Consider the following 113,012-nt stretch of genomic DNA (forward strand, 5'->3'; position numbering starts at 1 on the left):
CGTAGTCGTCGTGCACGACCCAGTAGAACGGCCGGCGCTCGAGCAGGATGTCGCGCAGCGTGCCGCCGCCGAACGCGGTGGCGAGCGCGACGACGAACGTGCCGACCGAGTCGAGACGATTCTTGCGCGCCTCGATGAAACCCGAAATCGCGAAGGCCAGCGTCGCGATCGCCTCCAGTACCGCGATCGCGAGCGTCAGCCTAGGATGCGGCACGCGGCCCCCGATCGGCGGGCGCCGGCAGCGGCTGCAGCAGCACCAGCACCGCGCCCGCGCCGCCGTCGTGGCTGCGCGCCTCGCAGAATGCGATCACTTCTTCCTTCTGCACGAGCCACGCGCGCACCTTGCCCTTCAGCACGGGTTCCTTGCCGATCGAGCCGAGCCCCTTGCCGTGGATCACGCGCAGGCAGCGCAGCCCTTTCTTGCCGGCTTCGCGGATGAATTCGGCAAGCGCGTCGCGCGCTTCGTCGCGGCGCATCCCGTGCAGGTCGAGCTGCGCCTGCACGATCCACGCGCCGCTCCTCAGCTTGCGCACGACGTCGCGGCTGATGCCGGGACGGTGGTAGTACAGCGATTCGTCGCTGTCGAGCAGCGTCTCGGGATCGAATTCGTCGGACAGCGTCGCGTTCAGCACGTCTTCCTCGTCGCGCTGCGTCTGCTTCGGCACCGGATCGGGCGGCGTGCGGCCGGGTTTCGCGCGCGGCGGCGCATTCAGCGGCTGGATCGCGCCGATTTCGTTGCGGAACAGGTTCGCGTCGGCTTCCGCCTTGCGCTCGGCCTTTGCGGTTTCGACGCGGGTGCGCTCGCGGCGGTCGGCTTCGCCTTGCAGCGACTTGCGCAAGGCGCCGAGGCCGGCCAGGCCCTGGCCGCGCAACGCGGCGGCGTCGGGGGCGGGCGGCGGCGCCGCGGGCGCCGGGTTCGCGGGACGGGCGGCGATCTGCCGCTTTGCGGGATCGCTCGGATGAGGCTGGTTCTTCGCCATGATTCGGTTACCGGGCAGGCGCGTTCGGACGCGCGGGCACAAAAAAGCCGCTGCGCGGCGGCAGCGGCTTTCCGGTCAAGCCCGCTTCGCGGCAGCGGACGCCATTGTAGCGCCCGCCGCGCGAAGGCTTGGCGCTTACTTCTTGTCGTGCAGGCTTTCGAGGTAGCGCTGCGCGTCGAGCGCGGCCATGCAGCCCGTGCCGGCGCTCGTGATCGCCTGGCGGTACACGTTGTCCTGCACGTCGCCGGCGGCGAACACGCCCGGCACGCTGGTCGACGTCGCGTTGCCATGCAGGCCGCTCTGCGTCAGGATGTAGCCGTCCTTCATCTCGAGCTGGCCCTGGAACAGATCGGTGTTCGGCTTGTGGCCGATCGCAACGAACACGCCCTGCACGGTGAGGTCCTGCTTCTCGCCGGTCTTCACGTTCTTGATGCGCAGGCCCGTGACGCCCGAATCCTCGCCCGTCACTTCGTCGAGCACGTGATCCCACTTGATGTCGACGACGCCTTCCTTTTCCTTCTCCAGCAGGCGGTCGATCAGGATCGGCTCGGCGCGGAACTTGTCGCGGCGATGGATCACCGTGACCTTCTTCGCGATGCCCGTCAGGTAGAGCGCTTCCTCGACGGCCGTGTTGCCGCCGCCGATCACCGCGACTTCCTGGTTGCGATAGAAGAAGCCGTCGCAGGTCGCGCAGGCCGACACGCCCTTGCCCATGAACGCTTCCTCGGAAGCCAGGCCGAGATACTGCGCGGACGCGCCGGTCGCGATGATCAGCGAGTCGCACGTGTATTCACCCGAATCGCCGATCAGCCGGATCGGCTTTTCGTGCAGTTTCGCGGTGTGGATGTGGTCGAATACGATTTCGGTGTTGAAACGCTCGGCGTGCTCGAGGAAGCGCGCCATCAGTTCCGGGCCTTGCACGCCCTGTGCGTCCGCCGGCCAGTTTTCGACGTCGGTCGTGGTCATCAGCTGGCCGCCCTGCGCGATACCGGTGATCAGCACCGGGGACAGGTTGGCGCGTGCCGCGTAGACGGCAGCCGTGTAGCCGGCGGGGCCGGAACCGAGAATCAGGACTTTGGCGTGTTTGGGCGTGGACATGTGCGAATCCGTAAAAGGCGGCCGCGGCGGGCGGGGTAAGGCTCGCCGGACGGTCTGGGTTGACCGGGATGCCGTCATAGATGGGTATCAGACGCGCATTATAAAGGCCCCGTTGCTGCGCTGCCGAACGAGAGTTTCAATCGTCGCGATAGCGTTGCCCGGCGGCCGGCTCGCAGCGGCGGGGCGGGCAGGGCAGGTAGGGCAGGTAGGGCAGGTAGGGCGGGCGGGGCGCGGCCGCCCGTGGCGGCGGATTGCCGCTGGCGGGCGCCAGGGGGCCGCCCGGCGGTACGAATCACGTGCGCGGCGCCCGCTTCAGGCACCCCGGCCCTGTTATGTAACCGTCATTTACACTTGACGCCCCGGTGCAGCGTTTACAATAAGCGGGATCGAACGACAGGCGGGCGCGCGGCCCGTCCTCTTTATACGGATTCATGGCAAAAGCTCCTTATTCCGCCCAGGCACAGGCGTTGCCGCACCGGATGTCGAAGCTCCTCACGGAGATCCGCTGGATTCTCCAGGTCGCGCTCTGCGCTTTTCTGGTGATGGCCCTGTTGAGCTACAGCCGGCGCGATCCGAGCTGGACGCACGCCGCGCAGGTGGACCACATCTCGAACTGGGCCGGCCGCGTCGGCGCGTGGACGGCCGACATCATCCTGCTGCTGTTCGGCCTGTCGGCCTACTGGCTGATCGTGCCGCTCGGGCGGCGCATCGCGGTCAACTACCGGCGCATCACGCGTCACGAGGCGGTCGCGGACGAACCCGAGCGGCCGATCGGCTGGCTCACCGAGATCTTCGCGTTCGTGCTCGTCGTGCTCGCGTGCGACGGCATCGAGGCGCTGCGGATGTGGTCGCTGAAGGTGCAGCTGCCGCGCGCGCCGGGCGGCGTGATCGGCGAGGCCGTGGCGGGCGCGATGTCGCACGCGTTCGGCTTCACCGGCGGCACGCTGCTGCTCCTGATCGCGCTCGCGATCGGCCTGTCGCTGTATTTCCGCTTCTCATGGCTGTCGGTCGCCGAACGCGTCGGCGGCGCGATCCTGTCCGCCGTCAACGTCGCGAAGCTGCGCCGCGAGGCCGAGCGCGACCGCAAGCTCGGCGAGGCCGCGGCCGTGCGCCGTGAAGGCAAGGTCGAAGAGGAGCGCGTGCGCATCGAGGATCACGAGCCCGTGACGATCGTGCCGCCGGTCGTCACGCCGGCGAAGTCCGAGCGCGTCGAGCGCGAGCGCCAGGTGCCGTTGTTCACCGACCTGCCGGGCGATTCGACGCTGCCGCCGGTGTCGCTGCTCGATCCCGCGCCGAAGACGCAGGAAGCGATTTCCGCCGATACGCTCGAATTCACGTCGCGCCTGATCGAGAAGAAATTGAAGGACTTCGGCGTCGAGGCGAGCGTCGTCGCCGCGTATCCGGGCCCGGTCGTCACGCGCTACGAGATCGAGCCGGCCACCGGCGTGAAGGGCAGCCAGATCGTCAACCTCGCGAAGGATCTCGCGCGATCGCTGTCGCTCGTGTCGATCCGCGTGGTCGAGACGATCCCCGGCAAGAACTACATGGCGCTCGAGCTGCCGAACCAGCGCCGCCAGACGGTCCACCTGTCCGAGATCATCGGCTCGGAAGTCTATGCGGCCGCGTCGTCGGCGCTGACCTTGAGCCTCGGCAAGGACATCGGCGGCAAGCCGGTGTGCGCGGATCTCGCGAAGATGCCGCACCTGCTGGTCGCCGGCACGACCGGTTCCGGCAAGTCGGTCGGGATCAATGCAATGATCCTGTCGCTGCTGTACAAGGCCACCGCCGAGCAGGTGCGCCTGATCCTGATCGATCCGAAGATGCTCGAAATGAGCGTCTACGAAGGCATTCCGCACCTGCTGTGCCCGGTCGTCACCGACATGCGCCAGGCCGGCCATGCGCTGAACTGGACGGTCGCGGAGATGGAGCGCCGCTACAAGCTGATGAGCAAGCTCGGCGTGCGCAACCTGGCCGGCTACAACAACAAGATCGACGACGCGGCGAAGCGCGAGGAAAAGATCCCGAATCCGTTCAGCCTGACGCCGGACGATCCTGAACCGCTCGGCCGCCTGCCGAACATCGTCGTCGTGATCGACGAGCTGGCCGACCTGATGATGGTCGTCGGCAAGAAGGTCGAGGAACTGATCGCGCGGATCGCGCAGAAGGCGCGCGCGGCCGGCATCCACCTGATCCTCGCGACGCAGCGTCCGTCGGTCGACGTGATTACCGGCCTGATCAAGGCGAACGTGCCGACGCGGATCGCGTTCCAGGTGTCGTCGAAGATCGACTCGCGCACGATTCTCGACCAGATGGGTGCCGAATCGCTGCTCGGGATGGGCGACATGCTGTACCTGCCGCCGGGCAGCGGGCTGCCGGTGCGCGTGCACGGCGCGTTCGTCGCCGACGACGAAGTGCATCGCGTCGTCGAGAAGCTCAAGGAGCACGGCGAGCCGAACTACGTCGAAGGGCTGCTCGAGGGCGGCACCGCCGACGGCGACGAGGGTTCGGCCGGCGCGGGAACCGGCGAAGGCGGCGGCGAGTCTGATCCGCTGTACGACCAGGCGGTCGAGATCGTCATCAAGAACCGCCGCGCGTCGATTTCGCTCGTGCAGCGTCATCTGCGGATCGGCTATAACCGCGCGGCGCGGCTGCTCGAACAGATGGAACAGTCGGGGCTCGTGTCGGCGATGTCGTCGAGCGGCAACCGCGAAATTCTTGTGCCGGCGCGCGACGCGGAATGAGTCCGCGGCGCCCGCGGCGCCGGCCACCCAGGGAGAAAACCGCATCATGCAGCAACTTTCGTTCGTCCCTTCCCTTCGTTCGACGCGGCGCTGGCTCGGCGCGGCGTTCGCCGGCGCATCGCTGATGCTCGCGGCGACGCACGCGTTCGCGGGCGGCACCGAACAGCTGAAGGCCTTCGTGTCGCAGGTGCGTTCGGCGAAAGGCGATTTCACGCAGCAGATCGTCAAGGCGCCGGCCAAGGGCGCGAGCGCCGTGCAGGCTGCGCCGAAGCCGAACGACAATTCGAGCGGCACGTTCGTGTTCTCGCGTCCGGGCAAGTTCATCTGGACGTACCAGAAGCCGTACCAGCAGGTGCTGCAGGCCGACGGCGACAAGCTCTACGTGTACGACCGCGACCTGAACCAGGTCACCGAGCGCAAGCTGAACGGCGCGCTGGGTGCGAGCCCGGCCGCGATCCTGTTCGGCAGCAACGATCTCGACAAGAACTACACGCTGCGCGATGCCGGCGAGAAGGGCGGCATCGAGTGGCTCGAGATGCTGCCGAAGGCGCAGGACACGCAGTTCCAGCGGATCGGCATCGGCTTCCGCAACGGCACGCTCGCCGCGATGGAACTGCACGACGTGTTCGGCAACGTCACGCTGCTCACCTTCACGAACATCCAGACGAACCCGCCGCTGAAGAGCGATACGTTCAAGTTCGTCGTGCCGAAGGGCGCGGACGTGATCACCGGCTGACCGGCGCCGCGCCGTTTTCCCGCACGGGCCTGCCGGTAACGGCAGGCCCGTGTTGTTTCCGGGCGCGGGCACCGGGCGCGGGCACCGGGCGCGGCGGCGCAGTCGTGCGGCTGTCATAATGTCGGGTCCGGCGGCCGGTTCGGCCGCCATCGTTTGATCTGGAGCGAGGGTTCATGTCCGACCTGTTTCAAGTCGAGCCGCGCCGGCCGCTCGCCGAGGCGCTGCGGCCGAAGACGCTCGCCGAGGTGATCGGCCAGACGCATCTGCTGGGCGAAGGCAAGCCGCTGCGGCTCGCGTTCGAATCCGGCAAGCCGCATTCGATGATCCTTTGGGGGCCGCCCGGTGTCGGCAAGACGACGCTCGCGCGCCTCACCGCGCTCGCGTTCGACTGCGAGTTCATCGCGCTGTCCGCGGTGCTCGGTGGCGTGAAGGACATCCGCGAGTCGATGGAGCAGGCGAAGGACACGCTGAACCGCACCGGCCGCCACACGATCCTGTTCGTCGACGAAATCCACCGCTTCAACAAGGGGCAGCAGGATGCGTTGCTGCCGTTCGTCGAGTCGGGGCTCGTGACCTTCATCGGCGCGACGACCGAGAACCCGAGCTTCGAAGTCAACTCGGCGCTGTTGTCGCGGGCGCAGGTGTACGTGCTGCAGTCGCTGAACGACGACGAGATGCGTCTGCTGCTCAAGCGCGCGCAGGAAATCGCGCTAGACGGCCTCGCGTTCGACGACAAGGCGATCGATACGCTCATCGGTTACGCCGACGGCGACGCGCGGCGCTTCCTGAACCTGCTCGAGCAGGCGCAGACGGCCGCGGCGTCCGCCAGGGTCACGACCATCGATGCCGATTTCGTCAGCAGCGCGATGACGCTGAACGCGCGGCGCTTCGACAAGGGCGGCGACAATTTCTACGACCAGATCTCGGCGCTGCACAAGTCGGTGCGCGGTTCGAGCCCGGACGGTGCGCTGTACTGGTTCTGCCGGATGATCGACGGCGGCGCGGATCCGAAATATCTCGCGCGGCGGATCGTGCGGATGGCGTGGGAAGACATCGGCCTCGCCGATCCGCGTGCGTTGCAGGTAGCGAACGACGCGGCCGAGACCTACGAGCGGCTCGGCTCGCCGGAGGGCGAGCTGGCGCTCGGGCAGGCGGTGATCTATCTCGCGTGCGCGGCGAAGAGCAACGCGGGCTACAACGCGTTCAACCAGGCGATGGCGTTCGTGAAGCAGGACAAGTCGCGCGAGGTGCCCGTGCATCTGCGCAATGCGCCGACCAAGCTGATGAAGGAACTCGGCTACGGCCACGCGTATCGCTACGCGCACGACGAGCCGAACGCCTATGCGGCCGGCGAGACGTACCTGCCGGAAGGGATGCGCGAGCCGCGCTGGTACAAGCCGGTGCCGCGCGGGCTCGAAGCGAAAATCGCCGACAAGCTCGCGTGGCTGCGCGAGCTCGACCGCGAGGCCGGCAAGAAGGACTGACCGGCCGCGCGCGGCCAGGCGGGCGGTGCTGCCTGGGGCGCGTCAGCGCTTGCGGCCCGGCTGCTTCTTCCAGTACTCGAACGGCTCCTCGTGGCATTCGATGTCGAGCTCGGCGACCCGTGCGTGCAGGCGCGCCTGCGCATCCGCGATCGCGAGGTTGTAGATCGCCGGCGCGATTTCCTCGACGAAGAAGTGCAGCAGCGCACCGGCCTGGATGTTGCCGATCGGCTCGTCCATGTTTTCCGTGAAATAGCGTTGCAGCGACGCGATCGCGCGGTCGCGGACATCCTTGTCCAGTTCGATGGCCATCGGGGGCCCTCGGGTGATGGTGATGCGAAGGCGGGTGCGTTGCCCGCCGCGTTGCGCCCGGCCGGAGCGGCTGTCGCGCGGTTCGCAGCGCCGTGGCGCAATGCGCTTCGCGGGCTGCCGGCGCGCCGGCCGGCAATGCGATACTGCCACGCCCGTCGTGCGTTTGCGGCATTGTCCATCCGGCCAGTGCCGTGGCGGCCCCGCGGTGCGTTAGAATTCCCGTCTTACACAACGATTTTCCAAGTCCTCCCATGCTCGACATCCAGTTGCTGCGCAAAGACCTCGACGGCGTCGCGAAGCGCCTCGCCGATCGCGGCTACACCCTCGACGTCGCCGCGTTCTCCGCCCTCGAAGCGGAACGCCGTGCGATCCAGACCCGTACCGAAGAGCTCCAGGCGCGCCGCAACAGCCTGTCGAAGCAGATCGGCGCGATGAAGGGGAAGGGCGAGGACACGTCCGCCGTGATGGCGGAAGTCGGCGGGATCGGCGACGAGATGAAGGCGTCGGAGGCCAAGCTCGGCGAGATCCAGGCGCGCCTGTCCGACCTGATGCTGGGGATGCCGAACATCGCGCACGAAAGCGTGCCGGTCGGCAACGACGAGGCCGGCAACGTCGAAGTGCGCCGCTGGGGCACGCCGCGCCAGTTCGACTTCGAAGTGAAGGATCACGTCGACGTCGGCACGCCGCTCGGCCTCGATTTTGAAACCGGCGCGAAGCTCGCCGGCGCGCGCTTCACGATGCTGCGCGGCTCGATCGCACGCCTGCACCGCGCACTCGCGCAGTTCATGATCGACACGCACACGCTGCAGCACGGCTACAGCGAGACGTACACGCCGTACATCGTGAACCCCGAGATCCTGTACGGCACGGGCCAGTTGCCGAAGTTCGCGGACGACATGTTCCGCGTCGAGAAGGGCGGCGCCGAAAACACGATCACGCAGTACCTGATCTCGACATCCGAGATTTCGCTGACGAACACCGTGCGCGAATCGATCGTCGAAGGCTCCGCGCTGCCGATCAAGCTGACCGCGCATTCGCCGTGCTTCCGCTCGGAAGCCGGCTCGTACGGCCGCGACACGCGCGGGATGATCCGCCAGCACCAGTTCGACAAGGTCGAGATGGTGCAGGTCGTCGCGCCGGACGCATCGTACGCGGCACTCGACGAGATGGTCGGCCACGCGGAAGCGATCCTGCAGAAGCTCGGCCTGCCGTACCGCGTGATCACGCTGTGCACGGGCGACATGGGCTTCTCGGCCGCGAAGACGTTCGACCTCGAAGTGTGGCTGCCCGCGCAGAACACCTATCGCGAGATCTCGAGCTGCTCGAACACCGAGGCGTTCCAGGCGCGCCGGATGCAGGCACGCTTCCGCAACGCACAGGGCAAGCCGGAACTCGTGCATACGCTGAACGGCTCCGGCCTCGCGGTCGGCCGCACGCTCGTCGCGGTGCTGGAGAACTATCAGAATGCCGACGGTTCGGTCACGGTGCCCGAGGCACTGCGTCCGTACATGGGCGGCATGGAGCGAATCGACGCGCCTGCACAGGCGTCGTGAGATCGCTTCGCGATCGATCGTCGAAGGCCTCGCAAAAAATTTGCAAAAAGGGCTTGTGAGTTTCGAAGAGATCGTTCTATAATCTTTTCTTTCCCGGACACGACCAACCGGGAAATGAAGCAGCAAGGAAGGAGAGGTGGCAGAGTGGTCGAATGTACCTGACTCGAAATCAGGCGTACGGTTTCCCCGTACCGTGGGTTCGAATCCCACCCTCTCCGCCAAAATACGAAGCCCCGTGATCCGGAAGGATCACGGGGTTTTTCGTTTGTGTCGCGCGATGGTGAATGTCGCGGCGGTCGATGCCGGTGTGTGATCCGCGCGCATGCGGATCGGTTCGTGAACCCCGACAACGTCGGTCGCGTTCGTGCGGCGCGCCAGATTCGGATTCGGGGCCGCCGCAGTCGGGCGCCTTGCTCGATGAACGGTGACGACGCTCAGAAAGCATATGGCGGATCAGCAGGGCACGCGCGGCCGGCATCGTGCGGACGGGATGCAATCGGGCAGTCGGAATCGGGAATTGGATCATAAGGTGAGATAATCGAACCCGGAGTGTCACATCGGGGCAGGCGAGTGAATTCGGTTCGATATCGCGTTGATCGGAAAATCCAGGCACGAGCACCGGCCCCGGAAGGTGTGAAATGAGCGTCTCTCTGCGTCATCTGCGCGCGTTCGTCGCCGTGGCCAGGGAGGGCAGTTTCACGGCAGCGGCCGATTCGCTTTGCCTGACCCAATCGACGCTGACCAAGACCATCCGTGAGTTCGAATCTGCGCTCGGCGCCCCGATGTTCGAGCGGAGCACCCGCCGGATCGCGCTGACCGCGTACGGCGCGGCATTCCTGGTCGATGCGGTGCGCATCCTGAACGACCTCGATCTCGCCTTGAACGGCATCAACGAACAGATCCGCGGATGCAGCGGCACGGTCCGGATCGCCAGCGGTCTCGCATTTGCATCGACGGTCATGCCCCGCGTGATACGCGCGTTGAACGCCAGGGAGCCGGGGATCCAGGTGAGCCTGATCGACGACACGAGCGGAGGCGTGATCCGGCGCATCGAAACCGGCGAGGTCGACTTGGGCATCGGCTCATACGTCGGCGTGGCCGCCGAAATCCTGAACGTGCGCCACATCATGAGCGCCCGGCTGGGCATTCTGTTCCCGAGCGGCTATCCGAACATTCCATTGCGGCCATCGCTGAACGACCTGTTCGAAGTGCCGATCCTGCGCGACGCGGACGATTCGAGCATCTCCGCCGCAATCAGGCAGCACGCACCGTTCGTGTGGGAGAGCATGAGCAGGAGAGTCGCGGTCACGAATCTCGACCTGCAGATTGCGCTCGTCCGGGAGGGCGTCGGCGCCTGCGTCATCTCCGCGCTGGCTGCATCGCACCCGTCTGCGCGCGGCATGCCGTTCCGGTTTCTGAACGAACCTGAACTCAAGCGCGACCTGTACGTGTTCACGCGTCGTGATGTGTCGTTGATGCCTGCCGCGGCCAGGGTGCTGGACATCCTGCTCGACGTGCTGCCGTCGATCGATTTCGCCGAGGGCGTCGAGTTGATTCGGAGTGCGTGATAAAGTCGATTGACATCGTGCTGCGATCATGACGAAAATGAATCTCGCCGGCCCCGGACGGGAATTGAAATTCGTGACAATCGTGACAAATGTTTAATTCAGACGATGCCGTCGTGAGATATCTTCTGATTCATTGGAATTCGTAAATCTCAATTCGGAAATTTTTTCCTGATGATTGGGTTTTCTGGTTGCGATGGACCAGAAATACGTATTTTCAAGAATTTTTTACCGGGCGATCCTCGGTATTCAAAGAAGCAGGAGCACTTCGCCCACTATCTGGATCAATCGGGCGACTCGGCCGGGCACTTGGGATCTGCTGCATGCCCGGCGTTTCGTTGTGCGACGGAGTGATGGCGCAGGAGGCCTGCTCGATGCGCAGGCCGTGCGCATCGCATGAGCAGTCCACCCGGCTTTCTGCACCGGGCGGTGCCGCGACGAGCGGCATGGCGACGTGACGTCTGAACCAGGCGCGATCGAAATCAAGGGCCCCATGCACGACAGATCGGGGCGATGACCTCCGCGGAACCGTGCCGTCACCGATCCCGGATTCATGGAAGAAGCGAATCAATCGATTCGGATATCTCAATTTACACGAGGTGACCAGTACCGGAAAATGATTGGCGCGTCGGGTAAGGGCCGCTGTCGGACGTATTTTTTATTCGACGATCAGAAAGGCGATTCAGCGTATTGTCCGGGAATTAAAATATTATAAAAATTCCGGGCGAAGAGAGTGCGCAATATCCAGAGGATGGCTTTGCCGATGATCGTGCATTAGATCAGGTGTTGAATTGTGAATAATGCATCGAAAGTCATGTTGGTCGAGGACGACGAGGAGCAGGCGAGGCTCGTGAGCCTCTTCCTGATGCGCGCGAACTATCAGGTGGAGCATTGCCGGAACGGCGCCCAGGCCATGCGGAGCATGATGCGGACGCTCCCCGATATCGTCATCCTCGACCTGAAATTGCCGGATGTCAGCGGGCTCGAAGTGCTGAAGTGGATGAGAAAGAACTTCGCGAACGTCCCGGCGATCGTGCTCAGCAATGCGTCGCTCGAGCGCGACGCCGTCTCGGCGTTTGCGGCCGGAGCCGACGATTTCGTTCTCAAGCCGGCGCGCGAAAACGAGTTCCTCGCGCGCATGGCCGTGATGCTGCGACGGAAGCTGGATCGGGCCGACGATGTGATCGAGATCGGACCGATTTCGGTCGATACTCGCCTGAAGACGGTCTTTATCGACAGTGATGCCGTGAAGCTCACGCCGATCGAATACGAGATCTTCGAATTGCTGGCACGGAGCGTCGGCAAGGTCGTGCAGCGCGAACTGATCGTCAACCGCATCTGGGGGCGAGCAATGGACGAAGCGGTGTCGCGGTCGCTCGATACGCATGTGTATCGCCTTCGCCAGAAGCTGAATTTGCGTTGTGCGTCGGGCGTGTCGTTGCGATCGGTGTACACGCTGGGGTATCGGCTGAAGTTTCCTGCCGATACGGCCGGCGCCGCCGGGTGCGACGGGCGGATGCCGTCGGACGCCGAGAACGAAGACGATTCGGGGTGGTTCGCCGCTGCGCAGGCTGGCTGGTGAACGGCGAAGATCGGCATTGATGCCGTGCGTCCAGCGTTGCGCACGCACCGACACTTATCGGCCGGTGGTGCCGCTGTTGCCTTTTCACCCAACGACGTGTTCGAGTATTCCTGTATCGCCCGCAGGTCGTACGTCCATGCGGGTGTTCATGTGCGGGCGGCATCGAGCGACAGGGGTTCGCCTGCGCGTCCGTCATGTCGTCACGCGTTATTGAGAATTGTTGATAAAGCAGGGTAGTTCGGTATCCAAAAATGTGCACGTGGTAGCGGTTAGGATGTCTTAAAAGGTGTGCACATGAATTACAAGAGCTTTCCCGCCGGGGTGATAGCGGGATGCGTGATATCGACGACCGCGTTGGCGCAAGGCATTCCGCAGGTGCCCAACGCCGGGGCGATCATGCGCGACACGGAGCGGCCCGAATTGCCGCCGAAGGCCGCGCCGGGCGAAGTCAGGACGCCGGCGCCGGCGATGCCGGAAGGCGCGGCACCAGGCGGTGCGAAAATCGAGGTCCGGTCGTTCAGCATCACGGGAAATACCAGCATCACGGGCGACGAGCTGATGCAGAAGGTGCCCGAGTTGCGCGGTGCGATCGGCCGGCAACTGGACCTTGCCGGGCTCGAGGCCGTTGCCGATGCGGTGACCCGGTACTACCGAAGCCGCGGATTCCCGGTCGCGATCACGTACGTCGAGCCGCAAGCCGTGGCCAATGGCACCGTGACGTTGAGCGTGCTCGAAGGACAGGTCAGCAAGGTCGTGGTGGCGCCCGTTTCCGGCTACAGCGAGGCGCGGCTCGCGCGTTTTGCCAACATGGCGAATTGTCTCGGCACGGCGCGCGATTGCGGAACGCCGCCGGTCGAGCGCCGGCGCGTGGAGCGCGCCGCGGGCATACTCGGCGACCTGCCCGGGATCGCGAACGTCACGGGCACGCTTTCGCCGGGCGACGAACCCGGCAGCAGCACCCTCACGCTCAATCCCGAGCCGGGCCCGCGCGTGCAGGGCTATGTCGGCGCGGACGATTACGGCAACCGTTACACCGGCAAGGCACGCGGGCTCGCCCGCGTGCAGGCGAACAACCTTGCGGGCATCGGCGATGTGCTCGGCGTTGACGTGGCGACAAGCGGCCGGAACATGATCACCGGCGGCATCGACTACAGCTTGCCGATCGGCTATGGCGGCTGGCGCCTGGGGTTCCGCTACAACCGGCTCGACTACGTGCTGCGCGCACCGTTCGACCAGCTCGACGCACGGGGCACGGCCGACGTCCTCGGTGCCTACCTGTCGTATCCGGTGTTGCGCAGCGTCGACCGCAATCTCGACCTTCGTATCGGCGTCGACAGCAAGTGGCTCGACGACAGGACGCTCGGCGAGCGCGCAACGCGTCGACTGACGGTCGGCAGCCTGGGCATCAGCGGCAACGCGATCGACGGGCTGTTCCGTGGCGGCTATACGGGGTACGGCGCAACGGTGAGCGCCGGCGACAATCGGCCCGGCGGCCTGGCCGATGTGCCGGACGGGCCCGATCGAGGCTTCACGAAATTCAATTACTACCTGCTGCGCGACCAGACGGTCGCATACCTCGGTAACAACGTGCGACTGAGCCTGTACGGCTCGTTCCGCGGGCAATACAGCGGCGAGTATCTGTCGAGTGTCGAGACGTTCGCGCTCGGCGGCCCGGACGGCGTGCGCGCCTACCCCACGGGTGAGGCGCCGGGCGACAAGGGCTGGCTCGGCACCGCGGAACTGCGCGCGTCGACCCACGTGCCGTTGATCGGCAGCGACGTCACGTTCGCGGTGTTCCGCGACATGGGGCGCAGCACGACGCAGCCGCCGGGGACTCCGGCCACCTCCCGATTCCTGGCGGGCAACGGCCTGTCGGTCTCGTTCAATCGTCGGGATACCTACATTTTCAAGCTCGCGTGGGCGATGCGTGACAAGAGCGGTTCGCCAGCTCAGTCGGACAGCGACAGCCGCAGTCGGATCTGGGCGCAGTTCACCTACATGTTCCCCTGAGTATTCGATGCCGAACCGGCAACGTGCCGGATCGGAAGCGGTACCGGCCGTCCGGAAACCGAGTGAGATATGAACAAGAATTTGCACAAGCTGATCTTCAGCGAACAGGCCGGGACCTTGATCGCGGTCGCCGAGAGCGCCGTGGCGCGCGGCAAGGGCGGCCGGATCGGTGGCGGCATGGGCATGGCGCGGCGACTGTTCGCGCTGCGCCGGACGACGGTCGCGGTTGCGCTCGCGCTGGGCGGCGGCACCGCATTCGGCGTGACGTTGCCGACCGGCGGGCAGGTGTCCGCCGGCAACGGCCAGATCGGCGTGAACGGCAACGTGATGACCGTGCAGCAGGGCTCGGACAAGCTCGCGATCAACTGGCAGACCTACAACATCGGCGCGGGCGACCGTGTCGTCTACCAGCAGCCGAACGCGAACAGCATCGCGCTGAACCGTGTGCTCGGCGGATCGCGCTCGGAGATCTACGGCGCGATCGACGCGAACGGCAAGGTGTTCCTGCTCAACCCGTCGGGCGTGCTGTTCGGCAAGACCGCGCAGGTCAGCGTGGGCGGCCTGCTGGCGACCACCAAGAATTTGGGCGACTCGGACTTCATGGCGGGCAACTACCGCTTAACCGGCAACGGCACGCAGGGCGAGATCGTCAACCAGGGCAACCTGAGGGCGGTGGGCGGCTCGATCGTGCTGGTGGCCGACCAGGTGCGCAACCAGGGGACGATCTCGACGCCGGGTGGTAGCGCGACGCTGGCGGCCGGCGACCAGGTGACGCTGACGCTGGACGCCGGCGGCAAGATGAAGGTCGACGTCGATACGGCCACGATGAACGCGCTGGTCGAGAACCAGGGGCTGATCGCCGCGGACGGCGGCGCGGTGTACCTGACGGCGCGCGGGCGCGACATGCTGCAGGCGAACGTGATGAACCTGTCCGGCGTGATCCGCGCGCGCAGCATCGGCAGCCAGGACGGTCAGGTGGTCATCAGCGGCGGCACGGATGCGGACGGCGGCAACGTGGTGTTGAACCACGCCACGGTGGACGTAGCGGGCCTGAATGCCGGCGGGCACGGCGGCACGGTGAGCATCACGGGCCGCAACGTCGGGTTGTTCGGCAGCTCGGTGGACGCGCGCGGCGACGCGGGCGGCGGCACCGTGCTGATCGGCGGCGAGCGGCAGGGCAAGGGCACGCTCGCGCATGCGAACGTGACCTTCATGGATGGCGGATCGAGCATCGACGCATCGGCGACCGGGCACGGCACGGGCGGGACGGTCGTGCTGTGGTCGGATGCGTACACGCAGATGAACGGGCGGATCGACGCGCGGGGCGGGCAGCTTGGCGGCGACGGCGGCTTCGTCGAGACCTCGAGCCACGGCAGGCTGGGTGTGCTGGGGCAGGTCAGTGCGCTGGCGCCGAATGGCAAGGCCGGTAGCTGGCTGCTGGATCCGACGGATATCACAGTATCGAATGCGGCGGACAGCAACTACACCACGTGGTTCAATCCGGGCAGCAACGCGGCCGTCAACGTCAACAACGGTTCGCTCGGCGCGGCGTTGCAGGGCGGTACCAACGTTACGCTGGATGCGTCGCAAGGTACCGGCACCGGCAGTGGCTGGATCAAGGTGCTCAACGACATCGGTTCGACCGGCAATGGCAGCCTGAGCCTGCTGGCGGCGAACGGTCAGGACGTGACGATCGGCGCGAATATCACGCTGGGCACCGGCAGTTTGACGGCGCACGGCGGGAATGCCACGGCAGCGGGTGCGGCTGGCGGAGCCGTAGTTCTCGCCGCGGGCAATAACGTTACCGCGGCGAATGTGACGTTGACGGGCGGCAATGGCGCCAACGGAGGCGCTCAGCGTGCGGGTGGCGCGGGCGGGCAAGTGACAATCGCGAGCAATGCCGCCATTCACGCGGATTCGATCAGCCTCACGGGTGGTCGGGGTGGCAATGGAGGGGCAGGGACGAACGGTGCTGCCGGTGCCGGCGGTGGTTCGAGCAGTGGAGGGGGCAATACCAGTCCTGGCGGGCCCGGCGCAGCGGGCGCGAATGGCGGCACCGGGGCGGCGGGTGGAGCCGGTGGTGCGGTCAACGAGCAGGGGCGGCTCGATGCGACGGGAAATATCGCACTCGCCGGCGGTCAGGGCGGAACCGGGGGGCAGGGCGGGGTGGGTGGTCAGGGCGGCGCCGGTGGCGCTGTGGGGCGATCGGCGGTCGGGGCGACTCCGAACGGTGGTGCCGGCGGCGCCGGCGGTCAGGGTGGCGCTGGCGGCAATGGCGGCGCGGGCGGGCAGGTTGTACTGGGTTCGTCGGCGTCTGTCGTGACGCAAGGAACGCTGAACATCGATGGTGGTCAGGGCGGAGGTGCAGGCGCGGGCGGCAATGGTGGCAGCGGCGGTGCCGGTGGTCAGGGCGGCTACTCCTGGTTCGGATGGTACGGCGGCAACGGTGGCGCCGGCGGAAATGGCGGCAACGGTGGTGGACTCGGAGCAGCAGGGGCAGGTGGCGATGTGCAACTGGCCGGCACGGCCAATGCAACGGGTGGATTGAATTTGTCAGGTGGCGCTGGCGGGTCGGGAGCAGCCAATGCGGGCACTGGAGGCAATGGAGGCAATGGCGGCGCACCGGGCTATGGGAGCGCTTCCGGCTATGCAAATTACGGTACAGGGGGCACGGGTGGCTCCAGCGGCAATACTGCGGGGACCGGGCCAGGCCCGGATAGTACTGGCTGGACAGCCAATAACCGCAATAAGGCGATCGGCGGCGCTGGCGCCAATGCCACGCCCATCACGGTAGCCAATGGCACACAAGGCGCGATCTTTTCGACCAACGCGTCGCTGAACGCGCTGGGTACCGGAATCGTCGCGTCGGGCTCGCGCTACGTGCTCAACGGCCAGAACAACTGGAGCGGTAGCAACCTGACCTTCGGCAACCTCCGGGATATCGAGGATCAGAGTGGCGAGTGGCGTTTGAACATCACGCAGAATGTGGCTGTCGCCAACAACATTACCGGCGCGGGCGCGGTCGCACAGGATTCTGCCGGCACGCAGCTGACGCTGTCCGGCGCCAACAACTTCACCGGTCCCGCCAACATTCTGGCCGGCACGCTCGACATCAGCGGCAGCTGGAACGTGGGTAGCGGCACGGCCGCGGTCAACATGTCCAACGGCACGACGTTCCTTGCGAACAACATCACGTCGGCCGACACCAATATCACCGGCGTGGATCCGAACGGCACGATCACGCTGGGGGCGATCAACACGGGCGGTAACCTCGCGGCCGCGAGCAAGGGCGACCTGATGCTGGCGGGCAACCTGTCGACGACCAACGGCAACGTGACGCTGACCGCGGGCTCGGACAAGGGCGTGTCGCCGTATTCGGTGGCCAACGGCAACGTGACCGGTGGCGACGTGAAGCTTGCCGGGATTCAGCACATCGCCGCCGGCGGCAACGGTAAGACCGTGACCATCTACTCGGGCAACGCGAACTCGTCGCAGTACTTTCCGCTCGTCACCAATGCGAGCCAGGCCAACGTCAACAAGCACTATGCGACCGCGCCGGGCAACGGTACGGTGAACACGAGCGTGCCGCTCAACCTGTTCTATCGCGTGACGCCGGCTATCCAGGTGCGCTCGAATCAGAACAAGGTCTACGGCAGCAACGACCCGAACCTCAATGCCAACTGGACGGAGTTGAGCGGTGCGATCGACGGCGACGATCCCGCGACGATTCTCGCGGGCCTCACCGGCAAGTTCGGTCGCGACGATGGCGGTACGCGTGCGGGAGAAAACACGGGAAATCACACGCTCGTGCCGGTGAACTTCACGGCGGGCCCCGCCGCCCGGAACCTCGGGTATGCGGTCGATGCGGGCGGCAACCTGAACATTACGCCCGCGAACCTCGCGATCGCGGCGAACAACCAGAACAAGGTGTACGGCACGGACGACCCGAACTTCACGTACAACCCGACCGGCCTGGTGAACCGTACCGTGCAGAGCTACGATTCGAACGGTAATCCGGTCAGCGTCACGATCAACGACACGCCCTCGAATGCGTTGACCGGCAACCTGGGACGGCAGGGCGGAGAAAACGTCGGTGCGTACAACATTACCCGGGGCAGCCTCGACGCGGTCGGCGGCAATTATGTGATCAACAATTTCACGCCGGGCGTGCTGAACATCACCCAGGCGCAGTTGACGATCGCGGCGAACGATCAGATGAAGGCTTACGGGACCGACGACCCGAACCTCACGTACAACACGAGCGGCCTGATCAATCATGCGGTGCGAAGCCGTGACGAGAACGGCAACCTGGTCAACGTGACGATCGACGACAGCAATGCGCTGACCGGGCATCTCGGGCGGCAGTCGGGCGAGAACGTCGGCAATTACACGGTCCTGCAGGGGAGCCTGGGAGCGACGCCGAACTACAACGTGACGTACGATCCGGGCAACCTGAGGATCGTTCCGCGCGGCACACAGGGTACGGGTACCGATGGGTTGAATGTCACGGCCGACAACGTGCGCAAGGTCTATGGCAGCGACGATCCGAACCTGACCTATCAGGTCGACGGGTTGGTCAACGGCACGGTCCACAGCTACGATTCGAATGGCAACCTGGTGAACGTGTCGCTCAACGACGCGGCACCAACGGCGCTGACGGGCAATCTGGGCCGTCAGTCCGGCGAGCATGTCGGCAATTACAACATCACGCAGGGCAGCCTGGCGTCACGGAACTACATCCTGACCTACAGTCCGGCGGAGCTGAACATCACGCCGGCGAACCTGGTGGTCGCGGCCGACAATCAGAACAAGGTGTACGGCACGGACGATCCGGACCTGACCTACAACCCGAGCGGGTTGGTGAATCGCACGGTTCGAAGCTACGACACGAATGGCAACCTGGTCGACGTGTCGGTGAACGATACGGACGCATTGACGGGACATCTGGGCCGCCAGTCCGGCGAGAACGTCGGCAATTACAACATCACGCAGGGCAACCTGGCGGCCACGTCGAACTACAACCTTGAGTTTCAGAAAGGAAGCCTGAACATCACGCCGGCGACCCTGGTAGTGACGCCCGACAACCAGAACAAGGTGTACGGCACGGACGATCCGAACCTGACATACAACACGAGCGGGTTGGTGAATCGCACGGTACGCGGCTACGACCCGAACGGCAATCTGGTCAGCAACACGCTCAACGACGCGCCGTCGGTGCTGTCCGGCAATCTTGGGCGGCAGCCGGGCGAGCATGTCGGAGCGTACGGCATCACGCAGGGCAGCCTGAACGCGGCCAACTATCGCATTGCGTTCAACCCGGCCACGCTGGCGATCCAGCGAGCGACGCTCGCCGTGATCGCGGACGATCAGCAAAAGACAGTCGGCACCGATGATCCGTTGCTGACCTATCGGACGAACGGCCTGGTGCAGCGAACCGTGTGGACCTATGACGCGAACGGCAATCGGGTCGCCGTCGTGCTCGACGATACACCGGCGATGTTGAGCGGCCGCCTTGGGCGAGCGGCAGGCGGGACAGTACGCGATCCTCCAGGGCAGTCTTGCCGCGTCCGATTACGCAATCGACTTTACGCCGGGCATGCTGGCCGTGCTCGCTGCGGCAGGCGGTAGGGTGCCGGGTGGCATGGTCTGGCAATACACGCCGGACGGCCGGTACGTTTCGGTGATGCTGCCGTCTCCGATACCGGACGATTCATGGACACGCTCTATCCAGCAAACGGGGGGGCAGGCCAGCGACGGTTCGGTGAGCGGCGATGCCGGCGCGACCCGGAACGCCAAGCAAACCGAAGGCGGCGATCCGAGCCGAATCACGGTCCGGGAAACGGAGCCGTCGGCGCCTTTGCGCGACGCCAGCCAGCGTGGTGGTAGCGGCATCTCTCCGGTCAGCTGTATCGGCGGCGGCATTGCCTTGCCGAACGATGTGCAGGCACGCATCAATGCGCTGTCGTGCGTCGGCCGAATCGACCGGGCCATCTGATCGCCGGAATCCTGAAACAGGACGACTGGAGATGCACACCCAAACGCCCGATGCGTTGCATCGGGCGTTTGGCATTTGCAGGGCGCGTGCAGTCGTTTGCAACTGCGCAAGCAGCGCGCGGACAGCTCGGATACCGTATCGCCGCGACCTCGTCATCGCGATTGCCGGATTCAATACCGGATTCCTGAAGATTTCGTTATTTTAGTCAATATCGATTCAAATCATTTTCGTCGGAGCGTAAAGGAGTTTTTGGGGCATGGTGCGGCATATCTTGTCATATAAGGCCGCATCATCGTCATTTTCAGAAAAGTTGTGAAATCACCGCACCTAAATTGTCAAAAATTACATATGGATATTCGAATGAGATATTCATTCAAAAAATATGCATCAATTGTAGAGACAGGGTAGCGGGACTTCGCACGCTGCGCGCCTGCTGCGCTGTCGAACGTCTGCCGAGTCGCGAAGCGAGAGTGAAATGGGGGCGTGCCCTTGTCCGGCAATTTCGATCAAAGGTGAGGCCTCAAGTGATTGTGTATCTGATCGAGAACGACGAGACCCAGGCGCGGAGCTACCGGGACCTGATGGAGCGGGCCGACTGGCGCGTGAGCGTCATGTCGAGCGGAGAGCGTGCGCTTCGTGAAATCCAGCGTGCGGCGCCGGATGTCGTCGTGCTCGATCGTCACTTGCCCGACATCGACGGTCTAGAGGTGGTGGCGTGGATCCGCAAGCGCTATCCGGTCATGCCGATTCTCGTGCTGACCATTGCGTTGACGGAGACGGCGATCGTGGAGGTTCTCGAGGCAGGCGCCGACGACTACATCCCGAAGCCACCGAGGGAGCGTGAGCTGATCGCGCGGATCCGGGCCAAGTTCCGGAGGCGGCACGACGGCGAACTGCGCGAGTCGGCGATCAACATCGGGCGCTATCACATCGACATCGTGGCACGCACGGTCTACCTCGATAACGAAAGGATCGTGCTGTCGCCGAAGGAGTACGACATCGTCGAATTGCTCGCCCGCAATGTCGGGCAGCTCGTCTCGCGTCATACCGTCATCGGCCGTGTCTGGGGGCAGGTCCCGGAGCCATCGAGTTTTCGTTCGCTCGACACGCACATCTATCGCATCAGGCAGAAGCTCAACCTGTCGCGCGCCAACGGGATGATGCTGCGCGTGATCTATACGCATGGGTATCGGCTCGACGACCTGGGACGGAATTACTGAACCTTCGCGTCCGGCCCTCTCGACAATCACCAGGAAACGAACCATGAATGCGTATCAGCAGGCACGTGTCCGGGCGCTTCAGCAAGCGCTGGACGACGAGGTGCACGGGCTGTGGATCAGCGATGAAATGGCCAGGAATGTCCTCGCGCGCGTTGACGCGGTTTCGGTTGTCGCGTCGGATGCCGACGCGGACGGCGATGCTCGGGACTAGGTCGGTGTGAGTGTTGCCGGTGCGTCGCCACGCACCGGGCTTTCTGTCCCGCGATCAGGAAACCGGCAACGGCGCGTCGGGGTATTCGGCAAGGAGCGCTTCGAGCGCTTCGCCAAACCGCTCCGGCGTACCTTCGAACAGCACCTTGCTGCCGCCGCGCTCGATCAGTCGCCGGCGCAACGACAACCGCAACTTCGTGTCGGTGATGAGCCGGACGGCCGCCGCGACGTACTCGTCGACTGTGTTCGCGATCAGCCATTGCGGCAAGTCGAGTCGCTTGAAGAGCGCGCCGTCGATGTGCTCGAGCACCTCCGGTCCGGTCTTGCATACGCCGACCAGGCCGACAGAAGTGACGTCGACGATACCGTTCGTGTTGCCGAACGGGAACGGGTTCAGGTAGAGGTCACACGTGTTCAGGCGCGTCATGTACGCGTCGTAGGGCAGATGGGCATGGATGACGGCATCGGGCAGGTAGGCGCGCAGGAATTGCTGCACTTCCAGGTAGACCATGCCTTGTGCCAGCCCCATGAAGAAATGGAACTGCACGGGCCGGGTTGTCCCGCGGCGAATGCGCGTGAGCGCATCGAGAAACCGGGGGTTGAGCTTCATCGGCGTGGCCGCGATGGCGATCCGGACGATGTCCGGTGCTGCGTCGAGCGTCGGCTCGATCGGCCGGGCCCGCGACGAGGGTACGAACGGCATGGCCTGTTCGGGCATCGGCAGCAACCTTTCGCTGAAGCAGGCGGGGTCGCCGATCCAGTCCTCGGGAAGCACGAAGCAGTCGATGTGGGGCGACATCGACGTGGCAGGGTGTCCATACGACACGATCTGCAATGGCGCGAGGCGCAGGTTCGTCAGGTAGATGCTGTGAGGGAACATGCCGAACGCGGGGTAGTAAAGAATATCCGGCCGAATCCGGTTCGCTTGTTCGCGCACGAAGTCGACGGTGTCGCCCGCGATCTCGAGATGCTCGTCGAACACGGACCGGCCGCTTTCGTCGACGAGTCCGGCCTGACCGATCCCGACCACGCGAAAGCGCTCGCGCGCGGCGCGAAGCGACGCCGAATGCGTGCGAAAGATCGAATGGGCGTCGTTAAACCACTCGAGCACGACCATCATCACCGGTTTCTCCTGCCCGTCAGGCCGCCGCGGCTGATGAATCAGGTCGGTGATCCCTTGCTTCAGCAATTTCTTCCGCACCAGTCGATTGATCGACGCCTTGATCGCATGCCTTCTCGGGGTGTCCGCGTAGCTGCAGTGCATGTAGACGTCGTGCAACACCGCCAGCGGCAGCACATCGATGTCGTCGAGCTGGTCGAGCTTCTCCGGGAGCCATTCCAGCAATGCCTCGCGTTTGCGGTGAGCCGATTCCGTCCCGAGGAAGCGGGGCGACAGCAGTGCACATGCGAATGCCGACGCGAGATTCCGGTCGAATGCGAACAGCGCATCCAGATCGATCGGAATCTCGGAGTTGGGCGTATAGAGCAGACAGAACTTGACGAGATGCTGCCGATCGATTTCCACCGCGGCGGCTTCGGGGCCGTTGATATTGAGCGCGCGCAGGATGTGGTCGGCGTTGCGAAATGAACTGGCCGAAAACAACGTCGCGATCCAGCGATGCAGAAAGATGAGCTGACGAAAGCCGTCGATCGAGATATGGAACCCCGGGTCGCTGAACAGCGACGAAAGCGCCGAACAGATGCGGTTGATGATGTGCGGATCCTGGTCCATGCCGGCGAGGTTGGCCGTCGGCATGGCGACGAAACCGTGATCGAACGCACCGTAGTTGCGATCCAGCATCGCAAGCAGTTCGAGAAACTCGCGCGCGGCTGCTTCGTGCTGGTGCGAGTAGCACAATGATTCGAAGCGTCCCAGCGAAAAGGCGAGCTGGCGATGGTGTGACTGGATGGTCATGACGACAGTCTCCCCGATCGTGCGATCCGGCAACACAGGTTGTATGGGAAGGCATGGCCGTGCGATTGCGGCGATACCTGTTCGAGTACAGCTGGGCCTGTCGGGCCCGCGGTGCACGGAGCGTTTTGGTGTGGTGTCCTGCGCGATATCCGGATCCGCGCGAGCGCGATTCGATTCGACGCTCGCTGTATGCCGAAGCCTGAGCCGATGGTGCGCGCTCGTGCACGGAGAATTTGTCAACGTTTCACAACGAACGCTGCACGGCCAACGACATATTTGATTTGGATTCCGGTTCGTGCACATGTCGATGCGCATCGTGACAATCGTTCAGCCGTCCGGTCGCCGGTTTCCGATAACGTTGAAACCGGTTGGCGCATTCTCGGCGCGAACCATGGTCGCGCATCCATATCCCCCGTCTGGATGCGTTCACGCCGAACCGATCCGGTTCGGCGTTTTTTTGCGGCGTTGCGCGACGAGATGCGTGGTGGATCGAGTATCCGATCGGCCGGTGCCGTCGATAGATGCTCGATCCGCCGGTCCTGGATGTCACGTGCGGTGGCCGGGCCAGCCCTCGAAGAGTTGCTTGCACGCCGTCTCGGGCGTTCGCGTCGGGTCGCGTTGTGATTCGGCAGAAAGGTTCAGATATCGTGGCGAGAGATTGGCGAGAATGCGACAGGGGCAACATCCCCCGGTTCGATGCATTGTTTCGGTGGTGCGCCGTAACGGGCTCACCCATCCCGCAGGGCCGGGCGCGCATCGCGACGTCGCTCACACAGGCGCGATGTGATTTGATCGAGCCCTCATGCAACCCGTCGGCAGAATGCGCGTCTCGACAATTCACGGCGCACGACGTCGTGAATCGGCGAAGACATCAACCAGACTGGAGACCATTCGATGGGGGCTCGATATCGTTCCGCGGCGTCAGACCTGCATGCGGTTCCGGCAAGCGAAAGATCCATGTCGTCGGGCAACTGGCCGCATGGAAGAGACGACGGTCGGGCATTTGCCGGGGCACATTCGGAGGCGAGGACCGTGTCGACGAAAAGAATGGAAGAACTGCTGGCCGAGCGCGATCGGATCGACAAGGAAATCGAGGCAGCTCAGGCCGTCGAGCGGCAGGCCGCGTTGCGGCAGATGCGCTACTGGATGACGCTGTACCAGATCACTGTCGAGGAACTGACGGAGCGAGTGATGGCGGGGAAGCGGCCGCGGGCCAGGGCTGCCCCGAAGTACTGGAATCCGCAGACAGGCCAGACGTGGAGCGGGCGAGGGCGCACACCGCTGTGGCTCGTCGGCCAGGACAAGGCTGCATTCCGGCTGGATCCGTTGCAGTACGGCGGAAGCGACGACTGGGTCGACCCCGCAGACGCGACTGTCGAGCGATCTTCGCGCGAAGATTGACAGCGGGTTCGGACCAGCGAGCCGCAACGCGGTCGAGCCGGAGTGCGGCGCGTCGGCGATTGCACATCGTCGATAGCGAAAGTACGCGAAATCGATCGATGCGTCATCCGTGCCGACAACGATCACCCATGTCCAGGCGCCATTGCGCGCAGCATACGACTCCATCGCCGCGGCTCAGGGGGCGACCGGCATTCGGCTCGACGGGCACGCGAAACGAGCCAGGGATTCGATCGATGAGGCAGGCGCGGAGTTGAGGGGCGGAGTGGCGGTTCCCAATGCGCAGGGCATTCACGGCAATTGATATCCGCGTGGATGCGGGCCGTCCGATGTCGTGGCAAGCGACGTGCCGACGGTACATGGGATACGCGACCCGCGCCGACGATCACGGGCGTTGCCAACGGCAGCCTTGAAGTTCATGTTGCTGCCGGTGCCAGCATTGCTGTCGGTCGTGCGATGACCCCGGCCTTCTGCAGATGGCGAGATGACGATCTGGAATGATTTGCAATGCGAATGGTTTGACGGATCGCGATCAGTGGGCGAAATCGTTATCGGCTCGACTGCAGAGCGGCACGCGTGAAGCAGGAAAGAATGCCGAAATCGATAGAAATACAAGAACATCTACTGCTCGGTAGCCGATAGCATGGCGTAAGCAATGACCGGCCCCGGCGGGGTCGGTCATTCCTTCGCCAATCGATTGTGTGTGGCGGAATCATCGATGCGAGCGACCTTCACGGTACGCGCGAATCGCTGTTGCAGCAGCACGAACGGAATGCGCCGAACGACGTCATCGAGTTTGGATATCGATGCAATTACGTTATCCGAATCGATCAAGACGATCTGTCGAGATAGAGAAAAGTCCGGCAACCTGATCGGACCGGCAGCCCGTTTGCGCATGTCCTGCAGTCGATATCAAAACACTTCCCGCTATCAGGAGACACATGCATGAATGATGCCACTCGCCCCGGTTTGCATCGGGGGCTCGGTCAACGGCAGATGCGATTGCTCGCGCTTGGCGCGGCGATCGGCGTGGGCTTGTTTCTCGGTTCGGCGAATGCGATCAGGATGGCCGGTCCGGGCATTCTCGTCGCGTACGTGATTGGCGGCGCCATGATCTTCATCATCATGCGCGCGCTGGGTGAGCTGGCGGTTCACGAGCCGGTCGCGGGTTCGTTCAGCCGCTACGCGCACAACTATCTCGGGCCGCTTGCGGGTTATCTGACCGGCTGGAACTACTGGTTCCTGTGGATCGTCACCTGCATCGCCGAAATCACGGCGGTCGGCATCTACATGGGCATCTGGTTTCCGGATGTGCCGCGCTGGATCTGGGCGCTGTCCGCGCTGGGCGCGATGGGAGCGGTGAACCTGCTCGCGGTCAAGGCGTATGGCGAATTCGAGTTCTGGTTCGCGTTGATCAAGGTCGTGACGATCGTCGTGATGATCGTATCCGGTATCGCGATTATCGTGTTCGGCATTGGCAACCATGGGGTGCCGGTCGGCATCACGAATCTGTGGGCACATGGCGGCTTTTTCCCGAACGGTGTGCAAGGCGTGCTGATGTCGATGCAGATGGTGATGTTCGCGTATCTCGGCGTCGAGATGATCGGGCTGACGGCCGGCGAGGCGCAGAATCCGCAAAAGACGATTCCGGGTGCGATCAACTCGGTGTTCTGGCGCATCCTGCTGTTCTACGGTGGCGCGCTGTTCGTGATTCTGTCGATCTATCCGTGGAACGAGATCGGGACCCAGGGTAGCCCGTTCGTGATGACGTTCGAGCGGCTCGGTATCAAGACCGCCGCCGGCATCATCAACTTTGTCGTGCTGACTGCGGCGCTCTCGTCGTGCAATGGCGGCATCTTCAGTACCGGCCGGATGCTCTACAACCTCGCACAACAAGGGCATGCACCTCGCATATTTGGCCGGTCGACGACAAACGGCGTGCCGGTTTACGCAATTGTTGTGTCGATGGCCGTGCTGCTCGTCGGCGTGTTGCTCAACTATCTGGTGCCCGAGAAGGTATTTGTGTGGGTGACGTCGATTTCGACCTTCGGCGCGATCTGGACGTGGGCCGTCATCCTCGTTACACAGATGAAGTTTCGAGCCGGCCTGAGTCCGGCCGAGCGCCGCGCACTGCGATTCCGGATGCCGTTCTGGCCATACGGCTCGTGGGTGGCGCTCGCCTTCCTCGTGTTCGTGACGGCACTGATGGCCGTGTTCCCCGATACGCGAATCGCGCTGTACGTCGGTCCTGCATGGCTGGTGCTGCTGGCCCTGCTGTTCTACGCGTTCAAGCTCGGGCCCGACGCCGGGGCGGCGTCGCAGGGCACCGGCAAGTCGGCGAAGTACATGAACTAGCCGGCTCGGGGCGGGGCCGCGAATCGAAAGGTATGCAGGCGCGTGCCGACTGTAGGATTGCCGGCACCTACCGCGTCGGAACGATGTGCGCCATGCGCGCGAGGGATGCATGGTTCCGGCGCGGACCGCGGTTGACAGGGATTCGTCGGTTTTAAGCCGGCCGTCGACGTGCCGTTAACAGGATTCGGCGGACGGCATCCGCTCCGATGATGCCGCCGCTCCCCGTCGACTCAAGGTCCCATGAAGCTGAGCTACAAGATCCCCCTCGCATTCGCCGTTGCGCTGTTGCTGATGTTCTGCGGCGCGCTGTACGGCATCCGCATCCTCAATCACTCGATCGATACGTTCGCGAACGACGTGCAGACCCATGTCGCCGACGAGCGGCTCGTGTCGGCGACGCTCGTGCAGTTCAAGCTGCAGGTCCAGGAATGGAAGGACACGCTGCTGCGCGGCAAGCAGCCCGACAAGCTGGACAAGTACTGGCAGGCATTCCAGACGCGCGAGCGCACGGTCGATACGCTCGCCGCGCAGCTGGTCACCCAGTTGCCGCCCGGCGAGAGCCGTACGCTCGTCGAGCAGTTCATGCACGCGCATGCGGCGATGGGCGACGGTTACCGGCGCGGATTCGACGCATTCAAGGCCGCGGGCTTCGAGCCGACGGCCGGGGATGCGGCCGTGGCGGGCGTCGACCGGGCGCCCGCCGCGCTGCTCGAGCGCGCGGCGAAGTCGATCGCCGACGAGAGCGCCGCCGTGTCGGCGCAAGCGAGCCGCGAGGCGAGCCACGCCACGGCGGCGAGCGTCGTGCTGATGCTGATCGTGCTCGGCATCGCGATGATCGGTGCGTCCCTGTTCAGCCGCGCGATCCTGCGGCCGCTCGATCGCGCCGTGGCCTGTGCACAGGCGGTGGCCGGCGGCGACCTGACGCGCGACGTCGACGCAGCCGGCCGCGACGAGATCGCCGATCTGCTGCGCGCGTTGCAGACGATGCAGGCGAGCCTGTCGGGCGTCGTGCTCGAGGTGCGCACGCATGCCGAAGCCGTCGCGACCGCGAGTGCGCAGATCGCAGCGGGCAATCACGACCTGTCGTCGCGCACCGAGGCGCAGGCTGCGTCGCTCGAAGAGACCGCGGCCAGCATGACCGAACTGACGGGCATCGTGCGCCAGTCGGCCGAGCACGCGCAGCACGCGGCGCAACTGGCGCGGGACGCGTCGGACATCGCGTCCGCGGGCGGCGGCGTGATGACGGACGCCGTCGACACGATGAGCGGGATTGCCGCCAGCGCGGCGAAGGTCGGCGAGATCATCGCGGTCATCGACGGCATCGCATTCCAGACCAACATCCTCGCGCTGAACGCGGCCGTCGAGGCGGCACGAGCGGGCGAGCAGGGACGCGGCTTCGCGGTCGTCGCGTCGGAGGTGCGCACGCTCGCGCAGCGCAGCGCGGCCGCCGCGAAGGAGATCAAGGCGCTGATCGAGCAGTCGACCCGGCGGGTCGACGAGGGGGCCGTGCTGATCGGCCGCGCGGGCGAATCGATCCACGAGATCGTCGGCGCGGTGCAGCGGGTCACGTCGATCGTCGGCGAGATCTCGTCCGCGTCGCAGGAGCAGAGCGGCGGCATCCAGCAGGTGAACGTCGCGGTCACGCAGATGGATGAGGCGACCCAGCGCAACGCGGCGCTGGTCGAACAGGCGTCGGCCGCGACGCAGGCGCTGGCCGAGCAGGCGAGCGCGCTGCGGCACGCGGTCGCCGTGTTCAGGCTGCCGCAGGCCGCGTGACGATATTGCCGACCGCGACCGCGACCGCGACCGCGACCGCGACCGCGTCGTCCTGCCTTACGCCGCGGCCGAATACTGCGCGAGCACGCGAGCGCGGATCGACGGCTTGATGTTCGATTGCGCCATGTTGCCGCCGTAGTGCGCGACCACACGCGGATTCATCACGCGATACCAGAGCGGCGGCACATAGGCGAACAGGATCATCGTCGCGTAGCCGGCCGGCAGTTGCGGCGCGTTGTCGAAGTGGCGCAGCGCCTGGTACGAGCGCGTCGGGTTCGCGTGATGATCGGCGTGCCGCTGCAACTGGTACAGGAACAGGTTGGTGACGACGTGATTGCTGTTCCACGAATGCTGCGGCGTGCAGCGTTCGTAGCGGCCGCTCGGCAGCTTGCGGCGGCCGAGCCCGTAGTGCTCGACGTAGTTGACGACTTCGAGCAGCGACGCGCCGTACACGGCCTGGATCACGAGGAACGGAATCACGACCTTGCCGGCCATCGCGATCGCGATGCCCCACACGACGACGGTCATCGCCCACGCGTGCAGCACCTCGTTGCGCCAGGTCCATGGCGAATGCCCGAGCCGCTCGAGACGTGCCTGCTCGAGCCGCCATGCCGAGCGGATGCTGCCCGTCACCGTGCGCGGCAGGAAGGCCCAGAACGATTCGCCGTAGCGCGCGCTCGCCGGATCCTCGGCCGTCGCGACGCGCACGTGATGGCCGCGGTTGTGCTCGACGAAGAAGTGCCCGTACGCGACCGGCGCGAGCGTGACCTTCGCGAGCCAGCGCTCGAAGCGGTTGGTCTTGTGCCCGAGTTCGTGCGCGGTGTTGATCGAGATGCCCGTCGCGGCGCCGAGCGACAGCGCGAAGCCGACGTAGTCGTACCACGCGAGCGCATGCGTGCCGACGATCCACACGCACGTGAAGAACGCGACGTATTCGACCAGCGTCGCGAGATAGACGATGTAGCGGTAGTAGCGCTTGCGTTCGAGGTGCGGGACGACGGCTTCGGGCGGATTGTCGCGATCGTCGCCGATCAGCGTGTCGAGGACCGGGATCACGCCGAACGCGAACAGCGGGCCGAACCACCAGAACACGTGAAGGCCCGTCGCCAGCGCGAGCTGGGCCGACAGGATCGGCAGCGTGATCGTCACCGCGCCGAGCAGCCATAGATAACGTTTGCCATCCGACCAGCCCGAGGCCGATGCGTCGGTCATTGCCATTGTCTCCCTCCTTTCTGGGGCCGGCGCCCGCGTCGGCGGGCGCGGCGGCCGAGTGACGCGTTTTCGTCGTTCGAATCGTCGTGAGTCCGCGGCACGGCGCGCGGGCCGGATCGGTGGTCCGGTTGTGCCAGTTATACGACCGTCGCGCGCGCTTTCCAAATCCCGGCGCTAGGCGTGCCACTCCAAACGGCGGGCCGTGCATGACGCGGGTCGGGAAGGGCCGGCGCCGGGGTGATTGAAACAGGCCGGCATGGGCCCGATCCGCTCGTGCGACCGGTGTTCTCGTCAGACGAATGCGTGAGGCAACGCGCGTGAGTATCCGACGGCGAAGTCCGCAACGAATGTTGCGATGCAATAAACGCGACGCGACGCCGCGTGGCGGCGCGGCGCTTTGGGATACATATATTACGGATCATTACGTCCGTGGCGGCGCAACGCCGGACCTTCACCGCATGAATGCCGTGCATGACAAGGCGAGCGGGGCGACGCGTCCGACCTCGCAACTCGGATTGCCATGCGTCGCCGCGCATCGACACACCGATGCTGCACCTGCACACCCGGGCATGCGCGACACCTGCTGCCTTTCGATCCGCGCTGTCGTTTGAAAATAACGATTTGACTCATGCCCCGCTTTCGGTTGAAGCTAGTAACTTGCTGTCCGAAGGGGGCTGTGCCTGCATGAGTTCGACCTTGACCGTTCGTCGTATCGCTGCCAACCAGGGCGGCGTGTATCGCGAACTCCGCGCCGCATCGCTGCGTGAGCCCTACGCGCCCGGCGAAGCGCCGGAGGCCGAATTGCTGAACGTCGATTCCGACGCGGCGGCGGCCATCGCCGCGCTGCGCGCCGCGTCCGACGAATCGACGACTTTCCTGCTGTATACCGAAGGCCATCCGGCCGGCATGATCGGTGCGTATTTCGACAATACGCCCGAGCGGCGCGCGTTCGTCAGCGAGCTGTGGGTCGCGCACGCGGTCCGCCACCTGCGCGGCGGCGTGCTGCTGCTCGAAACGGCCACCGCGTGGCTGACCGAGCGCGGGGCGCGGGACGTCTACGCATGGATCGCCGATGCGAACCGCAACGCGATCCGTTTCTACGAACGCGCGGGTTTCGGCAACACCGGCGAGCATGCGCCGATCGCGCGGATGCCCGGCGCGATGAAGTCGTTGTTCGTGTCGCACTTCAACACGCCCTGACGCATGAATGCGCGGGCCGCACGGCGCGACGAAGGCCCGGCCGCCCGTCCGACTGCCCGCCTGCCGGTTGCGCGTTCGCCGCGACCGTCGCCGCCCGGTTCCCCAAAAATAATGGCCGCCCGCGTGGACGCCTGTAAAATACGCAAAAATTTTTTGCAGAGTGTCCATGTCGCTTAAAAAATCGCCATTCTTCGAGCTGCGCAGCGGATCGGTCGATACGTTGCTGTTCACCGTGAAGACGACCGATCTCGATGCGTTGCGTACCGAACTGGTCAAGCGCTTCGAAGCGACTCCCGAGTTTTTTGCCGATGATGTCGTCGCGATCGACGTCCGCCGCCTCGCGGAAGGCGAACGCGTCGCGCTCGCCGACATCCGCCAGATGCTGAACGACGTGCGGATGCGCCCGGTGGGCGTCGTCGCGCTGGCCACGCAGGGCTGGGCGGGGGAAGCCGGCCTGCCGTTGCTCGAGGCGCGCGACCGCCGCGTGTCGGCCGCGAAGTCGGCCGAGGAAGCGGAGCCGGCGCCTGTCGTCGCCACGGCCGCTGCCGCGGCAGCCGAACCGGCGCCGGAACCTGCGCCGACGCCGATTCAGGCGGGCGGGCAGACGCTGGTGATCGATCGGCCGCTGCGTTCGGGGCAGCAGATTTACGCGAAAGGAGACCTCGTGGTGCTGGCGCCGGTCAGTCACGGCGCCGAGATCATCGCGGAAGGCAACATCCACATCTACGCGCCGTTGCGCGGCCGCGCACTCGCGGGTGTGCACGGCAATCACGACGCGCGCATTTTCTGCACGTGTCTCGAGCCGGAACTGATTTCGATCGCGGGTATCTATCGAACGACCGAGAACCCGTTGCCCGCCGACATACTGGGCAAATCGGTGCAGATCCGGCTCGAAGAGGAAAAACTGATGATCGAATCGCTGCGCCTGACGTGATTCACGCGGCACGCTCCGGATCGATCGGCTCTCATTGACGAACACAGGGTATTGGGTAAATGGCAAAAATCATCGTGGTGACTTCGGGCAAGGGCGGCGTGGGCAAGACGACGACCAGCGCGAGCTTCGCGTCCGGCCTCGCGCTGCGCGGCCACAAGACGGCCGTGATCGACTTCGACGTCGGCCTGCGCAACCTCGATCTCATCATGGGCTGCGAGCGTCGCGTGGTGTATGACCTCGTCAACGTGATCCAGGGCGAAGCGAACCTGAACCAGGCGCTGATCAAGGACAAGAAGTGCGAGAACCTGTTCATCCTGCCGGCGTCGCAGACGCGCGACAAGGATGCGCTCACGCGTGACGGCGTCGAGAAGGTGCTGAACGACCTGGTCACGATGGACTTCGAATACATCGTCTGCGACTCGCCGGCCGGTATCGAGGCGGGCGCGCTGCACGCGATGTACTTCGCGGACGAAGCGCTGATCGTCACGAACCCGGAAGTGTCGTCGGTGCGCGACTCGGACCGCATCCTCGGCATCCTGTCGTCGAAGACGAAGCGCGCGACCGAAGGCAAGGATCCGATCAAGGAACACCTGCTGATCACGCGCTACAGCCCGAAGCGCGTGAGCGAAGGCGAAATGCTGTCGCTCGAGGACATCAGCGAAATCCTGCGCATCAAGCTGATCGGCGTGGTGCCGGAATCGGAAGCCGTGCTGCACGCCTCGAACCAGGGTCTGCCGGCCGTGCATATCGACGGCACCGACGTTGCGGAAGCGTACAAGGACGTCGTCTCTCGTTTCCTCGGCGAGGACAAGCCGCTGCGCTTCACCGATTATCAGAAGCCGGGCCTGCTGCAGCGCCTCTTCGGCAGCAAGTAACGGAGGTCGCCCATGTCCATCCTTTCGTTTCTCCTCGGCGAGAAGAAGAAGTCCGCATCGGTCGCGAAGGAGCGCCTGCAGCTCATCATCGCGCACGAGCGCGTCGGCGGCCGGCCGCCGGCCGATTACCTGCCGGCGCTGCAGAAGGAGCTGGTCGCGGTCATCTCGAAGTACGTCCATATTTCGAACGATGACATCCGCGTGAGCCTCGAGCGCCAGGACGATCTCGAAGTCCTCGAAGTGAAGATCGAGATCCCGCAAGCCTGACCCTTGCGTGTCCCTCCGCACGGCGGTGCCTGCCGCCGTGCGCGTCTTACGCCCTGTTGCACTTTCGGGCTCGCCGTAACACGGTGTCTGTCGGCCGTTGGTCGACCTCCCGCATTGAACGAATACGCTCGCGTCATTTGTTAATCAGGAGGTTGTGATGGCTGTCTCTACTGTTCAACGTCGTATCGTTTCGCTCGCGCTGTTCGCCGCGGGCCTGTCAGCCATCGCCGCGCCGCTCGCCGCACGCGCGGACGAAATCCTCGTCGGCGCGCCGGTGATGGTGCAGTCGGGCCGGATGGTCGTCGCCGAACCGGTGGCCGCGCCCGTCGAGGAAATCGTCGTCGTCGCGCCGAACGCGCCGCCGCCCGTGCGCTACGAGGTCGTGCCGGACGCACGCGTCGGCTATGTGTGGGAGCGCGGTCACTGGCACTGGGATCATGGCCGCTACGTCTGGATCGGCGGCCGCTGGGAAACCGAGCGTATCGGCATGCACTGGGTGCCGGGCCACTGGGATCAGCGCGGCCCGAACTGGTTCTGGACGCGCGGCCACTGGGCCTGACGGAGGCGTGCGATGAAACGAACCGCTCTTGCCATCGCGCTCGTCGCGATCACGCTCGCCGGCTGTATCGTCGTGCCGGCCCGTCCCGTCTACTATCGGCCCGCGCCGGTGGTGATCTACTGAGGGTCACGCGGGCCCGCCTGCGCCGGGCCGCTCGCGCCGGGGGCGGACGGTTCGCCGGCGAGCGACAGCGCCGGCGTCCGCGTGGCGCCGTCGTCGGACGTCGGGGCTGCCGGGGCCTCCGGCTCGCCACCGTCCTGTTCGCGCAGCGTGTCGAGCGGATCGGCGGGCGCGGCCGCCGCGTCCTGCGGCTCGATCACACCGGCCGCGGCCGCCGGTGCCGCCGCGGGTTCGGCGGCGGCCGCGGGCGGCGCGAGATAGCGTTGCGCGAGTGTTTCGTAGAGCGGCGGCGCGAAGAAGCGCGCCATGCGGCTCGACACCAGCGCGGTCGCCATCAGCGAAATCACGAGCGCGTGGCCGTTGATCATCTCCATCACGATCACGAACGACGTGATCGGCGACTGCGTGACCGCCGCGAGGTAGCCGACCATCGCGAGCGCGATCAGCATCGGCAGGCTCATGTCGCCGAACACGATGTGCAGCAGGTTGCCGAACCCGGCGCCGATCGACAGGGACGGTGCGAAGATCCCGCCCGGGATGCCCGGCAGGTACGACGCGACCATCGACACCATCTTCAGGAACGGATAGAACACCGACAGCTGTTCATGGCCGTCGAGCAGGCCGCGCGCCTCGGCATAGCCGCTGCCGAACGTCGTCCCGCCCGACACCAGGCCGACGACGGCGATCACGAAGCCGCACAGCGCCGCGAACGCGATCGGGCGCTCGCGATACAGGCCGAGCAGGCGCGCGGGCAGCCAGCGGCCGGTATTGAGGAGCAGCCAGCTGAAGAGGCCGCCCGCGATGCCTGTCACGATCGCGGTGACGAGCACGGCGACGGCCAGCACCTTCGGAAAATGCTGGCCGGCGTCGATCGTACCGAAGTACGTGTAATTGCCGTTCAGGCCCAATGCGACGACACCGGCGAGGATGATCGCGGTGATCAGCACGCCGCTTGCGCGGGCAGAGAAGCTGCGGGTCAGTTCCTCGATCGCGAACACGATCCCGGCGAGCGGCGTGTTGAACGCGGCCGACAGGCCGGCCGCCGCGCCGGCGAGCACGAGCTGCCGTTCGATCTGCGCGTTCGAGCGCGGGTAGAAGCGCCGCAGGTTGAACATCAGCGCCGCGCCAACCTGCACGGTCGGGCCTTCGCGGCCGATCGTGAAGCCGCCGAGGATCCCCATGAACGAGATCAGGACCTTGCCGAACAGGATGCGCAGCGTCAGCAGCCGCGCGCCGAATGCGCCCGGGCTCGCATGCAGCGTCGCAATGACCTGCGGGATCCCGCTGCCCTCGGCGCCGCGGAAGAAGCGGCGCGTGAGCCACGCCGACGCCGCGGCGATCGACGGCGTCAACAGCAACGGCAGCCACGCGGCATGGTCGCGCATCGTGCGGAAGGTGTCGTAGCCCCAGTCGATCAGCCGCGCGTACAGCACGGCCGCGAGGCCTACGGCGATCGCGCCGAGCCAGAACACGCCGTACTGGCGCCAGATCCGCACCGAGCGGCGGGTGAGGGCGGGAAACAATCCGGAAAGCAGGGTGGGGCGGGCAGGGCGTTGCATCGGCGGCGGGCCGGGAGGGCAAAAAACGCATTATAAAAAGAACCGGAAGCGGCCGGGGCTCGATAAACTCTCGCAGACGCGTCGCACTTTGTTGCAAATGTAATGCCGGCGTAATGTTTGTGCACCCCAAGCGTCGTTAGCATCACAAAATGGCCGGTCATTCTCCACAAGAAACGTGAAACGCATCCTCATCGTGAAAGTGACGTCGCTCGGCGACGTCGTCCAGACACTGCCTGTCGTCGCGGACCTCCATCGTGCCTTTCCGGGCGTGACGGTGGATTGGGCCGTGGACGAATCGTGCGCGGAGGTCGTACGCTGGCACCCGGGCGTGAGCAAGGTGCTCTGCGCGCCGCTTCGGCGGTTCAAGAAGCTCCGGAACGGCGGCGACCTGAAGGCGATCTCCGCATCGATCGGCGCGCTGCGCGCGCACCGCTACGACGCGGTCATCGACCTGCACGGCGTCTACAAGAGCGCGATCATCTCGGCAATCGCGCGCGCCGCGCGCCGTGTCGGCTACCAGACGCAGGATCTCGGCGAGACGGGTGCCCGGTTCGCGTACTCGCATCGCTTCGGCCCGCGGCCGGACTGCGACGCGTGGCACGGAATGCGCGTGAGCGCCGGCGAGGCGCTGGGCTATGTCCCCGAAGGCATCGCCGCGTACGGGATCGTCCCACCGCAGGATGCGAGCCTGCCGGCCGCCGTGACCGACGGCGCGCCGTTCATGCTGCTGTTCCATGCGACCTCCAATCCGGACAAGCAATGGCCCGCCGACCACTGGGCCGCGCTGGCGACGCGGATGATGGCGCGCGGCGTGCGCGTGCTGGTGCCGTGGGGATCGGCAGCCGAACACGACGACGCGCAGGACATTGCCGCGCGTGCGCCGGGCGCGCTCGTGCTGCCCGCGATGTCGGTGCGCGAACTGGGCGCGGCCATCGGCCGGGCCGCGCTCGTGGTGGGGGTCGATACCGGATTCGTGCACATGGCGCACGCGCTGCAGCGGCCGACCGTGATGATTTTCGTCGCGACGTCGCGCCACCATTGCGGCATCGGCGGCGCCCCGAATGCGTTGTCGATCGGCGAACCGGGCGCACCGCCGTCGGTTGAGCAGGCACTCGATGCGATCGATGCGGTCGGGCCGACCTACGGCGCGCTGCGCGATCGGCTGACGGCCTAGGGCCGGCGATCGGCGTGAACCGGCCCCCGGGAAACGGGGCCGGGTTCAGGCGAGCAGCGCTTCGACCGTGAGCACCGCGGCGATGGCGGCCAGGTTGGCGAGTAGCGCCTCGAACAGGAGGCCGCGCCAGGTTGTCGGCCGGAAACGCGCCGCGAGCAGCAGGGCGCCACCCAGCGCGAGCGCCAGGATCAGGACGAGGTCGGCGTTGCCCAGGTGGATGTTCATCGCGGCGGCTCCTTCAGGGAGGGATCCCGGGAGCGCGTGATGGCGCCCCCGGGATCGAGTATAGGCAGCGCTGCCTGCCGCACAACCCGGTGCGCGCCGGACGCTCAGACGAGCGATGCGTCGCGGGTTTCGCGCATCAGCAGCACGCCGATCAGGCTGATCGCCGCCGCGATCGACACGTAGCCGCCGACCCACGACAGGCCGCCGCGCGCGGCGAGCAGCTGCGCGATGTACGGTGCGATCGACGCGCCGAGGATCCCGCCGAGGTTGTACGCGACGCCCGCGCCCGTATAGCGGACGTTGGTCGGGAACAACTCGGGCAGCAGCGCGCCCATCGGCGCGAACGTCACGCCCATCAGGAACAGTTCGAGCGTCAGGAACAGCGCGACGAGCGGCATCGAGCCGCTGCCGAGCAGCGGTTCCATCGCGAAGCCGGACAGCAGCGCGGCGATCGCGCCGACGGCCAGCACCGGCTTGCGGCCGAAGCGATCCGACGCCCACGCCGACAGCGGCGTCGCGAGCCCCATGAAGACGACCGCGAAGCACAGCAGGCCGAGGAAGCTCTGGCGCGGAATATGCAGCGTCGACACGCCGTACGACAGCGAGAACACCGTCGAGATATAGAACAGCGTGTAGCAGACCACCATCGCGAGCGCGCCGAGCAGCGTCGGCTGCCAGTGCTGCGAGACGAGCGTCGCGACCGGCACGCGCACGCGCTCGTTGCGGTCGAGCGCGGCCTGGAACGCCGGCGTCTCGGTGATCTTCAGCCGCACATACAGGCCGAGCGCGACGAGCACCGCGCTGACGAGGAACGGGATGCGCCAGCCCCAGCTGCGGAATTGTTCGTCGGACAGCGACAGCGCGAGCGCGAAGAACAGCCCGTTCGACATCAGGAAGCCCACCGACGGGCCCAGTTGCGGGAACATCCCGAACCAGCCGCGCTTGCCTTGCGGCGCATGCTCGGTCGCGAGCAGCGCCGCACCGCCCCATTCGCCGCCGAGGCCGATCCCCTGGCCGAAGCGCAGCACGCACAGCAGCACCGGCGCGAGTGTGCCGATCGTGTCGTAGCCGGGCACGAAGCCGATCGCGGTGGTGGACACGCCCATGACGAGCAGCGACGCGACGAGCGTCGATTTGCGGCCGATGCGGTCGCCGAAGTGGCCGAACAGGAACGAGCCGATCGGCCGCGCGATGAACGCGATGCCGAACGTCACGAATGCGGACAGCGCCTGGGCGGTCGCGGAGCCGTGCGGGAAGAACACGGGGCCGATGACGAGTGCCGCGGCGGTCGCGTACACGTAGAAGTCGTAGAACTCGATCGCGGTGCCGATGAAGCTCGCGAACACGATGCGCCGGTGGCTGACGGCGCCGGCCGAACCGGTTGCGTGTGCAACGGCCGGGGGAGATGCGGACATGGATGTCTCCGTTTTGTCGTTGGGGCAGCCGGCTGCGCGTGCGCTCGGGCAGGCGAGCGCCTGCCGGCAGCGCGGCCGAGCGGATGATGCGGTAGCGGTGTGGACGCGCGCCGTGGCGCGGGACGTCACCCGCCGGTCGACGATGGAGACGGATAGGTCGCCGCCGCCCGGTGCCGGCGTGGTCGGCTCGCATGCCGGGTGCGGCGCGCGAACGCGCGCGCGGGAGGATGGCCGCGCGATTGCGGAAAATTATAGCCAGCGCGGCGACATAGCGGCAATCGCGGGCGGGCGCGGACTCAGTCCAGCGATTGCGACTGCGCGGATGCGGTACTTTGCAACTGGAAGCGGCCGTCGTCGTTGAACAGCCAGCCTTCCATCATCTCGAGCCGGCCATCGCCGTCCAGCAGCTTCGACGGCGGTGGCGGCAGCGGCGCCGAGCGGCGCAGCGACGCGAGCGCGAGCGCTTCCGCTTCGCTGTCGCCGTTGCTGCGATAGACCGACGCGTTGACGAGGCGGCCGCTGCGATCGACGGTGAACGCGACGACGACGAGCGAGCGCAGCATCGCCTGCGGCGTCCCGCGCAATACGCCGGACGGATTGTGCTCGGCGACGCAGTGCGCGACTTCCACGCGGTACTGGTCGAGATTCGCGCTGCGGATGACCGACGGAATCGTCAGGACCGAGCGCAGCGACGGGGGCGGTGTGATCGTGCAGGCGGCAAGCAGGGCGGCGGCGACCAGCGCGGCAACGCGCAGCGGGACGACGCCCGGGCGAGGAAGAGAGGGCATGAGGGAGCGCCGGAGGGTGACGATAAAAAAATGATAGGCGCCCGGGCGCGACGCGTTATCGGGAGAAACGCATAACGCGCGAAGCGCGACCTCGCGATTCGCAGATGATGGCGATGGGCGGCCCGCCCGGCCCGCTCAGTAGCCGTGCGTCACGAGCGACAGAACGGACAGGTCCGGATGCGTGCCGTCGATGATGCTCTTGCCGATGTGCACGGCTTCCCGAACTGCTTCGTCGACACTCGCGAAGCTTTCCTCGCCGTCCGCGTGGAAGGGCACCGCATGATCGGGCAGCGCGGGATTCACGCCCGGATGGCAGACATAGCCGGTGTAGGTGTAACGCGTGTCGCTGCCGGGGGCGAGGCCCGGCACCACATGGATCTCGAAGCCTTCGTAATCGACGTGATCCGTCGCTGTCGAGCGTTCGGTCATGGCGGTCTCCGTGTGCCGCACGCACGGATGGCGCGGGCGGTATCGAGTCGCGGCGGCGGTCGTGTCGCCGTGCTGATCGAATTCTAGGCGATGGCGGCCGGGCCCGTGAGGCCGGTACGCATCGCTGGCGGCAACGTCGAGCGAGCCGTGTCGCGCGTTACCGCGTACAGCGCGCGTCCTTGCGCTGCACGACGAGGATCACGGGATACTTCTGGCCGTGTTCGAGTTCCACCGGCGCGACGACCGTCAGCGTCGCCGGGTCGGAATCGTCGTATACGCTGACCTGCTCGTTGCGGATATAGGTCACGCCGGTGCAGTTCGAGGCGCGCCCGTCATCCGACACCTTGCACTGGATCTCGTTGTCCTTCAGGTAGTTGTACGGCGTCGGACTCGCGAGATATTCGCGCAGGCTGCGCGGCGAGCCGCCGACACCCTTCACGTACGCGATCGCGCACGACGGCGTTTGCGCGTCGGTGCCGGAGGCGGAATCGGCGGCCGCTGCGTGCGTGCTGACGGCGGCCAGCAGGGCGACGAGCGTCGAGGCGATGGAGGGCTTCATGACGTGGGTTTCCCGTTTCGCGAATCGGAGCGCCGGATTGTAACGGCATCCGGCGCGACGTGTCGGCACGCGGGGCGGGCGCCGTGCGCGCGGCGCGGCGGACAAACAAAAACCCCGTCATTCGATGAATCGACGGGGTTTGGCGAACTTCCTGGCGGAAGCGGTGAGATTCGAACTCACGGACAGTTTCCCGTCGCCGGTTTTCAAGACCGGTGCCTTAAACCGCTCGGCCACGCTTCCACACGAGGCGGCATTGTAACCGAAATGCCGCCTCGTTCCGCCTCAATCGTCACGCAGGAACAATTCCTGCAGGTCGTTGAGGAAACGTTGACCCAGCGGCGTCGGCGCGATCTGCGCGAAATCGCGCGTGATCAGCCCGCGCCGCTCCGCTTCCTTGAGTGCCGGCTCGATCGTGCCGATCGGCAAACCCGTGCGTTCGACGAAGCTGTGCACCGGGAAGCCCTCGACGAGCCGCAGCGTGTTCAGCATGAACTCGAACGGCAGGTCGCGCGCACCGACTTCACGCTCTTCCTGCACCGGCGTGCCGGCCATCGCCTGTTCGATGAAGGTGGCCGGATGCTTGTAGCGTGCCTGGCGCAGGATCCGGTTCGGGAACGACAGCTTCGTGTGCGCGCCCGCGCCGATCCCGAGATAGTCGCCGAAGCGCCAGTAGTTCAGGTTGTGCTTGCACTGATGATTCGGCTTCGCGTACGCGGATACTTCGTAGCGGTCGTAGCCGGCCTCGGCCGTGCGCGCGTGAATCCATTCCTGCATGTCGGCCGATGCGTCGTCGTCGGGCACCGCGGGCGGAAACTTCGCGAACAGCGTGTTCGGCTCGAGCGTCAGGTGATACAGCGACAGATGCGGCGGCGCGAACGACAGCGCGGTCTCGATGTCGGTCCGGCATTCGTCGAGCGTCTGGTTCGGCAACGCGAACATCAGGTCGAGGTTGAAGTTGTCGAATGTCTTCGCCGCGATCTCGACGGCCGCGCGCGCCTGCGCGGTGTCGTGAATGCGGCCGAGCGCTTTCAGATGGCCTTCGTTGAAGCTCTGGATGCCGACCGACAGACGGTTGACGCCGCTTGCGCGGAACTGCGCGAACTTCGCGGCCTCGAACGTGCCCGGGTTCGCCTCGAGCGTGATCTCGGCGTCGGCATCGAGCGGCAGCAGTGCGCGCACGTCGGACAGCAGCCGGTCGAGGCCGGCCGCGGACAGCAGGCTCGGCGTGCCGCCGCCGATGAACACCGTATGCACCTGCCGGCCCCAGACGAGCGGCAGCGCCTGTTCGAGATCGGCACGCAGCGCATCGAGGTACTCGGTTTCCGGAAACCGCTCGCCTTTCCACTCGTGCGAGTTGAAATCGCAGTACGGGCACTTGCGCACGCACCACGGAAAATGCACGTACAGCGCGAGCGGCGGCAGCGACGTGAGCCGCACCTGCCCGGGCGACGTGAAGGTCGCGACGACGCGCGCGCCGGTTTCCGCCGCCTGGCTCATGCGGCCTCCGGCTGCGAATGCGTGACGAAGACGATCATGCTGGTTCCTCTGCGAGCCGCGCGAGCAGTGCCTTCAGCGCGAGCGCGCGATGGCTGTGCGTGTTCTTCACGGCCGGCTCGAGTTCGGCTGCCGTCGCGCCGAGCGACGGCAGGTGAAAATACGGGTCGTAGCCGAATCCGTGCTCGCCGCGCGGCGTGTCGACGATCTCGCCCTCCCAGCGACCTTCGGCGAACAGCGGCTCGGGATCGTCCGCGTGGCGCACCAGCGCGAGCACGCAGCAATAGTATGCGCGCCGGTCGTCGACGCCGCGCAGCTGCTCGACGAGGTACGCATTGTTCGCCGCATCGCCCTTGTCGCCGCCCGCGCGTTGCGCGTAGCGCGCCGAATAGACGCCCGGTGCGCCGCGCAGCGCGCGCACGCACAGGCCCGAATCGTCGGCGATCGCCGGCAGGCCGGTGAGGCGCGACGCGTGTCGCGCTTTCGTCAGCGCATTCTCGATGAACGTGCCGAACGGTTCTTCCGCCTCGGGCACCGCCAGGTCGCCCTGCGGCACGATCTCGATGCCGACCGTCGAGAACAGCGCGGTGAATTCGCGCAGCTTGCCGGCGTTGTTCGACGCGAGCACGATGCGCGACAGCGGCGCGAGGGTGCGATCGTCAGACATGAGCGGCGCCCAGCACGTCCTTCTGCAGCTGCACGAGCTGGCCGATCCCGCTTTGCGCGAGGTCGAGCAGCGCGTTCATCTCGGCGCGCGAGAACGGCACGCCTTCGGCGGTGCCCTGGACTTCGACGAAGCCGCCGGCGCCCGTCATCACGACGTTCATGTCGGTGTCGCACTGGGAATCTTCGGCGTAGTCGAGATCGAGCACGGGCGCGCCTTTGTAAACGCCGACCGAGATCGCGGCGACGTGGTCGGTGATCGGCGAGCGTGCGAGCTTGCCGGCCGCGATCAGCTTCGACACGGCGTCGTGCGCGGCGACGAAGGCGCCGGTGATGCTGGCCGTGCGTGTGCCGCCGTCGGCCTGGATCACGTCGCAGTCGAGGTGGATCGTGCGCGGGCCGAGCGCTTCGAGATCGAACACCGCGCGCAACGCGCGGCCGATCAGGCGCTGAATTTCCTGCGTACGGCCCGTCTGCTTGCCGCGCGCGGCTTCACGGTCGCTGCGCGTGTTGGTCGCGCGCGGCAGCATCCCGTATTCGGCCGTCAGCCAGCCCTGGCCGCGATCGCGCAGGAATTCGGGGACGCGTTCGGCGACGCTCGCGGTGCAGATCACCTTGGTATCGCCGAATTCGACGAGTACCGAGCCTTCGGCGTGTTTCGTGTAGTGGCGCGTGAGGGCGACCTTGCGCAGTTCGTCGGCGCGGCGGCCGCTCGGGCGGGACAGGGAAGACGTCATGGGGGGAATCGTGGACGGAAGAGGAAACCCCGATTTTAGCGCCGAACGGCAGGCGTGCCCGGCGGGGTGGGGCGCAAAAATGGGATAATGCGCGCTTCCCGCCCCGCGCCTTGCAATGCGCCGGGCGCCTCGACATATTCCCGCCCGAGAAGGGCACCCAGACGGCGAGACGAACCATGATCTACAGCATGACGGGCTATGCGAGCGCGACGCGCGAACTCGCGACGGCCACCGGCAACGGCGGCACCAGCGTGTCGGTCGAACTGCGCACCGTGAACTCGCGCTTCCTCGATCTGAATTTCCGCATGCCGGACGACGTGCGCGCGTGCGAACCCGCGCTGCGCGAAATGCTGATGAACAAGCTGTCGCGCGGCAAGGTCGACGTGCGCATCAACCTGCAGCGCGGCGAGCAGAGCATCGGCGCGGGCGCGCTGAACCAGTCGGCCCTCGGCCAGCTGGCCGAACTCGAGCGCTCGGTGCTCGATTCGTTCCCGGGTGTCGGCCGCCTGCGCGCGGGCGAGATCCTGCGCTGGCCGGGCGTGCTCGCCGAGAGCGGCGTGTCGGCGGACGCGATCCGCGACGCGGTGCTCGCGTGCGGCAAGGAAGCGATCGGCGAGCTCGTCGTCGTGCGTTCGCGCGAAGGCGCGCAGCTGGCGACGATGCTGCTGTCGAACGTCACCGAAATGGAAGCGATCGTCGCGCGCATCACGCCGCTCGTGCCGGAGCTGATCGCGAAGCATCAGCAGAAGATCGTCGAGCGGCTGCAGGAAGCGCTCGGCCTCGCGGCGCCCGAAGGCAGCGCGCCGATCGTCACGCGCGAGGAGGCCGCGGAACGCATTCGTCAGGAAGTGACGATGTACGGCATCCGGATCGATATCGCGGAAGAACTGTCGCGACTCACCGCGCACCTGAACGAAACGCGTCACGTGATCGAGAAGGGCGGCCGCGTCGGCAAGCGTCTCGACTTCATGATGCAGGAACTGAATCGAGAAGCAAACACGCTCGGCTCGAAGGCGGCGGCGAAGGAGCTGGCCGACGCATCGATGGCGCTCAAGCTGTTGATCGAGCAGATGCGTGAGCAAGTGCAAAACCTGGAGTAAAGCAACATGACCGAATCCCACCGCGACGGCCACGCGTCGCATGCGCTGCACGGCGGCGTCTATCCCGGCAACCTGTTCATGGTCATCGCGCCGTCGGGCGCCGGCAAGTCGACGCTCGTGAACGCGCTGCTGTCGAAGGACAGCGACATCTGCCTGTCGATTTCGTATACGACGCGCAAGCCGCGCCCGGGCGAGCAGGACGGCCAGCACTATCACTTCACGACCGTCGAGGATTTCCGCACGCGCCACGCCGCGCATGAATTCCTCGAAAGCGCGGAAGTGCACGGCAACTACTACGGCACGTCGCGCGTCTGGATCGAAGAGCAGATGATGAACGGTCACGACGTGCTGCTCGAGATCGACTGGCAGGGCGCGCAGCAGGTGAAGAAGCAGTTCCGCAATGCGGTCGGCATCTTCATCCTGCCGCCGTCGCTCGACGCGCTCGAGGAACGTCTGAAGAAGCGCGGCCAGGACGAGCCGAACGTGATCACGCGACGCCTGCTCGCCGCGGGCAGCGAGATGGCGCACGCGTCCGAAGCGGAATACGTCGTGATCAACGAGAATTTCGATCGTGCGCTGGCCGAGCTCGAATGCATCGTCGCGGCGACACGCCTGCGCTTTGCTTCGCAGTACGCGCGACACGCCGAGCTGTTCATCGAACTCGGCATCCATTTGCCCCACGCGGAATGACGCGGGGGTAGAGGGACATAAGGTAGAATAGGGACTATATTCAGAAGGAATTACCAACATGGCTCGCATTACCGTCGAAGACTGCCTGAAGCAAATCCCCAACCGCTTCGAACTGGCGCTCGCCGCCACTTACCGCGCGCGGCAGCTCGCGCAAGGCCATACGCCGAAGATCGAGAGCCGCGACAAGCCGACCGTCGTCGCGCTGCGCGAGATCGCTGCCGGCCAGGTCGGTGTCGAGATGCTGAAGAAGGTGCCGGTGTAACGCGCATCCGGCCCGTTCCAGCCATGTAATCCACGCGCGCAACGACTCGACCTGGAGGCGAATATGAGCACCACCCCATCGTCCGCCTCCGCGGATTCGACCACCGAAGCCACGGCCCAGTCGCCTGCGCGCCAGTACATCGACGCGGTCCTCGAACAGTCCTTCCGGCATCTGTTCGGGCCGACCGCCACACCGGAGCAGCCGCGCAAGCACGGCGTCGTTTCGATCGCGAAACTGACGGCCGCGCTGGCCGAGTATCTCGCGCCGGAGGAAATCAAAGAGGTCAAGGCGGCGTTCCACTTCAGCGACGAAGCCCACCTCGGTCAATATCGCCAGAGCGGCGAACCCTACATCACCCATCCCGTCGCCGTCGCGGAAATCTGCGCCGGCTGGAAGCTCGACGCGCAAGCCGTGATGGCCGCGCTGCTGCACGACGTGATGGAAGACCAGGGCGTGACCAAGAGCGAGCTGGCCGAACGGTTCGGCCCGAAGGTCGCCGAACTGGTCGACGGCCTGTCGAAGCTCGACAAGATGGAGTTCCGCAGCCGCGAGGAAGCGCAGGCGGAAAACTTCCGCAAGATGCTGCTCGCGATGGCGCGCGACGTGCGGGTCATCCTCGTCAAGCTCGCCGACCGTCTGCACAACATGCGCACGCTCGGCGCGGTGCCGATGGAAAAGCGCCGCCGCGTCGCCCGCGAGACGCTCGACATCTATGCGCCGATCGCGCACCGCCTCGGGTTGAACAACACGTATCGCGAGCTGCAGGACATGAGCTTCGCGAACTTCAACCCGCATCGCTACGCGACGCTCGAGAAGGCCGTGAAGGCCGCGCGCGGCAACCGCCGCGAAGTGATCAGCAAGATCCTCGAGGCCGCTCAGCGCGCGATGGGCGACGCGAAGCTCGACGCCGAGATCACCGGCCGCGAAAAGACGATCTACAGCATCTATCGCAAGATGCGCGACAAGCAGCTGTCGTTCTCGCAGGTGCTCGACGTGTACGGCTTTCGCGTCGTCGTCGAGAGCCCGCTCGACTGCTACACGTGCATCGGCGCGCTGCACGCGCTGTACAAGCCCGTGCCCGGCAAGTTCAAGGACTACATCGCGATCCCGAAGATCAACGGCTATCAGTCGCTGCACACGACGCTCGTCGGCCCGTTCGGCGCGCCGATCGAGTTCCAGGTGCGCACGCGCAAGATGCACGAGATCGCCGAGGCCGGCGTGGCTGCGCACTGGCTGTACAAGAACGGCGGCGCGGATCTGAACGACGTGCAGAAGCGCGCGCACCAGTGGCTGAAGTCGCTGCTCGACATCCAGAGCGAAGCCGGCGATTCGAGCGAGTTCCTCGAGCACGTGAAGATCGACCTGTTCCCGGATGCGGTCTACGTGTTCACACCGAAGTCGAAGATCATGGCGCTGCCGCGCGGCGCGACGGCGCTCGATTTCGCGTATTCGATCCACAGCGATCTCGGCAACCAGTGCGTGGCCGTGAAGATCAACAACGAGTTGCTGCCGCTGCGTACCGAGCTGAAGAGCGGCGACATCGTCGAGGTGATCACCGCGCCGTATTCGAAGCCGAACCCCGCGTGGCTCGGTTTCGTCCGCACCGGCAAGGCGCGTTCGGCGATTCGTCACTACCTGAAGACGATGCGCCTGAACGAGTCGGTGCAGCTCGGCGAGCGGCTCGTCGACCAGAGCCTGAAGGGTTACGGGCTCGCGCTCGCCGATGTCGGGCCGGAGGTGTGGGAGAAGCTCGTCCAGTGGACGGGCAACAAGAGCCGCCAGGAAATCTTCGCGGACATCGGCCTCGGCCGCCGCGTCGCCGCGGTGATGGCCAAGCGCATCGAGGTGCTGATGAGCGGCCGCGATGCGGACGACGATCTGCCGAGGTCCGAACGGCATCCCGCACACAATGCGCCGCCGGTCGTCATTACCGGCACCGAAGGGATGTCCGTGCAGCTGTCGGCATGCTGCCGGCCGATTCCGGGCGACGCGATCATGGGCTATATCGGCATCGGCCTCGGGATGGCGATTCATACGACCGATTGCCGGGTCGCGCAGCGCATCCATCGCCGCGATCCGGGCCGCTGGATCGACGTCGAATGGGCGCCGCAGCCGGGTCGTCTGTTCGACGTCGCGGTGAAGGCGCTCGTGAAGAACACGAAGGGCATCTTCGCGCGCGTCGCGGCGGACATCACGTCGGCCGACGCGAACATCGTTCACATCGCGATGGACGAGGATCTGACGCACGAATCGACGGTGCTGCGCTTCGTGATCCAGGTCAGCGATCGCGTGCACCTCGCGAACGTGATGCGGCGCGTGCGGACCAATCCGGACGTGATGCGGATCATGCGCGAGCGCTCGACCGACGACAGCGTACATGCACGTCACGACGGCGGCATGCGTATCGAGCGCGAGCGGCAGGATTACTGACGCCGCGCGCGGGTTTGCGGCGGCGAGTTTGCGGCGTGATACGACGGCGGCCATGGGCCGCCGTTTTCGTTTGTGCAGGGTCGTCAGGTGGTGTCGTGCGGTGGCAACCCGGCTCGCGTCGAGCGGGGTGCAGGCCAAAGAGAAATGGGGAGCGGAAAAGAAAAAGGGCCTTCCCGGAGGAAGGCCCTTCTGAGGTGGCGCGGCTGGCAGGATTCGAACCCACGACCCCTTGGTTCGTAGCCAAGTACTCTATCCAACTGAGCTACAGCCGCACGCAAAAACAAAACGCTACTACATCGAACTGAAAGGGCCTTCGGTTGGGAAGGCCCTCGGAAAAGGTGGCGCGGCTGGCAGGATTCGAACCCACGACCCCTTGGTTCGTAGCCAAGTACTCTATCCAACTGAGCTACAGCCGCACGCAAAAACAAAACGCTACTACATCGAACTGAAAGGGCCTTCGGTTGGGAAGGCCCTCGGAAAAGGTGGCGCGGCTGGCAGGATTCGAACCCACGACCCCTTGGTTCGTAGCCAAGTACTCTATCCAACTGAGCTACAGCCGCACGCAGAAGCGGAAGTATAGCAGGGTTGCATAAAAAGGGAAGCCTTATTCGCAAAAAATGTCGCACGATCTTGCGCGGCCACCTTCGTGTACCCTTGAAACATCAGTCATCCCTGTGTTGAATCCGCATCATGAACAAGGCGTTTGTCAAAGAGTCGGACGGCGACGACGACGATCTCGACCCGAGTCAACCCGCGATTCCTGCGGGCACGAAGAACTACATCACCCCGGCCGGTCACAAGCGGCTCAGGGACGAGTTGCTGAACCTGATCGACGTCGAGCGTCCCGAGGTCGTGCGGCTGGTGTCATGGGCCGCGTCGAACGGCGACCGGTCGGAGAACGGCGACTACATCTACGGCAAGCGGCGGTTGCGCGAGATCGACCGCCGGATCCGCTTCCTGACGAAGCGGCTCGATCTTGCCGAAGTCGTCGACGCGAGCCGGCAGGAGAACGTCGACCAGGTGTTCTTCGGTGCGACGGTCGATTACGCGACGCAGGACGGCGAGGATCACACCGTCACGATCGTCGGGATCGACGAGGTCGATCTCGATCGTGGTTGCGTCAGCTGGATTTCGCCGGTCGCGCGCGCGCTCATCAAGGCGAAGATCGGCGATACCGTCACGCTGATGACGCCGGCCGGGCCCCAGCCGATCGACGTGCTCGACGTTCGCTATCCGGCATCGGGCAACGCGTGAGCCTCGAGCGGCGCGTTCACGCGACGCGGCGCCGCAACGTACGAGCGCCCCGGGCGGGGCGCTTCGTCATGACGGTCCTGGCCGAGCGGCCGGGGCCGATCGCATCGCTCAGAAACGGTGACGCATGCCGGCCGTGACGGCGATCTGCTTGTTCGTCGACGACGCGGTGCCGAGCCCGTTGATGTTCGCGCCGATCGCCAGGCCGTCCGCATTGACCCGCTGGTATTCGCCTTGCAGGTACAGGTCGGTGCGCTTCGACAGCGCATAGTCGGCCTGCAGGTTGAACTGGTGCCAGCTCGGCGTCTGGCCGTCGAGACGGCCGTCGGTGTAGGTGTACGAGCCGGCGAGCGAGAACGCCGGCGTCAGTGCGTAGCGGCCGTTCACTTCGTAATTGTTGAAGCGTGTGCCGCCGGTGAGCGGGATGCCGCCCGACACGCCGGACTGCCCGGCGCTGATCCTGGCCGAATCGGTCAGGCGCGTCTGCGTGAACACGAAGCCGGCCGTCGCGGGGCCGAACGCGTAGTTGAGGCCCGCGCCCCAGGTGCGTTGACGGCTGGCCGCGAACGTCCAGTCGCCGGCCACCGCGCCGGGGTCGCTGGCCGCGAGCGCCAGCGCGTTGATGTTGTTGTTCAGCTGCATGTACGCGGCCGCGACGTTGAAGCCCATGTAGCTGTACGACGCGCCCACGCTGTACGCGCGGTTGTTCGAGAAATCGCTGGAATTCGAGAAGCCGTACAGCGCGCCGAACTTCAGGCCGCCGTAGTTCACGCTCTGGTACTTGACCGAGTTGTTGATCCGGAACGCGTTGTTCAGGTTGTCGTTGTCGAACGGGTGCGCGAACTGCGTGCCGCCATACTGGGTGCCGGTCAGCGACAACGGGCCGAGGAAATCGACGACGCTGTCGTACTGGCGGCCGAGCGTGAGCGAGCCGAAGTTGTCGTGCGCGAGCCCGACGAACGCCTGGCGGCCGAACTCGCGGCCGTTCTGCTTGAGGGTGCCGTTGTTGATGCCGAAGCCGTTTTCCAGCGTGAAGATCGCTTTCAGTCCGCCGCCGAGGTCCTCGGTGCCGCGCAGGCCCCAGCGGCTGCCGTTGATCGAGCCGCTCGTCTCCTGCCACGCGCTGTGACCACCCTGGTTGTTCGTGTAGGTGATGCCGGCATCGATCAGGCCGTACAGCGTGACGCTGCTTTGCGCATGGGCGCCGGTGGCATACACGCCCGCCAATGCGGCGACGATCAGGGTCTTTTTCATGATCTGTCTCCAAACAGGATGATGTTGATCGAACCTGCTGCGGGCATCGGCGGCGTCGCAGGTCGGCGACGCCGTGCGCATGGGGCGCGGCACCCTCGTCGGACATCCATTTGCAGTGTACGGATCGGTCCGGGCGCAGAAGAAAACTGCTTCCGGCAATACTGTATTTTGAATCGCGCAAGAATGCGCGTATGCGCCGAGAGCCCCGGCCATCAAGACTTCGCGGCAGCGCAGCAGGCCGGAAAGGTAATCAGGATTGCATAATGGGCGTTGCGCGATCGCGACAGGCGATCAGTGGCGGGCGAGGGTGCCCCTAGCGCGATTATTGACACATCGGCAATAGAGGTTTGTGTGGAGCATGGATAATGAAAGGATGTTATCTCGCTATACTGCGATCTCTGCTTTCCGAAGCAGACTTTTTCGTTGACGGAAAAGATCTCCAAACCTTTGTCGGCGCGACTTCCCAGTCGCGCTTTTTTTTGCCCCGCCGTCTCGACTCCCGTCCGATTTCTATTGCGAGTACGAGCGCCGCTTGCGCTTGCCTGTCGGCCGGGTGTCGTCGGTTTCGGCTGGCGGCGGCGTATACGTCCAGTCTTCCATCACGTAGTGACGGGCGTCCAGCGGTGATGCCAGCAGGTTCTGCCAGTGATCGCCGTGCCAGGTCGGATCGAACTCGGTATCGCACGGCGCCTCACGGGACTCGGCCAGCGCGCGGGACTTGCGGCGTACGCGTGCGAGCCGGCCCGCGAAGCGCTTGATTCCGTCCAGCCACATGGCTTTCTCCTTCCAGTGCGTCGTTCCAGCATCGCAACGTCTCGCGTTTTTCGCAACCCAGAAAAACCCCGAGGATTTTACCGACGCGATTCGTCCCCGGTATGTTTTTCACGGTGCCGATTATTTATGATCCGATCCCGGTAATATTGACAGGTTTTTGATGCGAATCAATTAATAAAAGACGATGGTGTACCGATTCCACGGGTATTGACGTTTTTTTTGATAAAGAAGGCGCTAAAAATTCCCTTGACGCACCCGGATTGTCCCATTTATAAAGTCAGCACTCCGTCCCCGGGCGGAGCGCTGGGGGTGAGTGTCGGCGCGCCGTTGCGGGATTTCGGGAAGCGGCTATAAACAGTAGCTCTTTTGATCTAAACGAGTGGGGAACGAAGGTATGGATACCGGTATCGTAAAATGGTTTAACGATGCTAAAGGTTTCGGTTTTATTACGTCCGACAATGGCGGCGAAGATTTGTTTGCGCACTTTTCCGAAATCCGGATGGACGGCTTCAAAACGCTGAAGGAAAACCAGCGCGTTTCCTTCGACGTGAAAGTCGGGCCGAAAGGCAAGCAGGCAGCGAATATCCAGGCGGTCTGACGCGCCACGCATTGCCGATCACGTCCGGCCCCCGCATCGCGGGGGCTTTTTGCTTTCTGGGGCACGAAAACCCGCGGCCGGCGGATCGATTCCGGTTCGGGCTGGTCGCGAGCACGCCTGCCGGTGCATACTCACGGAAGCATCGTTTCCCCTGTCTTTTCATGTCCGATTCCCGTCCGTCCGATTCCGCCTCCGAACAGCCGCTTGTCTTCGTCGACCTCGAAACCACGGGTGGCTCGTCCACCGAGCACCGCATCACTGAAATCGGCGTGGTCGAAATCGGTCCGCTCGGCGTATCGACATGGACGACGCTGGTCAATCCGGGACAGTCGATTCCGCCGTTCATCCAGCAACTGACGGGCATTTCGGACGAGATGGTGCGCGACGCGCCGTCGTTCGCGTCGCTCGCGCCCGCGCTGTTCGAGCGGCTCGACGGCAAGCTGTTCGTCGCGCACAACGCGAGCTTCGACCGCGGCTTCCTGCGTGCCGAATTCGAGCGCGCCGGCATCGCGTTCAATCCGGACGTGCTGTGCACGGTGCGGCTGTCGCGTGCGCTGTTTCCGCGCGAGACGCGGCACGGACTCGATGCGCTGATCGAGCGGCATGGCCTCGTTCCCGCTGCCCGCCACCGGGCACTCGCGGATGCCGATCTCATCTGGCAGTTCTGGCGGCAATTGCACGACATCGTGCCGCTCGAGCGTCTGCGCGACCAGATAGCGCGCACGACGCGCCACTTCCGTCTCGCGGGCGGCATGACCGAAGCGTGGCTCGATACCGCGCCGGCCGGATGCGGCGCGTACGCGTTGTTCGGGGAGGGCGACGAAGCGCTGTACGTCGGGCGCAGCGTGCGCGTGCGGCAGCGCTTGCGCGCGCTGCTGACCGGTGAGCGGCGCTCGTCGAAGGAAATGCGGATAGCGCAGCAGGTACGGCGGGTCGAATGGCGGGAGACCGGCAACGAGCTGGGGGCGATGCTCGCCGAAGCACAGTGGATCGCCCGCCTGCGTCCGGCGTACAACCGGCGTCCCGCGGCCGATCACGCCCGCGCGGGCAATGCGCCCTGGCCGTTCGACGGCGCGGTTGCGTTCGAGGCGAGCGGCGAGCGCCGCCTGTTTCACGTGATCGATGGCTGGCGCTACCTCGGTGCGGCCGAATCGCTCGACGCGGCGGTGCGGCTCGTGGCCGACGGCGCGGACGGCGCGTTCGAACCCCATACCCATCGTCTGCTGCAGACGCATCTCGCGCGCGGCCTGCAACTCATTCCGCTGGCGGCACTCACGCCCGCCGACTGAGCACCGTGGGCTGCCGTGCGCAACGGCCGCGAGCTGTCAGCCGTTAGCCGATCGCGCTGGCACCGCCGGCGGAGCAGACGTGCGACAGCGCCGTGCCGAGCGCCTGCGTCTGGGTGGAGTCGTAGCGGGTGAGCGTCTTCCAGTTCGCGATACTGCGTGCGAGCCGCGCCTGGCAGTCGGGTGCGTCGCGCAGCGGTGCGACTTGCGCGAGGCCCGTCAGCATCTTTTGCGTGAGCTGGTCGAGCGCCGGCCGCGTGCTGGTCGCGAGGTCGGGCGGCGTGCCTTCCGGCGGCTGCGTTGCGCGCCACTTTGCAAAGAGCGCGTTCTGCACGTCCTTGCTCGCGGCGATCTGATCTTCGAAGAACGTGCGCGCGAACGCCGGATCCACGCCGGACTGTGCGGCGCGCTGCTCCACCGATGCGAGCAATGCCGCTTCGCGCGGTCGATCCTCGATTGCCTGGTGGTTCGCCCATTTCCATCGTGCGACGGGTTCGGCCAGCGCGAGCCGCTGCGACGCGAGCGCGACGAGATTGGTGAGCGCGGTGTCGTCGCCGTCCGCGCGTGCGACGTGCGGTGACGAAAAAACGGCGACGCCGAGCGCGGCGACAGCGATGCTGGCACGAAGGGCTTGTTTCATCGGAACGATCGGGAGAGGGGAGAGCCGGGCGGGCCGGAGGTGGAAAACCAGAAGGATAGACGAAGACAGTCGCGCGGCGGAACGACGCGACAGAAGAATCAGCGGACGCGCTGATCCGGCACCTTCAGGCCGTTGCAGCCCGGGTGCGAAGCGATCTGCGCCGAAAACGCAGCGATGAACCGCACGATATCGATCGACACGTGGCGGTTACAGAACGGAACGTAGGTTCACTTCGGCGAGTACAGCTTGTGCTGCTCGTCGAAGAATGCCCGGACATGCTCGGGCAATTCGGCGAGGAATTCCACGCCGACGGGTTCCGGATCCGGGCTCATCACTTGCTCGGGCGGGGGCATGCGGGTTGGTCTTTCGTCCATGGTCATTTCTCCAGCAGGTTCAATAATTATCAACCTCGCGCTTGGATTTATGCCAGTGGCGAATCGTTAGATTTTGTCTCTGTTGTATTAACGGCACATGCGCTGCTGCGCGCCCTGCGATGCCGACTATTGCCCCCCGCTTAATCGCAACAATCGGGCCGCTTGGTATACTTGCGCGCACTTTTTTCTGGACCGCGATGAAACGAACGACGCGATGGATCGGCCTCGTATGGCTGGCGCTGGTACTGAACGTACTGTCGCCCGTCGTCGGCTACGCGCGTCTCGCGTCGAGCGGTTCCGGCGGGCTCACGCTCGAGTTGTGCAGTGCGGCAGGCGCCCGCCAGGTCGTCCTCGCGCAGTCGGGCGACGACCGCGGCACGTCGTCGATCGACCATGCCGGCGTGCCGCACTGCGTGTACTGTCCCGGCTTCACGGCGAACGTCGCACTCGGCACGAGCCTGCCCGTGTTGCCGGGCTTCGTGCGCGCGTTCGCGTACCGGGCGGCCGCCCCGGCCGTTCCCGTTTTTCCCCGCAAGGGCATCCGTCTCGCGCAGCCGCGCGGTCCGCCTGAAAACGTCCTGGTCTGATTGATATCGTCCGCGCGCCCCGGTGGCGTGCGTGCCGCACGCGGCCCGGTCCGCGCGCCGTGCCGTTTGCGCGCGGCGCGTCGGCTCGCGTCCGGCGGCGTCCGGTCACGTTTTCAGGAATTCATCCATGTCGTTCACCTTCGCCGCGCGGCCGTCGCGCGGCCGGCTCGCGCTCGCCTGCGCGGCCGCCTTTGTCTGGCCGACCGCGCAGGCGGCCCCGATCGATGGCGCTTCCGCCGAACCGGTGCCCGGTGGCTCGGGCAACCCGGCCGGTCGTACCGCACCGGTTGCCGCGGTCGCGCCCGCGCAGACGGGCGACACGCTGACCGCCGTCAGCGTGACCGCCCAGCGGCAACCCGTCGATCCGGACACGCCGGCCGTCGTCGAGTCGATCACGCGCGAGCAGATCGACGCGCACACCAACGTCACCACCGAGGACGCGCTGAAGTACGCGCCCAACCTGATGGTACGCAGGCGCTACATCGGCGACCGCAACAGCGTGTTCGCCGGGCGCGACTTCAACGAACTGCAGAGCGCACGCGGGCTCGTGTACGCCGACGGCCTGCTGCTGTCGAACCTGCTCGGCTCGAGCTATGCGTACCCGCCGCGCTGGTCGCTGATCGCGCCGGACGATATCGCGCGCGTCGACGTGCTGTATGGCCCCTTTTCCGCGCTGTATCCCGGCAACGCGATCGGCTCGACCGTGCTGCTGACGACGCGGCGGCCCGACAAGCTGGAGGCGTCGCTGTCGACGCAGTTCTTCACGCAGCGCTATCACGACGGCTACGGGTTCGCGGACAGTTTCGGCGGCAATCACCAGACCGCGCGGATCGCGAACCGCGTCGGCAGGTTCTGGTTCTCGCTGTCCCTCGACCGGCTGGAGAACGACGGTCAGCCGATGCAGTATGCGAGCCCCGGTTCCGCCTACAACCCGAAGCTCGGCACCGCGGTGCCCGTGACCGGCGCGGCCGCCGACATCGGCCCCAACGGCAAGCCGCGCACGATCGTCGGCGCGCAGAACATCGAACGGACCGAGCAGCTCAACGAGACGGTCCGGATGGGCTATGCGTTCACGGATCACGTCGACGCGACGCTGACGCTCGGGCACTGGGAGAACCATTACCGGCAGCACGGCGAAACCTTCCTGCGCGACGCGGCAGGCAATCCCGTCTACGGCGGCAACGTGTCGATCGGCGGCCAGAACATGACCGTCGCGCCGAGCGCGTTCGCACCGCAGCGCGGCGACCAGGAGAACTGGCTGTACGCGCTCGGGCTGAACGGCCGGCTCGACTCGGGCTGGCGGCTGTCGGGCGTGGTGTCCGCGTACGACGTGTCGCGCGACGTGCTGCGTGCGGCATCGACCGCGCAGGGCGGGGCGGGCACGCTGTTCCAGGGCGACGGCACGGGCTGGCGCACGCTCGACCTGAAGGCCGAGGCGCCGGCAGTGAAGGGGCACACGCTCACGTTCGGCTATCACTACGACAACTATTTCCTGCGCAACGTCACGTACAACACGGCCGACTGGCTGGCCGGGCCGACCACGTCGCTCGCGAGCGTCTACCGGGGCGACACGCGCACGCAGGCGCTGTTCGCGCAGGACGCGTGGCGTTTCGCGCCCGGCTGGCTCGCGACCCTCGGCCTGCGCTACGAGCGCTGGGATGCGTACGGCGGCGCGCTCGGCAATGCCAACGGCACGCTCGGCTACGCGGACCGCGGCGCGAATGCGCTGTCGCCGAAAGTCGCGCTGCAGTGGGACGCGACGGAGGTCTGGCGCTTCCGGCTGTCGTTCGCGACCGGCACGCGCTTCCCGACGGTCGGCGAGCTGTTCCAGGGCACGATCTCGAACAACGCGATCGTCAACAACAACCCGAACCTGCGGCCGGAAAAGGCGATCGACTGGGACTTCACGGCCGAGCGCGACGTGGGTGTCGGCGTCGTGCGCGCGAGCGTGTTCCAGAGCGACCTGCGCGATTCGATCTACAGCCAGACGACGGTTTCCGGCGCGTCGACGGTCACCAACATCTCGAACGTCGATCGTGTGCGCGTGCGCGGCGTCGAGCTCGCCTTCAGCGGCCAGAACGTCGGGCTGCGCGGGCTCGACATTGACGCGAACGTGTCGGCGAGCAATGCGCAGATCCTGGCCGACGCCGCGAACCCCGCGTATGTCGGCTCGCGCTTTCCGCGCATCCCGCGCATGCGCGCGAACCTGCTCGCGTCGTACCGCTTCGACGAACACTGGCTCGCGAGCGTCGGCGTCCGCTACTCGGGCCGCCAGTTCAACACGCTCGACAACAGCGACGTGAATCCGGACGTGTACGGCGGCACGAGCATCTTCACGGTCGTCGACCTGAAGGCGCGCTACCGGTTCGACCGTCACTGGACCGCGTCGGTCGGCATCGACAACCTGACGGACCGCCGCTACTACGTGTTCCACCCGTATCCGGGCCGCACCTTCTTTGGAGAGCTGAAATGGTCGCTGTGAAATCGTTCGCGGCAGGCTGCGCGCTGTGGCTCGCGACGCTGTCGCCGGCCGGTGCGCACGACGCACCCAAGGCCGCCGATCCGCATGCGGCGCACATGAGCATGCAGGCCGCACCGGCGCAACAGAAGCAGCCGCTCGCGACCGGCGCCGCATTCGACGCGCGGCACCGGCTGTGGGTCGCATGGGTCGAAGGCGCGCACGTCGTCGTCGCGCACTCGGACGACGCGGGCCGCACGCTGTCCGCGCCCGTGACCGTCAACGCGATGCCCGAGCCGATCTACACCAGCGCGGAGAATCGCCCGAAGATCGCGACGAGCCCGGACGGTCGCGCGGTGTACGTGTCGTGGTCGATGCCGCTCGATGCGCCGTACACGGGCATGGTGCGCTTCTCGCGTTCGCTCGACGGCGGCGCGACCTGGAGCGTGCCGGTCACCGTGCATCGCGACCGGCAGGCGATCACGCACCGCTTCGACATGATGGCCGTCGATCCGGCCGGCAATATCGCGATCGCGTGGATCGACAAGCGCGATCTCGTCGCGGCGAAGGCGGCGGGGCAGGCGTACGAAGGGGCGGCCGTCTACTACGCGATGTCGCGCGATGGCGGCGCGTCGTTCGAGCCCGAGCGCAAGGTGACGGACCACACCTGCGAATGCTGCCGCATCGCGATGGCGATCGATCCGGCCGGACACATCGAAGCCGTGTGGCGCAACGTGTTCCCGGGGCAGATCCGCGACCATGCGCTCGCGGTGTTGCCCGTGTCGGCGTCGGAGCCCGTCGTGCCGGTGCGTGCGACGTTCTCGAACTGGCATGTCGAAGCCTGCCCCGAGCACGGGCCGGCGCTCGCGATCACGCCGGACGGCACGCGCCATCTCGCTTGGTTCGGCGTCGTCGACGGCCGCGCCGACGTGTTCTACTCGCGCATCGGCGCCGACGGCCGGCCGCGCGGCACGCCCTGGGCGTTCGGCGAAAATCCGGCGGTGCCGGCCGAGCAGGCATCGCATGCGGCGCTCGTCGCGCGCGGCGACGTCGTCTGGCTCGCTTGGAAGGCGTTCGACGGCGACACGATGCAGGTCAAGCTGCGCCGCTCCGACGATCGCGGCGAGCACTGGTCGGCACCGCGCGCGATCGCGTCGACGTCGGGCGCGAGCGACAACCCGCAACTGCTCGACGATGCAGGACGCATCTATCTGTCGTGGCGTACGCGTAACGACGGCTACCGGCTGATTGCCGTGGAGGGCGCGCAATGACACGGCTGATGGTATTGATCGGGGCCGTGCTTGCGAGCTTGCCCGCGTGGGCCGGCGGACTGCAGCCGTTGCGTGCGGACGAGGTCGCGAAGGTGTACGCGACGGCGCATGAACGGCCGCTCGCGGTCGAGATCTGGTCGCTCGATTGCGGCTACTGCCGCGAGAACGCCGCGCATCTGGTCGCGTGGCAGCGCCGGCATCCGGACGTGCAACTCGCGATGATCTCGATGGACGCGTACGACGACAATGGTGCGGCCATTGCACAGGCACTCGCGCAAATGAACCTGCCGCCGCAGGTCGCGCAGTATGCGAACGCGGAGCCGATGCCCGAGCGTCTGCGGGCGGCGCTCGATGCGGGATGGCGGGGAGAAATGCCGCGTACCGTGTGGATCGGACGCGATGGCGCACGCGACGCGCGCAGCGGATTGCTGACGACCGACGTGCTCGACGGCTGGTTGCAGCGCGGCAAGCGCCGCTGAAACGGGGGGCGGCGCGCGGGGGATGCCGCGCGCCGCTTCGGTGCAAGAACGCAAGCGCGCCCGAAGGCGCGCGAGAAGATCGTCAGGCTGCGCGCCGGAACAGCCGGATCACGAACAGCAGGATCACGGCGCCGATGACCGCGACGATCACCGAGCCGATGAAGCCGCTGCCGAGGCTGATGCCGAGCAGCCCGGCCAGCCAGCCGCCGATCACCGCGCCGACGATACCGACGATGATGTCGACGATCAGGCCGAAGCCGCCGCCCTTGACGAGCAGGCCCGCCAGCCAGCCGGCGACCGCGCCGATGATGAGCCACATAATCAAGCCATGAGTCATGGTGATCCTCTCCTTGTGTTGAGTCGAAATGACCGGACGTCGGCTGTTTCGCCGCAAGCTGCATGAAGGCGGCATGCGACCCGCCGCGCCGCCCACGCAATGTAACGCGATAGACGGGTCGGAATCGTTAAGTAATGTTATGCACCCTTAACGGGTTTTTCCAGGTGATTCGTCTGTCGATGAAACGAATCTGTAAGGAATGGGCCGCACGGTGGTGTCGCGTGCGTCATGTGTCATCGTCCGTGCGCCGGCGCCGGTGCGCCCGTGTCGGGCAGGCCGTCGCCGGCGTCGGCAATCAGGCGGGCGACGGTCGCTGCCTCGCCGATCGCCTCGATCGCCAGCAGCGCGAAGCGGGCGAGAAAGAGCGACGCATCGGTTTCGCCGATGCGGGTCATCGTGCGGCACAGGTCGGTGTAGAGGATGTCGCGTTCGGTGTCGGTCATCATGCGTTCTCCTGAAGATCGGCTGACGTGCGCGGGTGGAGCGCGCGTTCGAGTGCGGCGGTCAGGTCGGCGGTGCGAGCATCGTGCCAGCGGCCGAGCACGTGTCCGTCCGGACGCACGAGATAGACGGTGCCGTCGCGCGCACCGTACAGGTCGAACAGCCGGCCGTCGGCATCGTAGCCGCCGCATCCCGGCTGTTGCGGTGCCGCGTGCCGTGCGAGCGTGACCAGCGCGAACGGTAGGCCGGCGTCGTGCAGGTGTCGCTCGAGATCGGCGAACGACGGCTTGGGCGTGCCGTCGCGCGTGAAGCGGAACGCGGTGAAACACGGACCGACGAGATCGGTCAGGTGGCCGCGGCGCGCGCCCTTGGCGGTGCCGATGTCGCCCGCCGCCTGCAGCATCAACGGACATTCCGCCAGTACCGAACCGGGCGCCGGCCCGGCTGAAAATGCATCGCGCTCGTCCGCATTGAGCGGCGACGCCGTGTAGGCGATGGCCGACGTCTGGCGCGGATTGATCAGCGAACGCAACGCCGGATGCCGGACCGCGAGCGTCAGCACGGCCTTGCGCATCAGGTCGAACGCGAACGACGGCGGCGCCATGAACTCGGTGCTCTTGGTGCCGTAGCGCAGGTTCTCGTGCGTCGCGAACACACGCTCGTCCGAATAGCTGTCGAGCAGCGCGTCCGACGCGAGGCCGCGCATCACGTACGCCAGTTTCCACGCGACGTTGTCGGCGTCGTCGATGCCGGAATTCGCGCCGCGCACGCCGAAGATCGGCACGAGGTGCGCGGCGTCGCCGCAGAACAGCACGCGGCCGTGCCGGTAGCGTTCGAGCGTCAGCGCGTTCGCCTTGTAGATCGTGATCCAGATCGGCGACCAGTCGCCGCGCTCGCCCATCATGTCGAGCAGGTTCTGTACGCGCGGGATCACGTTCTCGGGCTTCACGGCCGCTTCGGGATCCTCGTCGTCGCGCAACTGGTAGTCGATCCGCCATACGTTGTCGGGCTGCTTGTGGACGAGCACCGTCGAGCCGGGGTTCGACGCCGGGTCGAAGTAGGCGAGCCGCTCGGTCGGCCGGTTGCTGTCGAGCGCGATGTCGACGATCACGTAGCGGCCTTCATAGCTTGTGCCCTGGAGCGACAGGCCGAGCGCATCGCGTATCGTGCTGCGCCCGCCGTCGCTCGCGACGACCCAGTCGGCATCGAGTGCGTAGCGGCCGAGCGGCGTATCGACGTCGAGGCGCACGCCGTCCGGGTGTCGCGTGACACCCGCGACCTTCGTTTGCCAGCGGATCTCGATGAGCTCGGGGCGGCGCAGCGCGGCATCGAGCAGGAACTGCTCGATGTGATACTGCGCGAGGTTCACCATCGGCGGCAGCTTCTGGTTCTCGTCCTGCGGCATCGTGAAATGCAGCACCTCGTCGCGACGATGGAAGCTGCGTCCGCCGCTCCACGGCAGTCCGATGCGCAGAAAGTCGTCGAGTGCGCCGAGCCGCTCGATGATCTCGAGGCTGCGTCGAGAGATGCAGATCGCGCGGCTGCCGTGACAGACCGAATCGTCGGCTTCAAGGAGCACGCTGCGGATGCCGTGATTGGCGAGGCCGAGTGCGACGGCGAGACCCACGGGCCCGCCGCCGACGATCGCGACGCGGTGCCGCTGCGTCTCGACACCGTCGCTGCAGGTTGGCCGGTGCGCGGGATGACGCACGGCGACGAACGGATATGGCTTGAATTCGATGCCCATCGTTGGCTTCCAGGTTGCGGTAGTCGGACGCGCACGCACGATGACGCGATGCGTGCGGCAGGTCGGATGCAGTATGGAAGCCGTGCCGAACATCGCTGTCCCCATTCCGGGTACAGCGAACGGCCGGCGGCGTGCCGGGATTTACCCCGACGCGTTCAGGATCGGCGCGCGGTTCAGGGTTGCAGGCACAGCGCAAACAGCTGGCGCTGGCTCGAGATGCCGAGGCGCCGGTACGCGCGCTTCTGGTAGGTGACGACGCTCGATGCCTTCACGCCGATCGTCTCGCCGATCTCCTGCGCGGTCTGGCCTTCGAGCACGCCGCGCAGCACGTCGAGTTCGCGCTTGGACAGTGTCGGGCATGCGCCGCGCAGCCGCGCGAGCATCAGTTGCGGGATGCCGATCTGCGTCGAGCCCGTGAGCGCGTAATGATGCTGAGCGGCCTGCGCGATCAGCGGCGCGAGCGTTTCGATGGCCGCGATCTCGCGCGGCTGGAACGCGCCGCTGCGATGCGCGCGATACAGGTTGATCGATAGCCAGGTCGAGTCGTTCGGCTGCATCAGCAACGCGAGGCGATCGGATACGTCCGGGCCGCGGTAGCAGGCCGCGCGATAGGCGTCGTGGCCGATCTCGTCGCCGGCCTGCTGATGCAGCAGCACGTCGCGGCGCTGCGTGCCGCGAGCGGCGGCCGAGACGATCTTCTGGTTGCCGTCGAGCGCATAGAAATGTCGCGCATAGGTGTCGGCGACGTCGCGCAGGTAGCGGCCGCCGCGATGATCGGCGACCGACACGGTGCGTGGCCGGTTGCCGAACTCGTACGCGAAGATCGTGCACTGCGTGACCGACAGCGCGTCGTCGAACAGCTTCAGGATTTCCGCGGCGAACGCGTTCGGCTCGTTGCCGCCGATCGCGGCGACGAGGCTGGTCGCGCGCGACACGTCCAGTTGTCCGCTGAGGTTCGGTCGCTCGAGACGCCAGGTGCGCATGATGCTTGGGGGAGGGCCGGGTGGTCCGGCGATTGTAATCGGCGGCGCGCGGCGCGGGAGTCGGGGGATGCCCGCAAGCGGCAATGACGGGGAGGGCGGGCGCACGATTTCGTGTATCGGAAAAACGTGGCCGGAAAAGAGAAAAGGCCTGATAAGCGATGCTTATCAGGCCTTTATATCTTGGTGCCGGAGATAGGAGTCGAACCTACGACCTTCGCATTACGAATGCGCTGCTCTACCAACTGAGCTACACCGGCAGCAGAGAAATGAAATTATATGGTGAAATCCGAGATCTTGGCAATAGGTTTTGCGAATTTTTTTTCAGCTTGCTGCTGCTGTTTCGCGTACCCATCGATCCGGCGGACTTCCCGCTTTCACTTCACTGCGACGCAGCCCGTCAGGGCCACATCGCGAAGGCGCGATTGTACTGACGTCTCGCACCTCCGTCCAGTGCTGCAGTGCAAATTTATTTGCCTTCGTTGTGATAGCCGGTCACACGCTCGACTTCGTTCTTCGAACCGAGGAACACCGGCACGCGCTGGTGCAGGCCGGTCGGCTGCACTTCCATGATGCGCTGCGTGCCCGTCGTCGCGGCGCCGCCCGCCTGTTCGACGATGAACGACATCGGGTTCGCTTCATACATCAGGCGCAGCTTGCCCGGACGATCGGGCGTGCGCTTGTCGGCCGGGTACATGAAGATGCCGCCGCGGTTCAGGATCCGGTGCACGTCGGCCACCATCGACGCGATCCAGCGCATGTTGAAGTTGTCGCCGCGCGGGCCTTCCTTGCCGGCGTTCAGCTCGTTGACGTAGCGCTGGACCGGTTCGTACCAGTGGCGTGCGTTCGATGCGTTGATCGCGTATTCGCGCGTATCGGCCGGGATCTGCATGTTGCTTTGCGTGAGCACCCACGAGCCGACTTCGCGATCGAGCGTAAAGCAGTTCACGCCGTTGCCGGTCGTCAGCACGAACACGGTTTGCGGGCCGTACACCGCGTAGCCGGCCGCGACCTGCTCCGTGCCTGGCTGCAGGAACGATTCCTCGGTGGCCTGCTTGCCGTCCGGGCAGCGCAGCACCGAGAAGATCGTGCCGATCGACACGTTCACGTCGATGTTCGACGAGCCGTCGAGCGGGTCGAACACGAGCAGGTATTCGCCGCGCGGGTAGTTCGCGGGGATCGGGAAGAACGTTTCCATTTCCTCCGACGCCATCGCGGCGAGGTTGCCGCCCCATTCGTTCGCGTCGAGCAGGATCTCGTTCGACAGGATGTCGAGCTTCTTCTGCACTTCGCCCTGGACGTTCTCGCTGCCGGCGGTACCGAGTGCATCGCCGAGCGCGCCCTTCGACACGTTGTAGCTGATCGCCTTGCACGCGCGGGCGACGACTTCGATCAGCAGGCGGAGGTCGGCGGGGAGGTTGTTGGTCTCACGCTGCTGCTCGATCAGGAACTTGGACAGCGTGGTGCGGCGGGCAATGGACATGACAGACTCCGAAAGGCCAAAGAATCCTTGAATTGCCGCAATTTTACCCGGCGCGCCTCCCGACCCGCCGCCTTTTTTCGTCCGGTTACATGGTCGGGCGGCCGATTCGGCCGGGTTCCGGCGTGCGTGGCGCAGTGGACCGACCCTGCTGCGGCGGGAAAGCCGGGCGCTCGAACCCCTTGTCCGGCTCCGACCCCGCCAACCTGTAGCCGATAAAAAAGCCGGCGCCGCAACGGGGCGGTGCCGGCTTCGTCGCGCGGGCGCGCGACGCGAATCGCGCGCGCAACGCTAGGTTACGCGAGCGCCTTCTCGACGATCTCGCGCACGTCGCGCGATTTCGCGCCGGCGGCGACTTGCTCGAGCGCTTCGCGCATCCGGTCGCGCAGCGCCGGCGTGAAGCGGCGCCACAGTTCGAGCGAGCGGGCGAGGCGCGCGGCGACCTGCGGGTTGATCGCGTCGAGCGCGAGCACCTGTTCGGCCCAGAACGCGTAGCCCGAGCCGTCCACCGCGTGGAATTGCGCCGGGTTTGCCGCGCAGAAGCTGAAGATCAGCGAGCGTGCGCGGTTCGGGTTCTTCAGGTTGAACGCGGGATGCGCCATCAGCGTGCGGACCTTCGTGAGCGTCGGCTGGGCGGACGTGCCGCGCTGCGCGGCCTGCATCGCGAACCACTTGTCGATCACGAGCGCTTCGTTCTCGAAGCGACGGTAGAAGTCGTCGAGCGCACGCGTGGCCGCGTCGTTCGCGCCCGACGCCGCGGCGGACAGCAGCGCGCCGAGCGCGGCGGCGCGATCGGTCATGTTGTTCGCGGCGTCGTACTGCGCGGTCGAGATACGGACGGCGTCGGCCGGATCCTCGAGTTCGGCGAGATACGCGAGCGCGAGGTTCTTCAGCGCACGGCGGCCGGAAGCGTCGGGTGTCGGCTCGTACGCGCCCGGCGTCCGGTGCTGCTCGTACGCGGCGAGCCACTCGGCGCGCAGTGCGGTCGCGAGCTTGCGGCGCACGAACTGGCGCGCGCGATGCACGGCAGCCGGATCGGCTTCCGCCATCTGGTCGGCCAGATAGGTTTCCGACGGCAGCGTCAGCGCGAGTTCGCGGAACGCGGGCGACAGGTTTTCATCGGTCAGCACGCGGCGGAACGCGGCGACGAAGTTCTCGCCGAGCGTGAGCGGCTCGTTCGCGGCGGCGCGCGCGGCGAGCGTCAGCAGCGCGCGCGTCGCGAGACGCTGGCCGGCTTCCCAGCGGTTGAACGGGTCGCTGTCGTGCGCGAGCAGGAAGGCGAGGTCGTCGTCGCTGTAGTCGTACTCGACGATCACCGGCGCCGAGAAGTTGCGCAGCAGCGACGGCAGCGGCTGTTCCGGCACGTCGACGAACGTGAAGGTCTGTTCGGTGTCGGTGAAGTCGAGCACGCGTGTCGTGCCCGAGGCGGCGGCTTCGCCGTCGAGGCGCAGCGGCAGGTCGCGGCCGTCGCGGCCGATCAGGCCGATCGCGAACGGGATCAGCAGCGGCCCCTGCTGCGTCTCGCGCGCGGCCGGCGACGCGTCGCCGTAGCCCTGCGCCAGCGTGACCGTGTAGCGGCGCGCGGCCGCGTCGTACGCGGTGCGCACCGACACGCGCGGCGTGCCGGCCTGGCTGTACCAGCGCTCGAATTGCGCGAGGTCGCGCCCGTTGGCGTCGGCCATCGCGTGACGGAAGTCGTCGCACGTCACCGCGTGACCGTCGTGGCGCTTGAAGTACAGGTCCATCCCCTTGCGGAACCCGTCGCGGCCGAACAGCGTCTGGTACATCCGCACGACTTCCGAGCCTTTCTCGTAGACGGTCATCGTGTAGAAGTTGTTGATCTCGACGTAGCTTTCCGGACGCACCGGATGCGCCATCGGGCCCGCGTCCTCGGCGAACTGCAGCTGGCGCAGCACGCGCACGTCCTCGATGCGCTTGACCGCGCGGGCCGCGGATTCGACGTCGTCGCCCGCCGCCATGTCGGCCGAGAATTCCTGGTCGCGGAACACCGTCAGCCCTTCCTTCAGGCTCAGCTGGAACCAGTCGCGGCAGGTCACGCGGTTGCCGGTCCAGTTGTGGAAGTACTCGTGGCCGACCACCGATTCGATGTTCGCGAAGTCGGTGTCGGTCGCAGTCTCGGGGTTCGCCAGCACGTACTTCGTGTTGAAGATGTTGAGCCCCTTGTTCTCCATCGCGCCCATGTTGAAGTCGCCGACCGCGACGATCATGAAGCGGTCGAGATCGAGCTCGAGGCCGAAGCGCTGCTCGTCCCAGCGGATCGAGTGGATCAGCGAATCCATCGCGTGGCGGGTCTTGTCGAGATCGGCCGGTTCGACCCAGACCTGCAGCAGCTTTTCCTTGCCGGAGCCGGACGTGATCTTTTCCTCGATCGCGACGAGCTTGCCCGCGACCAGCGCGAACAGATAGCTCGGCTTGCGGAACGGGTCTTCCCATTTCGCGAAGTGGCGGCCGTCGGGCAGCTCGCCCGAGTCGACGAGGTTGCCGTTCGACAGCAGCACCGGATACGCGGTCCGGTCGGCGCGCAGCGTGACGGTGTACGACGCCATCACGTCGGGGCGGTCGAGGAAGTAGGTGATGCGGCGAAAGCCTTCGGCCTCGCACTGCGTGAAGAAGTTGCCGCTCGACACGTACAGGCCGGACAGCGTCGTGTTCTGGTCCGGTGCGCACGCGCTGTCGAGCGTGAGCTCGAACGCGTCGGGCACGTTTTCGACGGTCAGCCCGTGTTCGTGCGCGCGCACCGCACCGTACGGCGCGCCGTCGAGCCGGGCGGCGACGAATTCGAGGGCTTCGCCCATCAGCTCCAGGTGCGGGGCGGGCGCCGCGTCCGGATTGCGGCGCACGCGCATCGTGTTCCTGACGATCGTGCGGGCCGGCGCGAGATCGAATTCGAGTGCGACGGAATCGATGAGGAAGGCCGGCGGCGTGTAGTCGGCGCGGCGGATCACGGTGGAGGAGGCGTTGTCGGACATGGTCGTCGAGATCGGTGGAATGGGGATCGGGCACGCGGCGCGGGCCGGGCGAACCGGGCCATTGTACAAAGGCTTGCCGCCGCGTGTCGGGCGAACTTTTTACCGGTTCCGGCAGTCCGCGTATTATCGGCATCCCGTACGGTTCGCGCGGTGCGACGAACGGGTGACGGATCGATGAGGATCGACATGAAACGCGAATGGATTCAACGCGGTGCGGGCTGGGCGGCGGGGTTGTGCGTGGCGCTGCTGACGGGCTGCACCAGCTATGTGACGACACAGGTCACGGCCTTCTCCGACTGGAGCGGCAGCGACGCGACACGCACTTACGCCTTCACGCGCACCGATGCGCAGAAGCACAGCATCGAGCAGTCGACCTACGAGCCGATCGTCGCGAGCGAACTGTCCGCGTACGCATTCCGGCAGGTGCCGGCCGCGCAGGCGCGCTATCTGGTCGGGCTGGCCTACGGGGTCGGCAGCGATCTGGTGACGGTGCCGCAACCGGTCTACTACGACCCGTGGTTCATGGGGCCGGGGCCGTACTGGCGGGGCGGCCCGTGGGGCCCGTGGGGGCCCTGGGGGCCGATGCCGGCCGGCTACGTCGCGCAGACCTACCAGGTCTTCGACTACACGCTCGGCATCCGGATCACCGAGCGCGCGACCGGCAAGGAGGTGTATAACGTGACCGCGCGCACCACGGGCGACAACGGTGCGCTGCTGTATGCGATGCCGTTCCTCGCGCGTAGCGCGCTCGCCGATTTCCCGCTGTCGAACGGCGCGATCCGCACGGTGCGGCTGCCGGTCGACAAGCGCGGCGGGCCGGCCGCGCCGGCCGCCAACGAGCGTGCGGTGCCGGCGGCGCCGGCATCGGGGGCGGCGGTCGCGAAGTAACGCGGTATCGACACCGGCGCGGCCGCCCGGCCGCGCCGCTTGCCTGCGTGCGTCAGACCCCGACGCCCAGCAGCGCCATCGCGCCCAGCACGACGAACAGCACGGCCGCGATGCCGTGCACCAGCTTGGTCGGCAGGCGGTGCGCGAAACGGTCGCCCAGCAGGATCGCGGGCACGTTCGCGAGCATCATCCCGAAGGTCGTGCCGGCCACCACGCCGATGTAGTCCTGGAAGCGCGCGGCGAGCGCGACGGTCGCGATCTGCGTCTTGTCGCCCATTTCCGCGAGGAAGAACGCGACGAGCGTCGCGCCGAACACGCCGAGCCGCGTGCGGTTCGCATTGGCTTCGTCCGCATCGAGCTTGTCCGGCACGAGGATCCACAACCCCATGGCGATGAACGAGAACGCGAGCGCCCAGCGCATGATCGACGGCGTGACGAGCACGCCGAGCCATTCGCCGAGCGCACCGGCGAAGCCGTGGTTCACGAGCGTCGCGACCAGTACGCCGAGAATGATCGGCACGGGCTTGCGATAGCGCGCGGCCAGCACGAGGGACAGCAGTTGGGTCTTGTCGCCGATTTCAGCGAGGGCGACGGCGCCGGTGGAGATCAGGAAGGCTTGGGACACGTATGGGGTTCCACGGGCCGGTGTTGTGCGTGCGAGCGACGATCCGCCGCGCGCCGGGCCCTGATGCGGCGCGCAGTGAACCATCGGTCTCGCCAGGCCTTGGTGGCTGCGCCCGCCATGGCCGAACGGCCAAGTCTGTTGACGGACGCCTCCGTCACGATGCGCGCCGGGGGCGCGGGACATCGAGCGGAGCGGCTACTCCCCAATGAGCGGCGAATTCTAGCACGACGCGTGCCGCGCTAGCATTCGGCGGCTCCGGCATGCGCTGCGGCGCGTGCCGGAGCCGGGTGGGGCTCGGGTACGTGCGTTACGCGGCAGCGCGGCGTGCGGCACCGCGCTCGTGTACGAGCCGGCCGGCCGCGTACGTGCGGTATACGGCGCGGTCGTCGCCGAGCAGCGCGAACGCGAACAGCAGTTCCTCGAGCGACTCCGCGCGCTTGGTGCGGCGCGCGAGCAGCGGCGTGGCCTGCGGGTCGAGCACGACGAAGTCGGCTTCGGTGCGCGGCGCGAGCGTGCCGACCGTGTCGGCCAGATCGAGCGCCTGCGCGGCGCCGGCCGTCGCGAGCCAGAACATCCGCGTCGCGGTCAGGTGGTGGCCCGACAGCCGCGCGACCTTGTGCGCCTCGTTCATCGTCTGCAGCATCGAGAACGACGTGCCGCCGCCGACGTCGGTGGCGAGCGTGACGGGCACGTCGTATTCGCCCGCCTTGTCGAAGTCGAACAGCCCGCTGCCGAGGAAGAAGTTCGACGTCGGGCAGTGCGCGACGACGGTGCGCGTCTCGGCCATCCGGCGGCGATCCTCGTCGTCGAGGTGGATGCAGTGGCCGTACACCGCGCGCGGACGCAGCAGCCCGTAGCGATCGTAGATGTCGAGATAGCTGCGGTGGCCGGGGAACAGCTCGGCGACCCATTTCACTTCATCGACGTTTTCGGCGACGTGGCTCTGCACGAACACGTCCGGATGGCGGCGCGCGAGTTCGCTGCACGCCTCGAGCTGCGCCTCGGTGGAGGTCGGCGCGAAGCGCGGCGTGAGCGCATACATCTGGCGGCCTTTGCCGTGCCAGCGGCCGATCAGCTCGGCGCTGTCGTCATAGCCCGATTGCGCGGTGTCGCGCAGGAACTCGGGGCAGTTGCGGTCCATCAGCACCTTGCCCGCGATCATCCGCAGGTCGCGCGCGTCGCTCGCCGCGAACAGCGCGTCGGCCGACTGCTTGTGCACGGTGCAGTAGACGAGCGCGCTCGTCGTGCCGCAGGCGAGCAGTTCGTCGACGAAGAAGTCGGCGACCTCGCGCGCATGTTCCGGATCGCCGAACTGGCGCTCGGTCGGAAACGTGTACTTGTCGAGCCACGGCAGCAGGCCGGGGGCCGGCGACGCGATCATGTCCGTCTGCGGATAGTGGATGTGCGTGTCGATGAAGCCGGGCACGATCAGCTTGTCGCGCAGGTCGTGGACGATCGCGTCGCGCGCGAGCGTCGCGGCGAGCCGCGCATACGGGCCGGCCGCGACGACCTTGCCGTCGTCGACGATCAGGAGGCCGTCGGTCTCGTGGTTCGCGGCCTGGCTCGACTGCGCCGGGTCGCCGTTGAAGGTCAGCAGCTGGGAACGGAATGCGGTTTGCGTCATGACGAATGGTCCTGCATCAAGGTAAGGCGAACAGAAGAAAACGGTCGGTGCCGCGCGGGCGACGGCATGGCGTGCGCTGTCCGCGCCTGCGCGATGCGGCGACGCGCGAAGGCGGGGGCGCCGCGGATGGCGATCGCGCACGCGAGCGTGGCGGCCGCCATCACCGGGTTGCCGGCGGACAGTGCCGCGATTGCGACCGCAATCGCGACCGGCGCGGCGCCGAGCTGCATGACGAGCCGCAACGACAGGCTTCGGCGCGCGGCGGCGCACAACGCCGTCGCCACGCGGGCGACGGGCGCGCTGCCGGCGTGCGTGCGCGGTGCACGCACGCGGCCGGCGCGGCACTGGGCCGAGCCGGTCGCCGCGAAGCGGATGTCGTTGCGGTGTTTCATCTGTCTAGCGAACCTCGATGCCGGCCGTCACGCGGCCTGCCAGTACGAATCGAGACGCGCGATCAGCGCATCGCGCTGCGCGGCGTCGACGAACGACGCCTCGAAGCCGTTGCGGATCACCGCGTGCACTTCGGCGTCCGTCAGCTGCAGCCCGGCGACCGTCGCGAAGTAGTTGTCGTTGACGTAGCCGCCGAAATAGGCCGGATCGTCGGAATTGATCGTCACCGCGACGCCGCGATCGAGCAGCGCCTTCAGCGTGTGCTTTGCCATGTCGTCGAACACGCACAGCTTCAGGTTCGACAGCGGGCACACGGTCAGCGCCGTGCGCGTGCGCGCGAGGCGCTCGACGAGCGCCGCATCCTCGATGCTGCGCACGCCGTGGTCGATCCGGTCGACCTTCAGCACGTCGAGCGCTTCGTAGATGTAGGCGGGCGGGCCTTCCTCGCCGGCATGCGCGACGAGCTTCAGCCCGAGCGCGCGCGCCTTCTCGAACACGCGCGCGAACTTCGTCGGCGGATGGCCGAGCTCGGACGAGTCGAGCCCGACGCCGATCAGCCGATGGCGATAGCGTTCGAACAGCGGCAGCGCGGAATCGAACGTCGCGAGCGCGTCCTCTTCGGACAGGTGGCGCAGGAAGCACAGGATCAGCTTGCTCGACAGCCCGCGCTGCTCGGCATCGGCGAGCGCGCGGTCGATGCCGGCCACCACAGTCTCGATCGGCACGCCGCGTTCGGTGTGCGTCTGCGGGTCGAAGAACAGCTCGGTGTGGACGACGTTGTCGGCGAGCGCGCGTTCGCAGTACGCGGCCGTCATGTCGTAGAAATCCTGCTCGGTCAGCAGCACGCTCGCGCCGGCGTAATAGATGTCGAGGAACGACTGCAGGTCGGTGAACGCGTATGCGGCGCGCAGTGCTTCAATCGATTCGTACGCGAGCTTCACGCCGTTGCGCTGCGCGAGCGCGAAAATCAGTTCGGGCTCGAGCGAGCCTTCGATATGGATGTGCAGCTCCGCTTTCGGAGCGCGGGCAATCTTGTCCTTGAATGTCGGGGTCATGGCGTTGTTCTTGGTCGGTCAGAATGATGGGGAAGCCTGCGCGGTCGCGTTCGCCTCGACGGCCTGCAGCAACTGCGCGGCCACCGAGATCGCGATCACTTCGGGTGCCTTGTCGATGATGCCTTCGACGCCGATCGGGCAGCGCATCCGCGCGACCTGGGCCGGGTCGATGCCGATCGCGGCCAGCCGATGATCGAACTGCACGCGCTTGGTGTGCGAGCCGGTCATCCCGAAGTACGCATAGTCGCCGCGCCGCAGGATGCGCTCGGCCAGCACGAAATCGAGTGCGTGGTCGTGCGTCATCACGACGAAGTACGCGTGCGGCGGCGCCGTGTCGACGGCATCGGGCAGGCTGGCAACCGCGTCGATCGCGAGATTGCCGATCCCGGCGAGCGCCTCGGCCGGCGGGAACACCGCGTCGGGCCCGTCGATCCAGCGCACGTGGCACGGCAGCGTCGCCAGCACCTTCACGAGCGCGGTGCCGATGTGTCCGGCGCCGAACAGCACGACGGGGAACGCATACGGCGCGATCGTTTCGGTCATCAGCGCCACGCCGCCGGTTTCCCACAGCAGGCAATCGGCACGCGCGGCGGGCGATTCGGGCTCGCTCAGCAGCGGCGTGCCCGGCGAGGGGCCGAATGATACGCTACGCACGGTCGCGGCGCCGGCCGCGACACGCTTCGCGAGCGACATGATCCAGCCGAGGTCGCCGACGTCGAGCCGCTCGAACGCGAGCACGACCGCGCCGCCGCAGCACTGGCCCAGGCTCGGGCCGAGCGCGAGCCGTTCGAGCCGGCGCGCGTGGGGCACGTGCGCGCCGTCCTTCAGCAGGTGCCGCGCGATCTCGATCGCCTTCCATTCCAGATGACCGCCGCCGATCGTATGGCGGGCCGTGTCGCGCGTGACGAGCATCTTGGTGCCGGCCTCGCGCGGCGCGGAACCGTCGGTATGCGCGACCGTCACGAGCACGGCCGCTTCGCCATGCGCGAGCAGTTGCTGCAGCTCGCCGAGCCAGGCTTCCATCAGCACGCTCCGTTCGGGACGACGCGGCACGACGCGCGGCGCGGGCTGGCGGACGCGGCGGCAACGAGGACGGACGGGGGCGACGCGGGCCAGCCGCACGACGGGTTCAGTGCGGTGGCGGTGCGCTGAAGGCGCGCGCGAACGACGCCGCGGAACAGGCGGACGCCATGAGGGTGACGGATGCGGATGGTTTGCGTTGTCATGATGAATCCAGTCGACATTGCGGATCGGGCGCGCGTTACGCAGGAGGTGAGACCGCCTGGCCTCGCGCACGTAGATCGCCATCCAGTCGCGAAGATAGCACCGCAACGCGACGGAAACATTGTCGGGCGGTGATCCGGGCTATCAGACAGCGATCATGTCGATCATAGGCCCGCCGCGCGGGATCGGGGCGCCGCTGCGCGGGCATCGGGCCGAAACGCATGCGTGGCGGGGCCTGCGCGCGGATGTCGCGCGATGCCCGTTTGCCCGGAAATCCGGGCGGCGGCGGAAGTAGGTGTTTACGCGCGGCCGGCAGGGTGCGGCCGCACCGGGGCTTCGCCTGCGGAGTCGGACGAGCCGGTCGAGGCGGCTACGCGGCCTCGACCGCGCGGCCGGTCAGCCTGCCAGCTTGCGGCGATGGCGCCACAGGCTCGAGGCGACGGCAATCAGGATCACGGCGAAGCCGATCAGCGCCCAGCCGGGCAGCAGGATGCCGAAGATCGGCGGGTAGACCGTCTCGCACAGGCCGGCCACCTTGAACATGCCCGGGAACCACTGGGCGGGCGGCAGGCTGTCGACGATCGGCTGCAGCGTGTCGAAGCCGCAGCTGAAGCCCGGATTCATCTGGATCGACAGGTGCCGCGCGGCGGTGCCGACGCCGCCGGCCGCGGCGATCGCGATCAGCAGTTCGAGCACCCAGATGCCGCGCCAGTTGCGCATCCCGGCCGCCAGGAACGCGAAGATCCCGATCGCCGCGAAGAAGTAGCGCTGGATGATGCACAGCGGGCACGGATCTTCGTTCTTCACGTACTGCAGGTACAGCGCGCCGGCCAGCAGGGCGATGCACACCCAGCCGAGCAGCATCAGCAGGCGGCGTTCACGGCGGAGTGCGAGCGTGGTGTCGTTCATGTGGGGGGATTCCTGTCGTTGGTCGGTCAGATAAACAATCGCGCGATTTTAGCGCGAACGATCTGGCACGAAACTGACAGCGCGCGTGCGGCACCCCGCCGCAGCACCTTGGTCCGGTCCATTACCCCGCCGTCATGCCGAGCGTGCGGTCACCGGATCGTGTTCAGCACGGCCTCGACTGCCTGGCCGATCGCGAGCAGCGCGTCGTCGCGATGCGGCGCGGCCGCGAGCATCAGGCCGACCGGTGCCGCGTCGCGCGGATGGCACGGCAGCGACAAGGCGCAGGCGTCGAGGAAGTTGAAGGCGCTCGGGTTGCGCAGGATCAGCGCATTGGTGCGCGTGAATGCGGCGTCGTCCGCTTCGAGTTCGGCGATGCGCGGCGGCACGACGGGCACCGTCGGCGCGACGAGCGCGTCGAAGCGCGACCAGACCGTGTGCGCCGCTTCGTCCAGCAGCGCCTGGCGGGCGGCGACCAGGTCGAGATAGTCGGCCGCGCTCGCCGGCTCGCCCTTCAGGATGCGCGACAGCACGCGCGGGTCGTATTGGTCGCGGTGCTGCGCGAGCAGCGGGCGATGCCATGCGTACGCCTCGATCGGCGAGAAGCCGAAGCGGTTGATGTCCGGCAGCCGGTCGAGCGCGGAAAAGCGCACTTCCGTGACGATCGCGCCGGCGGCTTCGAGGTGCTTCAGCGAGGCGTCGAGCGCGGCGGCGACGTCGGCATCGACGCCGTCCGTCACATAGTTGGTCAGCACGCCGAGCCGCACGCCTTCGAGCGGCCGCGCGGCCGGCACGTGCGGCTCGAGGCCCGCAAGCATCCGGTCGACGAGTGCGCAGCAGGCAACCGTCTGGCCGATCGGGCCGAACGAGTCGAGCGTGGTCGACAGCGGCACGCCGCCTTGCGTCGGGATCCGGCTCGCGGTCGGCTTGAAGCCCGTGAGCCCGCACAGCGCGGCCGGAATCCGGATCGAACCGCCGGTGTCGGTGCCGAGCGCGACGGCCGCCATCCCGTCGGCGACGGACGCGGCCGCGCCGGACGACGAGCCGCCGGCAATCCGTGCATCGCCCGGCACGTCGCGGTGGTACGGCGAGCGCGGATTGCCGAAGTGCGGATTCAGCCCGAGCCCGGAGAACGCGAACTCGCTCATGTTGGTGCGGCCGACCAGCACCGCGCCCGCGCGCTTGAGCCGCGCGACGGCGACTGCGTCGGTCTTGGCCGGCGGCGCGCCGTCGAGCACGCGCGAACCGGCGCGCGTCACCTGGCCCGCGACGTCGAACAGATCCTTCACCGACACGGGGATGCCCGCGAGCGGCGACAGCACGGTGCCTGCGGCACGCAGGCGATCGTGCGCGTCGGCGGCCGCGCGCGCGTTGTCGGCGTCGACTTCGGTGAAGACGGCGGCACCCTGGCCGGACGGATCGGCGATCCGTTCGAGCGCGACGTCGACGAGCGCGCGGCTCGTGGTCCGGCCGGCGGCGAGGTCGGCGGCGAGCTGGGCGAGCGGGGGGAAGGGCGTGAAAGTGGTCATGAGCGGCTCAGGGGCGAAGATGTTGGACAAGGGTGGCGCGAAACGAATCGATATGGCGTTCGACGGCCGCGTGCGCGCCGGCGGCGTCGCGCGCGGACAGCCGCTCGAACAGTTCGCGGTGTTCGCGCTGGACGTCGGACAGGTGGTGCGGCTCGGACAGCGTGACGAACCAGAAGCGCAGCGAGCGTTCGTGCAGCGCGCGCAGGATCTCCGCGAGCACCGTGTTGCGTGCCGCCGCGGCGATCGCCTGATGAAACGCGCGGTCGAGCTCCATCATGCCCTCGACGTCGTGCGTGTCGACGCAGGCCTGCCCGTCGTCGAGCAGCGCGGCCATGTGCGCGAGATCGTCGGGCGTCGCGTGGCGGGCGGCGAGTTCGACGCAATGCGCTTCGTTGATGCGGCGCACGTCGATCACCGCGACGATGTCGTCGAGCGACAGCGGCTGCACCATCAGCCCCTTGCGCGGCATCACGGACAGCAGCCCTTCGAGCACCAGCCGGTGGACGGCCTGATGGACGGGCGTGCGGCCGATGCCGGTGCGGGCGACGAGGTCGGCTTCGTTGAGCGCGGCGCCCGGCTTCAGCCGCATCGTGATGATGTCGCGCTGGATCAGCGCGTACGCGCGGTCGGCGAGGCTGACCGCCGATGCGGCGGGCCGGTCGTGGAGGGCGTCGGTCAGGGCGTTCATGCGGGCGGCGGCGCGATGGGCGGGCAGGGCGCGATCATGGGCACGGGCGATCGGGCAGCGGGGGGCGATTCGTGAATATTATTGTGATATATCACAGATGTCCAGTTCGCCCGGACGACGTTCGATACCGCCAAATGGGGGCCGGTGGCGCGCCTGGCGGGGGATGCGACGACTTGCAACAATTTCGACAGGATGTTGCAGGTTTACCGCGCGATCGTGCACTGAAGCATAATGAATCCTCGTCAATCCAATACGCGCGAGCGACGTACCAGACCATCGTCATGAGCGAAAACACGCCTTCCCCGGCCGGTCTGCCCGGCACATCTTCCGCTTCAACCGATTCCCCCCGTTCCGTTCCGGCGCACACGCCGGAGGCGCCCGCCATGCAGGCTGCCGCTGCGCAGATCGTCGCGGCGGACGGCGCGTCGCCGGTCACCGCGGCGTCCGAGCCTGGCGCTCCGGGTGCCACGGGCGCCGCCGCCGCAGGCAGTGCAGCGGCGCCGAAACCCGGTGCGGCGCCGCCCGGCTTCGGCGCGCAGCCCGATTTCGATACGCCGCGGCCGCCGCCCGCGAGCGCACAGAACGCGCCGCCGGCTTACCTGAAAAACAGCGACACGCCGTGGTCGGTGTTCGGCCGGATCATCGCTGCGCGCGCACGCCGGCTGTTCGACCGCGCCGGCCAGCGGATCACGCAGCGCACGCTGCGCATCGGCGTGTCGGCGCGGATCTTCCATCCGGAGCCGGGCGCGAAGGGGCTGCGCGGCAAGACGCTGCAGTATCTCGAGGAATCGATCGCGCACTGGGTGATGTCGCGCGACGTGCTCGTGTTCATGATCCCGACCGTCGGTCACCAGGGCATGCTGCATCCGAGCAACATCCGCCTGCGCGACTACGCGAAGCATCTCGACGGCCTGCTGCTGCAAGGCGGCGCCGACGTGTCGCCGCAAACCTACGCGGCGTCGGATGCGCGCCCCGAATGGCCGGGCGACCGCGTGCGCGACATGTACGAGCTCGAGCTGTTTCACGAGTTCGTCGAGTCCGGCAAGCCGGTGCTCGGCGTGTGCCGCGGCTGCCAGCTGATCAACGTCGCGTTCGGCGGGTCGCTGTACCAGGACATCGCGACCGACGTGCCGACCGCGAATGCGCACGTGAGCGAGCATTACGACCAGCATCGCCACGCGATCCGCTTCCCGGACTCGTCGACGCTCGCGAGCATGTTCCCCGGGCGCAGCGAAGCGGTCGTGAACTCGATCCACCATCAGGCGATCCGCGATCTCGGCCGCGATCTGAACATCGAGGCCGTGTCGGCCGGCGACGGGATCATCGAAGGCATTCGCTACCGGCGCGCGCCGTTCGTCGTCGGCGTGCAATGGCACCCGGAGTTTCATCGCGCGGGCGGCGCCGAGTTGCTCGACTGCACGCCGCTGCTCGATGCATTTCTGCGCGCGGCGCGCGAAACCCGCCTGTAACCAGCCCTTGTATTGCCCCGCAGGAAGGCCGGCCGCATCCCGTTAAATTCGAGATGCGGCCGTTTCGTTTTGAACGATAATCGCGACTCCCGATTCGTTCGCCGGAGTCTGACGTTGGCCTTCCGAGATTTTTCCCCTGCACGATGCGCAACGTGGATCGTTGCACTGGCCGCCTGCGCGCACGCGGGCGCGGCGTGGTCCGCCGACGCGACCGCGCCGGTCGCGGGCACGCGCCCCGCGGTGACGAGCCTGAGCGGCGATGCCGCGGCGTCGGCGTCCGCGGCATCCGCCACGGAAGCCACCGCGCAAGGCAACGTCGCCGAACTCACGCAGATGCTGCACGACGGGCGAATCGTCGAGATGCGCACCACCTACAACGGCAGCTATGGCGCAAGCCTGATGTTCGATCCGCGCGAGATGACGTATTACGTCGCGCTGTTTCAGGACAAGCATCTGTGGCGCGTAATCAAGTCGCAGGAGAAGAGCCGCGCGGAGATGCTGTACGCGAACTTCGTCCAGCAGACGGTGCAGCTCGCGGACGTCGAAATCCGCCGCACCGAACTGCAGGCGCAGAAGGCGTTCCTCGAACGCGTGATCGCGCTGCAGGCGAATCGCGCGCAGCAACTGCAGGCCGATCTGAGCGTCGCGCGCAGCCAGCAGGCCGAGGTCGCGCAGCGGCAGAAGTCGGCGCAGGAGCAGACGCAGGCGCTGCAGGTCGAGAAGCGGGCGGCGCAGGTGCAGTTGCGCGAACTGCAGGAGCAGGTACGGCAACTCGAGCGGCAGGCCGAAACGGGGTTGCCCGCGCGCAAGTGACGACGGTCGGTCCGATGGGCCGACGGACGAACGAAAACCCGGCGAAGCCTGCTTCGCCGGGTTTTTTATTGGGCGCGTGTCAGCGGGGGAGTGCGTCCGGTACGTCGGTCAGGCGGCGGTGGGACAGTTGCGCTGTCCAGTCGAAGCTGGCGGCGGGCGCATCGGCCGCCCGTGCCGGGCGATCGGCGTGCAATGCATTCGCCATCGCGATCAGCGTGAGCGGATCGTCGAGCGGATCGGATGGCGCGGCTGGATGCACGGGCGAACCGACGTGATCGGGTGCGGCCGTGCGCGACGCGTGGTGCGCGATTGTCGGGCGGGCTGCGAACCGCGGTGCCGAGGACGCGCGCACGTGTGCCGCGGTTGTGCGCCTGCCGTCCGGCCGATGCGGCGACGGCGGCGCCGCGTCGGCGATGCGCTGGACGTCCGGTGTCGTGTCGAGGCGTCGCGACGCCGGCTCGGGCGTGGCATCGCGTGTGACAGGCCGCGATGCGGACGGTGTCGCACTGGGGCGCGCCGCGATGGACGGCGCCGTTGCGACGGTTGACGTGGCGGGCTCGATCGCGGCGACTCGCACGGCATTCATGGACCGCGTGGCGTGCTCCGGCACGACGCCGGCGGCCTGCATCGCGGGCGCAGGCACGAAATCCGGGAGCGGTTCGTGCACGGCGATCAGCCAGCCGATGATGCCGAGTGCACCGATGCTCCAGCACGCGGCATGCATGGCACGCCGATCACGCGCGCGACCGGATGCTCGCTCGATATGCTGACCGGTGGCGCTGGCCGGAATGGCCGCAACGACCGATACGTCGACTGACGACGGTCGCGCGGCGGCCTGCGGTTGCCAGTGACACAGGCGATGCGGTGCATCGACGTCGATGCATGAGGTCGTCAGCGTGGCAAGACAGCGCTTGCCGGGCCGGGTGCCGGTTGTGCCGCGAAACGTCCACTCGCGACCGAACGGCGGCACGCCGTCGAGCGGGGCGGCACGAGGGCGGGCGAGCGAGCCTTCGACGGAAACAAGAGGCGATGGGATCATGAGGGCGGTACGCCGTGCGACACGGGCAATCGTGCCGACCGCGGCGCGGTAGCGTCGCAAATTCTTTCATTTTGGTCGGTCGACGACGACCAGTCGATCAGATCGATCTGATTTTTGCGTGCCTTTCGAGACGATTCGTACGAGCCGAATCCCGAGTCGCCAACCGCAGGCTCGCCACAAGGCAATTGTCGGCTTCGCGTGGCATCATCTGCCGACCATGCCGGCGTGCGCAGCGTTGCGCGACGTGCCGCCGGCTGGCAGCGATGTTCGTGCGCGCCGGCCCGGCGCCGCATGCGTCGTCGGATCCACACGGCGCGGCTGTCGCGCCATCCGCGCCGAGAGAGCCACATGTCCACAGCAACATATGCCGTCGCGCAGGAATCGAAAGTCCGTACCGTGTTCCGGGTCGTCAGCGGCAACTTCCTGGAAATGTACGACTTCATGGTCTACGGGTATTACGCGTCGGCCATCGCGAAAACCTACTTCCCGAGCGGCAACGCGTTCGCGTCGCTGATGCTGTCGCTGTCGGTGTTCGGCGCGGGCTTCCTGATGCGCCCGGTCGGCGCGATCGTGCTCGGCGCGTACATCGACCATCACGGCCGCCGCAAGGGGCTGATCCTGACCCTCGGGCTGATGGCGCTCGGCACGCTGACGGTGGCCTCGATACCGGGCTACGCGACGATCGGCGTGCTCGCGCCGGTGCTCGTGCTGCTTGGCCGGTTGCTGCAGGGCTTTTCCGCGGGCGTCGAGCTCGGCGGCGTGTCGGTCTACCTGTCGGAGATCGCGACGAAGGGCCACAAGGGGTTCTATACGTCGTGGCAATCGGGCAGCCAGCAGGTGGCGGTCGTGTTCGCCGCGTTCGTCGGCGTGCTGTTGAACCGCGCGCTGCCGGCCGAGGACATGACCGCGTGGGGCTGGCGCATTCCGTTCCTGATCGGTTGCCTGATCGTCCCGTTCCTGTTCCTGATCCGCCGTTCGCTGAAGGAAACTGACGAATTCCTCGCGAAGCGTCACCGTCCGACGATGGGCGAGATCATGCGTTCGATGCTCGAGAACTGGGGCGTCGTGATCGCCGGCATGGGAATGGTGATCATGACGACGGTGTCGTTCTACATGATCACCGCCTACACGCCGACGTTCGGCAAGGAAGTGCTGCACCTGTCGTCGCTCGACGCACTCGTCGTGACCGTCTGCGTCGGTCTGTCCAATCTCGTCTGGCTGCCGCTGTCCGGCGCGCTGTCGGATCGCATCGGCCGCCGTCCGGTGCTGATCACGTTCACGGTGCTCACGCTGCTGTCGGCCTATCCGGCCGTGCTGTGGCTCGTGGCGGATCCGTCGTTCCTGCGGCTGCTGGCGGTCGAGCTGTGGCTGTCGTTCCTGTACGGTTCGTACAACGGCGCGATGGTCGTCGCGCTGACCGAAGTGATGCCGGCCGACGTGCGCACGGCCGGCTTCTCGCTCGCGTACAGCCTCGCGACGACGATCGGCGGTTTCACGCCGGCGATCTCGACGTTGCTGATCCACCAGACCGGCAACAAGGCGGCACCGGGGCTGTGGCTCAGCGTCGCCGCGATTTGCGGGCTGATCGCGACGCTCGTGCTGTATCGCACGTCCGAAGCGCGCAACCAGTACAAGGCAGCCTGACCTCGCCTGCATCGCATCACGTCGAATGAAAGAAAGGGAGCGCGTCGCGCTCCCTTTTTTGTCCGCGTTCGGGTATTCAGGCGTCGCGTAGCGCGCCGGCAACCGCTGCCACCACGTCGAGCCATTGTCCCGGTGCGGACTGGCGGGCGAGCCTCGCGTGCGGATACCACGGACAGTCGTCGCCGGTGAACCAGCGCCAGTCGGGTGCGAACGGCAGCATGATCCACAGCGGCTTGCCGAGTGCGCCCGCGAGGTGCGCGACCGCCGTATCGATCGTCACGACGCCGTCGAGCCGTTCGATCAGCGCGGCCGTGTCGGCGAAGTCGTTCAGCCGCCCGTCGAGACGATGCACGCGCGGATGCGCGTCGACGCGCGCCCGTTCGTCGTCGTCGAGCGCCGGTTGCAGCACGACCCAGTCGATGTCCGGCAGCGCGAGCAGCGGCGCGAGCGCGTCGAACGGCATCGAGCGGTTTTCCTGCGCCTGCCGGCGTCCTGTCCATGCGAGACCGAACTTGCGCTTCGACTGGCCGCCCAGCGAGCCGCGAAAGCGCCGATGCGCGCTGTCCGGTGCGTCGAGATAGCGCGTGCCCGTGACGATGTCGGCCGGCTGCAGGCCGAGCAGGAACGGCAGGCTCATCAGCGTGCACGCGACGTCTGCCGCCGGCGGTTTCGTGGCGCCCCGCGCGACGAGCGTCACGCGCCAGCGCGCCGCGGCCGGCGCGAGCAGCGCGACGAGTTCCGGCTGCACTTCGAGCACGACGCGTGCGCAGCGCGCACGGGCGAGCGGCACGAAGCGGACGAACTGCAGCGTGTCGCCGAAGCCCTGTTCCGCGCGGATCAGCAGCGTGCGCGACGCGATCGGCTCGCCTTGCCAGCGCGGCAGCGTGCCGAGGGGCGTCGCGCCCGGCGTGTCGTGGCGCGTTTCGTACGCGGGCAGGCCGCGGGTGAAGTCGCCGAGCGTCAGCAGCGTGACGGCGCGGTGCAGTTGCGCGAGTTTCAGGTCGGGGGCGACGCGCAGCGCCTGGTCGAACGCGCGCAGCGCCATCTCGTGCGCACCGAGTGCGTGATGCGCGTTGCCGAGGTTCAGCCACGCGAGACTGAACGAAGGATCGAGACCGACCGCGCGTTCGTAGTAGGGCAGCGCGTCGCGCTGGCGTGCCTGCGCGCACAGCGCGTTCGCGAGCCCGAAGAGGGCGAGCGGGAACGGCGGGTGCAGCGCGAGCGCGGCTTCGAACGCGGCGGCGGCTTCGCCGTGACGGCCGACGGCCTCGAACGTGTTGCCGAGATTGAAATGCGCGGCGACGAAGTGCGGCTGTGCGGCGATCGCGGCCTGGAAGTGCGCGATCGCGTCGTCGGCCCGGCCCATCGCGTTCAGCGCCATCGCGAGATTGTTGTGCGCGCCGGCATGCCCGGGCCGCAGCTCGAGGGCGCGATGGAATGCAGCGAGCGCGTCGTCGTGACGGCCGAGCGCATTCAGCGCGTTGCCGAGGTTGTTGTGGATCGATGCGTCGTCCGGCGTGAGCCGAAGTGCGCGGCCGAACGCGTCGACGGCATCCTCGTGGCGCTGCAGCGCCGCATACGCGTTGCCGAGGTTGTAGTGCGCGAGCGGAAATTCGGGCGCGAGCGTCAGCGCGTTGCGAAAGCGGTCGATCGCTTCGTCGAGCCGGCCGAGCGCCTTCAGCGCGTTGCCGAGATTGAGCTGCAGCGCGGCATCGTTCGGGCGCAGGTCGACCGCACGCCCGACGAGATCGGCCGCCTCGGCATGCTGGCCCTGCTGATGCCGCAGCACGCCGAACAGATGCAGCGCGTCGGCGTCGGCGGGATTGGTGGCGAGGGCGGCGCGATAGCCGTGCTCGGCCTCGGCGAGGCGGCCCGCGCGGTGCGCGGCATACGCTCGGTCGAATGCGGAATCCATGACGCGAAAACTGACGGAAAGCGCGTATTTTCCCACACTGCGCGCGGGTGCCCCAGATCGGCCGGTCGGCATATGGCCCCGTCACGCGGAGCGGCGTAGACTTGCACAATCGCGTGTCATCGAGGTTCTCATGGCTGACACACTGCTCGATATCCCGCCGGTGCTGATCGTCGGCGCAGGCCCGACCGGCCTTGCCGCTGCGATGAGTCTCGCGCGTGCCCGCGTGCCGGTGCGCATCATCGACCGGCTTGCCGCGCCCGCGCCGTATTCGCGCGCGATCGGCATCCAGGCGCGCACGCTCGAATTGCTGGAGCAGCATCGCGCGGTCGAATCGTTTCTCGCGCTGGGTCATCGCGCCCATGCGGCCGAGCTGCATGCGGATGGCCGCGTGATCGCGCGGCTCGATTTCGATCCGCTGCAAACGCGCTATCCGTATCTGCTGTTTCTCGACCAGAGCATCACCGAGCGGCTGCTTGCCGAGCACCTGGCCGGGTTCGGCGTGACGGTCGAACGCGGCGTCACGTTGACCGCGTGCGGCGCGGGCGGTACGTCGCTCGACGTGACGATCCGCGATGCCGACGGTCGTGAGCACGCGTTCGCGCCGTCGTACCTGATCGCCGCCGACGGCGCACACAGCACGGTGCGCCATCTGCTTGGCCTGGGCTTCGCCGGGCATGCGTTCGAGCAGACCTTCCTGCTCGCCGATTTCGCGGCGATACCCGACTGGCCGGACGAGGAGATCCATCTGTTCTCGACGCCCGACGGCATCGCGGGGCTGTTTCCGATGGGCGGCGGCCGCTACCGGCTCGTCGCCGACCGGCCGCCCGGCGGCGACGCATCGCCGGACGGACTGACGCTCCCGACCCCGACGCTCGAGGAATGCGAGGCGATCGTGCGTGCGCGCGTCGGTGCATCGATCGCGCCGAGCGATCTCGCGTGGTCGGCGTATTTCCGCTTGAATAGCCGGATGGTCGACCGGCTGCGTCACGGGCGCGTGTTCTTCGCGGGCGACGCCGCGCACGTTCACAGCCCGGCGGGTGCGCAGGGCATGAACACGGGTATCCAGGAAGCGTTCAATCTCGGCTGGAAGCTCGCGCGCGTGCTTGGCGCGGGCACGCCGGAGCGGCTGCTCGACACTTATCACGCGGAGCGCCACCCGATCGAGCGGGACGTATTGCGGCAGACCGGCCTCGTCACGCAGATCGTCGAAGCCGACCACGGCGCGATGAAGCTGCTGCGCGATCATGTCGTGCCGCTGCTGGCGTCGTTCGGGCCGGTGCGTGACGCGGTGCGCCTCACCGTCAGCGAGCTCGGCCTGCAATACAGGAAGAGCCCGCTCACGCTCGAACGCGTGCTCGACGGCGGGCCGCGCGCCGGCGAGCGTGCGCCCGACGCGCTCGTGCACGTGGTCGACGGACCGCTCGGCCGGGCGCCCGGCACCGCGAGGCTATACGACCTGCACGATCCCGCGAGCTTCACGCTGCTGCTGCTCGAGGAGCCGACGAGTGCCGACGCTGGTGAAACCAGCGACGTGCCGCCGATGCCCGCGGATGCGCAGGCGCTCGCGCACGGGCTGGAGCGGATCATGCCGGGCGCGGTGCGCACGTGGCGCGTCGCCGATGCCGAAAGCGACGGCGCGGAAGGGCTGGCGCAGGCATACGGCCGCTCGCGGCCGTCGTTCTACCTGCTGCGGCCCGATGGCTATATCGCGGCGCGCGGCCGTACCGCTACCGACGCGAACGCGCTGCTGCGCCACTGCGAAAGCTGGTTCGCGGGCATGTCGCTGCCCGCGTAGCGGGCGCTCAGGCGGAGGCCGCGGCCGGCACGAGCGACGCGCGGTGCGCGGCGATCGCGGCGCGCACGATCGGCGCCGCGCGTTGTCCGGCCGCGCTCGACGGATCGTCGAGCGCGGCGAGAAATGCACGCCGCATCCGCGGTTCCCAGAAGCGCCGGATATGCTCGGCGATTCCGGTCAGCGCTTCTTCGCGATCGGGCATCGATTCGAAGAATGCGCCGATCTGGTTGGCCATGTCGATCAGGTGTCCGTTGTCCATCGCGTCCTCACTTGCCCGTCGTCACGGCGGCCGGCGTGGCGGCGCGGCGCTCGAGCAGGTCGAGCTGCTCCGAGTTGAAGCGCGCATAGGCGCGCTGCCAGTCCGACGGCTGCGCAACCGGCATCACCTGCACGGCCGTGACCTTGTATTCCGGGCAGTTCGTCGCCCAGTCGGAGCTGTCCGTCGTGATCACGTTCGCGCCCGACTCGGGGAAGTGAAACGTCGTGTACACGACCCCCGGCTGCATGCGGTCGGACACGAGCGCACGCAGCACCGTCTGGCCGGCCCGCGATTCGATGCCGACCCAGTCGCCGGTCCGGATCCCGCGATCCTCCGCATCGTGCGGATGGATCTCGAGGCGATCCTCTTCGTGCCACTGGACGTTCTCGGTCCGGCGCGTCTGCGCGCCGACGTTGTATTGCGACAGGATGCGGCCCGTGGTCAGGATCAGCGGATAGCGCTGCGTGACCTTTTCCGGCGTCGGAATGAACTGCGTGATCACGAACCGGCCCTTGCCGCGCACGAACGCGTCGATGTGCATCGTCGGCGTGCCGTCCGGCGCCTGTTCGTTGCACGGCCACTGGATGCTGCCGAGCGCGTCGAGCCGCTCGTACGACACGCCCGAGAAGGTCGGCGTGAGCCGTGCGATCTCGTCCATGATTTCCGACGGATGCGCGTAGTGCATGTCATAGCCGAGCGCTTGCGACAGCAGCAGCGTGACTTCCCAGTCGGCATAGCCCGCGAGCGGCGGCATCACCTTGCGCACGCGCGAGATGCGGCGCTCCGCGTTCGTGAACGTGCCGTCCTTCTCGAGGAACGTCGAGCCGGGCAGCAGCACGTGCGCGTATTTCGCGGTCTCGTTGAGGAAGATGTCCTGCACGACGATGCATTCCATCGACGACAGCGCCGCCGCGACATGCTGCGTGTTCGGGTCCGACTGGACGATGTCCTCGCCCTGGCAGTAGAGCCCCTTGAAGCTGCCGTCGAGCGCCGCGTCGAACATGTTCGGGATGCGCAGCCCCGGTTCCGGCTGCAGCGTGGCCGACCAGGCCTGTTCGAACTGCGTGCGGACGACTTCGTCGCTGATGTGCCGGTAGCCGGGCAGCTCATGCGGGAACGAACCCATGTCGCACGAGCCCTGCACGTTGTTCTGGCCGCGCAGCGGGTTGACGCCGACGCCTTCGCGGCCGATGTTGCCGGTCGCCATCGCGAGGTTCGCGATGCCCATCACCGTCGTCGAGCCTTGCGCGTGTTCCGTCACGCCGAGGCCGTAGTAGATCGCGGCGTTGCCGCCGGTTGCATAGAGGCGCGCGGCTTCGCGTACCAGGTCGGCCGGTACGCCCGTCACGTCCGCGGTCGCTTCGGGCGAGTTGTCGGCGCGCGACACGAAGTCGCGCCATTGCTCGAACGCGCGCGTGTCGCAGCGTTCGGCGACGAATGCGTCGGCGACGAGCTCTTCGGTGACGATCACGTGCGCGAGCGCGTTGACCATCGCGACGTTGGTGCCGGGGCGCAGCTGCAGGTGGTGCGTGGCCTTCACGTGCGGGCCGTCGACCACGTCGATGCGGCGCGGGTCGATCACGATCAGCTTCGCGCCTTCGCGGATGCGCCGCTTCATGCGCGAGCCGAACACCGGGTGGCCGTCGGTCGGGTTCGCGCCCATCACGACGATCACGTCGGCCTGGCCGACCGACGCGAAGGTCTGCGTGCCGGCCGATTCGCCGAGCGTCGTCTTCAGGCCATAGCCGGTCGGCGAGTGGCACACGCGTGCGCAGGTGTCGACGTTGTTGTTGCCGAACGCGGCGCGCACGAGTTTCTGTACGAGGTAGGTTTCCTCGTTCGTGCAGCGCGACGACGTGATGCCGCCGATCGAATCGCGGCCGTACTTCTGCTGCAGCTTGCGGAATTGCGTCGCCGCGTAGGTGAGCGCCTCTTCCCAGCTGACTTCGCGCCACGGGTCGGTGATCTTCTCGCGGATCATCGGCTTCGTGATGCGGTCCTTGTGCGTGGCGTAGCCCCACGCGAAGCGGCCCTTCACGCACGCGTGGCCTTCGTTGGCGAGCCCGTTCTTGTGCGGCGTCATGCGCACGACCTGCGTGCCCTTCATCTCGGCCTTGAACGAGCAGCCGACGCCGCAGTACGCGCAGGTCGTGACGACCGAGTGCTCGGCCTGGCCGAGCTGGACGACGGACTTCTCCTGCAGCGTGGCGGTCGGGCACGCGGCGACGCAGGCGCCGCACGATACGCATTCCGATGCCATGAACGATTCGCTCTCGCCGGCGGCGACGCGCGATTCGAAACCGCGCGCGGCGATCGTCAGCGCGAACGTGCCTTGCGTTTCCTCGCACGCGCGCACGCAGCGGTTACAGACAATGCACTTCGACGGATCGTACGTGAAGTACGGATTGGATTCGTCCTTCTGCTCGCGCAGATGATTCGCGCCGTCGAAGCCGTAACGCACTTCGCGCAGCCCGACCACGCCCGCCATGTCCTGCAGCTCGCAGTCGCCGTTGGCGGGGCAGGTGAGGCAGTCGAGCGGATGGTCGGAAATGTACAGCTCCATCACGTTGCGGCGCAGCGACTGCAGCCGGTCCGACTGCGTGCGCACCTTCATCCCGGCTTCGGCGGGGGTCGTGCACGATGCCGGATAGCCGCGCCGGCCTTCGATTTCGACCAGGCACAGACGGCACGAGCCGAACGGCTCGAGCGAATCGGTCGCGCAGAGCTTGGGCACGTTGACGCCGGCTTCGATCGCGGCGCGCATCACCGACGTGCCGGCCGGCACCGTCACCGGCTGGCCGTCGATTTCGAGCGTGACGTCGGTGTCGGCATAGCGTTGCGGCGTGCCGTAGTCGGTGTCGTCGAACGGATCGCGCACGCGCGCCTGTGCGGCGCTCTTGCACGCGCATTGGCCCGAGCCGCAGCCGCCTTGGCGGACGTTGTTCGTGTCGAGGGACATGCAGGGCTCCTTCTGGGTCAGGCCGCAGCCTTGACCGGACCCGACGCGGCTTGCTTGCCGGCGGCGAGCCCGAAATCTTCGGGGAAATGGTCGAGCGCGGACAGCACCGGGTACGGCGTCATCCCGCCCATCGCGCACAGCGAGCCGGCGAGCATCGTGTCGCACAGGTCGCGCAGCAGCGTGACCTGTCGCTCCGATGTGTCGCCTTCGCGAATGCGTGCGATCGTCTCGACGCCGCGCGTCGAGCCGATCCGGCACGGCGTGCACTTGCCGCACGATTCGATCGCGCAGAACTTCATCGCGTATTCGGCGAGCGCCGCGAGATTCGATGTGTCGTCGTGCAGCACGATGCCGCCGTGACCGACGACCGCGCCGATGGCCGTATAGGCCTCGTAGTCGAGCGGCACGTCCCACTGGTGTTCGGGCAGATAGGTGCCGAGCGGGCCGCCGACCTGGGCGGCGCGCGCGGGCCGGCCGCTCGCCGTGCCGCCGCCGTAGTCGAACAGCAGCTCGCGCAGCGTGACGCCGAACGCGAGCTCGACGAGGCCGCCGTGGCGGATGTTGCCCGCGAGCTGGAACGGCAGCGTGCCGCGCGAGCGGCCCATCCCGTAGTCGCGATAGAACGCGGCGCCGCGCGCGAAGATCACCGGCGCGGTCGCGAGCGTGATCACGTTGTTGATCACGGTCGGCTGGCCGAACAGGCCGGCGAGCGCGGGCAGCGGCGGCTTCGCGCGCACGACGCCGCGCTTGCCTTCGAGCGATTCGAGCAGCGCCGTTTCCTCGCCGCACACGTACGAACCGGCACCCTTCGCGACGTGCAGGTCGAACGCACGTGCGGAGCCGAGCACGCGTTCGCCGAGCCAGCCGGCTTCGCGCGCGCGCACGATCGCGGTTTCGAGTGCCGCGATCGCGTGCGGGTATTCGCTGCGCACGTAGATGTAGCCGAGCGTCGCGCCCGTCGCGATGCCCGCGATGATCATCCCTTCGATCAGGCAGTACGGGTCGCTTTCCATGATCAGGCGATCGGAGAACGTGCCCGAATCGCCTTCGTCCGCGTTGCAGACGATGTACTTCTGCGTCGCGCTGGCCTGCCGGACGGTGCGCCACTTGATGCCGGCCGGGAAGGCGGCGCCGCCGCGGCCGCGCAACCCCGATTCGATCAGCATCTCGCACGCGGCGTCGCCGTCGAGTGTGAGCGCGTTCTTCAGGCCGGCGAGGCCGTCGTGCTTCAGGTAGTCGTCGATCGACAGCGGATCGGTCAGGCCGATGCGCGCGAACGTGAGGCGCTGCTGGCGCGCGAGATAGGGCAGGGCGTCGACGAGGCCGACGCCGCTCGGATGCGTGCCGCCGTCGAGCCAGTTTGCGTCGAACAGGGCGGGCACGTCGGCGGCCGACAGGTTCGCGTAGCCGACCCGCCCGGCGGCCGTGCCGACCTCGACGAGCGGCTCGAGCCACAGCAGCCCGCGCGAACCGTTGCGGATCAGTTCGATCGCGACGCCGCGCCGTTCGGCTTCCGCGACGATCGCGGCGGCAAGGGCGTCGGCGCCGAGCGCCAGCGCGGACGAATCGCGCGGAACGTAGATGCGGGTCGTCATGCGGCCTCCGGGGTGTGGGCGGCCGCGTCGGCGAGCAGGGCGTCGAACTTCTCCGGCGTGACCTTTGCGTGCAGCACGCCGTTGACCGTCAGCGACGGCGATTGCGCGCACAACCCGAGGCAGTAGACCGATTCGAGCGCGACGTCGCCGCAGGCGTGCGCGTCGGCGCCATCGCCGTGCGCCGCGTCGAACCGGCAACCCGTGCGCGCCTCCGCGTGCGCGGCCAGCGCTTCGCAGCCCATGCTGCGGCACGCCTCGGCGCGGCACATCTGGATCGTCACGCGCGCGGGCGGCGCGGTGCGGAAGTGGTGATAGTAGGTGAGCACGCCGTGCACTTCCGCGCGCGACAGGTTCAGCGCCTTCGCGAGCGGTGCGACGCAGCCTGCCGGCACGTAGCCGGCATCGTCCTGGATCGCATGCAGGATCGCGACGAGCGAGCGGCCGGCGCGTGCATGACGCTCGACGAGCGCGTCGGGCGCAGGGGAATTCGGGGACATCGGTTATGCTCCTCCAAAGTCTCATATGTGCCCGTAATTCATATAGTGCACACCGGGACTTCGTCCTGATTGATTTTGAGCAACGATAAGCGGAAGATTCGGCAGTCGCAATAGGAAATCGGAGTGCATAATTGATTCGAATCGAATGCGACGCGTATCTGACCGTACGCGACACGGAGGGCCGCACGGCGAGCCTGTCGGACGTCGCCCCGTTGCTGGAGCTCGTGGCCGATACGGGCAGCATCGCGCAGGCTGCGCAGGTGAAAGGGCTGTCGTATCGGCACGCGTGGGGCATGCTGCGGGCGCTGGAGTCGTGTGTCGGCGGCGAGTTGATCGAGACCGCGCGCGGCAAGGGGTCGACGCTGTCGGAGCTGGGGCAGGCGGTCGTCGACGCGCAGCGCCTCGCGCGCAGCCGTCTCGACGGGAACCTGCGCGCGCTGGCGGCCGAGGTGGCGAGCGACCTGAACCGGCGGCTCGCGCAGCGCGACGGCGCCGTGCGCATCCATGCATCGCACGGTTATGCGGTCGCGACGCTCGTTTCCGCGCTCGTCGATGCGCAGGCTGCCGTCGACATCAAGTATCGCGAGAGCGTCGAGGCCGTGCAGGCGCTCGCGCGCGGCGAATGCGAGCTGGCCGGTTTCCATCTGCCGCGCGGCGCGTTCCGCGAACAGTGCGCGCAGATCTACCGGCCGTGGCTCGACGACACGCGTCACGTGTTGATTCATCTGACGCGTCGCCAGCAGGGGCTGTTCGTGCCGCACGGCAACCCGAAGCAGGTCCGCGGGCTCGCCGATCTCGCCCGCAACGACATCCGCTTCGTCAACCGGCAGCCGGGGTCGGGCACGCGCATGCTGCTCGATCTCGCGTTGCGTGCGATCGGCATCGATCCCGAGCGTATCGACGGCTATGCGTCGGCCGAACTCACGCACTCGGCGATCGCCGCGTTCGTCGCGAGCGGGATGGCCGATCTCGGCTTCGGCGTGGAGCCGGCCGCCCATCATTTCGGGCTCGATTTCATCCCGGTCGTCGACGAGGATTATTACTTCGCGTGCGAGCGCGCGCAGCTCGATTCGCGGCCGCTCGCCGGCGTGCTTGCCTTGCTGCGCGATGCGCGCTTCGTCGAGCGCGTCGCGCATCTCGACGGCTACGATCCGGCCGCGTGCGGGACGCTGACCGGTATCGCGGCGGGACTCGCCGGTACCGCCGGGGCGGGTGCACCGGACGGCAACGCGCGGTAACGTGGGCGCGCGCGAACCGCGCTGCAGCAGCGAGGGATTTGCGCTACGCTTGCCGCTTGATCAACGTTCCAACAAGCACGCCGTTCAGGCGTCATCCCGCCATGAAACTTTCCGTTCACCTCTCCGCGGCCGCGTTGACCGCGGGGCTTCTTGTTGCTGTTTCGCCGTTTGCGCTTGCGCAGAATTCCCCGGGCGTGCCGGGCGGGATTCTGAGCGAGCAGTTCCGTCTGAACGAGCATCCGCAGATGCCGTTCGCGGCGTCAACGCCGTCGCAGAAATACCAGAGCGGCAAGAAGTCGTCCTTGCGCCGCAAGGGCGATATGGGTGATCCGAACGGTTGCAACCTGAAGTGCCCGATGGACACTCAGTAAACCCGCGCCGGCGAGCGGCATCGCTGCCGCCTCGGCCGAGTTGCCGGTAACCGCACGGGGTTGGGCGGTTATCTCCGGGCCCCGCGAAGCTTGCTGCTTCGCGGGGCCCGTGTTTTTGTGGCGAGTCGTTGTGCGGCCGGTTGTGCGGCCGGCGTGGGCGGATGTCGAATGCTCGACTCTAGGGTTAACCCTTAATCCAGGAAGGATCTCTTCCAGAAACCTGCCTTATTCTTAAGCATCCGCCTACATAAACTTCGGTTTGTCAGCGATGAACGGGTGTTCACCGCGAAATCAGACAAATCTGGAGGTAGGTCATCATGAAGTCGCTCGTTCAAGCCGTTGTCGTCGCCGCCGCTCTCGTTGTTCCGGTCGTTTCGTTCGCGCAGTCCGGCTCGGCACTCACCCGCGCACAGGTTCGCGCCGAACTGGTTCAACTCCAGCAGGCCGGTTACAACACCGCCAGCGGCGAAGATCCGCACTATCCGGAAGCCATCCAGGCTGCCACCGCCCGCGTCGCCGAGCAGCAGCGCGCGCTCGCCCAGGCGCAAGGCGCCGACGCCAGCGGCTATGGCGCGCAGGTGCAGGGCGCATCGGCATCGGGGTCGCGTGCGATCGGCGTGCGTCCGGCCAGCGCGGATGAAATGAAGTCGCTGTATCGCGGCAGCTGAGCCGCGCATCGCCCGGCGAGGCCACGCGGCGGTTGCGACGATGCGTCGCGTCCCGGTCGCGGTGCCGGGCAGGTGTCGTCCGCTGCGGTCGATCACCGTGCGGGCGACGCCGACCTTCCGTCACCTCCTGCCGCCGGCATACCGGCGGCATTCCGCCCGGCCCGTCCGGGGCCGGGCGCTTTTTCGGCAGGCGTGGGACGTCGGGTTTCACCGGCAACAAAAAACCCCGCAGACTCGCGTCGTGCGGGGTTCGTGCGTCAAGCGCGGAATTTGGTGGAGGCGGCGGGAATCGAACCCGCGTCCAGAAGCGCTCCACGACTAGTTCTACATGTTTAGTTCAGTCATTTGATTTAACCGCAGCGACGCGGACGAACACGCTGCACTACGGCGATTCGCTAGGTTTTCGACCCTGGCGTCGCGACGCCGACAGGGCTTAACTGACGTAAATGACCTCTGGCGGTATTGCTACCGGTCTTGCGACACTAGCCCGTCAGTGAACTAGGCAGAGGACGGCGGCCGTTAGGCTGCCAGTGCGAACGTATCGTCGTTTGCAGTTACGATTTTCCCATTGATTAACGAGGTGACGGGTCCTCGACATGCCCTAGCCGCTTCACAACCCCTGTCGAAACCAGGTCGCCCCCGCGGATAAGATCAATCATTATAGCCCAACATCGCGCAGCAGTTCGCGCAGTTCCTGCGTCGAGCCGACGAGATGCTGCGCCTGCCAGTCGGCCGGCGCGGCGCCGTCGCCGCAGTAGCCGTACGCGGCCGCGACCGTCGCCATCCCCGCCGCGCTGCCGGCCTGGATGTCACGCAGGTCGTCGCCGACATAGACGATGCGCTCGGGCGCGAGCGTCATTCGCTCCGCCGCGTGCAGCAGCGGGGCCGGATGCGGTTTCGAGTGCGGCGTTGTGTCGCCCCCGACGATGCAGGCCGCGCGCGGGGCGAGGCCGAGCAGGTCGGCGAGCGGCGCGGTGAGGCGCATCGCCTTGTTCGTGACGATGCCCCAGCGCACGCCGCGCGCATCGAGTTCGTCGAGCACGTCGCCGATGCCGGGGAACAGCACCGTGTGCACGCAGATGTCCGTCGCGTAATTGGTCAGGAACTCGTCGCGCATCGCTTCGTAGCCGGGCGATTGCGGGTCGATGCCGAACGCGCCGCCGAGCAGGCCGCGCGCACCGGCCGATGCCAGCGGCCGCAGCACATCGATCGACGTTTCGGGCAGGCCGCGCACGCGCTGCATCTTGTTGACGGCGGCGGCGAGATCGGGCGCCGTGTCGGCGAGCGTGCCGTCGAGGTCGAACAGCACGGCATCGCAGTGCAGCAGGCGCGGCTCGTCGAGTGCAGGCCGCCCGGTCGAAAGGGGAGTCGTCATGCCGGTCGGAAGGTCACGCGCCGCGGCGGCACGCGACGAGATAGTTGATGTCGGTGTCGTTCGACAGCGCGAAGCGCTTGCCGATCGGGTGATAGGTGATGCCCTTGATCTCCACGATGTGCAGATCGGTTCCGCGCACGAAGCTCGCCAGTTCCGACGGGCGGATGAAGCGCGCGTAGTCGTGGGTGCCCTTCGGCAGCATCTGCGCGATGTACTCCGCACCGATCACCGCGAACAGATAGGACTTCAGGTTGCGGTTCAGCGTCGAGAAGAACACCCAGCCGCCCGGCTTCACGAGCGTCGCGCACGCGGCGACGACGCCGGCCGGCGACGGCACGTGCTCGAGCATCTCCATGCAGGTGACGACGTCGTAGGTGCCCGGCTCGCGTTCGGCGATCGCTTCGGCGGCGATCGCCTCGTAGTCGACCGTGATGCCGCTTTCGAGGCTGTGCAGGTCGGCGACGCCGAGCGCTTCGGTCGACAGGTCGATGCCTTTCACCTGCGCGCCGAGCCCGGCCATCGATTCTGACAGGATTCCGCCGCCGCAGCCGATATCGAGCGCGCGCTTGCCCGCGAGATGCGCATGCGAGTCGATCCAGCCGAGCCGGACCGGGTTCAGGTCGTGCAGGGGCTTGAATTCGGCATTCGGGTCCCACCACCGATGGGCGAGGTCGCTGAATTTCTGGAGTTCGTGCGGATCGGCGTTGGTCATGTCGGCAAACGGGCTACGGAAGGAGGGCGGCGCGTCGGTACGTCAGCCCCGAGTATATAAGGGGGCGCACAACGAGGCCAGCGAGCGCCTGGACGGGCGTCAAAGAAAAAGCCCCGCCGGAGCGGGGCTTTGAAGCAGTCGAAAACCGCGGCTTACTGCGCCGGAACGGTCGTCTTCTGGACTTCTTGCGTACCGACCACTTCCACTTCCACGCGGCGATCCGGTGCGAGGCAGGCGATCAGTTGCTTGCGGTTCTTCTGGTTGCAGCCGGTCGTGACCGGGTTGCGCTTGCCCTTGCCTTCCGTGTAGATCTTGTTGGCCGGGACACCCTTGCTGACCAGGTACGACTTGACAGCTTGCGCACGGCGCAGCGACAGACGGTCGTTGTACTTGTCCGAACCGATGCGGTCCGTGTAGCCCGTAGCGACGACCACTTCCGTGTTCATGCCTTGGATCTTCGAGCCCAGTTCGTCCAGCTTTTGCTTGCCCAGCGGCTTGAGCGTTGCCTTGTCGAAGTCGAACAGTGCGTCAGCTTGATACGTGATCTTCTGGCTCGTGATTGCCGGAGCGACCGGTGCGACCGGAGCCGGTGCCGGTGCCGGTGCCTGGGCGACCAGTGCGCCATCGCACTTCGCGTTGGCGGTGGCCGGCGTCCAGAACGCGTCACGCCAGCAGAGCTCGTTCGTGCCGTTCATCCACACCCATTCGCCCGTGCCGTTCACCCAGTTGTCGTTGACGGCTTGACGCGACGCCGGCACCGACTGTGCCGAAGCGGATGCAGCCATAACTGCGGTAGCTGCAATGAACGCGAGCTTTGAAAGTTTATTCATATTTCTCCTCTCGAAATTGAGATTACCGCAGGTTTACTGCGAGCCTGTTGACGGTGACAAGTCATACATTGCTCGAAGTATAACATTGGTGCGGCACAAAAAACGCGGCACCGCTCTGTGTAGACTTCGAGCAGCGTCTAACTTTCAGTGCGTTGGCATTTTGCCATATCGTTCCCTTCCTACGAAAAAAAATCCTCCCCACCCTAAGATCGCTCCAACTTTGTGGTGCATGCGCAACACCGGCCTGCCGCAACTTTCAGGGATTGTCAAGAGCGTGTCCGCGAAATTGCGCGAAAGGCCGCAAGGGTTTACTCGCGTGCGCGACGCGGACTCGCGCGAGCCCCGACCGTCCTGAAGGGGCGCGATCGCGGCCGGTTCGGGGTGCTGTCGCCGTGGCCGCGATTTTTGCTGTTTACATATAGAGGGGGTGCGGCGAATTGGCGGCTGATGGGCGCATGTTAGAATCTCGCGTTGCGTTGCGCATGCAGCGCCCACGCGAAAGGCGTTCGCCGTCTTCGCTCCGAAACGATACGGATACATGGATCAATTCGCCAAAGAGACCCTGCCCACCTCCCTAGAGGAGGAAATGCGCCGTTCGTATCTCGATTACGCGATGAGCGTGATCGTCGGACGTGCCCTTCCGGATGTCCGCGATGGCCTGAAGCCCGTGCACCGGCGCGTACTGTTCGCGATGCACGAACTGAACAACGACTGGAACCGCGCGTACAAGAAATCGGCGCGTATCGTCGGTGACGTGATCGGTAAGTATCACCCTCACGGCGATACCGCGGTGTACGACACGATCGTGCGGATGGCGCAGGACTTCTCGCTGCGCTACATGCTGATCGACGGACAGGGCAACTTCGGCTCGATCGACGGCGACAATGCCGCGGCGATGCGTTACACCGAAATTCGCATGGCGAAGATCGGTCACGAACTGCTCGCCGACATCGACAAGGAAACGGTCGATTTCGAGCCGAACTACGACGGCAACGAGATGCAGCCGTCGGTCCTGCCGTCGCGCATCCCGAATCTGCTGATCAATGGCTCGTCGGGCATCGCGGTCGGCATGGCGACCAACATCCCGCCCCATAACCTGAACGAAGTCGTCGACGCGTGCCAGCATCTGCTGGGCAACCCGGAAGCGACGATCGACGAGCTGATCGAGATCATCCCGGCGCCGGACTTCCCGACGGCCGGCATCATCTACGGCGTCGCCGGCGTGCGCGACGGCTACCGCACCGGGCGCGGGCGCGTCGTGATGCGCGCGGCCACGCACTTCGAGGAGATCGACCGCGGCCAGCGGATGGCGATCATCGTCGACGAGCTGCCGTACCAGGTGAACAAGCGCTCGCTGCTCGAGCGCATCGCCGAGCTCGTCAACGAGAAGAAGCTCGAGGGTATCTCCGACATCCGCGACGAGTCCGACAAGAGCGGCATGCGCGTCGTGATCGAACTGAAGCGCGGCGAAGTGCCCGAAGTGGTGCTGAACAACCTGTACAAGGCGACGCAGCTGCAGGACACGTTCGGCATGAACATGGTCGCGCTCGTCGACGGCCAGCCGAAGCTGCTGAACCTGAAGGAAATCCTGCAGTGCTTCCTGTCGCATCGACGCGAAGTGCTGACGCGCCGCACGATCTACGAACTGCGCAAGGCCCGCGAACGCGGCCACGTGCTCGAAGGTCTTGCAGTCGCGCTCGCGAACATCGACGAGTTCATCGCGATCATCAAGGCAGCGCCGACGCCGCCGATCGCGAAGCAGGAACTGATGGCGAAGCCGTGGGATTCGTCGCTCGTGCGCGAGATGCTCACGCGCGCCGAGACCGAGAACGCGTCGGCGGGCGGCCGCTCCGCGTACCGCCCGGAAGGCCTGAACCCGGCGTTCGGGATGCAGACCGACGGGCTGTACCGTCTGTCCGACACGCAGGCGCAGGAAATCCTGCAGATGCGTCTGCAACGCCTGACCGGTCTCGAGCAGGACAAGATCATCGGCGAGTACCGCGAAGTGATGGCGCAGATCGCCGACCTGCTGGACATCCTCGCCCGCCCTGAGCGGATCACGACGATGATCGGCGAAGAGCTGACGTCGGTGAAGGCCGAATTCGGCGACGCACGCCGCTCGAAGATCGAGCTGAACGCGACCGAGCTGAACACCGAAGACCTGATCACGCCGCAGGACATGGTCGTCACGATGTCGCACGCGGGCTATGTGAAGTCGCAGCCGCTGTCCGAGTATCGAGCGCAGAAGCGCGGCGGTCGCGGCAAGCAGGCGACGCAGATGAAGGAAGACGACTGGATCGAGACGCTGTTCATCGCGAACACGCACGACTACATCCTGTGCTTCTCGAACCGCGGTCGCGTGTACTGGGTCAAGGTCTATGAAGTGCCGCAGGGCTCGCGCAACTCGCGCGGCCGCCCGATCGTCAACATGTTCCCGCTGCAGGAAGGCGAGAAGATCAACGTCGTGCTGCCGGTCAAGGAATTCTCGGCCGACAAGTTCGTGTTCATGGCGACGTCGCTCGGCACCGTGAAGAAGACGCCGCTCGAGGCATTCAGCCGTCCGATGAAGAAGGGCATCATCGCGGTCGGCCTCGACGAGGGCGACTACCTGATCGGCGCTTCGATCACCGACGGCGCGCACGACGTGATGCTGTTCTCCGACGCCGGCAAGGCCGTGCGCTTCGATGAGAACGACGTGCGTCCGATGGGCCGGGAGGCGCGCGGCGTGCGCGGCATGCAGCTCGAGGACGGGCAGCAGGTCATCGCGCTGCTGGTTGCCGGCAGCGAGGAGCAGACCGTGCTCACCGCGACCGAGAACGGCTACGGCAAGCGCACGCCGATCACCGAGTACACGCGTCACGGCCGCGGCACGAAGGGGATGATCGCGATCCAGACGTCCGAGCGCAACGGCAAGGTCGTCGCTGCGACGCTCGTCGACGCCGAGGATCAGATCATGCTGATCACGACCGCCGGCGTGCTGATTCGCACCCGCGTGTCGGAGATTCGCGAGATGGGACGCGCCACGCAAGGTGTTACACTCATCAGTCTCGATGAGGGTACCAAGCTCTCCGGCCTGCAGCAGATCGCGGAAGCCGAAGAGGGCGATGGCGAGGCCGACGAGGCGTCGGACGGCGAAGCCTGAAGAACGGATGAGACTCGAGCCGCCGCGGGCGCCAGGCGCCGCGGTCGGCGAGCAACCATTCATATTTCCAAAAGGGAGTGATGATGCAAAAGCAATTCAAGCAACTGGTTCTGCTGGCTGCACTGGTGCCGACGTTCGCGATGGCGCAAGCGCTGTCGAATTCCGCACCGGCTACGACCGCAGCAGCTGCGCCGATCGACGCCGACAAGAAGGCAGCGATCAAGGATCTGCTCGACGCGATCGACGCGCCGAAGCTCGTGTCGGCTATCGGCAACAGCGCCGAGATGCAGGCAAAGCAGCTCGTGCCGGCAATCCTGTCGGACGCGCTGTCGGAAAACAAGACGCTGAACGACAAGCAGAAGCAAGCCGCCGTGCCGACGCTGCAGAAGAACGCAGTGCCGAAGCTGGTTGACGGCGCAGGCAAGGTGTTCGGCTCGCAGCAGTTCCAGAGCGACGCGATGTCGGCTCAGTACGACGCCTACGCGAAGTACTACAGCACGTCGGAGATCAAGGATCTGACGACGTTCTACAAGAGCCCGACGGGCCGCAAGTTCATCCAGGTTCAGGATCAGGTTGGCCGCGACGTGGTCAACGGCCTGATGCAGAAGTACATGCCGCAAGCGATCCAGGCAACGCGCGCGCAGGCTGACAAGGAAGTCGCGGCAGTCAAGCCGGGCAAGTAAGCCGTCCGGGCACGCCGCCCGGCCGTTCGGCCGGGTTTGGCGGGAGCCTGATGACAGTGCGATAATGGCCGTTTGCGCGCGAGCGCAAGCGGCCATTTCTTTTCTGGCGCGGTTCTTTCTGCCGGCGGCAAGCCGGTCGCGTCCCTCCCGAGGTTTTCACGATGCGCGTCTTTAATTTCTCCGCCGGTCCTGCGGCGCTCCCCGAGGAAGTGCTGCGGCAGGCCGCCGACGAAATGCTCGACTGGCACGGCAGCGGCATGAGCGTGATGGAGATGAGCCATCGCGGCAAGGAATTCATGTCGATCCACGAGGCGGCGCTGACCGACCTGCGCGAGTTGCTCGAGGTGCCGGCCAGCCACCGGATCCTGTTCCTGCAGGGCGGTGGCATCGCCGAGAACGCGATCGTGCCGATGAACCTGCTCGGCTCGCGCAAGACCGCCGACTTCGTCGTGACGGGCTCGTGGTCGCAGAAGTCGTTCAACGAAGCGAAGAAATACGGCACGCCGCATCTGGCCGCATCCGGCAAGACGGCGGACGGCTTCACGCGCGCGCCCGCCCGTGCCGACTGGCAACTGTCGGACGATCCGGCCTACGTGCATCTGTGCACGAACGAGACGATCGACGGCGTCGAGACGTTCGAGATTCCCGACCTCGGCGACGTGCCGCTCGTTGCCGATGTGTCGTCGCACATCCTGTCGCGCCCGATGGACGTCGCGAAGTACGGCGTGCTGTTCGGCGGCGCGCAGAAGAACATCGGGATGGCCGGCGTGACGGTCGTGATCGTGCGCGAGGATCTGCTCGATCGCGCGCTGTCGATCTGCCCGTCCGCATTCGAATGGAAAACCGTCGCCGAGAACAATTCGCTGTACAACACGCCGCCCACCTATGCGATCTACATCGCGGGCCTCGTGTTCCAGTGGCTGAAGCGGCAGGGCGGCCTCGAGGCGATCGAGGCCCGCAATATCGAGAAGGCGAAGCTGCTCTACGACACGATCGACGCGAGCAGCTTCTATCTGAACAAGGTCGAGCCGGCGGTGCGTTCGCGGATGAACGTGCCCTTTTTCCTGGCCGACGAAACGCGCAATGAAGACTTCCTTGCCGGCGCAAAGGCGCGCGGGCTGCTGCAGCTGAAGGGCCACAAGTCCGTCGGCGGCATGCGGGCGTCGATCTACAACGCGGTGCCGCTCGAGGGCGTGAAGGCGCTCGTCGAGTACATGAAGGACTTCGAACAGCGCGGCGCCTGAGCGCGGCGCTGTTCAAACAGCACGGCAACTACGCATGGACGACGAACTGAATTCCCGCCTGAAACCGCTGCGCGACCGCATCGATGCGATCGATGCGCAGCTGATTGCGCTCCTCAACCAGCGCGCCGCGGTGGCGCTCGAGGTGGGCGAGGTCAAGAAGCACTTCAACGCGCCGGTGTTTCGGCCGGAGCGCGAGCTGCAGGTGATCGCGCGCCTGCAGGACATGAGCGCGGGGCCGCTCGCGAGCGAGCACATCAGCGCCATCTGGCGCGAGATCATGGCCGCGAGCCGCGCGCTCGAGCAGACGATCCACGTCGCGTTCCTCGGGCCGGTCGGCACGTACAGCGAACAGGCGATGCTCGAGTATTTCGGCCAGTCGATCGAAGGGCTGCCGTGTCCGTCGATCGACGAGGTGTTCCGCTCGGTCGAGGCCGGTGCGTCCGCGTTCGGTATCGCGCCGGTCGAGAATTCGACCGAAGGCGCGGTGTCGCGCACGCTCGACCTGCTGCTGCAGACGCAGTTGCTGATCAGCGGCGAGCTCGCGCTGCCGATTCATCACAACCTGCTCACGCAGAGCGGCACGCTCGACGGCGTGACGCGCGTCTGCGCGCATGCGCAGGCGCTCGCGCAATGCCAGCAGTGGCTCGCCGCGAACGCACCGCAGCTCGAGCGGCAAGCGGTGTCGAGCAACGCGGAGGCCGCGCGTCTCGCGGCGGCCGACCCGAGCGTCGCGGCGATCGCGGGCGACCGCGCGGCCGCGCACTACGGGCTGCAGATCGCGTTCTCGCTGATTCAGGACGATCCGCACAACCGCACGCGCTTCGTGATCATCGGCAAGCAGCCGGCCGGACCGAGCGGACACGATCAGACCTCGCTGATCGTGTCGGTGAAGAACGAGCCGGGCGCGGTGTTCAAGCTGCTCGAACCGCTCGCGCGGCACGGTGTGTCGATGACGCGCTTCGAGTCGCGCCCGGCGCGAGTCGGCACGTGGGAGTATTACTTCTACATCGACATCGAAGGGCACCGGGACGAGCCAGCCGTGACCGCCGCGCTCGCGGAGCTCGGCCAGAAGGCCGCGTTCCTGAAGATACTCGGTTCGTATCCGCGCGCGCGCTGACGCGCAGCGGCCCGTCGCCTGCATGCGCAGGCGGCGCGGCGAAGCGGGCAGGGCAGGCCGGGCGGCGCTGCCCCAAGGCGGGTTCGGGCGGCATCCGGTGCAGGTCGCGCCGGGTGCGGGCCCGTTGCCCGGGATCTGGACTTCCGTGCGCGGGGCGTCGTTCCGCGCGCGTCACTTGGCTCTTGTCGTGTCAGGCTTTGCATTCAACAAACTGGTCATCTTCGGCGTCGGCCTGATCGGCGGATCGCTGGCGCGCGCGCTGCGCGAGCGCGCACCGGGCGGCGCGGGCGAAGTCGTCGGCGTCGGCCGTTCGCGTGCGTCGGTCGAGCGCGCGCTCGCGCTCGGCGTGATCGATCGCGCGGCGGCGCTCGACGACGATGCGCAAGTGCGCGACGCGCTTGCCGGCGCCGATCTCGTGCTGCTGGCCGCGCCCGTCGCGCAAACGGGCCCGTTGCTCGCGCGCATCGCGCCGTGGCTCGACGCTGCGACGATCGTCACCGACGCCGGCAGCACCAAGTCCGACGTCGTCGCGGCGGCACGTGACGTGCTCGGTGTGCGGATCGCGCAATTCGTGCCGGGCCACCCGATCGCCGGGCGCGAGTCGAGCGGCGTCGAGGCCGCGCTGCCGGATCTGTACGTCGGCCGCAACGTCGTGCTGTGTCCGTTGCCGGAGAACGCACCCGAAGCGGTCGCGCGGATCGACGCGATGTGGCGGGCGACCGGCGCCGACGTGCGCATGATGAGCACGGCGCAGCACGATCGCGTGTTCGCGTCGATCAGCCATCTGCCGCACGTGCTGTCGTTCGCGCTCGTCGAGCAGATCCTCGGCGAGACGGATGCCGAACTGAAATTCTCGTATGCGGCGGGCGGCTTCCGCGATTTCACGCGGATCGCGGCGTCGAGCCCGGAAATGTGGCGCGACGTGTGTGTCGCGAATCGCGCGGCGCTGCTCGACGAACTCGACGGCTACACGCGCGTGCTCGCCCGGCTGCGTGCGGCGATCGACGCCGGCGACGGCGCGGCGCTCGAAGCCGTGTTCACGCGTTCGCGTGCGGCACGCAAGGCATGGCAGGAACGTGGCGCGCAGCCCGCTGCCGAACCGGTCAAGAAATAACAGGAAACAGGACGATTCCCATGGACTATCTCGATCTCGGCCCGTATTCCAGCGCATCGGGCACCGTGCGCCTGCCCGGCTCGAAAAGCATCTCGAACCGCGTGCTGCTGCTCGCGGCGCTTGCCGAAGGCGACACGACGATCACCAACCTGCTGGATTCCGACGACACGCGCGTGATGCTGGATGCGCTCGGCAAGCTCGGCGTGAAACTCGCGCGCGAGGGCGACACCTGTGTGGTCACCGGCACGCGCGGCGCGTTCACCGCGAAGACCGCCGACCTGTTCCTCGGCAACGCAGGCACCGCGGTGCGACCGTTGACGGCGGCGCTCGCCGTGAATGGCGGCGACTATCGCGTGCACGGCGTGCCGCGCATGCACGAGCGGCCGATCGGCGATCTCGTCGACGGCCTGCGGCAGATCGGCGCGCAGATCGACTACGAGCAAAATGAAGGCTTTCCGCCGCTGCGGATCAAGCCTGCGGCGATCACGGTCGATGCGCCGATCCGCGTGCGCGGCGACGTGTCGAGCCAGTTCCTCACGGCGCTGCTGATGACGCTGCCGCTCGTGAAGGCGACGGACGGCAGGATCGTCGTCGAAGTCGACGGCGAGCTGATCTCGAAGCCGTACATCGACATCACGATCCGGCTGATGGAGCGCTTCGGCGTGACCGTCGAGCGCGACGGCTGGCAGCGCTTCGTCGTGCCGGCCGGCGTGCGCTACCGTTCGCCGGGGCGCATCATGGTCGAGGGCGATGCGTCGTCGGCCTCGTACTTCCTCGCGGCCGGCGCGCTCGGCGGCGGCCCGCTGCGCGTCGAGGGCGTGGGGCGCGCGAGCATCCAGGGCGACGTCGGCTTCGCGAATGCGCTGATGCAGATGGGCGCGAACGTATCGATGGGCGACGACTGGATCGAGGTGCGCGGCATCGGCCACGACCACGGCAAGCTCGAGCCGATCGACATGGACTTCAACCTGATTCCCGACGCGGCGATGACCATCGCGGTCGCCGCGCTGTTCGCGAGCGGCACGAGCACGCTGCGCAATATCGCGAGCTGGCGCGTCAAGGAAACCGACCGCATCGCCGCGATGGCGACCGAGTTGCGCAAGGTCGGTGCGATCGTCGAGGAAGGCCCTGACTATCTGGTCGTCACGCCGCCGCAACAGCTCACGCCGAACGCCGCGATCGACACCTACGACGATCACCGGATGGCGATGTGCTTCTCGCTCGTCAGCCTGGGCGGCGTGCCCGTGCGGATCAACGATCCGAAGTGCGTCGGCAAGACGTTCCCCGACTATTTCGACCGCTTCGCCGCGCTCGCCAAAGCCTGACCCGACCGTACCGATGAAATCGACCCGACCCTTTCACCCGACTCCCGTCATCACGATCGACGGTCCGACCGCTTCCGGCAAGGGGACCGTCGCGGCGCTCGTCGCCGCGCATCTCGGCTTCCACCTGCTCGACAGCGGCGCGCTGTATCGTCTCGCGGCGCTCGCGAGCGTGCGTTATGGCATCGCGGCGGAGGACATCGACGCGCTCGTGAAGCTGATCGACGATCTTCACATCACGTTCCGCGAGGGCTGCGCGCAGCTCGACGGCGTCGACGTGTCGAACGACATCCGCGCCGAAGCGGTCGGCAACCGCGCGTCGGCGATTGCCGTGCACGGGCCGGTGCGTACCGCGCTCGTCGCGCGCCAGCGCGCGTTCCGCAAGACGCCGGGCCTCGTCGCCGACGGGCGCGACATGGGCACCGTGATCTTCCCGGACGCCGTGCTGAAGGTGTTCCTGACGGCCAGCGCCGAGGCGCGCGCGGCCAGACGGCATAAGCAATTGATGCAAAAAGGTTTTTCTGCTAATATAGATGACTTGCTCCGGGATCTCCGTGAACGTGACGCGCGCGACAGCAATCGCGCAGCCGCGCCACTGAAGCCCGCGGCAGATGCCAGGCTGCTCGATACGTCGGCGCTTTCGGTCGATGAGGCTGTCGACCAGGTGCTGCAGTGGTACCGGGCGCTCGGCCAGCCCGCCTGAGAAAGCGGGCAGCAGTAGGTGCTCCGCGCCGTAAGCGTGGAGCGTGTTTCAAACCCTTAACCCCGTGTGGACTTCGATCTGGCCCTTTCAGCCTGCCATTCCGGCCGGCGTGGCACAGCGATCCATGCACAATCAGATTTTTATGTCCGACCTGCAAACCTCCACCCCGAATACCGAATCCTTTGCGGCTCTGTTCGAAGAGTCGCTGACCCGCCAAGACATGCGCGCCGGCGAAGTGATTTCCGCCGAAGTCGTGCGCGTCGACCACAACTTCGTGGTCGTCAATGCAGGCCTGAAGTCCGAGGCTTACATTCCGATCGAGGAATTCCTGAACGATCAGGGCGAGGTTGAGGTGCAGTCGGGCGATTTCGTGTCCGTCGCGATCGACGCACTCGAAAACGGCTACGGCGACACGATCCTGTCGCGCGACAAGGCGAAGCGCCTTGCATCGTGGCTGTCGCTGGAAAAGGCCCTCGACAACAACGAACTCGTCACCGGCACGATCACCGGCAAGGTGAAGGGCGGCATGACCGTGATGGTCAACGGCATCCGCGCGTTCCTGCCGGGTTCGCTGGTCGACACGCGTCCGGTCAAGGACACGACCCCGTACGAAGGCAAGACGCTCGAGTTCCGCGTGATCAAGCTCGATCGCAAGCGTAACAACGTCGTGCTGTCGCGTCGTGCCGTGATCGAGGCAACGCAAGGCGAAGAGCGCGCAAAGCTGCTCGAGACGCTGAAGGAAGGCGCGATCGTCAACGGCGTGGTCAAGAACATCACCGACTACGGCGCGTTCGTCGACCTCGGCGGCATCGACGGCCTGCTGCACATCACCGACATCGCATGGCGTCGTGTGCGTCACCCGAGCGAAGTCCTGTCGGTTGGCCAGGAAGTCACCGCGAAGATCCTCAAGTTCGACCAAGAGAAGAACCGCGTCTCGCTGGGCATCAAGCAACTGGGCGACGATCCGTGGGAAGGCATCTCGCGCCGTTACCCGTCGGGCACGCGCCTGTTCGGCAAGGTCACGAACATCACCGACTACGGCGCATTCGTCGAAGTGGAATCGGGCATCGAAGGCCTCGTCCACGTGTCGGAAATGGACTGGACCAACAAGAACGTTGCGCCGTCGAAGGTTGTCCAGCTGGGCGACGAAGTCGAAGTCATGGTCCTCGAGATCGACGAAGACCGTCGTCGTATCAGCCTCGGCATGAAGCAGTGCAAGCCGAATCCGTGGGATGACTTCAGCCGCAACTTCAAGAAGGGCGACAAGATCACGGGCGCAATCAAGTCGATCACCGACTTCGGCGTGTTCATCGGTCTGCCGGGCGGCATCGACGGCCTGGTCCACCTGTCGGACCTGTCGTGGAGCGAAGCCGGCGAAGAAGCCGTTCGCAAGTACAAGAAGGGCGACGAAGTCGAAGCGATCGTGCTCGGCATCGACGTCGAGAAGGAGCGTATTTCGCTCGGCATCAAGCAGCTCGAAGGCGACCCGTTCAGCAACTACGTTGCAATGAACGACAAGGGTTCGATCGTCGACGGCGTGGTGAAGTCGGTCGATGCGAAGGGCGCTGTCATCACGCTGACGGGCGACATCGAAGGCTACCTGCGCGCATCGGAAATCTCGCAGGATCGCGTCGAAGACGCACGCAACGTGCTGAAGGAAGGCGACAAGGTCAACGCGATGGTGATCAACATCGATCGCAAGTCGCGTGGCATCAACCTGTCGATCAAGGCGAAGGATTCGGCTGAACAACAGGAAGCGATCCGCGGCCTGCAGTCGGACACCAGCGCTGCTGCGACCGGTACGACCAACCTCGGCGCGCTGCTGAAGGCGAAGCTCGACGGCCAGAACCAGTAAGCCTCACGAGGTCTGCTGAAGTATGACCAAATCCGAGTTGGTCGCGCAGCTGGCACTGCGATTTCCGCAACTTGTCCTCAAGGATGCGGATTTCGCGGTGAAAACGATGCTCGATGCGATGTCCGACGCCTTGTCGAAAGGGCATCGCATTGAAATTCGGGGTTTCGGCAGCTTCGGCCTCAACCGTCGCCCGGCGCGCGTCGGACGCAACCCGAAGTCGGGGGAGAAAGTGCAGGTGCCCGAGAAGTTCGTGCCTCACTTCAAGCCCGGCAAGGAATTGCGTGAACGCGTCGACGGCCGCGCCGGCGAGCCGCTGAAAGCTGATGATCCGGACGACGACCGTTGAATGTCGTTCGGCTTGCCCGGAATCCATCCGGCGAAGGCTGAAGAAAAAAGCGCCCCTTGCGGGCGCTTTTTTCATTTCCGGCTGCCGTGTGGCAATGCGCATCCGCAGGATGTGCGGTGACGCGGAAACGCTTCCTTTACAATACGGGTCGATTCGGCGCCGCGAAGGGGAGTCGCGCGCCACGGCAAACCTCAACAAAGAGAGGGCTACATGAAGTTTATCGTCTGGCTGATCCGGGTATTGGTGTTCGTGCTGCTGCTGGTGCTCGCACTGGCCAATACGCAAACCGCGACGCTGAATTTCGTTGCTGGCTACGCATGGCAAGCGCCGCTGATCCTGATCGGCCTCGCGTTCTTCGTCGTGGGGCTGCTGGCCGGCCTGCTGTCCGCGCTGCCGGCGATCTTCCGCGTGCGCCTCGAGAACGGGCGCCTGAAGCGCGATCTGCGTGCGGCGCGCGAAACCCCGGCCATCGTCGACCAGCCGCCGATGCCGCCCGTCATTTAACACGGACGCCGCGCGACCCTCGCGCGGTTTTCGTCTCTGCTTCGATATTTCGCATGGATCTGGATTTCTGGTGGTTGCTCGCGATTCCGGTGGCGTTCGCGCTCGGCTGGGCGGCGTCACGCTATGACCTGAAGAACCTCCTGTCGGAGAGCGCCAACCTGCCGCGATCGTATTTCCGCGGCCTGAACTTTCTGTTGAACGAACAACCGGACAAGGCGATCGACGCGTTCATCGAGGTCGCGAAGCTCGACCCCGAGACGGTCGAGCTGCACTTCGCGCTCGGCAACCTGTTTCGCCGCCGCGGCGAAACGGACCGTGCGATCCGCGTGCACCAGAACCTGCTGAGCCGCACGGACCTGCCGGTGAACGAGCGCGACCACGCGCTGTACGAGCTCGGCCAGGATTTCCTGAAGGCCGGCCTGCTTGATCGTGCCGAGGAGGCCTTCCACCGGCTCGCCGACGGCGACTACGCGCTGGGCGCGCAGCGGGCGCTGCTGACCATCTACGAGATCGAGAAGGACTGGAACAAGTCGATCGATACCGCGAAGCGCATCGAATCGATGAGCGACAAGCCGCTCGACACCGAAATCGCGCAGTTCCATTGCGAACTCGCGCAGGACGCGCTGCAACGCAAGAACACCGCGGCCGCCGCCGAGCAACTGAAGCTCGCGCTTGCCGCGAACCCGCAGAACGTCCGTGCGACGATCCTGTCCGGCGATGCCGCGCAGGCGGCGGGCGATCACGCGGCCGCGATCGAGCACTGGAAGCGCGTCGAGGCGCAGAACCCCGCTTATCTGCCGCTCGTCGCCGACAAGCTGATGAAGGCGTATGTCGCGCTCGACAAGCCGGTCGAGGGCGCCGAACTGCTGATGGGCTACGTCGATCGCTATCCGTCGAACGACCTGCTCGATGTCGCGTATCAGCACATCGCCGGGTTGCGCGGCCAGGAAGCGGCGCATACGCTGGCGCGCACGCAGATGGAGAAGTCGCCGAACCTGTCGGGCATGCTGCACCTGCTCGATGCGCAGATCGCGGCCGCCGACGAGCCGCGCCGTAAGGAACTTGAAATGATGCGCACGCTGATCAAGCAGCGCACCAAGAATCTGCCACGCTATACGTGCCAAAATTGCGGTTTCCGGGCACGGCTCTTCTACTGGCAGTGCCCCGGATGCAGCGGCTGGGAAACCTATGCGCCGCGCCGCGTCGAACCTGCGATGCCGGGTTGATCCCGGCGCGCGGCGCCGACGCGCTGCGGTTGTCGCCGGGCCCGGCCCGGCGGCCAAGTGAGTCAATTACCGGGACGTACCGGAACATCTATGAAAATCACCATCATCGGCACCGGCTATGTCGGTCTTGTCACGGGCTCCTGTCTTGCCGAGATCGGCCACGACGTCTTCTGTCTGGATGTCGATCCGCGCAAGATCGACATCCTGAACAATGGCGGGATGCCGATTCACGAACCGGGCCTGCTGGACGTCATCGCGCGCAATCGCGCGGCAGGGCGTCTGCGCTTCTCGACCGACATCGAGGCGAGCGTCGCGCACGGCGAGATCCAGTTCATCGCGGTCGGCACGCCGCCCGACGAGGACGGTTCGGCCGACCTCCAATACGTGCTCGAGGCCGCGCGCAACATCGGCCGTTTCATGACCGGTTTCAAGGTGATCGTCGACAAGTCGACGGTGCCGGTCGGCACCGCGCAGCGCGTGCGCGCGGTGGTCGACGAGGCACTCGGCGCCCGCGGGCTCGCGGGCAGCGTCGCGCATCGTTTCTCGGTCGTATCGAATCCGGAATTCCTGAAGGAAGGTGCGGCAGTCGAGGACTTCATGCGCCCGGACCGGATCATCATCGGTGTCGACGACGACGAGACGGGCACGGTGGCGCGCGAGAAGATGAAGAAGCTGTACGCGCCGTTCAACCGCAATCACGAGCGCACGATCTACATGGACGTGCGCTCGGCGGAATTCGCGAAATATGCGGCGAATGCGATGCTCGCGACGCGTATCTCGTTCATGAACGAGATGTCGAATCTCGCCGACAAGGTCGGTGCCGACATCGAAGCCGTGCGCCGCGGGATCGGTTCCGATCCGCGCATCGGCTATCACTTCCTGTACGCGGGCGTCGGTTACGGCGGCTCGTGCTTTCCGAAGGACGTGCAGGCGCTGATCCGCACCGCCGGCGAAAACGGCCAGCCGCTGCGCATCCTGGAGGCCGTCGAAGCGGCCAACTCCGCACAGAAGGACGTGCTGATCGGCAAGATCGAGCAGCGCTTCGGCGCGGACCTGACCGGTCGCGAATTCGCGGTCTGGGGCCTCGCGTTCAAGCCGAATACGGACGACATGCGCGAGGCGCCGAGCCGTCGGCTGATCGCCGCGCTGCTCGGGCGTGGCGCGACCGTGCGCGCGTACGATCCGGTCGCGATCGACGAGGCGCGCCGCGTGTTCGCGCTCGATCTCGGCGACGCTTCCGACGCGCTTGCGCGCCTGCACTTCGTCGATACCCAGGAGGCGGCCGTGACCGCTGCGGATGCGCTCGTGATCGTCACCGAGTGGAAGGAATTCCGGAGCCCGGATTTCACGCGTCTGAAGGCCGAACTGAAGGCGCCGGTGATCTTCGACGGACGTAACCTGTACGAGCCGGACGCGATGGCCGAACTCGGCATCGACTACCATGCGATCGGGCGTCCGCATGTCGATCCCCAATCCCCCTCCCGTGGATGAGCGCACGATGACTATCCTTCGCGAAGTGGTGCCGGTACCGCGCGCGCAGCTCGCGCGCTCGCGCGTGCTCGTGGTCGGTGACGTGATGCTCGACCGCTACTGGTTCGGCAACGTCGACCGTATTTCGCCGGAAGCGCCGGTGCCCGTCGTGCACGTGCAGCGCCAGGAAGAGCGGCTCGGCGGCGCGGCCAACGTCGCGCGCAACGCCGTGACGCTCGGCGGTCAGGCCGGGCTGCTGTGCGTGGTCGGTTGCGACGAACCGGGCGAGCGCATCGTCGAATTGCTCGACAGCAGCGGCGTGACGCCCCACCTCGAACGCGATGCGTCGCTGCCGACGACCATCAAGCTGCGCGTGCTCGCGCGCCAGCAGCAGCTGCTGCGCGTCGACTTCGAGGCGGTGCCGACGCACGAGGTGCTGCTCGCCGGGCTCGCCCGTTTCGATACGCTGCTGCCGCAGCACGACGTCGTGCTGATGTCGGATTACGCGAAAGGCGGTCTGACGCACGTGACGACGATGATCGAGAAGGCGCGCGCGGCCGGCAAGCCGGTGCTCGTCGATCCGAAGGGCGGCGACTGGGCGCGCTATCGCGGCGCATCGCTGATCACGCCGAACCGTGCCGAATTGCGCGAAGTCGTCGGCCAGTGGCAATCGGAAGACGACCTGCGCGCGCGTGTCGCGACGCTGCGTGCGGAGCTCGATCTCGATGCGTTGCTGCTCACGCGTTCGGAAGAGGGGATGACGCTCTTTTCCGCAGCGGGTGAGCTGCATGCACCGGCGCTCGCACGCGAGGTGTACGACGTGTCCGGCGCGGGCGATACCGTGATCGCGACGGTCGCGACGATGCTCGGAGCCGGTGTGCCGCTCGTCGATGCCGTCGTGCTCGCAAACCGTGCGGCGGGCATCGTGGTCGGCAAGCTGGGTACGGCCACGGTAGACTACGACGAACTGTTTCACTGAGTGCATTCGGCGGCGCACCGAGCGCGCCGCCCGCATGTCTTGTAATTTTTCAGGCAGAACGACCATGACCATCATCGTCACCGGCGCAGCCGGTTTTATCGGCGCGAACATCGTCAAAGGGCTCAACGAGCGCGGCGAGTCGCGCATCATCGCGGTCGACAATCTGACCCGCGCGGACAAGTTCCGCAATCTCGTCGATTGCGAGATCGACGACTATCTCGACAAGACGGAATTCGTCGGGCGCTTCGCGCGCGGCGATTTCGGCAAGGTGCGCGCGGTGTTCCACGAAGGCGCCTGTTCGGACACGATGGAAACCGACGGCCGCTACATGATGGACAACAACTTCCGCTACAGCCGCGCGGTGCTCGATGCGTGCCTCGCGCAGGGCGCGCAGTTCCTGTACGCGTCGTCGGCTGCGATCTACGGCGGCTCGACGCGTTTCGTCGAGGAGCGCGAGGTCGAGGCGCCGCTGAACGTCTACGGCTATTCGAAGTTCCTGTTCGACCAGGTGATCCGCCGCGTGCTGCCGAGCGCGAAGAGCCAGATCGCAGGGTTCCGCTACTTCAACGTGTACGGTCCGCGCGAGACCCACAAGGGCCGCATGGCGTCGGTCGCGTTCCACAACTTCAACCAGTTCCGCGCGGAAGGCAAGGTCAAGCTGTTCGGCGAATACAGCGGTTATGCGCCGGGCGAGCAGACGCGCGACTTCGTGTCGGTCGAGGACGTCGCGAAGGTGAACCTGTTCTTCTTCGATCATCCGGAGAAGTCGGGCATCTTCAACCTCGGCACCGGCCGTGCACAACCGTTCAACGACATCGCGTCGACGGTCGTGAACACGCTGCGCGCGCTCGACAACCTGCCGCCGCTGACACTCGCGCAGCAGGTCGAGCAAGGGCTGATCGAATACGTGCCGTTCCCGGATGCGCTGCGCGGCAAGTACCAGTGCTTCACGCAGGCCGACCAGACCAAACTGCGTGCTGCCGGCTACGATGCGCCGTTCCTGACGGTGCAGGAAGGTGTCGATCGCTACGTGCGCTGGCTGTCCGGCCAGGTTTAAGTTCACGCGTCGCATCGCTAGACTGGGTCTCACGGTCGGCAGCCGCCGACCGTTTTCACCGGAGATCCAGCACATGATCAGGAAATGGTTTGCCGCCGCCGCGATGTTCGGCGCGATCGCGTCGGCCTGGGCGGCCGTCGACGTCAACACCGCGAACGAGGATGCGCTCGTCGGCATCAAGGGCATCGGCCCCGCGCGGGCCAAGGCGATTCTCGACGAGCGCGGCGCACGCGGGCCGTTCAGGAATGCAGAAGATCTCGCGTCGCGCGTGAAAGGCATGGGCGGCCATACGGTCGAGCGCCTTCAGCAGGAGGGCTTGACGGTCGGGGCGGCAGGCCCGAGCGCAGCGGCACCGGCCGCACCGGCCGCACCGGCCGCGGGCAAGCCCGCTGCGGCGAAACCTGTCGCGGCGCCGGCCCGCACCGCGCAGAAGTAACGCGCACGAGACGAAGGGCTCCTTCAGTCGCCGTCGTTGCGACGGCTTCCCGCGGCATGCCGCGGGTTTTTTGCGTGCATGCTGCACGCGCACAATCGTGAATCGTGAGGCACGCCTATTCCATCGTCGCGATGGGGTTGCCGGCGCGCGCCCCGGTGCTGGTTTACAATCAGTTGATTGATCGGCCTCGCACTCACGGTATCTCCATGGCTTACAAAACTATCGAAGACACGATCGGCAACACGCCGCTCGTGCAACTGGTCCGCCTGCCGGACGACGAGATTCGCGCACGCAACAACGTGGTGCTCGCGAAGCTGGAAGGCAACAATCCGGCCGGTTCGGTGAAGGATCGCCCGGCGCTGTCGATGATCAGCAAGGCTGAGGCGCGCGGTCGCATCAAGCCGGGCGATACGCTGATCGAGGCGACGAGCGGCAACACGGGCATCGCGCTCGCGATGGCCGCGGCGATCCGCGGTTACAGGATGGTGCTGATCATGCCGGAGGACCTGTCGGTCGAGCGTCGCCAGAGCATGGCCGCTTACGGCGCGGAAATCATCCTGACACCGGTAAAGGGCGGGATGGAACTGGCGCGCGATCTTGCTGAGCAGATGCAGCGCGAAGGCAAGGGCGTGATCCTCGATCAGTTCGGCAACCCCGACAACCCGATCGCGCACTACGAAGGAACGGGCCCGGAGATCTGGCGCGACACCGAAGGGCGCGTCACGCACTTCGTGTCGGCGATGGGCACGACGGGCACGATCATGGGCACGTCGCGCTATCTGAAGGAACAGAATCCGGCGATCGAAATCGTCGGCGCGCAGCCGGAGGAAGGGTCGCGCATTCCGGGCATTCGCAAGTGGCCGGAGGCCTATATGCCGACGATCTTCGATCGCAGCCGCGTCGATCGCGTCGAGAACGTGAGCCAGGCCGCGTCCGAAACGATGGCGCGCCGGCTCGCTGCCGTCGAAGGCATCTTTGCCGGCATCTCGTCGGGTGGTGCATGCGAAGTCGCGATGCGCATCGCGCGTCAGGTCGAGAACGCGACGATCGTGTTCATCGTCTGCGATCGCGGCGACCGCTACCTGTCGACCGGCGTGTTTCCTGCCTGAGCCCGAACGGCATCCGCAGGATCACGCGATA

Annotated in this window: 98 protein-coding genes, 6 tRNA genes, 1 other RNA gene and 1 riboswitch (1 of these 106 running past the window's edge); of the genes, 56 read left to right on the forward strand and 49 right to left on the reverse strand. The window is 66.5% G+C overall.

The features are described 5' to 3' along the window. The 3 genes from U5771_RS07695 to trxB all read right to left on the reverse strand — a co-directional run. Window positions 1-214, reverse strand: partial view of a trimeric intracellular cation channel family protein gene (locus U5771_RS07695; protein WP_044846208.1) — the start only. The gene continues 410 nt to the left of window position 1, outside the view; only the first 214 of its 624 coding nucleotides appear in the window; it begins with the start codon at window positions 212-214; its stop codon lies beyond the left edge, outside the window. Beyond that, window positions 201-980 (reverse strand): Smr/MutS family protein, encoded by a 780-nt coding sequence (locus U5771_RS07700; RefSeq protein ID WP_322023416.1) that lies wholly within the window; start codon window positions 978-980, stop codon window positions 201-203. Before U5771_RS07700 ends, U5771_RS07695 begins: the two co-directional genes overlap by 14 nt. Window positions 981-1,115: 135 nt before the next feature. Next, a complete protein-coding gene (gene trxB / locus U5771_RS07705) occupies window positions 1,116-2,078 on the reverse strand; it encodes a thioredoxin-disulfide reductase (RefSeq protein WP_322023417.1) in 963 nt (320 codons plus the stop codon). 431 nt (window positions 2,079-2,509) lie between these two features. On the opposite strand from trxB, the gene U5771_RS07710 reads away from it, so the two are divergent. The 3 genes from U5771_RS07710 to U5771_RS07720 all read left to right on the forward strand — a co-directional run bounded on the left by U5771_RS07710 (window position 2,510) and on the right by U5771_RS07720 (window position 7,039). Then, window positions 2,510-4,819 (forward strand): DNA translocase FtsK, encoded by a 2,310-nt coding sequence (locus U5771_RS07710; RefSeq protein ID WP_322023418.1) that lies wholly within the window; start codon window positions 2,510-2,512, stop codon window positions 4,817-4,819. 46 nt (window positions 4,820-4,865) lie between these two features. Further along, complete coding sequence (gene lolA, locus U5771_RS07715) at window positions 4,866-5,555, forward strand: outer membrane lipoprotein chaperone LolA (RefSeq protein WP_322023419.1); 690 nt, start codon at window positions 4,866-4,868, stop codon at window positions 5,553-5,555. 173 nt (window positions 5,556-5,728) lie between these two features. After that, window positions 5,729-7,039 carry a replication-associated recombination protein A gene (locus U5771_RS07720; RefSeq protein ID WP_322023420.1) on the forward strand — a complete coding sequence of 437 codons (1,311 nt, stop codon included), beginning with the start codon at window positions 5,729-5,731 and terminating at the stop codon, window positions 7,037-7,039. 42 nt (window positions 7,040-7,081) lie between these two features. On the opposite strand, the gene U5771_RS07725 is transcribed toward U5771_RS07720, so the two are convergent. Further along, the gene (locus U5771_RS07725; protein WP_322023421.1) at window positions 7,082-7,348 is read right to left on the reverse strand and encodes a DUF2164 domain-containing protein; all 267 of its coding nucleotides are present in this window, start codon (window positions 7,346-7,348) and stop codon (window positions 7,082-7,084) included. A 251-nt stretch (window positions 7,349-7,599) separates the two neighbouring features. On the opposite strand from U5771_RS07725, the gene serS reads away from it, so the two are divergent. From serS to U5771_RS07770, 9 genes are all read left to right on the forward strand, one after another. Then, window positions 7,600-8,901, forward strand: a complete 1,302-nt coding sequence (gene serS, locus U5771_RS07730) for a serine--tRNA ligase (protein ID WP_322023422.1) — start codon at window positions 7,600-7,602, stop codon at window positions 8,899-8,901. A 130-nt stretch (window positions 8,902-9,031) separates the two neighbouring features. Then, window positions 9,032-9,122: transfer RNA gene (locus tag U5771_RS07735), tRNA-Ser, on the forward strand. A gap of 417 nt (window positions 9,123-9,539) precedes the next feature. Continuing rightward, on the forward strand, window positions 9,540-10,469 hold the full coding sequence (locus tag U5771_RS07740) for a LysR family transcriptional regulator (protein WP_322023423.1): 930 nt from the start codon (window positions 9,540-9,542) through the stop codon (window positions 10,467-10,469). Between the two features lie 811 nt (window positions 10,470-11,280). Then, window positions 11,281-12,048, forward strand: a complete 768-nt coding sequence (locus tag U5771_RS07745; RefSeq protein WP_322023424.1) for a response regulator transcription factor — start codon at window positions 11,281-11,283, stop codon at window positions 12,046-12,048. A gap of 294 nt (window positions 12,049-12,342) precedes the next feature. Beyond that, window positions 12,343-14,058, forward strand: a complete 1,716-nt coding sequence (locus tag U5771_RS07750; protein WP_322023425.1) for a ShlB/FhaC/HecB family hemolysin secretion/activation protein — start codon at window positions 12,343-12,345, stop codon at window positions 14,056-14,058. Between the two features lie 69 nt (window positions 14,059-14,127). Next, complete coding sequence (locus U5771_RS07755; protein WP_322023426.1) at window positions 14,128-19,686, forward strand: beta strand repeat-containing protein; 5,559 nt, start codon at window positions 14,128-14,130, stop codon at window positions 19,684-19,686. Beyond that, the gene (locus U5771_RS07760; RefSeq protein WP_322023427.1) at window positions 19,655-20,053 is read left to right on the forward strand and encodes a hypothetical protein; all 399 of its coding nucleotides are present in this window, start codon (window positions 19,655-19,657) and stop codon (window positions 20,051-20,053) included. Before U5771_RS07755 ends, U5771_RS07760 begins: the two co-directional genes overlap by 32 nt. A gap of 524 nt (window positions 20,054-20,577) precedes the next feature. After that, on the forward strand, window positions 20,578-21,273 hold the full coding sequence (locus U5771_RS07765) for a response regulator transcription factor (RefSeq protein WP_322023428.1): 696 nt from the start codon (window positions 20,578-20,580) through the stop codon (window positions 21,271-21,273). 43 nt (window positions 21,274-21,316) lie between these two features. Then, window positions 21,317-21,484, forward strand: coding sequence for a hypothetical protein (locus U5771_RS07770; RefSeq protein ID WP_322023429.1), 168 nt, complete (start codon window positions 21,317-21,319; stop codon window positions 21,482-21,484). A gap of 54 nt (window positions 21,485-21,538) precedes the next feature. Here U5771_RS07770 and U5771_RS07775 read toward each other — a convergent pair whose 3' ends face one another. After that, complete coding sequence (locus U5771_RS07775) at window positions 21,539-23,431, reverse strand: peptide transporter (RefSeq protein ID WP_322023430.1); 1,893 nt, start codon at window positions 23,429-23,431, stop codon at window positions 21,539-21,541. A 1,014-nt stretch (window positions 23,432-24,445) separates the two neighbouring features. On the opposite strand from U5771_RS07775, the gene U5771_RS07780 reads away from it, so the two are divergent. Then, a complete protein-coding gene (locus U5771_RS07780) occupies window positions 24,446-24,799 on the forward strand; it encodes an H-NS histone family protein (RefSeq protein WP_322023431.1) in 354 nt (117 codons plus the stop codon). A 288-nt stretch (window positions 24,800-25,087) separates the two neighbouring features. On the opposite strand, the gene U5771_RS07785 is transcribed toward U5771_RS07780, so the two are convergent. Continuing rightward, window positions 25,088-25,417: a hypothetical protein gene (locus U5771_RS07785; RefSeq protein WP_322023432.1), complete on the reverse strand. Its 330-nt coding sequence runs from the start codon at window positions 25,415-25,417 to the stop codon at window positions 25,088-25,090. Between the two features lie 324 nt (window positions 25,418-25,741). Here U5771_RS07785 and U5771_RS07790 point away from each other — a divergent pair, with 324 nt between their 5' ends. Together U5771_RS07790 and U5771_RS07795 are read left to right on the forward strand one after the other, a co-directional pair. After that, window positions 25,742-27,151, forward strand: a complete 1,410-nt coding sequence (locus U5771_RS07790) for an amino acid permease (protein ID WP_322023433.1) — start codon at window positions 25,742-25,744, stop codon at window positions 27,149-27,151. 240 nt (window positions 27,152-27,391) lie between these two features. Continuing rightward, window positions 27,392-28,927, forward strand: coding sequence for a methyl-accepting chemotaxis protein (locus tag U5771_RS07795; RefSeq protein WP_322023434.1), 1,536 nt, complete (start codon window positions 27,392-27,394; stop codon window positions 28,925-28,927). A 57-nt stretch (window positions 28,928-28,984) separates the two neighbouring features. On the opposite strand, the gene U5771_RS07800 is transcribed toward U5771_RS07795, so the two are convergent. Next, on the reverse strand, window positions 28,985-30,145 hold the full coding sequence (locus U5771_RS07800; protein WP_322023435.1) for an alkane 1-monooxygenase: 1,161 nt from the start codon (window positions 30,143-30,145) through the stop codon (window positions 28,985-28,987). 678 nt (window positions 30,146-30,823) lie between these two features. On the opposite strand from U5771_RS07800, the gene U5771_RS07805 reads away from it, so the two are divergent. From U5771_RS07805 to U5771_RS07825, 5 genes are all read left to right on the forward strand, one after another. Then, window positions 30,824-31,339, forward strand: coding sequence for a GNAT family N-acetyltransferase (locus U5771_RS07805; RefSeq protein WP_322023436.1), 516 nt, complete (start codon window positions 30,824-30,826; stop codon window positions 31,337-31,339). Between the two features lie 166 nt (window positions 31,340-31,505). Further along, window positions 31,506-32,273 (forward strand): septum site-determining protein MinC, encoded by a 768-nt coding sequence (gene minC / locus U5771_RS07810; RefSeq protein WP_322023437.1) that lies wholly within the window; start codon window positions 31,506-31,508, stop codon window positions 32,271-32,273. Between the two features lie 59 nt (window positions 32,274-32,332). Beyond that, window positions 32,333-33,148: a septum site-determining protein MinD gene (gene minD / locus U5771_RS07815; RefSeq protein WP_322023438.1), complete on the forward strand. Its 816-nt coding sequence runs from the start codon at window positions 32,333-32,335 to the stop codon at window positions 33,146-33,148. Between the two features lie 12 nt (window positions 33,149-33,160). After that, window positions 33,161-33,415, forward strand: a complete 255-nt coding sequence (minE, locus tag U5771_RS07820; protein ID WP_006486661.1) for a cell division topological specificity factor MinE — start codon at window positions 33,161-33,163, stop codon at window positions 33,413-33,415. Between the two features lie 157 nt (window positions 33,416-33,572). Next, a complete protein-coding gene (locus tag U5771_RS07825; protein ID WP_322023439.1) occupies window positions 33,573-33,974 on the forward strand; it encodes a YXWGXW repeat-containing protein in 402 nt (133 codons plus the stop codon). A gap of 116 nt (window positions 33,975-34,090) precedes the next feature. Here the strand turns inward: U5771_RS07825 and U5771_RS07830 are convergent, their stop codons facing one another. Continuing rightward, the gene (locus U5771_RS07830) at window positions 34,091-35,653 is read right to left on the reverse strand and encodes a chloride channel protein (protein ID WP_322023440.1); all 1,563 of its coding nucleotides are present in this window, start codon (window positions 35,651-35,653) and stop codon (window positions 34,091-34,093) included. Between the two features lie 175 nt (window positions 35,654-35,828). Here U5771_RS07830 and waaC point away from each other — a divergent pair, with 175 nt between their 5' ends. After that, a complete protein-coding gene (waaC, locus tag U5771_RS07835) occupies window positions 35,829-36,827 on the forward strand; it encodes a lipopolysaccharide heptosyltransferase I (protein ID WP_322023441.1) in 999 nt (332 codons plus the stop codon). 45 nt (window positions 36,828-36,872) lie between these two features. Here waaC and U5771_RS07840 read toward each other — a convergent pair whose 3' ends face one another. The 9 genes from U5771_RS07840 to rph all read right to left on the reverse strand — a co-directional run bounded on the left by U5771_RS07840 (window position 36,873) and on the right by rph (window position 43,137). Next, complete coding sequence (locus tag U5771_RS07840) at window positions 36,873-37,052, reverse strand: hypothetical protein (RefSeq protein ID WP_322023442.1); 180 nt, start codon at window positions 37,050-37,052, stop codon at window positions 36,873-36,875. 104 nt (window positions 37,053-37,156) lie between these two features. Further along, on the reverse strand, window positions 37,157-38,467 hold the full coding sequence (locus U5771_RS07845) for an MFS transporter (protein ID WP_322023443.1): 1,311 nt from the start codon (window positions 38,465-38,467) through the stop codon (window positions 37,157-37,159). A gap of 296 nt (window positions 38,468-38,763) precedes the next feature. Beyond that, window positions 38,764-39,255, reverse strand: coding sequence for an energy transducer TonB (locus U5771_RS07850; RefSeq protein WP_322023444.1), 492 nt, complete (start codon window positions 39,253-39,255; stop codon window positions 38,764-38,766). Window positions 39,256-39,390: 135 nt separating this feature from the next. Continuing rightward, the gene (locus tag U5771_RS07855; RefSeq protein ID WP_322023445.1) at window positions 39,391-39,684 is read right to left on the reverse strand and encodes a hypothetical protein; all 294 of its coding nucleotides are present in this window, start codon (window positions 39,682-39,684) and stop codon (window positions 39,391-39,393) included. 157 nt (window positions 39,685-39,841) lie between these two features. Continuing rightward, on the reverse strand, window positions 39,842-40,243 hold the full coding sequence (locus U5771_RS07860) for a hypothetical protein (protein WP_322023446.1): 402 nt from the start codon (window positions 40,241-40,243) through the stop codon (window positions 39,842-39,844). Window positions 40,244-40,395: 152 nt separating this feature from the next. After that, window positions 40,396-40,483: transfer RNA gene (locus tag U5771_RS07865), tRNA-Ser, on the reverse strand. Window positions 40,484-40,525: 42 nt separating this feature from the next. Beyond that, complete coding sequence (hemW, locus tag U5771_RS07870; RefSeq protein WP_322023447.1) at window positions 40,526-41,740, reverse strand: radical SAM family heme chaperone HemW; 1,215 nt, start codon at window positions 41,738-41,740, stop codon at window positions 40,526-40,528. A 34-nt stretch (window positions 41,741-41,774) separates the two neighbouring features. Beyond that, window positions 41,775-42,404: an RdgB/HAM1 family non-canonical purine NTP pyrophosphatase gene (gene rdgB, locus U5771_RS07875; protein ID WP_322023448.1), complete on the reverse strand. Its 630-nt coding sequence runs from the start codon at window positions 42,402-42,404 to the stop codon at window positions 41,775-41,777. Then, complete coding sequence (gene rph, locus U5771_RS07880; RefSeq protein ID WP_322023449.1) at window positions 42,397-43,137, reverse strand: ribonuclease PH; 741 nt, start codon at window positions 43,135-43,137, stop codon at window positions 42,397-42,399. The genes rdgB and rph overlap by 8 nt, the downstream gene beginning before the upstream one ends. Before the next feature lie 176 nt (window positions 43,138-43,313). On the opposite strand from rph, the gene U5771_RS07885 reads away from it, so the two are divergent. The 4 genes from U5771_RS07885 (at window position 43,314) to U5771_RS07900 (ending at window position 47,619) form a co-directional block, all read left to right on the forward strand. After that, window positions 43,314-44,237, forward strand: a complete 924-nt coding sequence (locus U5771_RS07885) for a YicC/YloC family endoribonuclease (RefSeq protein ID WP_322023450.1) — start codon at window positions 43,314-43,316, stop codon at window positions 44,235-44,237. Window positions 44,238-44,243: 6 nt separating this feature from the next. Continuing rightward, window positions 44,244-44,927 carry a guanylate kinase gene (gene gmk, locus U5771_RS07890; RefSeq protein ID WP_322023451.1) on the forward strand — a complete coding sequence of 228 codons (684 nt, stop codon included), beginning with the start codon at window positions 44,244-44,246 and terminating at the stop codon, window positions 44,925-44,927. Between the two features lie 58 nt (window positions 44,928-44,985). Continuing rightward, on the forward strand, window positions 44,986-45,189 hold the full coding sequence (gene rpoZ, locus U5771_RS07895) for a DNA-directed RNA polymerase subunit omega (protein WP_006025620.1): 204 nt from the start codon (window positions 44,986-44,988) through the stop codon (window positions 45,187-45,189). Window positions 45,190-45,252: 63 nt separating this feature from the next. Then, window positions 45,253-47,619, forward strand: a complete 2,367-nt coding sequence (locus tag U5771_RS07900) for a bifunctional (p)ppGpp synthetase/guanosine-3',5'-bis(diphosphate) 3'-pyrophosphohydrolase (RefSeq protein WP_322023452.1) — start codon at window positions 45,253-45,255, stop codon at window positions 47,617-47,619. A 195-nt stretch (window positions 47,620-47,814) separates the two neighbouring features. Here U5771_RS07900 and U5771_RS07905 read toward each other — a convergent pair. The 3 genes from U5771_RS07905 to U5771_RS07915 all read right to left on the reverse strand — a co-directional run bounded on the left by U5771_RS07905 (window position 47,815) and on the right by U5771_RS07915 (window position 48,179). Beyond that, window positions 47,815-47,891 (reverse strand) — tRNA-Arg (locus U5771_RS07905). Window positions 47,892-47,958: 67 nt separating this feature from the next. Continuing rightward, window positions 47,959-48,035 (reverse strand) — tRNA-Arg (locus U5771_RS07910). 67 nt (window positions 48,036-48,102) lie between these two features. Further along, window positions 48,103-48,179 (reverse strand) — tRNA-Arg (locus U5771_RS07915). 130 nt (window positions 48,180-48,309) lie between these two features. On the opposite strand from U5771_RS07915, the gene greB reads away from it, so the two are divergent. Continuing rightward, window positions 48,310-48,873 (forward strand): transcription elongation factor GreB, encoded by a 564-nt coding sequence (gene greB, locus U5771_RS07920; RefSeq protein WP_322023453.1) that lies wholly within the window; start codon window positions 48,310-48,312, stop codon window positions 48,871-48,873. Between the two features lie 108 nt (window positions 48,874-48,981). Here the strand turns inward: greB and U5771_RS07925 are convergent, their stop codons facing one another. Both U5771_RS07925 and U5771_RS07930 read right to left on the reverse strand, forming a co-directional pair. Next, window positions 48,982-50,124, reverse strand: coding sequence for a porin (locus tag U5771_RS07925; protein ID WP_322023454.1), 1,143 nt, complete (start codon window positions 50,122-50,124; stop codon window positions 48,982-48,984). A gap of 510 nt (window positions 50,125-50,634) precedes the next feature. After that, window positions 50,635-50,898: a hypothetical protein gene (locus U5771_RS07930; protein WP_322023455.1), complete on the reverse strand. Its 264-nt coding sequence runs from the start codon at window positions 50,896-50,898 to the stop codon at window positions 50,635-50,637. 394 nt (window positions 50,899-51,292) lie between these two features. Between U5771_RS07930 and U5771_RS07935 the strand changes: the two genes are divergently transcribed. Then, entirely contained in the window at window positions 51,293-51,496 is a 204-nt protein-coding gene (locus U5771_RS07935) for a cold-shock protein (protein ID WP_006476615.1), read from the forward strand. Window positions 51,497-51,657: 161 nt separating this feature from the next. Continuing rightward, entirely contained in the window at window positions 51,658-52,785 is a 1,128-nt protein-coding gene (locus U5771_RS07940; protein WP_322023456.1) for an exonuclease domain-containing protein, read from the forward strand. A gap of 43 nt (window positions 52,786-52,828) precedes the next feature. Here the strand turns inward: U5771_RS07940 and U5771_RS07945 are convergent, their stop codons facing one another. Together U5771_RS07945 and U5771_RS07950 are read right to left on the reverse strand one after the other, a co-directional pair. Then, window positions 52,829-53,422 (reverse strand): chorismate mutase, encoded by a 594-nt coding sequence (locus U5771_RS07945; protein ID WP_322023457.1) that lies wholly within the window; start codon window positions 53,420-53,422, stop codon window positions 52,829-52,831. Between the two features lie 227 nt (window positions 53,423-53,649). After that, a complete protein-coding gene (locus tag U5771_RS07950; protein WP_009690993.1) occupies window positions 53,650-53,796 on the reverse strand; it encodes a hypothetical protein in 147 nt (48 codons plus the stop codon). A 197-nt stretch (window positions 53,797-53,993) separates the two neighbouring features. Here U5771_RS07950 and U5771_RS07955 point away from each other — a divergent pair, with 197 nt between their 5' ends. The 4 genes from U5771_RS07955 (at window position 53,994) to U5771_RS07970 (ending at window position 58,591) form a co-directional block, all read left to right on the forward strand. Continuing rightward, window positions 53,994-54,383, forward strand: a complete 390-nt coding sequence (locus U5771_RS07955; protein WP_322023458.1) for a DUF2946 domain-containing protein — start codon at window positions 53,994-53,996, stop codon at window positions 54,381-54,383. Window positions 54,384-54,510: 127 nt separating this feature from the next. Then, complete coding sequence (locus tag U5771_RS07960) at window positions 54,511-56,865, forward strand: TonB-dependent receptor (protein ID WP_322023459.1); 2,355 nt, start codon at window positions 54,511-54,513, stop codon at window positions 56,863-56,865. Continuing rightward, complete coding sequence (locus tag U5771_RS07965; protein WP_322023460.1) at window positions 56,853-58,112, forward strand: sialidase family protein; 1,260 nt, start codon at window positions 56,853-56,855, stop codon at window positions 58,110-58,112. The genes U5771_RS07960 and U5771_RS07965 overlap by 13 nt, the downstream gene beginning before the upstream one ends. Beyond that, complete coding sequence (locus U5771_RS07970; RefSeq protein WP_322023461.1) at window positions 58,109-58,591, forward strand: TlpA disulfide reductase family protein; 483 nt, start codon at window positions 58,109-58,111, stop codon at window positions 58,589-58,591. Before U5771_RS07965 ends, U5771_RS07970 begins: the two co-directional genes overlap by 4 nt. 82 nt (window positions 58,592-58,673) lie before the next feature. Here the strand turns inward: U5771_RS07970 and U5771_RS07975 are convergent, their stop codons facing one another. The 7 genes from U5771_RS07975 to pepN form a co-directional block, all read right to left on the reverse strand. Continuing rightward, window positions 58,674-58,928, reverse strand: a complete 255-nt coding sequence (locus tag U5771_RS07975) for a GlsB/YeaQ/YmgE family stress response membrane protein (protein WP_322023462.1) — start codon at window positions 58,926-58,928, stop codon at window positions 58,674-58,676. A gap of 233 nt (window positions 58,929-59,161) precedes the next feature. Beyond that, complete coding sequence (locus U5771_RS07980) at window positions 59,162-59,374, reverse strand: hypothetical protein (RefSeq protein ID WP_322023463.1); 213 nt, start codon at window positions 59,372-59,374, stop codon at window positions 59,162-59,164. After that, window positions 59,371-61,116: an FAD-dependent oxidoreductase gene (locus tag U5771_RS07985; protein WP_322023464.1), complete on the reverse strand. Its 1,746-nt coding sequence runs from the start codon at window positions 61,114-61,116 to the stop codon at window positions 59,371-59,373. Before U5771_RS07985 ends, U5771_RS07980 begins: the two co-directional genes overlap by 4 nt. Before the next feature lie 173 nt (window positions 61,117-61,289). Further along, window positions 61,290-62,099, reverse strand: coding sequence for a helix-turn-helix transcriptional regulator (locus U5771_RS07990; RefSeq protein ID WP_322023465.1), 810 nt, complete (start codon window positions 62,097-62,099; stop codon window positions 61,290-61,292). Between the two features lie 181 nt (window positions 62,100-62,280). Further along, window positions 62,281-62,356 (reverse strand) — tRNA-Thr (locus tag U5771_RS07995). 209 nt (window positions 62,357-62,565) lie between these two features. Next, window positions 62,566-63,579 carry a class 1 fructose-bisphosphatase gene (locus U5771_RS08000; RefSeq protein WP_322023466.1) on the reverse strand — a complete coding sequence of 338 codons (1,014 nt, stop codon included), beginning with the start codon at window positions 63,577-63,579 and terminating at the stop codon, window positions 62,566-62,568. Between the two features lie 293 nt (window positions 63,580-63,872). Beyond that, window positions 63,873-66,566, reverse strand: a complete 2,694-nt coding sequence (gene pepN / locus U5771_RS08005; protein WP_322023467.1) for an aminopeptidase N — start codon at window positions 66,564-66,566, stop codon at window positions 63,873-63,875. 186 nt (window positions 66,567-66,752) lie between these two features. On the opposite strand from pepN, the gene U5771_RS08010 reads away from it, so the two are divergent. Next, window positions 66,753-67,454: a DUF4136 domain-containing protein gene (locus tag U5771_RS08010; protein WP_322023468.1), complete on the forward strand. Its 702-nt coding sequence runs from the start codon at window positions 66,753-66,755 to the stop codon at window positions 67,452-67,454. A 52-nt stretch (window positions 67,455-67,506) separates the two neighbouring features. On the opposite strand, the gene U5771_RS08015 is transcribed toward U5771_RS08010, so the two are convergent. The 8 genes from U5771_RS08015 to U5771_RS08050 all read right to left on the reverse strand — a co-directional run bounded on the left by U5771_RS08015 (window position 67,507) and on the right by U5771_RS08050 (window position 75,495). Next, window positions 67,507-68,079, reverse strand: a complete 573-nt coding sequence (locus U5771_RS08015; protein WP_322023469.1) for a TMEM165/GDT1 family protein — start codon at window positions 68,077-68,079, stop codon at window positions 67,507-67,509. 78 nt (window positions 68,080-68,157) lie between these two features. After that, window positions 68,158-68,295, reverse strand: a riboswitch (yybP-ykoY riboswitch). A gap of 91 nt (window positions 68,296-68,386) precedes the next feature. Next, the gene (gene guaD, locus U5771_RS08020) at window positions 68,387-69,703 is read right to left on the reverse strand and encodes a guanine deaminase (protein WP_322023470.1); all 1,317 of its coding nucleotides are present in this window, start codon (window positions 69,701-69,703) and stop codon (window positions 68,387-68,389) included. Beyond that, window positions 69,700-70,095, reverse strand: a complete 396-nt coding sequence (locus tag U5771_RS08025) for a hypothetical protein (protein WP_322023471.1) — start codon at window positions 70,093-70,095, stop codon at window positions 69,700-69,702. The genes guaD and U5771_RS08025 overlap by 4 nt, the downstream gene beginning before the upstream one ends. A gap of 27 nt (window positions 70,096-70,122) precedes the next feature. Then, complete coding sequence (locus U5771_RS08030) at window positions 70,123-71,148, reverse strand: adenosine deaminase (RefSeq protein WP_322023472.1); 1,026 nt, start codon at window positions 71,146-71,148, stop codon at window positions 70,123-70,125. 18 nt (window positions 71,149-71,166) lie between these two features. Further along, window positions 71,167-72,171 carry a xanthine dehydrogenase accessory protein XdhC gene (xdhC, locus tag U5771_RS08035; RefSeq protein WP_322023473.1) on the reverse strand — a complete coding sequence of 335 codons (1,005 nt, stop codon included), beginning with the start codon at window positions 72,169-72,171 and terminating at the stop codon, window positions 71,167-71,169. Between the two features lie 597 nt (window positions 72,172-72,768). Further along, window positions 72,769-73,281 carry a disulfide bond formation protein B gene (locus U5771_RS08040; protein WP_322023474.1) on the reverse strand — a complete coding sequence of 171 codons (513 nt, stop codon included), beginning with the start codon at window positions 73,279-73,281 and terminating at the stop codon, window positions 72,769-72,771. Window positions 73,282-73,430: 149 nt separating this feature from the next. Then, entirely contained in the window at window positions 73,431-74,807 is a 1,377-nt protein-coding gene (locus U5771_RS08045) for an amidase (RefSeq protein WP_322023475.1), read from the reverse strand. Window positions 74,808-74,814: 7 nt separating this feature from the next. Next, a complete protein-coding gene (locus U5771_RS08050) occupies window positions 74,815-75,495 on the reverse strand; it encodes a GntR family transcriptional regulator (RefSeq protein ID WP_322023476.1) in 681 nt (226 codons plus the stop codon). 281 nt (window positions 75,496-75,776) lie between these two features. On the opposite strand from U5771_RS08050, the gene U5771_RS08055 reads away from it, so the two are divergent. Together U5771_RS08055 and U5771_RS08060 are read left to right on the forward strand one after the other, a co-directional pair. Continuing rightward, the gene (locus U5771_RS08055) at window positions 75,777-76,964 is read left to right on the forward strand and encodes a type 1 glutamine amidotransferase (RefSeq protein WP_322023477.1); all 1,188 of its coding nucleotides are present in this window, start codon (window positions 75,777-75,779) and stop codon (window positions 76,962-76,964) included. Between the two features lie 114 nt (window positions 76,965-77,078). Beyond that, complete coding sequence (locus U5771_RS08060) at window positions 77,079-77,777, forward strand: DUF2968 domain-containing protein (RefSeq protein ID WP_322023478.1); 699 nt, start codon at window positions 77,079-77,081, stop codon at window positions 77,775-77,777. A gap of 79 nt (window positions 77,778-77,856) precedes the next feature. Here U5771_RS08060 and U5771_RS08065 read toward each other — a convergent pair whose 3' ends face one another. Further along, the gene (locus U5771_RS08065; protein WP_322023479.1) at window positions 77,857-78,876 is read right to left on the reverse strand and encodes a hypothetical protein; all 1,020 of its coding nucleotides are present in this window, start codon (window positions 78,874-78,876) and stop codon (window positions 77,857-77,859) included. Window positions 78,877-79,164: 288 nt separating this feature from the next. On the opposite strand from U5771_RS08065, the gene U5771_RS08070 reads away from it, so the two are divergent. Then, window positions 79,165-80,460 (forward strand): MFS transporter, encoded by a 1,296-nt coding sequence (locus U5771_RS08070; RefSeq protein WP_322023480.1) that lies wholly within the window; start codon window positions 79,165-79,167, stop codon window positions 80,458-80,460. A gap of 76 nt (window positions 80,461-80,536) precedes the next feature. On the opposite strand, the gene U5771_RS08075 is transcribed toward U5771_RS08070, so the two are convergent. After that, window positions 80,537-82,375 carry a tetratricopeptide repeat protein gene (locus tag U5771_RS08075; protein WP_415859393.1) on the reverse strand — a complete coding sequence of 613 codons (1,839 nt, stop codon included), beginning with the start codon at window positions 82,373-82,375 and terminating at the stop codon, window positions 80,537-80,539. Window positions 82,376-82,505: 130 nt separating this feature from the next. Between U5771_RS08075 and U5771_RS08080 the strand changes: the two genes are divergently transcribed. Beyond that, window positions 82,506-84,170 (forward strand): FAD-dependent monooxygenase, encoded by a 1,665-nt coding sequence (locus U5771_RS08080; protein WP_322023482.1) that lies wholly within the window; start codon window positions 82,506-82,508, stop codon window positions 84,168-84,170. A 7-nt stretch (window positions 84,171-84,177) separates the two neighbouring features. Here the strand turns inward: U5771_RS08080 and U5771_RS08085 are convergent, their stop codons facing one another. From U5771_RS08085 to U5771_RS08100, 4 genes are read right to left on the reverse strand one after another with little or no spacing between them, the layout of a single operon-like run. After that, the gene (locus U5771_RS08085; protein WP_322023483.1) at window positions 84,178-84,429 is read right to left on the reverse strand and encodes a formate dehydrogenase subunit delta; all 252 of its coding nucleotides are present in this window, start codon (window positions 84,427-84,429) and stop codon (window positions 84,178-84,180) included. A 7-nt stretch (window positions 84,430-84,436) separates the two neighbouring features. Continuing rightward, window positions 84,437-87,388, reverse strand: coding sequence for a formate dehydrogenase subunit alpha (gene fdhF / locus U5771_RS08090; protein ID WP_322023484.1), 2,952 nt, complete (start codon window positions 87,386-87,388; stop codon window positions 84,437-84,439). A gap of 17 nt (window positions 87,389-87,405) precedes the next feature. After that, complete coding sequence (locus U5771_RS08095) at window positions 87,406-88,983, reverse strand: formate dehydrogenase beta subunit (RefSeq protein WP_322023485.1); 1,578 nt, start codon at window positions 88,981-88,983, stop codon at window positions 87,406-87,408. Beyond that, a complete protein-coding gene (locus tag U5771_RS08100) occupies window positions 88,980-89,480 on the reverse strand; it encodes an NAD(P)H-dependent oxidoreductase subunit E (RefSeq protein WP_322023486.1) in 501 nt (166 codons plus the stop codon). Before U5771_RS08100 ends, U5771_RS08095 begins: the two co-directional genes overlap by 4 nt. Window positions 89,481-89,611: 131 nt before the next feature. On the opposite strand from U5771_RS08100, the gene U5771_RS08105 reads away from it, so the two are divergent. The 3 genes from U5771_RS08105 to U5771_RS08115 all read left to right on the forward strand — a co-directional run bounded on the left by U5771_RS08105 (window position 89,612) and on the right by U5771_RS08115 (window position 91,757). After that, a complete protein-coding gene (locus U5771_RS08105) occupies window positions 89,612-90,718 on the forward strand; it encodes a substrate-binding domain-containing protein (RefSeq protein ID WP_322023487.1) in 1,107 nt (368 codons plus the stop codon). Window positions 90,719-90,819: 101 nt separating this feature from the next. Continuing rightward, the gene (locus U5771_RS08110; protein WP_322023488.1) at window positions 90,820-91,089 is read left to right on the forward strand and encodes a hypothetical protein; all 270 of its coding nucleotides are present in this window, start codon (window positions 90,820-90,822) and stop codon (window positions 91,087-91,089) included. 317 nt (window positions 91,090-91,406) lie between these two features. Further along, a complete protein-coding gene (locus U5771_RS08115; RefSeq protein WP_322023489.1) occupies window positions 91,407-91,757 on the forward strand; it encodes a DUF4148 domain-containing protein in 351 nt (116 codons plus the stop codon). A gap of 271 nt (window positions 91,758-92,028) precedes the next feature. Here the strand turns inward: U5771_RS08115 and ssrA are convergent. The 4 genes from ssrA to ompA form a co-directional block, all read right to left on the reverse strand. Next, window positions 92,029-92,398, reverse strand: a transfer-messenger RNA (tmRNA) gene (ssrA, locus tag U5771_RS08120). Between the two features lie 17 nt (window positions 92,399-92,415). Next, entirely contained in the window at window positions 92,416-93,132 is a 717-nt protein-coding gene (gene gph / locus U5771_RS08125) for a phosphoglycolate phosphatase (protein ID WP_322023490.1), read from the reverse strand. A 13-nt stretch (window positions 93,133-93,145) separates the two neighbouring features. After that, complete coding sequence (ubiG, locus tag U5771_RS08130) at window positions 93,146-93,844, reverse strand: bifunctional 2-polyprenyl-6-hydroxyphenol methylase/3-demethylubiquinol 3-O-methyltransferase UbiG (RefSeq protein WP_044844843.1); 699 nt, start codon at window positions 93,842-93,844, stop codon at window positions 93,146-93,148. Between the two features lie 152 nt (window positions 93,845-93,996). Next, window positions 93,997-94,674 carry an outer membrane protein OmpA gene (ompA, locus tag U5771_RS08135; protein WP_322023491.1) on the reverse strand — a complete coding sequence of 226 codons (678 nt, stop codon included), beginning with the start codon at window positions 94,672-94,674 and terminating at the stop codon, window positions 93,997-93,999. A 538-nt stretch (window positions 94,675-95,212) separates the two neighbouring features. Here ompA and gyrA point away from each other — a divergent pair. The 16 genes from gyrA (at window position 95,213) to cysM (ending at window position 112,981) form a co-directional block, all read left to right on the forward strand. Continuing rightward, window positions 95,213-97,816, forward strand: a complete 2,604-nt coding sequence (gene gyrA, locus U5771_RS08140; RefSeq protein ID WP_044844841.1) for a DNA gyrase subunit A — start codon at window positions 95,213-95,215, stop codon at window positions 97,814-97,816. 83 nt (window positions 97,817-97,899) lie between these two features. Next, on the forward strand, window positions 97,900-98,499 hold the full coding sequence (locus U5771_RS08145) for a DUF2059 domain-containing protein (RefSeq protein WP_322023492.1): 600 nt from the start codon (window positions 97,900-97,902) through the stop codon (window positions 98,497-98,499). A 161-nt stretch (window positions 98,500-98,660) separates the two neighbouring features. Next, window positions 98,661-99,743 (forward strand): 3-phosphoserine/phosphohydroxythreonine transaminase, encoded by a 1,083-nt coding sequence (serC, locus tag U5771_RS08150; RefSeq protein WP_322023493.1) that lies wholly within the window; start codon window positions 98,661-98,663, stop codon window positions 99,741-99,743. A gap of 34 nt (window positions 99,744-99,777) precedes the next feature. Next, the gene (pheA, locus tag U5771_RS08155; protein ID WP_322023494.1) at window positions 99,778-100,860 is read left to right on the forward strand and encodes a prephenate dehydratase; all 1,083 of its coding nucleotides are present in this window, start codon (window positions 99,778-99,780) and stop codon (window positions 100,858-100,860) included. Window positions 100,861-101,047: 187 nt separating this feature from the next. Further along, a complete protein-coding gene (locus tag U5771_RS08160; protein WP_322023495.1) occupies window positions 101,048-101,974 on the forward strand; it encodes a prephenate dehydrogenase/arogenate dehydrogenase family protein in 927 nt (308 codons plus the stop codon). A gap of 20 nt (window positions 101,975-101,994) precedes the next feature. After that, the gene (aroA, locus tag U5771_RS08165) at window positions 101,995-103,299 is read left to right on the forward strand and encodes a 3-phosphoshikimate 1-carboxyvinyltransferase (protein ID WP_322023496.1); all 1,305 of its coding nucleotides are present in this window, start codon (window positions 101,995-101,997) and stop codon (window positions 103,297-103,299) included. A 13-nt stretch (window positions 103,300-103,312) separates the two neighbouring features. Further along, window positions 103,313-103,999: a (d)CMP kinase gene (gene cmk, locus U5771_RS08170; protein ID WP_124501928.1), complete on the forward strand. Its 687-nt coding sequence runs from the start codon at window positions 103,313-103,315 to the stop codon at window positions 103,997-103,999. Between the two features lie 142 nt (window positions 104,000-104,141). After that, window positions 104,142-105,854, forward strand: coding sequence for a 30S ribosomal protein S1 (gene rpsA / locus U5771_RS08175; protein WP_044844859.1), 1,713 nt, complete (start codon window positions 104,142-104,144; stop codon window positions 105,852-105,854). 22 nt (window positions 105,855-105,876) lie between these two features. Continuing rightward, complete coding sequence (locus U5771_RS08180) at window positions 105,877-106,200, forward strand: integration host factor subunit beta (RefSeq protein WP_322023497.1); 324 nt, start codon at window positions 105,877-105,879, stop codon at window positions 106,198-106,200. Between the two features lie 210 nt (window positions 106,201-106,410). Next, on the forward strand, window positions 106,411-106,704 hold the full coding sequence (locus U5771_RS08185; protein WP_322023498.1) for a LapA family protein: 294 nt from the start codon (window positions 106,411-106,413) through the stop codon (window positions 106,702-106,704). A gap of 53 nt (window positions 106,705-106,757) precedes the next feature. Continuing rightward, window positions 106,758-107,930 (forward strand): lipopolysaccharide assembly protein LapB, encoded by a 1,173-nt coding sequence (lapB, locus tag U5771_RS08190; RefSeq protein WP_322023499.1) that lies wholly within the window; start codon window positions 106,758-106,760, stop codon window positions 107,928-107,930. A 90-nt stretch (window positions 107,931-108,020) separates the two neighbouring features. Beyond that, a complete protein-coding gene (locus U5771_RS08195; RefSeq protein ID WP_322023500.1) occupies window positions 108,021-109,421 on the forward strand; it encodes a UDP-glucose/GDP-mannose dehydrogenase family protein in 1,401 nt (466 codons plus the stop codon). A 7-nt stretch (window positions 109,422-109,428) separates the two neighbouring features. Then, entirely contained in the window at window positions 109,429-110,379 is a 951-nt protein-coding gene (gene rfaE1 / locus U5771_RS08200) for a D-glycero-beta-D-manno-heptose-7-phosphate kinase (protein WP_322023501.1), read from the forward strand. A 64-nt stretch (window positions 110,380-110,443) separates the two neighbouring features. Then, complete coding sequence (rfaD, locus tag U5771_RS08205) at window positions 110,444-111,436, forward strand: ADP-glyceromanno-heptose 6-epimerase (RefSeq protein ID WP_322023502.1); 993 nt, start codon at window positions 110,444-110,446, stop codon at window positions 111,434-111,436. A 73-nt stretch (window positions 111,437-111,509) separates the two neighbouring features. Beyond that, window positions 111,510-111,872, forward strand: coding sequence for a ComEA family DNA-binding protein (locus U5771_RS08210; RefSeq protein ID WP_322023503.1), 363 nt, complete (start codon window positions 111,510-111,512; stop codon window positions 111,870-111,872). 206 nt (window positions 111,873-112,078) lie between these two features. After that, entirely contained in the window at window positions 112,079-112,981 is a 903-nt protein-coding gene (cysM, locus tag U5771_RS08215) for a cysteine synthase CysM (RefSeq protein ID WP_322023504.1), read from the forward strand. Window positions 112,982-113,012: the final 31 nt, after the last annotated feature.

Source organism: Burkholderia sp. BCC1977 (assembly GCF_905339595.1).
Lineage (GTDB): Bacteria > Pseudomonadota > Gammaproteobacteria > Burkholderiales > Burkholderiaceae > Burkholderia.

Coding starts and splice junctions, on each gene's coding strand:
- U5771_RS07700 (WP_322023416.1), bottom strand. CDS start 980: ATGGCGAAGAACCAGCCTCATCCGAGCGATCCCGCAAAGCGGCAGATC.
- trxB (WP_322023417.1), bottom strand. CDS start 2,078: ATGTCCACGCCCAAACACGCCAAAGTCCTGATTCTCGGTTCCGGCCCC.
- U5771_RS07710 (WP_322023418.1), top strand. CDS start 2,510: ATGGCAAAAGCTCCTTATTCCGCCCAGGCACAGGCGTTGCCGCACCGG.
- lolA (WP_322023419.1), top strand. CDS start 4,866: ATGCAGCAACTTTCGTTCGTCCCTTCCCTTCGTTCGACGCGGCGCTGG.
- U5771_RS07720 (WP_322023420.1), top strand. CDS start 5,729: ATGTCCGACCTGTTTCAAGTCGAGCCGCGCCGGCCGCTCGCCGAGGCG.
- U5771_RS07725 (WP_322023421.1), bottom strand. CDS start 7,348: ATGGCCATCGAACTGGACAAGGATGTCCGCGACCGCGCGATCGCGTCG.
- serS (WP_322023422.1), top strand. CDS start 7,600: ATGCTCGACATCCAGTTGCTGCGCAAAGACCTCGACGGCGTCGCGAAG.
- U5771_RS07740 (WP_322023423.1), top strand. CDS start 9,540: ATGAGCGTCTCTCTGCGTCATCTGCGCGCGTTCGTCGCCGTGGCCAGG.
- U5771_RS07745 (WP_322023424.1), top strand. CDS start 11,281: ATGTTGGTCGAGGACGACGAGGAGCAGGCGAGGCTCGTGAGCCTCTTC.
- U5771_RS07750 (WP_322023425.1), top strand. CDS start 12,343: ATGAATTACAAGAGCTTTCCCGCCGGGGTGATAGCGGGATGCGTGATA.
- U5771_RS07755 (WP_322023426.1), top strand. CDS start 14,128: ATGAACAAGAATTTGCACAAGCTGATCTTCAGCGAACAGGCCGGGACC.
- U5771_RS07760 (WP_322023427.1), top strand. CDS start 19,655: ATGCTGGCCGTGCTCGCTGCGGCAGGCGGTAGGGTGCCGGGTGGCATG.
- U5771_RS07770 (WP_322023429.1), top strand. CDS start 21,317: ATGAATGCGTATCAGCAGGCACGTGTCCGGGCGCTTCAGCAAGCGCTG.
- U5771_RS07780 (WP_322023431.1), top strand. CDS start 24,446: ATGGAAGAACTGCTGGCCGAGCGCGATCGGATCGACAAGGAAATCGAG.
- U5771_RS07785 (WP_322023432.1), bottom strand. CDS start 25,417: ATGTTCTTGTATTTCTATCGATTTCGGCATTCTTTCCTGCTTCACGCG.
- U5771_RS07790 (WP_322023433.1), top strand. CDS start 25,742: ATGAATGATGCCACTCGCCCCGGTTTGCATCGGGGGCTCGGTCAACGG.
- U5771_RS07795 (WP_322023434.1), top strand. CDS start 27,392: ATGAAGCTGAGCTACAAGATCCCCCTCGCATTCGCCGTTGCGCTGTTG.
- U5771_RS07800 (WP_322023435.1), bottom strand. CDS start 30,145: ATGGCAATGACCGACGCATCGGCCTCGGGCTGGTCGGATGGCAAACGT.
- U5771_RS07805 (WP_322023436.1), top strand. CDS start 30,824: ATGAGTTCGACCTTGACCGTTCGTCGTATCGCTGCCAACCAGGGCGGC.
- minC (WP_322023437.1), top strand. CDS start 31,506: ATGTCGCTTAAAAAATCGCCATTCTTCGAGCTGCGCAGCGGATCGGTC.
- minD (WP_322023438.1), top strand. CDS start 32,333: ATGGCAAAAATCATCGTGGTGACTTCGGGCAAGGGCGGCGTGGGCAAG.
- minE (WP_006486661.1), top strand. CDS start 33,161: ATGTCCATCCTTTCGTTTCTCCTCGGCGAGAAGAAGAAGTCCGCATCG.
- U5771_RS07825 (WP_322023439.1), top strand. CDS start 33,573: ATGGCTGTCTCTACTGTTCAACGTCGTATCGTTTCGCTCGCGCTGTTC.
- U5771_RS07830 (WP_322023440.1), bottom strand. CDS start 35,653: ATGCAACGCCCTGCCCGCCCCACCCTGCTTTCCGGATTGTTTCCCGCC.
- U5771_RS07840 (WP_322023442.1), bottom strand. CDS start 37,052: ATGAACATCCACCTGGGCAACGCCGACCTCGTCCTGATCCTGGCGCTC.
- U5771_RS07845 (WP_322023443.1), bottom strand. CDS start 38,467: ATGTCCGCATCTCCCCCGGCCGTTGCACACGCAACCGGTTCGGCCGGC.
- U5771_RS07850 (WP_322023444.1), bottom strand. CDS start 39,255: ATGCCCTCTCTTCCTCGCCCGGGCGTCGTCCCGCTGCGCGTTGCCGCG.
- U5771_RS07855 (WP_322023445.1), bottom strand. CDS start 39,684: ATGACCGAACGCTCGACAGCGACGGATCACGTCGATTACGAAGGCTTC.
- U5771_RS07860 (WP_322023446.1), bottom strand. CDS start 40,243: ATGAAGCCCTCCATCGCCTCGACGCTCGTCGCCCTGCTGGCCGCCGTC.
- hemW (WP_322023447.1), bottom strand. CDS start 41,740: ATGAGCCAGGCGGCGGAAACCGGCGCGCGCGTCGTCGCGACCTTCACG.
- rdgB (WP_322023448.1), bottom strand. CDS start 42,404: ATGTCTGACGATCGCACCCTCGCGCCGCTGTCGCGCATCGTGCTCGCG.
- rph (WP_322023449.1), bottom strand. CDS start 43,137: ATGACGTCTTCCCTGTCCCGCCCGAGCGGCCGCCGCGCCGACGAACTG.
- U5771_RS07885 (WP_322023450.1), top strand. CDS start 43,314: ATGATCTACAGCATGACGGGCTATGCGAGCGCGACGCGCGAACTCGCG.
- gmk (WP_322023451.1), top strand. CDS start 44,244: ATGACCGAATCCCACCGCGACGGCCACGCGTCGCATGCGCTGCACGGC.
- rpoZ (WP_006025620.1), top strand. CDS start 44,986: ATGGCTCGCATTACCGTCGAAGACTGCCTGAAGCAAATCCCCAACCGC.
- U5771_RS07900 (WP_322023452.1), top strand. CDS start 45,253: ATGAGCACCACCCCATCGTCCGCCTCCGCGGATTCGACCACCGAAGCC.
- greB (WP_322023453.1), top strand. CDS start 48,310: ATGAACAAGGCGTTTGTCAAAGAGTCGGACGGCGACGACGACGATCTC.
- U5771_RS07925 (WP_322023454.1), bottom strand. CDS start 50,124: ATGAAAAAGACCCTGATCGTCGCCGCATTGGCGGGCGTGTATGCCACC.
- U5771_RS07930 (WP_322023455.1), bottom strand. CDS start 50,898: ATGTGGCTGGACGGAATCAAGCGCTTCGCGGGCCGGCTCGCACGCGTA.
- U5771_RS07935 (WP_006476615.1), top strand. CDS start 51,293: ATGGATACCGGTATCGTAAAATGGTTTAACGATGCTAAAGGTTTCGGT.
- U5771_RS07940 (WP_322023456.1), top strand. CDS start 51,658: ATGTCCGATTCCCGTCCGTCCGATTCCGCCTCCGAACAGCCGCTTGTC.
- U5771_RS07945 (WP_322023457.1), bottom strand. CDS start 53,422: ATGAAACAAGCCCTTCGTGCCAGCATCGCTGTCGCCGCGCTCGGCGTC.
- U5771_RS07950 (WP_009690993.1), bottom strand. CDS start 53,796: ATGGACGAAAGACCAACCCGCATGCCCCCGCCCGAGCAAGTGATGAGC.
- U5771_RS07955 (WP_322023458.1), top strand. CDS start 53,994: ATGAAACGAACGACGCGATGGATCGGCCTCGTATGGCTGGCGCTGGTA.
- U5771_RS07960 (WP_322023459.1), top strand. CDS start 54,511: ATGTCGTTCACCTTCGCCGCGCGGCCGTCGCGCGGCCGGCTCGCGCTC.
- U5771_RS07965 (WP_322023460.1), top strand. CDS start 56,853: ATGGTCGCTGTGAAATCGTTCGCGGCAGGCTGCGCGCTGTGGCTCGCG.
- U5771_RS07970 (WP_322023461.1), top strand. CDS start 58,109: ATGACACGGCTGATGGTATTGATCGGGGCCGTGCTTGCGAGCTTGCCC.
- U5771_RS07975 (WP_322023462.1), bottom strand. CDS start 58,928: ATGACTCATGGCTTGATTATGTGGCTCATCATCGGCGCGGTCGCCGGC.
- U5771_RS07980 (WP_322023463.1), bottom strand. CDS start 59,374: ATGATGACCGACACCGAACGCGACATCCTCTACACCGACCTGTGCCGC.
- U5771_RS07985 (WP_322023464.1), bottom strand. CDS start 61,116: ATGGGCATCGAATTCAAGCCATATCCGTTCGTCGCCGTGCGTCATCCC.
- U5771_RS07990 (WP_322023465.1), bottom strand. CDS start 62,099: ATGCGCACCTGGCGTCTCGAGCGACCGAACCTCAGCGGACAACTGGAC.
- U5771_RS08000 (WP_322023466.1), bottom strand. CDS start 63,579: ATGTCCATTGCCCGCCGCACCACGCTGTCCAAGTTCCTGATCGAGCAG.
- pepN (WP_322023467.1), bottom strand. CDS start 66,566: ATGTCCGACAACGCCTCCTCCACCGTGATCCGCCGCGCCGACTACACG.
- U5771_RS08010 (WP_322023468.1), top strand. CDS start 66,753: ATGAAACGCGAATGGATTCAACGCGGTGCGGGCTGGGCGGCGGGGTTG.
- guaD (WP_322023470.1), bottom strand. CDS start 69,703: ATGACGCAAACCGCATTCCGTTCCCAGCTGCTGACCTTCAACGGCGAC.
- U5771_RS08025 (WP_322023471.1), bottom strand. CDS start 70,095: ATGAAACACCGCAACGACATCCGCTTCGCGGCGACCGGCTCGGCCCAG.
- U5771_RS08030 (WP_322023472.1), bottom strand. CDS start 71,148: ATGACCCCGACATTCAAGGACAAGATTGCCCGCGCTCCGAAAGCGGAG.
- xdhC (WP_322023473.1), bottom strand. CDS start 72,171: ATGGAAGCCTGGCTCGGCGAGCTGCAGCAACTGCTCGCGCATGGCGAA.
- U5771_RS08040 (WP_322023474.1), bottom strand. CDS start 73,281: ATGAACGACACCACGCTCGCACTCCGCCGTGAACGCCGCCTGCTGATG.
- U5771_RS08045 (WP_322023475.1), bottom strand. CDS start 74,807: ATGACCACTTTCACGCCCTTCCCCCCGCTCGCCCAGCTCGCCGCCGAC.
- U5771_RS08050 (WP_322023476.1), bottom strand. CDS start 75,495: ATGAACGCCCTGACCGACGCCCTCCACGACCGGCCCGCCGCATCGGCG.
- U5771_RS08055 (WP_322023477.1), top strand. CDS start 75,777: ATGAGCGAAAACACGCCTTCCCCGGCCGGTCTGCCCGGCACATCTTCC.
- U5771_RS08070 (WP_322023480.1), top strand. CDS start 79,165: ATGTCCACAGCAACATATGCCGTCGCGCAGGAATCGAAAGTCCGTACC.
- U5771_RS08075 (WP_415859393.1), bottom strand. CDS start 82,375: ATGGATTCCGCATTCGACCGAGCGTATGCCGCGCACCGCGCGGGCCGC.
- U5771_RS08080 (WP_322023482.1), top strand. CDS start 82,506: ATGGCTGACACACTGCTCGATATCCCGCCGGTGCTGATCGTCGGCGCA.
- U5771_RS08085 (WP_322023483.1), bottom strand. CDS start 84,429: ATGGACAACGGACACCTGATCGACATGGCCAACCAGATCGGCGCATTC.
- fdhF (WP_322023484.1), bottom strand. CDS start 87,388: ATGTCCCTCGACACGAACAACGTCCGCCAAGGCGGCTGCGGCTCGGGC.
- U5771_RS08095 (WP_322023485.1), bottom strand. CDS start 88,983: ATGACGACCCGCATCTACGTTCCGCGCGATTCGTCCGCGCTGGCGCTC.
- U5771_RS08100 (WP_322023486.1), bottom strand. CDS start 89,480: ATGTCCCCGAATTCCCCTGCGCCCGACGCGCTCGTCGAGCGTCATGCA.
- U5771_RS08110 (WP_322023488.1), top strand. CDS start 90,820: ATGAAACTTTCCGTTCACCTCTCCGCGGCCGCGTTGACCGCGGGGCTT.
- U5771_RS08115 (WP_322023489.1), top strand. CDS start 91,407: ATGAAGTCGCTCGTTCAAGCCGTTGTCGTCGCCGCCGCTCTCGTTGTT.
- gph (WP_322023490.1), bottom strand. CDS start 93,132: ATGACGACTCCCCTTTCGACCGGGCGGCCTGCACTCGACGAGCCGCGC.
- ubiG (WP_044844843.1), bottom strand. CDS start 93,844: ATGACCAACGCCGATCCGCACGAACTCCAGAAATTCAGCGACCTCGCC.
- ompA (WP_322023491.1), bottom strand. CDS start 94,674: ATGAATAAACTTTCAAAGCTCGCGTTCATTGCAGCTACCGCAGTTATG.
- gyrA (WP_044844841.1), top strand. CDS start 95,213: ATGGATCAATTCGCCAAAGAGACCCTGCCCACCTCCCTAGAGGAGGAA.
- U5771_RS08145 (WP_322023492.1), top strand. CDS start 97,900: ATGCAAAAGCAATTCAAGCAACTGGTTCTGCTGGCTGCACTGGTGCCG.
- serC (WP_322023493.1), top strand. CDS start 98,661: ATGCGCGTCTTTAATTTCTCCGCCGGTCCTGCGGCGCTCCCCGAGGAA.
- pheA (WP_322023494.1), top strand. CDS start 99,778: ATGGACGACGAACTGAATTCCCGCCTGAAACCGCTGCGCGACCGCATC.
- aroA (WP_322023496.1), top strand. CDS start 101,995: ATGGACTATCTCGATCTCGGCCCGTATTCCAGCGCATCGGGCACCGTG.
- cmk (WP_124501928.1), top strand. CDS start 103,313: ATGAAATCGACCCGACCCTTTCACCCGACTCCCGTCATCACGATCGAC.
- rpsA (WP_044844859.1), top strand. CDS start 104,142: ATGTCCGACCTGCAAACCTCCACCCCGAATACCGAATCCTTTGCGGCT.
- U5771_RS08180 (WP_322023497.1), top strand. CDS start 105,877: ATGACCAAATCCGAGTTGGTCGCGCAGCTGGCACTGCGATTTCCGCAA.
- U5771_RS08185 (WP_322023498.1), top strand. CDS start 106,411: ATGAAGTTTATCGTCTGGCTGATCCGGGTATTGGTGTTCGTGCTGCTG.
- lapB (WP_322023499.1), top strand. CDS start 106,758: ATGGATCTGGATTTCTGGTGGTTGCTCGCGATTCCGGTGGCGTTCGCG.
- U5771_RS08195 (WP_322023500.1), top strand. CDS start 108,021: ATGAAAATCACCATCATCGGCACCGGCTATGTCGGTCTTGTCACGGGC.
- rfaE1 (WP_322023501.1), top strand. CDS start 109,429: ATGACTATCCTTCGCGAAGTGGTGCCGGTACCGCGCGCGCAGCTCGCG.
- rfaD (WP_322023502.1), top strand. CDS start 110,444: ATGACCATCATCGTCACCGGCGCAGCCGGTTTTATCGGCGCGAACATC.
- U5771_RS08210 (WP_322023503.1), top strand. CDS start 111,510: ATGATCAGGAAATGGTTTGCCGCCGCCGCGATGTTCGGCGCGATCGCG.
- cysM (WP_322023504.1), top strand. CDS start 112,079: ATGGCTTACAAAACTATCGAAGACACGATCGGCAACACGCCGCTCGTG.